Below are 114325 nucleotides of genomic sequence, written 5' to 3'. Positions count from 1 at the left end.
ACGGCAATGGCAAACAGGACGAGCAGCACCTTTTCCCCGAGTGTAATGGAAGCCCTCTTTTTGACAATCACCTTTTTTTCGGGGCTTATCACTGGCCGTTGTTGTTTTTCCTGCTGGTAAGCTAAGTTGCTCATAGGCTGATGACCTCCTTTAATGTTGTCATTTGCTGCCCGTTATTTTCGTTTTTCCGCAATGCGGAGCTTCGCTGAGCGGGCGCGGTTATTTTCTTCAAGCTCCTCTTTTGATGCCGTAATGGGCTTTCTCGTAATCAGTTTTAATTCCGGCTCAAATTCTTCCGGTATTACAGGAAGACCCGGAGGCAGTTCGGGAAGTGATGATTTTTCCTTGAATGTCGTCTTGCACATTCTGTCTTCCAGCGAGTGAAAAGTGATCACAGATACCCTTCCGCCCGGCTTCAGCACCTCTATCGCTTGCAAGAGGGCCTCTTCAAATACTTGAAGCTCGTCGTTTACGGCGATTCGAATAGCCTGGAATACGCGTTTGGCCGGATGGCCTCCGCTTCTTCTGGCCGGAGCCGGTATCGCGTCCTTTATTAGATCGACCAGTTGGCCGGTTGTTTGAATAGGCGATTTCTCTCTTGCCTCTTCAATTTTTCTGGCGATTTGCTTGCTGAATTTCTCTTCTCCGTATTTAAAGAAAATCCGTACAAGGTCCTCATACCGCCATTCATTTACGACTTCTTTCGCCGTAAGGGCGGCCGACTGGTCCATCCTCATGTCCAGCGGTGCGTCATGATGATAGCTGAATCCCCGTTCCGGTGTATCAAGCTGCGGAGAGGATACTCCTAAATCAAATAAAATCCCGTCGACACTCGTAATGCCGTGTTCATGTAAACATTCTTTTAAATAACGAAAATTGCTTTTCACCAGAATGAGCTGTCCTTTGTATTCGGACAATGTCTGCTTTGCGTTCTCAAGCGCTGTGTCATCTTGGTCAAAGGCGATCAGGCGTCCTTTTTCCGATAATTGCTGCAATAAATATGTACTGTGCCCGGCGCCCCCCAGGGTGCAGTCCACATAGGTTCCGTCCGGTTTGATATTTAAACCGTCGACGGTTTCACGAAGAAGTACTGTCTTATGCTGAAACATTTGTGTCGGTCCCACCTTTATCAGGAATGAATTGAATTGTCAGTTGTTGTTGTGATGCACGAAGATCCATTATATATCAAATCCAATCATGTTTTCAGCAATTTCAGCGAATGAATCTTCTTGCTCTTCTGTGTATTGTTCCCAGATTACCTTGCTCCACAATTCAATTCGATTGGAAACCCCGATGACAACACATTCTTTTTCCAGTTTTGCGTAATTCAGAAGAGATGACGCAATATTAACCCTTCCCTGCTTGTCCAGTTCGCATTCGGTCGCACCGGAAAAAAAGAAACGGGTAAACGCGCGGGCGTCTTTTTTGGTGAGCGGCAGAGCCTTCAGCTTTTCTTCAATCAGCTTCCATTCATTCATCGGATATCCGAAAAGACATTGGTCAAGCCCTCTGGTCAGCACAAATTGCTCACCGAGACCTTCTCTGAATTTTGCGGGTACGATCATGCGGCCCTTTGCATCAATAGTATGCTGGTATTCACCCATAAACATGATAAGGACCCCCACTTTCTCCCCTAAACTCACCACTATCCGCCACTTCTCTCCACAACCTCATTTTACACTGTTTAAACATAAAAAAAAACCCTGAACTATTCAGGGTTCTTTAAAACTTTATTTCAAAGTTTGACAATTTGATGTTGGTTTTGAAAAGAAAATGGCAGATGTTTGAAGGTTGTGAAGAATTTTGGACCATAGCGGTTCAGATAATACATCACATTCCAGATCCGCTCCTGCGGTGCGCCGAGCGGTCTGATGCTGTTTTGGATTCTTTCATAGTCACGCAGCACAAAACCTTCTTTTTCTTCAATTCTTTTCGTTACCGTCCGTTCCAAAAACAAGAGCTGATCTTGAATGAAGGCGGCATTTTTCTGTAAGAGCGGCTCTAGGCTTGAATCGACCTTAAGCGCTTCGTTCCTTACACTTTTATGGACAGCTTCAATCTGCGACTTCGCCTGTTCCATCACAGCAGAAAACTCTTCCGGAATCTGCTTTTCAAAATAAGTGTCTTTAAGGTGTCCGGTGCCGTGTTCGATTGCTTCCTGAAGCGGGATATTCCGTTCTGAAAGCTTCTTTTCAATATGGCGCTCAAGGATCGTAATGTTCAGTCTCGGCACTACCGGTGTCATGGCGAAACCCATTAATGAGAAAGCCTGCTTCAGCTCGCCCCAATAATTGACTTCTCCCGGTCCTGCGATAAACGCAAGAGTCGGGATGAGAAACTCCTGCATAAGCGGCCTTGTCACAACGTTATTGCTGAAACATTCCGGTTTTTCTTCCATATGGGTATGAAGTTCGTCGTTCGTCCACTTTAGGTCAAGCTCCTTAATGACAAAAACGCCATTTTCTTTTTCAATTAAGAAGCGCTCTCCCTCATGTTCGTAAAACAGGTTGGCCTGTTCTTTGTCTGATTCAATAATCGGGTGATAACCGGCCTCCCGCATAAGACGCTGCTGATCTGACACGGCTTTGGCAAGTTCATTATTGTGTTTTAAAATCTGCTGAAACATTCCCGTTTCCAGCTTTTTAATCCCGGGATCTCCCGAATTCAACAGAATAAGGCCTTCTTCTTGAAACAAGTCGGCGATCAACAGCTCAAAAAAGTCCGTGAACGTGTCTGATGAGCGTAAACATCGCATCACATTTTGAAGGAGTGCGTTTGTATGATCCGTTTCCTCAAACGCAGCGAACACTTCTTCAATCCACGCCGCACATTTTTCCTGATCAAGCGGGGTTTTAGCCGCCGATGTTTTTTTCCAGTAAGACTGCGGAAGTTTCTGTTTCACCGGCCCTTTTTTCTCTGTTGACGTGTGCACATAATTAATTTCTTCCAGATCGTGATCTTCACCCGCCACCCAGAAAATCGGAACGACAGGTATCTGTAACGCCTCTTCCTGCTGTCTGGCAAGTACGATAATGGAGATAATTTTATGTATGGTGTAAAGAGGCCCCGTTAAAAGACCGGCCTGCTGCCCGCCTACAACCGCTGTGCTTTTTGGATCTCTTAGTTTTTCGATGGAGGCCTGCATGGCTGCGGAGTGAAATTTTTCGTGATAGGAGGATAGGTAATCCGCTAATTCCTCTCTGGCAAACGGCCGTGAAGACAGGTCACGAAGCCTCTCTTGCCATACATCCTCAGAATGAATATCATAATCAAAAAATGAAGACATGTTTTCTCCATCTATATAGTGCTGCACAAACGTATTTTGACTTTTGATGGAAAGTTCAGTTAGCTGCATCTGTCTGGAACTTCCTTTCTCCAATAAATAGTTAGGTTTCCGAAATGAGTATAGCATGTTACCGGAAAACCTCAAAAGACTTTGTTTCAGTTTCTTTCTAACGCTTTTATGCTGCGGTGTAAAAACGGGAGATGAACGGCCGGCAATCCGCGGCTTTCCGCTTCTTTTACAAGGTAGCCGATAATCGCATCCGCCTCTGTCCGTCTTCCTGCCATGATATCAACAAGCATGGAAGAATGATTTTTTTCCGTCAGGCCGCAAACTTCGCAAACCCTGTTCCACGCTTCCTCTTTATCGGCAAGGCCAAGTATTGCCTCCGCTTCTTCAAACACGTTTCTCATATATTTTTTGTAAGCGGCGTTTGTCAGCAGCTCTCCGTTTTGCACGCGCAGCAATGCGGTTAACGGGTTGATGCATACATTTATGATCAGTTTTCCCGTTAGAAGACGATACCAGTCGTTTTCATCATATACGGGAAAATCCCGGTGCATGCCGGAAAAGATGCTTTTGAGCGTTTCCGGACGGGACGCGCGGAATACACTCCATCTTACTGCTCCGGCTCCCGTATGTTCAACGGCATGATCCGATATTCTTTTCGCCCCGTGCTCAACCGTGCCGACATAAAGTGAATGATCTGTACGCCATTCCTTGATGTCGTGTATGTGTCCCATGCCGTTTTGCAAAAACAACACATTCGTTTCTTTTATTGTCTCAAGTTCCGGCAAAACAACGCTGAGCTGATGCTGTTTCACAGCTGCGATTAGGAGGTCGTATCCGGAAGTGATGCCTGTTTGCGCTCTGCATGACGCCGTAAATTCTTTTCCGTCTTTCACAAGCCGTATACCGCACGTGTTAATCGCATCAGCCTGCTCCGTCCGCCGCGTTATGACCGTTACCTGATGGCGGGACGATAAGTAGCAAGCACATAAAAGGCCCACCGCTCCGCCGCCGATAATTCCGATTTTCACACTGTCACACCCTATATCTGCATTTTTCCATATTATCATAGCAGAAGCCGCCCCAAATTACTTCAATTTCGTTTTGAGCAAAAAGACAGACAAACATATTATAGTTGGAATTTTCAATTAAAGCGTTTACAATAATGGTAGAACACAACAAAGGGGGAGTTTGTGTTGAAAATAGAGCGCCTGCTCATCAACTTTAAAACACTCGAAGAATTTAAAAGGTTTAAGGAATACGGGATGCAGGAGCTGTCGATGCTTGAAGATCTTCAGGATAATATCATTGAAAATGACAGCACCTCGCCTTTTTACGGGATTTACTTCGGGGATAAACTAGTGGCGAGAATGAGTTTATATCAGGTAAACGGAAGTGCGAATCCGTATTTTGATCAGCGTCAGGACTTTTTGGAACTTTGGAAGCTTGAAGTTCTTCCGGGCTATCAAAACAACGGGTACGGCAAAGCGCTCGTTGATTTTGCCAAATCCTTCAGAATGCCGATCAGGACAAATTCACGCATGAAATCAGCAGAATTCTGGGATAAGATGAATTTTGAACCCGTTAAATATGATATGGCGCGTGATAAAGGAGAAAATCCTTATATCTGGCATCCTGATATGGACGGTGAAATGACTTCCGGGGAAACAGCATAATAAAAAACCGGCCGGGACACTGCCCTCAGGCCGGTTGATTTTACAGGCCCTGCGCCGATTTTCTTTCGTCATCTTTCGAATTGACCATCCTTCTCGCCCTGTCCATGATGTCAATTAACGCTTTGTAATCTTCTTCTGTCATCTCCAGCTTGTTTCTCAAGCTTTCGTTTTCCTCACGCAGATCCTCGACTTCTTTTTGCAGCGCGGTCAGCTGCTCTGCGAGTTTTTCTTTTTCATGACGCACATCCGCTGCGGCTGGCGACTCTTTAAATTGCTGCAGAAACAAAATCACATCATCAATGGACAGCTCTTTTTCTCCTTCCGTCCTGCGGATCGGAGGCTGCTTGACGGTTCCCGGCAGATTGGCCGAATGCACCCCGATCTGCTTTCTTAATTCCTTCCGCTGTTTTTTCGCGAGTTCTATCCCTGACTGATATTGTTTCCTGACATAAGAATTCCATCTGAATCCGCAGGCGGCAGCCGTTCTCGTCAGCGCTCTGCCCACTTCTTCAAAAGCGGAAAGCTGGGTCCCGCCTTCCCGAATGTGCCTGAGCACGACTTCAGCCAGCAGCAAATCTTCATCTTGCGTCCACGCGTCTTGTCTCGTTATCGTCAATCGTATCTCCCTCCATATTTGCTCATTTACCTCATACATATGCCGCTGATAGATTAGATAGACTATTGGCGCTCACAATTTTTTCGCCGGAAGCAGGCCGGAGGGAGAAAAAAAGAAAAGCGCAGGAACCGAGATTCCCGCGCTTTTCTTCATACATTAATTGCTTTTTACATTTATGTCTTTGCCGTTGTATGATCCGCATGCTTTACATACACGGTGAGACAATTTCATCTCTCCGCATGACGGGCATTCTGTCATACCAGGTACATTTAGTTTGAAATGTGTACGGCGCAATCTTTTTTTCATTTTAGAAGTTCTTCTAAAAGGTACAGCCATTATTCCCACCTCCTTAAAGAGTTAAGATTCATCATCTTGTGTTAAGAGCTTTTTCAGATCCGCAAGTCTTGGGTCGATCTGATTTTTCTTGTCTTCCTCAGAAATCACTTGCCAATCCTTACCCACTTGGGGAGCGGCTCCTTCTTTTTGTTCAGTTTCACAAAAGATTTGCATAGGGATTTCTAAAAGAATCTCTTCTTTTACGATCGGAGTTAAGTCGACGATATCGTCTTCAGCAATATGAACGTCCTCATCTTCTATATCATCCGTCTTATGAAATCTAAACAGTTCTTTTGTCGCGATTGTAAATGGATACGGCACATCAACTAAAGTTCTTGAGCACGGCAAAACCATTTCGCCTGAAATCGTAAAGTCAAACGAAACCTGCTTGGATTCAATCTCCGCGCGGCCCTTCACCCGGACGGGAGAAATGCGGCGGATGTCAGAATTCAATTTTGTCAGCTCATTCAACTCAACTGTTTCATCAAATTCAAAGCTCTTTTTCGCCATTTGATGAAGCTGATAAATCGTCCATTTCATTTGTATCACCTCAGGAAAGCAACAAACATGATTATAGCTTTTCAGAATGTTTTTGTCAATATTTTTTCTTTACAGCATAATGCCGCCGTCATGCAATCGTTGACAGCCGGATAGGCTATGCATACACTAAACAAAACGGACGCAAAATGCACTTCATTTGCAAATGTACCACACGAAGCAAAACATAGCAAGAAAGGCGGGACAAATATGAAAGCAGTCGGCCTGGTTGTTGAATATAATCCCTTTCATAACGGACACCGCTATCATGCGGAACAAGCAAAAATCAATACGGACAGCAGCGTCGCGGCGGCGGTAATGAGCGGTCCTTTTTTGCAGCGCGGAGAACCGGCCGCGGTCTCAAAGTGGGCCCGGACAAAGATGGCGCTTGAAAACGGCGTGGATATCGTCATTGAGCTCCCTTATATGTATGCTGTGCAAAAAGCGGAATTATTTGCGCGCGGCAGCGTATCGCTTCTTCATCAATTAGGATGCAGCAGCTTGTTTTTCGGAAGTGAAAACGGCCGGATCGAACCTTTTATTGAAGCGTCTGAAGCGCTCAGCCGAAAGGAAGCTGACTGCACCCTGATTCTGAAAGAGGAATTAAAAAAAGGGCTCAGCTATCCGGCCGCCGCCTCAAAAGCATTTTCACACGTATTCAAAGGACAGGACATGCTTGACCTGTCTAAGCCGAACAATATTCTCGGTTTTCACTACGTCAAAGCAATACAAGCCTCCGGGTCCGCCATGAAGCCTTATACGACAGCCAGAATCGCTTCCGGGTATCATGACGCCGAGCTTCCCGGGGATAACAGCCGGATAGCCAGCGCCACAAGCATCCGAAAGGCGCTGATAGAAAAAGGAACGGCGGCCGCGAAGAACTTTCTCCCCGAAGCGTCTGTACGCGAGCTGGACGCATACAAAAACTCATACGGATTATGGCACAGCACTGAAGACTATTTTTCATATGTAAAATACAGCCTCAGCACTTTGTCCGCAGAAGAATTAAGCCGAATCTATGAAGTGGAAGAAGGCCTTGAGCACAGAATTCTGCGCACCATCAGACAAGCCCGGTCCTATCGCGAAATGATGGAATTATTGAAAACAAAACGATATACGTGGACGAGATTGCAGAGGATGAACACGCACATTCTGACACGGACAAAAAAAGAAGATATGCACCGGCTCTTAAAGCCTGCAAGCGCTCCTTATATCCGTCTTCTCGGAATGACTAAAAAAGGACAGGCATACCTGTCAGCAAAGAAAAAAGAGCTTACCGCACCGCTCGTCAGCAAGCTCTCCTCTTTCTCTCATCCCGCTCTGGATTTGGACATATCAGCGGGACGGATTTACAGCCTGCCGATAAAAGAACCTGAACGCACACTGTTTGAGAAGCAGGAATTTTCACAAGCACCGATCCGCTATGATGAAGACGAGAAACGTTTTTTAAATGCATAGAAAAAGCACCTGACTGTATCAGGTGCTTTTTACTTTCAGCTTATCCAAATAATCAAGTGCGTCCTGCATCGTATCGACAGGAACGATTTTCATATCAGACTTTATTGCTTTCGCCGTTTTTACTGCATTTTTATAATCAGAGTTTTCAGCTCCGTTTTGGTTCGGCGCAAAGAAAATATCTTTTCCCGCTTTGTCTGCGGCGACGACTTTCTGATCGATTCCGCCGATCGGTCCGACCTTGCCGTCAACGTCGATTGTTCCCGTTCCGGCTATATTGTAGCCTTTTGTTTCGTCAGGTTTTGTCAGCTGATTGTAAATTTCCAAAGACATCATGAGACCGGCAGAAGGCCCGCCGATGTTTTCAATGCTGAAATGAAGATCCGGCTTCACTTTCACGTTCCGGTCCGTATATAACGCTACGCCGATTCCGGCTCTTTTCGGATCGTCCGGGAATGATTTCAGCTTAAGGATAACGGTCTTTTCTTTCGTGTCACGTTCAATGTTAAACGTTACTTTTTCCCCCGCTTTTTTGCTGCTGATATAATCAATCAGCTTTTCAGCGGATTCATATTTTTTCCCGTCCGCGCTGATGATTTTATCACCGACCTTTAATTTTCCTTTTGCCGGCATATTGGAGACGACTGAGCTGGCGTAAATGCCGTTAAATGAGTATTTTACCTGTTTGCCGGCTTTTTGATAAGCGGCAATGACCGCGTTTTCTTGAGAGCTTTTCATCATCTGCAGCTGGCGCTTCATATAGTCTGAATCAGTTTCGCCCTCTTCTTTTATGCTTTCATCAGGGACGATTTCATCGTAAGGATGCACCTTCGCCCAAAGATATGTATACGGATTGGCGGGGCCTACTTTGACAGTCATCAAGGAAAGGCTTCCTTTTTCAGGATAGCCTCCGTCCACCTTAATCAGCGGTCTCAGCTCTGATGCTTCCCCCGGCTGTGTGATGTAATACGGAAGCTTAATAAATGTAATAGCGATTAATAAGATCAGGATGATAAACACCCAGCGAAAATGTTTTGCTTTCATATGAGTTAGCCCTCCCAGTTCTCTATTTCTTGTATAATCCGGCCGATCATCCGATCTGCGGCCTCTTCGCCTGCTGTGATCATATGATCAATGTTGGCAAAAGAGCTTGAGCTGAATGATTCGAGAGAAGGGCGGATCATGACGTCTGCGGCAATGGTCTGGTGACGGACCAATTCATTTTGCAGTATATCCATACTTTGCATGATTACATCAAAAATATGTGCCGCTTTTTCCGTTTTTTTCACCCTGGATACGTCAGAGGCGATGACGATATCAGCGCCCATATCCTTTACGGCGGAAACCGGGATTCTGTCGACTACCGCGCCGTCGACTAAAATACGCCCGTTCATTTTTTGCGGGACGAAAACGCCCGGTATGCTGATGCTCGCGCGGACGGCTTCGGATACGGAGCCTTTCGTAAAAACGAGTTTTTCTCCGGTCTGGAGGTCGCAGGCCACGATGCCGAGCGGGATCCGGAGTTCTTCTATCGGCTTGCCGAACGTATACGCATGAACGAGCTGCCTGATGCGGTCCCCTTTTAAAAATCCGAGCTTCGGCATCGTATAATCCGCGTACAGCCTCCGCTTAAATGCTTTGGCGACTTTTTTCATCGTCGCCACGTCATGTCCGGCCGCATAAAAGCTTCCGACTAACGCCCCCATGCTGCTGCCGGCAATCATATCAATTGGAATCTGATGCTTATGTAAACTGGATAACACTCCGAGATGAGCAATGCCTCTTGCCCCTCCCGAACCTAACGCTAACCCGATTGTAGGTTTGGCCAACGCGATGAACCCCCTATAGACATCCTATACATGAATTCTATGGTCTAAATTGAACCCCTATGCTCGTATATTAGTACAGGATGACGAATAGGTACTTACCCGGCCGTCCTAAGGTCTGTTCTATATTTTATCATGATATAAATGTCAGTGCGCAATTTTAGCATTGGGGAGGTAAGAATGAATTTGTCTAAGTTTCATACATTTTTGATTTCATTGTTTTTTATTTTTTTGACGGCGACGGTTATTTCACACCCGCAGGCCTCATTCGAAGCCTCCAAAACCGGCCTTTCCATGTGGTGGGAGGTAGTTTTTCCTTCTTTGCTTCCGTTTTTTATTCTTTCTGAGCTTTTAATCGGATTCGGCATCGTCAGGTTTGTCGGCCTTTTACTCGAACCCTTTATGCGCCCGATTTTCAGAGTGCCGGGGGTCGGCGGATTTGTACTGGCTATGGGCATGGCTTCAGGCAATCCGGCCGGCGCAAAGCTGACTGCACGGCTGCGCCAGGAAAAACAAATCTCCAGAGTGGAGGCTGAACGCCTCGTCTCTTTTACCAATTCATCCAATCCGTTATTTATATTCGCGGCTGTGGCGGTCGGCTTTTTTCATAACGCGTCACTCGGCATTCTTTTGGCATCGGCTCACTATCTCGGAAACATCGCCGTCGGTTTGACGATGCGTTCATACGGACGGAAAGAAGAAGCGGCGTATACCGGTAAAAAGACAATCGTGCTTCCTTCGCTGAAAGAAGCATTTCTGGCCCTCCACAAAGCGCGGCTTTCGGAAAAGCGGCCGCTCGGTAAAATTTTGGGCGACGCCGTCACCACTTCTGTACAAACCTTGCTGATGGTGGGCGGTTTTATTATATTGTTTTCGGTTTTCAGCCGGTTGTTATCAATCGTACAAGTCATGGATGTGCTTTCTGTATTTACAAACGCGCTGCTTTCGCTCTTCCATCTTCCTGTAAGCCTGGACATTCCTCTTATCAGCGGAATGTTTGAAATTACGCTTGGGAGCAAGCTGGTCAGTGAAGCGGCGGATGCCGCCTTGCTGCCGAAAGCAATGATTGTGAGTTTTATTCTCGGGTTCAGCGGCCTTTCTGTACAGGCCCAGGTAGCCGGCATTTTATCGGAAACAGATATCCGCTTTAAACCGTTTTTTACGGCGCGTATCCTTCAGGGCGTTTATGCCGCTCTATTTGTTCTTTTACTGTGGAAGCCGCTTTACCTTGCATTGGACGAACCTTATCAGTCCGTATTCCTGCCTTTCCGTGATCAAGGCGCGGCCTCGGCTGCAGTTAGCGGATGGAACACACTTATCGAAATCGGTCCCGCCGTAACGCTGGCGGCTCTCGCCGTATACGCACTGATTTATTGTTACAGGCTGTCAGCACGGCTAAAAAAAGGATGAGACGCTAAACAGCGTTCTCATCCTTTAAATTTTTGCTGCAGCGCCTGTTCGACTTCCGGAGGAACAAATTCTGAAACAGGCCCGTTATATTTTGCGACCTCTTTTACGATGCTTGAACTTAAAAAAGAGTACTGATTGTTCGTCATCATAAAAAAGGTTTCTATTGATTCGTCAAGCACGCGGTTGACAGAAGTCCCCTGCATCTCATACTCGAAGTCAGAAACGGCTCTGAGCCCCCTGATAATCGCCTTCGCCTGCTTTTTTTTCGCATAGTCGATTAACAATCCCTGTGACGTCTCGACCGTAATATTCGGTATGTCTTTTGTCACTTCTCTTAACAGCTCACAGCGTTCCTCGACTGTAAACAGCGGCTGCTTAGAAGAATTATTGAGCACGCATACGTACACCTGCTCAAACACGTTTGCTCCCCGTCTGATAATGTCCAGATGTCCGTAGGTGACGGGGTCAAAACTTCCGGGACATACAGCTATACTTGCCACATCATTACCCCCTATTTCGGTATATCGTTACTCCTGTAAGCCCGTAAATTTCCCTTCTTGTTACAGAAAGCGCGCCGACGGCTTCAGGAAGCGCAACGGATTTATCATGCTCCGCTACGACAAAACCGTCTTCATTCAGCATGTTCTGCTCATCAATCATTTCGATAAGCGCTTTCAGCTTTTGTTCCTTATACGGAGGATCTAAGAAAATTCCGTCAAAACCTTTTTCCCGTTTCGCCGCGGCATAGAGAGCCCGCTCTGCATCATTGCGGTATACCTCCGCTGAAGACAGGAGATCAAGCGCTTTTATATTCGCTTTTACCGTCTGGATGGCTTTGAAATCACGATCCACAAAGATACAGCGGTCAAATCCGCGCGACAGCGCTTCGATCCCGAGACCGCCGCTCCCCGCAAACAAATCCAGCCCCGTTCCTCCGTCAAAATACGGGCCGATCATATTAAAAATAGACTCTTTTACTTTATCCGTCGTCGGCCTTGTTGATGTGCCCGGCACAGCCTTTAAGGCTCGTCCTTTTCTCGAACCGGAAATTACTCTCATTTTTCACACCACTTTTTCTGAAAACTTTGATGTTTCGCTTCGGCTGAGCCGTTATGTACAAAAACAATCCTTATCTTAACATAAAGCATTCTTTCAAACAATGAACGTGAAATCATGTATACATACTCACATTCTTGTCAAGACTACGTGTAACAGCATCAATGAATGATGTTGTTGCCAACCGCGGAGAAGACTTACGTTTCCCCATAAGTTCTTCCTCCGGTTTCTCCTCTCCCTTTGCCTTCTCCTTAACTTGTTAAGGAATAGAAGGACCCCGCAGGTATCTGCGGGGATTTTTTTATATGCCGATCTTATAATCGTACTCTTTCGCTTTATCAAGCTTTGATTCAAATTCCAGCTTTAAAAAAGGCTTATAAGAAGGCTCTACTTTCTTCACGTATGAATAAGATGAAATCTTTTCCATCGTTTTTTCGATCAGCTCCATATCGCAATACAGCACAACGTATTTCAGCCGTTTGGAAACATAATGAACGTTGCCGAATTTTCTCAGCATTTTACTGTGTTTTAAAGAATGCAGATATACGATTATGCCTTGGCGCTTGCTTTCCATCATGATCACCCGCCTGACTTTCTGTTCATTTTATGTAAAAGACGAGACGGCCGTCTCGTCAGGAAACTTTGCATCCGCAGCCGCCGCCGGAACCGCAGCCGCCGCCGCAGGATGACAGGCCGTCAAAATAAGGATTCCCCGTCGGAACTTTTACATGCTCCGAGACGGCCGTTCCGAGTTCGATGCTGATCTCGTCAAGCAGTGACTGAAGCTCAGTCTCCGCTTTTTTAAATTCGGCCACCTTATCATTTAAATCCAGCTCCCGCTTCATTTCTCTCATTTTGCGGGAAATCTCTCTATAGTCAGGATGATATTTGCCAAAGCGCTGCACATCCTCATACTGCTCTTTAATGCTCATAAAAGAACGAATAATCCGCCGTGCCTCTTCATCTTCCTGGAGACGCTTGTAACAATCGCGGTAATTTTCAGCCGTCTCAGACTGCAGAATCATGCCGGCAAGCTGCTCCGCTTCACTTTGAAGCCTGACGGACTCAATTGTTGCATACATCAATACGCACCTCCAGTTGTTAGTTTACCATGAAACCAGCCAATTGGAAAATGCGGACGTTAAAACGTCTTTTAATCCTGCGAACGCATGGCGTGAACCATCTGCATCATCATCTGCGCCATCTGAATCCCGTTTGAGAATTGGCTTACCCGATGCGGTATCGTTTTTTCATAAAAATTCATCATGTCCAGCTGAAAGGAATTGAGATCGTCCGGTTTTCTCGCAAGTCTGCGGTACCAGACGGGGCGCTGCCGTATAAACCGTTTTCGTTCCTCATCTGCAGATATGAATTCCTGAACCTCTTTTCTCATACACGATCCCCTTCTTTAATCCTTCCTGAACGAAAAAGGATGTTGTCCGGAGCCTTGCCGGGGCTGCTTTGTACCGCTGCCCGAAAATTGGCTTAAAAGGCTTTGCAATGATGAAATGGACTGGCTCATTTTATTGATCTGCTCATTCATTTGGTTTATATCCATCTTTTTGACGGCAGTGACCATTTTTGAAACGAAATCGTTTTTTTCAGCTGGTTCCTTTTTGGTTTCCGCTTCAGAAGAAGGCTGAACGGTCTCATCTTTAAAAGGCTCCCACATCGAATCGTCCTCACCGAGGAGAACCCAATTTTCATAGACTTCCTGCCAGCTTCTTTGTTCCTTGCGAACATTTTGAATCAGTTTGGGATGCTTTTTTACGAATTGTTTAAAATCATCGATTGATTGCCGTGATTGCTGATTCGCCACAATTCTCACCCCCTCCGAAAAGTTTTGCCTGCTATAATGTATCGGTTCAGGCGCCTTAATGTTCGCCTAAATTACGAAAAAAAGCAGGTATATGTAAAATTTATTGATTCCGGCAGGAGCCCGCTTGCGAAAAACAAAAAAACCGCGGGGGACACGCCCCTCTGCGGTTTTTTTACTCCCAAGGTTTAATAAAGTTTTGCGTATAATATTTCCGGTCCACGCCGACACCGAGGCGCGTGTAATCCGGGCTTAACAGCGCCTTTCTGTGTCCTTCGCTGTTCAGCCAGCCCTCCACGGCTGCAGGACCGTCCACATAGTTGTACGCAATATTTTCACCGGCCTCCTGATATTTCACATCGCCTTTTTTCAAGCGGTCTTTCAGAGTCCCGTATTTCTTTGAGACATGGGAGAAATACTTGTTGTCTTTCATGTCCTTGCTGTGGCCGAATGCCACTTTTGCAGCGCCTTCGTCCCATTTCAGCCTTGCAAGTCCGTGTTTCACGCGGATGACATTTGTAATGTCGAGAATCTGCTGCTCACTCGCTCGTTCAATATCGTCCCATTTTTTATCGGAAACAGGCTCGGGTTCTGTCAGTCTTCCTCTGTACATGACCTCATACGGCCTTTGTTTTACAAGCGTTTCGGCATCAAATGCCCTGATGCTTGACAGATTCCCGTCAAATTTGTCCATATACAGCTGAACATACATACCGCCTATCTTAACAGTGGGACGGGTATTGATATCTTCTTCAGAAAACTCAAACCGATACGTGTTTCCCTTGTCAGTCACATTGACAAACGGAGCAACCTGCGTCGTTTTAAAAACTTCGCCCGTCGATTCGCCGATCTTAAACGGTTTTGCGTTGATACCGCTTCCCGAAGCGTATAATGTCACAGCTTTATCATTCAGAATACCGACTTGTACATATTGGTCTTTCCCCTGGTTGTACACCCACCATTCATAATCATAGGCAGAAGGATCTTTCCGGGACGGTTCCCCAAGTTTCTTTTTCACATCGGCAGCAGATTTCCCCATGAGAGAAAGCAGTCCGGATGACGGGATTTTCAGCCGTTTTCCGCTCGCTTCTTCATTGGAAACATGAGGCTCCCCCTGATTCGTCTTTTTCTGAGGAGCCGATCCATATTGAATAATCAGAACATACGCTCCGTAAATAAGCAAAAGGATAACGAGAGCCCTGACGATATTTTTCAACCTCTCACCCCCATGAAATCAAACCGTTCTGTTATTGTTTATTCTTATACAGTACAGCCTATTTGTAACGTCCGTGGTTTATGTTTAATGAATAAACCCCTCCGGACCTCCGTCTTCAGAAATGTCAGACAGCGCCCGGCCTGCTTGCTCATTTGATTGCTCAGCCAAGGAAAGGTCGCCGAGCGTGACAATGCCGACCAGCTTTTTATCCCTTGTGATGGGGATTCTTCTGAGCTGATGTTCAGCCATCATATGGAGCACTTCTTCCACAGAAGCGTCTTCTTCTGCACTGATAACCCGCTCAGTCATTGCGTCTGTTATTTTTTGAGAGTTCGGCCTTTTTGAAGCAATTCCCCGTAATACGAGATCTCTGTCTGTCACGATCCCGACAAGTGTTGCGCCGTCTTCATCCACAATCGGAATGGCGCCGACATCCGCGTCTTTCATCTTCACCGCAGCTTCATATACATTATCTAATACTGTACAATATTGCAAGTCTGACGTCATGAGCTTATTGATCTTTGTCATTGCGGAATTCCTCCTTTTTTCTGCTACTATTGTCGTCAAATTTTTCTTTTTGCATACTTTCACCGTATGAATCATTGAAAGTGTAACGCTTTCATACTATGATTGTCAGGAAAGGTAAATTTTAAAAGGAGGGGGAAGGTTTGAAGTTTGAAAACAGCGGTCTTGAAGGGGTAACAGCGGAGCTCAGCCGCTTGAATGATCTGATGGAAAGCAAAGGGCTCATTCTGGCGGGACAATGGGATTATGAAAGAGTGACTTACGACAAAAAGTTTTCAGTTCCTGAGGGAACATTTTATCTGCGGATTCAAGGAACGGCACAAGAGGGCGATGTAGGCGGGAGACGTGCCGTGATTCAGCTGAAGGCCCCTCTTTTAGGAAAGCATTATTATCCGCACGGCGTAGAATACGGCAGTGCTGAAGAATTTCCGGAACATGTCGTCGCAGAAAGCAAGGCGTTACTGCTTGAATTGGCAGAGTCTTTAAAAACAGTGCAAATGTAACAAAAAAGTACAGCATTTTCTGCTGTACTTTTTTTACGAGACGGTATGCTCGATATACGGCGGCTCTGACGGCGTATCTTTTTCCCGTTCCGTTCTGACCCACTGAAAAAAGATGACAGCCAAATATGTTCCGTAAACCGCCTCTTGAATGATTTTCATCAGCACTGCCCCAAGCTGCTGATCTTCCAGAGGAGGAAGCGTGTTAAACATCTCCGGTCCGGATAAAGGGATCTGTTCCAGCAGATCTAAAGGAACACAAAGCTTCATTGCTTCGGCCCAAGCCGCCGGATCTGTATACGTGGCATACATGGGAGCCCCGCTGAACATAATGAGCGCGCAGGCCGGCGTTAACAGAATCCCGTCTGCCATAATGTACCCCAGCTTCATTAAACCGCTGAGACGGGGCAGACCTTCCACCTGATGCACAAGCGGCCACCACATAAAAAACGCCGTTACAAAGATGAGTCCGTTCATCAGCGTGTGATACAGCGAATCCGTTTTGACGGCATCAAATATAAACGGGATGTGATACAGTGAAAAAATGCCGTTAAACAGCAGCAAAGCGATAAGCGGCAGTGAAAAGAACGAAAACAGCGGCTTTACGACGGGACGGAAAATCACTTTTTTCCATGCCCAGCCGGGAATTCCGGAAATCAACAGCGGCGGCACGACTAAAAACAAAACCGCCATCTGCGCCATATGGGCGCTGAACATCACATGCCCCATTAAATCAACGGGACTCCCAGCAGCCGCGTAAAAAAATAACGCGGAAAGCACAAACAGCACCTTCTCCTTAAGGGACACACGCCCTTTATGCCTGCTGCACCAGTAAAAGTAAATACCTGTTATTACGGCAGTTATACAAAAAAGATAAGGGCTCCACATTGCGCGAAACCCGAACATTTCTAAATTAATCAACTCTCTCACTCCCCGCCGCCCCGATTACCACCAAATAATCGTGACAAATGCAAGCACGGTGATAAACGCGACAAATATTCCCGAATACAGAAATAGTGACGGCGCTTCATGCCCTTTCTGGCTCATATGCATAAAGTAAAACAGCTGAAAAATGACCTGAATGACCGCAAGCAGGATAAGAAACGGCATCGTAAACCACCCGGCAATGCCGTCAGCAGCCACCGTCAAAAACGCGACGAGCGTAAGGCCGATCATTAAACCGAAGGATATGACCTGATATTTCATCTCCTCAGCATTTTTCTTTTTCCGATATTCGAGATCCGTACTGACAGTCCCTCTGTTTTTGTTATCGTCCATCGTTATCCCACCATCCCCATCAAATATACAACGGTAAAGATAAAGACCCACACGACATCGATAAAATGCCAATATAGACTGGCCACATAATATTTCGGCGCGTTATAAAGGCTGAGCCCTCTTTTAGCATTCCGGATCATCAGAGCGCTGATCCATAACAGCCCGAAGGCCACGTGTGCTCCGTGTGTGCCGACAAGCGTATAAAACGCTGAGCCTAGCGCAGAGCTTGTGATGGTAAATCCGAACTCGTGAGTGTAATGCTTAAATTCATAGATTTCAACCCCTAAAAATCCGGCACCCAATAAAACGGTAATCAAAAGCCACACCTGCATTTTTTTAAAGGAGAAATTTTTCATATGATACATCGCATACACACTCGTTAAGCTGCTCGTTAAAAGAAGCATCGTGGCGATAAACACGATCGGCAGCTCAAACATGTCAGCCGTTGACGGCCCTCCTGCTTTTGATTCCCGCAAAGCAAGGAATGTCGCAAAAAGCGAGGCGAACAGAACCGTTTCCCCGCCAAGAAACAGCCAAAATCCTAAAAACTTATTTTTCCCCTCCAGCGTTGCTTTTTCAGGAGAAGCCGGAAAGGTTTCAGCAGTCATTTTTTCCTGCAGCTGCATTACGCCTTCACCCCTTTATCATCATTCGGCAGATCTTCTTTGTGAATATGATAGCCGTAATCATCGACCACAGAGCGAAGCAGCATGGTAAAGAATGTGATGCCGAGCCCTATAAAGATAACCGGAAGCCCCCATGAATAATCGGAGTGGTATAAAAACCCGAACGCTGCGACAAAGAGCCCGAAGGATATGATAAGCGGCATGATGGAGCCGTTCGGCATATGAATGTCCTCTACTGGCTCTGCAGGCGCCATCCCTTCATTTCCGGCCTGCTTTTCGATCCACAGCGGATCAAGTCCCCGTACAAACGGAAGCTGTTTAAAATTATATTCAGGCGGCGGCGAAGAAACCGCCCATTCGAGCGTACGTCCGTCCAGCCACGGGTCGTTGCCGACGTATTTCCCTTTTATAGAGGTATAAACAATATTGACGACAAGTAAAACAGCCGCGCCCGCCATGAAAAACGCACCGATTGAACTGATCAGGTTGCCGGTATCAAGCCCCTGGCCGGGCAGATATGTGTAAACGCGCCGCGGCATTCCCATCAGGCCCAAGAAATGCTGGATGAAGAAGGTAAGATGAAACCCGATGAAAAATAAGACGAACGAAATTTTCCCCATCGTTTCATGAAGCACCTTTCCAAACATTTTCGGCCACCAGAAATGCACGCCCGCCAGGATGCCGAACACAACGCCGCCGATAATGACGTAATGGAAATGCGCAACGACAAAATACGTATCGTGGAACTGATAATCCGCCGCTGCGGCCGCCAGCATGACACCCGTCACTCCTCCGAGCACGAAAGAAGGAATAAAGGCGACGGCATACAGCATAGGCGTCGTGAATTTGACATTTCCTCCCCAGATGGTCAAGAGCCAGTTGAAAATCTTAATGCCCGTAGGCACCGCAATCGCCATCGTCGCAACCGCAAATATCGCATTGGCAATCGGCCCGAGTCCCGTCGTAAACATGTGGTGAACCCACACCATGAATCCGAGAAAGCCTATCAAAACAATCGCAAAGACCATTGAGGAATAACCGAACAGGCGCTTTCTCGCAAATACAGGAATGACTTCCGAAAAAATCCCAAAGGCAGGAAGAATTAAAATGTATACTTCCGGATGCCCGAAAATCCAAAACAGATGCTCCCAGATAATCGTATTTCCGCCCAATTCAGGATTAAAGAAATTCGTTCCGAACAAACGGTCCAGCATCATCAGCGCCAAACCGACGGTGAGCGGAGGAAATGCGAATAAAATGAGTGCCGACGCCACAAATGTCGTCCATGTAAACAGCGGCAGTCTCATATATGTCAAACCGGGCGCCCTCATGTTAATAATGGTTGCGAGAAAGTTGATCCCCGCAATCAGCGTTCCTAAACCCGATATTTGCAGCCCGAGCACGAAAAAGTCAATGCCGTGCCCTTTTGAATTCAGCGCAAGCGACGCATATGACGTCCAGCCTGCATCGGGTGCGCCTCCTAAAAACCAGCTCAGATTCAAAAAGATTCCCCCGAAGAAAAACAGCCAGAACCCGAGCGCATTCAGAAATGGAAATGATACGTCACGCGCCCCGATCTGAAGCGGCACAACCGCGTTCATGAGCCCGAATAACAGCGGCATTGCCGCCAGGAAGATCATTGTCGTACCATGCATCGTCATAATTTCATTAAACTGCTGCGCACCCATAAAATCGTTCCCTGGCCTCAAGAGCTGAATCCTGATAAGCATGGCCTCAAGTCCGCCGACGACGAAGAAAAATCCCCCGGCGATCATATATAAAATCGCGATTTTCTTATGGTCAACCGTCGTCAAATAATCCCAAAGCAAAGAGCCTTTTCTCTGCTGTCCTGTAAGCGTATTCATCATTTGCGACCTCCCCCCTGATATCTCCCTGTCCTTACTTGTTCTCCGCTTTCAGACCTTTTAAATATTCATACAGCGCATCCGTTTCAGCGTCCGAGAGCTTCGGATAAGTGCCTGTCATTTTATTGCCCGGTTTGATGCTGTCCGGATTTTTCAGCCAGGCTTTTATATTCTCTTTATTCGCATCCTTAATGCCGGCCACTTTGACACGTTCGCCGAAGGTAGCCAGGTTCGGAGCCGTTCTTGCCGCTTCAGCCCGTTTGTCATTAGGCTCAACCGCATGACAGCTCAGGCAGTTTTTTTCCTTAAACAGCTCTTCTCCTTGCGCGGCTAAACCGGAATCTGTTGTATGCTTATAATTCTTCATCGCTTTCGTCCATTGTTTAAATTCTTTTGACGGCAGCGGTTTCACTTTGAAATCCATCAGCGCATGTGAAGGTCCGCACAGCTCCGCGCATTTCCCGAAGAAGTATTCTCCCGCTTCTTTGCTGCGTTTAGAATCAAAGGTCAAAAAGAAAGTATTGTCGTTATCCGTATTCGTATCGATTTTTCCTCCGGCTGACGGAATCCAGAAAGAGTGTTTCACATCTGATGACTTCAGTTTGAAATAAACGCGTTCATCTGTGGGAACGATCAGTTCCTGACTTGTCACAAATCCGTAATCAGGATACTCGAATTCCCACCAGTATAAATTCGCCCTTACATTAATCACGAGCGCATCCTCTGCTTTACGGTTTTTCTTATCCATCGGCGACGTATCCGCCAGCGCCAATGTCTGGATGACAACCGGGATGACAAGAATAATCAGAAGCAGGATCGGAATAACGGTCCAGGTGATTTCTAAAAAACGGTTCCCCTCCACCTGCTTCGGTATCGTGTTTTCTCCTACACGCGACCGTCTGAATCTCACAATGACGTAAAAGAAAATAACTGCTACGACCGCAACGACGACAACCATGATAAGTGTGCTGAGCACCGTCAGATCATACTGTTTATCAGCCACTTCGCCGGCAGGCTTGAGTGTGGACAGAAACGGTTTTCCACAGCCGCTCAATAAAAGCGGCACTAAGGCTAATAATGATAAAAGACGCCAACGCTTTAACATTTCACCCAACCCCTTTTTTGAATCAGTACAAGATGCGCAAGCAGTAAATCTGCTTCCAGCTGAAATACTTCATTTCCTCATTACTTAAAATATGAGATTTTTTACTTAAAATTCCATCTATGTATAAAAGCAAAGCCGCCTGATTAAACAAAAGGTCAAGGCGGCGTTTACTAGTTGTCATTGTTTGTTTTGGCGATCAAACAAGCTCATTATTCAATTAAAACAGCGTGAAGACCACCATCGCTACAAAATAAATGGTCATGTAATTAAGCGAATAGACAAACATAAGAGTTGCCCACTTCATGATGTTTTTCATGCGGAATCCCATCAGTCCGAGAATAAGCCATCCGACATTCAGCAGAGTGCCGAGAATCACGATCGGAAGACCGAGACTGCCGAGGAAAAACGGAAGCGGCAGCAGGCATGCGACCCAGACGATAATCTGTCTTTTCGTCACTTCAAAGCCGTGCACTACCGGAAGCATCGGAATATTCGCTGCTCTGTAATCTTCCGTCTTCTTAATCGCAAGCGCTAAAAAGTGCGGAATCTGCCAGATGAATAAAATCATGAATAATACCCATGCGACAACACCGATGTGCCCTTCAACCGCTGTCCAGCCGATTAACGGCGGCACGGCGCCTGATACGCTTCCGACAACCGTATTAATCGTATAGCGGCGTTTCGTCCACATTGTATAAAGAACTACGTACGTAAACACGCCGATAAAACCGATGACTGCAGCCATCACGGTGGTCATCAAAAGCATGATAAGTCCTAAAGCAATGAGTAAAATTCCTGACCACAGCGCTTGATTCGGCTGAATCTTTCCGGTAACCGTCGGTCTTACTTTCGTGCGTTCCATTAAATGATCAATATCACGGTCGTAATAGTTGTTAATCGCACAAGAACCGGCGATGATCAAAGAAGATCCTATTAATGTAAGAAGCACAGTGTTTAAATTGCCTAAAAAACTCAGACCGGATATATGTAACGCAAGCCACATGCCGGTAAAAGTCGTAATTAAATTCGAATTGACGATTCCTATTTTGATAAGTGAAAGAAAATCTTTCCATGCCGTCGTCTCTTCAATCTGTCCGTCTATAGCTGTATCATTTAAAATTCTGGAATTAGCCATAACGTAAACCTCCCTTACAAACCTAAAGCAGGTTTTTTTAAGACCTGCAACTCTATCATACAAGATAATGACCTGTAAAAAAACATCCTCTTAAATATTAAACGAGAAACAGGAATTTATTTGTGAACTTTTTATGAATTTTACCATCTCCGCCGATTTCATAATAAAGCGGTTACTTTATTTCTATCAGACCCATTTGGAATAATCAACCCCATTATCTAAGAAGTCTTGATTCTATTATATTTTTGTGAACAAACAGAATTGAGAATTGCCACAAAACACATATTCGCTTACACTTGGTACGTATATCATTTTGTCCAGTTTGTTAAGAAGGTGAATGTAAAATGAATAAAGCTTTAAAAGCGCTCGGTGTGCTGACGACATTTGTCATGCTCGTCGTGCTGATCGGCGGGGCTCTTGTCACAAAGACAGGGTCGGGTCTCGGATGCGGAAGACAGTGGCCGCTTTGCCACGGCCGTTTTTTCCCGGAGCTTAACGCCGCTTCTATCATTGAATGGAGCCACAGACTCGCAAGCGGTGTCTCAATCGTTCTCGTGCTGAGTCTCGCTTTTTGGGCATGGAGAAAAGTCACGCCTGTATTCCGTGAAACAACCTTTCTCGCCATTATGTCCATTATCTTTTTATTTTTACAGGCGCTTCTCGGCGCACTAGCGGTTGTCTTCGGATCAAATGCGCTCGTTATGGCGCTCCATTTCGGCATATCGCTGATTTCTTTCGCTTCTGTTCTGATTTTGACGCTGCTCATATTTGAAGCTGATAAATCAGACAAAAAGCTCGTCAAGCCGCTCAGAATCGGCAAAAAAATGCAGTTCCATATGATCGGCCTTTCGATTTACACGTATATCGTCGTTTATACGGGTGCTTATGTGCGTCATACGAAATCAAGCCTTGCCTGCCCTGACGTTCCGCTTTGCAGCAGGCTGCACCACGGGCTTCCGTCCCTTTTTCAGGAGTGGGTGCAGATGGGCCACAGAACGGCAGCGCTGCTTCTGTTTGTCTGGATCCTCATCGCTTTCGCGCATGCGGTGCGCTCCTACAAAGACCAAAAACAGATTCTCGGAGGCTGGATAGCGGCTCTTGCCTTTGTTTTATTACAGGCGCTGTCCGGAATCATGGTTGTTTATTCAGAAATGGCCACCGGCTTTGCACTCGCCCATTCACTCTTTATTGCCGGCCTGTTCGGCGTCTTATGCTATTTCTTATTATTAATCGCCCGCTTCCGTTATGAATCAAAACAGCGGAACATCTGAGGTACATGAGAAGGCCGAAGCGTTAGAGCTTCGGCCTTTTTACATACCAAAAAACCTGACCGCATATGGTGCGGATCAGGTTTTAAGTTCATTCTTTTATGCTTTTTCAATCTCAATCAGTAAATCGCCTGTCTGAATCGGTTCACCGTTTTTCACATGAATCTGCTGAATCGTCCCGGAGAACGGAGCCTGCACCGTCGTCTCCATTTTCATCGCTTCATTAATCATCAGATGATCCCCTTTGTTCACCTTCGCCCCGGTTTGCGTTAACAATTTAATGACGGTTCCCGGCATTGATGCTGCGATGTGGCTTGGGTTTGTCCGATCGGCTTTTAATTTTTCCTGTACGGATGATTTAATGCTTTCATCTTTAATGACCACCTCACGCGGCTGGCCGTTCAATTCGAAATAAACGACACGTGTCGCATCTGGCTGCGGTTCACCGATAGACACAAGCTTTACGATCAGCGTTTTTCCGCGCTCGATTTCCACTTCGATTTCTTCACCGAGTCTCATGCCGTAGAAGAAAGTCGGTGTGTCCAATACGGAAATATCACCGAAGCGTTCAGCCGTTTTAACGTATTCAGTAAACACCTTCGGATAAAGAGCATACGAAATTGCGTCCTGATCACTCAATTCAATCTGATGAGTTTCTTTCCATTCTTCTTTGATGCCTTCAAAAGATACTGGTTCAAGCAGCTCACCCGGTCTTACCGTAATCGGAGTCTGTCCTTTCAAAACGAGCTTTTGCAGTTTTTTCGGAAATCCGCCGTGCGGCTGGCCGATCTGTCCTTTAAAGAGCTCAACAACAGAATCCGGAAAATCAAGCGTTTCGCCTTTATCATAAACATCTTGTTCCGTTAAATTGTTTTGCACCATGTAAAGCGCCATATCTCCGACGACTTTGGAAGAAGGCGTTACTTTAACGACGTCGCCGAACATGCGGTTGACGACGCTGTACATGTCTTTCACTTCATTCCAGCGGTCACCGAGGCCGACTCCTTTTGCCTGCTGTTGCAGATTGCTGTACTGTCCGCCCGGCATTTCGTGATTATAAATCTCAGTATGCGGAGACTTCATCCCGCTTTCAAATTCACTGTAATATTGGCGGACGGATTCCCAATATTGTGACAGTCTTTCAACTTGCCGGACATCCATTTCAGGACGGCGGCTGTTTCCTTCAAGCGCATGATAAAATCCGCTTGCACTCGGCTGTGAAGTCAGACCCGCCATTGAGCTGACGGCGACATCCACGATATCCACACCCGCTTCAACGGCTTTGGCATAGAGAAACACGCCGTTGCCGCTCGTATCATGCGTGTGAAGATGAACGGGAATATCAATCGTTTCCTTCAGCGCTGAGACAAGTTCGTATGCGGCTTGAGGTTTCAAAAGTCCGGCCATGTCTTTAATGCCGAGAATATGCGCTCCCGACGCCTCAAGCTCTTTTGCCATAGAAAGATAGTATTTCAGATCATATTTCGTCCGGCTCTTATCAAGAATATCTCCCGTATAACAAATCGCAGCCTCCGCCACTTTTCCGGTTTCACGGACGGCATCGATGGCCAGCGTCATCCCTTTCACCCAGTTCAGGCTGTCAAAGATCCGGAATACGTCAATACCTGATGCTGCTGACTGCCGGACAAATTTTTGAATGACATTGTCAGGATAGTTTGTGTAGCCGACGGCATTTGATGAACGAAGCAGCATCTGGAACAATGTGTTCGGCACTTCCTTGCGAAGATCTTCAAGGCGTTTCCAAGGATCTTCCTTTAAGAAACGGTACGCTACATCAAATGTCGCGCCACCCCACATTTCAAGGCTGAACAGTTCAGGCCACAGAGCAGCCGTAGGGTTTGCGATTTTTTTCAAGTCATTGGATCTGATCCGGGTTGCAAGCAGGGATTGATGGGCATCCCTGAACGTTGTATCGGTCAGAAGTACGGATTTCTGCTCTTTCACCCAGTCAGCAAGCCCTTCAGCGCCTCTTTCATCAAGAATCTGCTTCGTGCCGCTTGCCGGCTTTTCTCCGATACCTAACGTAACGGTCTGGGGCTTATCAAACGCAGGTTTTTCTTTTTTACCGATTCCCGGAAAACCGTTCACCGTTACATTGCCGATATAGGAAAGCATTTTTGTTCCGCGGTCCTTCTGTTTAGGAAAAACAAACAGCTCAGGCGTTGTGTCGATAAACGATGTATCATATTGTCCCGTCAGGAATTTTTCATGCTTTGCTACGTTTTCAAGGAACGGGATATTGGTCTTAATGCCCCTGATTCTGAATTCCTGCAGGTTGCGGACCATTTTTGCGGATGCCTGTTCAAACGTCAGCGCCCATGTCGACAGCTTGACGAGCAGTGAATCATAATAAGGCGTGATGACGGCGCCCTGGAAGCTGTTCCCCGTATCAAGACGCACGCCGAAGCCGCCGCCTGAGCGGTAAGCCATAATTTTACCCGTGTCAGGCATAAAGTCATTCAGCGGATCTTCAGTGGTCACGCGTGACTGTATCGCATACCCGTTTGTAAAAATGTCTTTCTGCTGAGGGATGTTGACGGCACGGCTGTGCAGACCGTGACCCTGCGCGACGAGGATTTGCGTCTGAACGATATCAATCCCCGTAATCATTTCCGTAATCGTATGCTCTACTTGTACGCGCGGATTCACTTCAATAAAGTAAAATTCACCGTCCGCTACGAGAAATTCCACTGTTCCAGCGTTGATATAGCCGACATTTTTCGCAAGTGCGACAGCCGCTTCACAGATCTCGTCTCTTAATTCAGGCTGTAAGGACACGCTCGGCGCCACCTCAATGACCTTTTGATGTCGTCTTTGAACGGAACAGTCCCGCTCAAACAGATGGACGACATTTCCTTCTTTATCTCCGATCACCTGAACTTCAATATGCTTAGGATTTTCGATCAGTTTTTCAACATACACTTCGTCGTTTCCGAAAGCGGCTTTCGCTTCGGATTTGGCACGCTCAAACGAATCTTTCAATTCGCTTTCGTTTCTGACGATTCTCATTCCGCGGCCGCCGCCTCCGAGCGACGCTTTAATAATAAACGGAAATCCGTGTACTTTTGCGAATTGTTCGACATCTTTTAATGTTTCGGCAGGCCCGTCACTCCCCGGAATAACGGGGATGCCGGCTTTTTCCGCCTGCTCTCTGGCCTTGACCTTATCTCCGAACATATCCAAATGCGCTGACGTCGGTCCGATAAATACGATGCCCTCTTCTTCACAGCGTCTCGCAAATTGGATATTTTCAGAAAGAAATCCATAGCCCGGATGAATGGCATCAACGCCGTTTCTTTTCGCGATCTCAATAATCCCTTCAATATCAAGATACGCGTCAATCGGTTTTTTGCCTTCTCCGACAAGATAGGCTTCATCCGCTTTATAGCGGTGGTAGGAACCTGAATCTTCTTTTGAATAAACGGCTACCGTTCTGATGTTCAATTCTGTGCACGCCCGGAAAATCCGGATCGCAATTTCTCCCCTGTTTGCTACTAACACTTTTTGGATGGATTGTTGTGACAAACTTTTCTCCCCCTTGGCCTAATAAATATGTAGTTTATAATAAAGGAATATCCGCCCTGTGTATACACTTGTTTTTTACAGATACACAGTTTTTTCCGCCTGCCGTCTTTTTACCCCCTTAGACGGAATCGGTTCCCTCTTTTTCTTCTTTTCCGAGTACTTGACATGCATACTCACATTCACCAAAATACCGGCGCTCGTTAATAACAAGAACATTGACGAGCCTCCGTAGCTGATAAACGGCAGCGGAACACCTGTGATCGGAATTAAACCGCTGACACCTCCGAGATTGATGAAAGTCTGAATCGCAATCATGCTGGAAATCCCGATTGCCAAGAGGCTCCCGAACGGATCTTCGCATTTTCTCGCAATATAAAAGCCTTTTAACACGATAAAAGCAAGCAGCACAATGACGAACAGGACGCCGAATATACCGAGCTCCTCTGAAATAACCGCCATAATAAAGTCTGTATGCGACTCCGGCAGATATCCGTATTTTTGAATGCTTTCTCCGAGACCAAGGCCAAAAAAGCCGCCTGAGCCGATCGCATAATACGAATTTATAATCTGCAGGCCTGATGTGCTGGCGTATTTAAACGGATCTTCAAGGCTTTCAAACCGGCTCATGCGCCCGGGTGTCAAAATATCGTCCCATTTCAGATAGATGATCGGGCTGACAAGGAGTAATACGATTCCCGCCAGGAGAACCAGTTTCAGCAGCGTCTTTCCGCTGAATCCCGAACACATAATGACGCAAAACGCGATTAGACCGATAATCATCGCCGTTCCGAAGTCAGGCTGAATGGCGATAAGCGCACAAATGACAACGGTAACGATCACCGGCGGCGCGACTCCTGTCAAAAGCTGATCGATGTAGCTTTGTTTCTTTGCGTACACCGCGGCAAGATACAGAATCAGGGAAAGCTTGACAAATTCCCCCGGCTGAATGGCCATTCCGCCGATTTTAAACCAGCTTTGCGCATTTCCGGCAACATGTCCGAAAACAAACAGCGCGCACAGCGCAGCCACTGACGCAAGCAGTATTATTTTCTGAATCTTTTGATGAGCGAACACTTTGTACGGAAAAACGGCCGCGATGATAAACAGCACGAGCCCTGCAATGACGGCGAACAGCTGCCGTTTAAAAAAATAGTCGCTGCTCACGCCGTACCGCATAACGGCGGTAATCATGCTTGAGCTGTATACCATTACCAATCCGAAACTGCACAGCAGTATGATAGCGCATATCAATGAATAATCGTAAGATTTTAACATTCTTTTAAACATAACATCCTCTTTCCTGCTTAAAGCTTACGTTTAATACTTATTGCGTATTATATTTTACTATAATTCATAAACAATTTACGCAGTTTCTTTATAGTTTTTCGGATGAAATGCAGATTAAGAGACCGTCTTACGAAAAGAAGGTGCAAAAAAACGGTTTACGGTTATAAAAAAACCCAAACCGTTGAATAGTTTGAGTTTGATCATTTATTTTCCTGTAAACGCGTCATGCAAAGCAGACAGTTCTCTTTCAAGTCTGTCCAGCAGTTCTTTTCCGTCGTTTTCATCAACTAATCCCAGGCGGACAGCAAAATCGATTTCCCTCGACAGTCCGAACATCTGAGTATCCAAGACCTCTTCGTACAGAGGACATTGAGGCATCGTTAAGTTATCCATTTGTACTCGGATCAGCTTCAAAATCTTCTCAGCATCCAGCTTCAACAGCTCGAATGCCTTCTGCTGATGGTCAACTATAATCTCTGAAGCCAAAAGTATCCCTCCGTTCCCCAGGCGAGTACCTAATTCTTCTATTTATCATAAAGGGTATCAGGTGAAATTGCAAGAGGATTTAAGCAGATGTTATGATAAAAAATGTTTCAAAAAATACTCAGCCTGTATTTCTCAGACATGATTTCCAAAAGCTTCACACCCGCGATGCTGTTGCCTTTTTCATCAAGCGCCGGGCCAAATATACCGATTCCGAAATTATATGGCGAAATGCCCATAATGCCTCCCGAAACGCCGCTTTTGGCTGGAATGCCGACCTTGATTGCGAATTCACCGCTCGCATTGTACATGCCGCATGTCACCATAAACGTCTTGCAGATTCTCGCCACATCTTTTTTAATGACCTGCTCCCCGGTTTCCGGATGCTTGCCGTCAAGTGCGAATACACAGCCGATTTTGGCTAAATCAAGACTGCTCATCTTAATCGCGCACTGTTTTGTATACAAATCCATAACCTCTTCAACGTCGCCTTTAAAAATGTCATATTGCTTCATGTAATAACACATAGCCCGATTGATCATGGATGAACTGAATTCCGATTCTGCGACATGTCTGCAGTATGTAATTTCCTGATTATTCGCAAGTCTTCTGATGAATCCGAGCAGATAATTCAGCCGCTCTTTCGGCGAATGCCCTTTAATTAAACTCGTAACGACAAGAGCCCCCGCATTAATCATCGGATTTAAAGGCTTGCCCGGATTCACTGTCTCAAGCTTAATCATAGAATTAAACGGGTCGCCGGTCGGCTCCTGCCCCACGCAGCTGAATACCTTTTCCTTTCCGTAATCCATCAGTACGAGCGCCAGAGAAAGCACCTTCGAAATGCTCTGCAGCGTAAATGTCCGGTCGGCGTCGCCTGCCGTCAGACATGTATTTTCCGCATGATAAATCGTGACCGAAAGGCTGTCTTGCCCCGATTCAGCCAGGGCCGGAATATAGTCTGCCACTTTGCCTTCTCCGGTCTTTTTTTTCGCTTCTTGAACGAATGCGTCCAGCTCCTGATAATGCCGGCATACCATTTCGATCCCCTCACTTCGCTGCCGTTGTTTACATCTAATTTGCGACGCAAAGTGACAATTCATGCGAAAACTTTTATACTTTAAGTAAAGGGGGGCTTCACCATGAGCGTTATTCAAGTAAAAGGCAATGTTACATACCCGATTACAATTGATCCGAGTGTCTGGATTTTCGATGACCGCAAGTTTCCGTTTGAAAACAATCAGCCCGTTCATTCAGACGTCTCTGCAGAAACCCAGGAGCATACGCTTGATCCGGAACGAGTGATCAGAGAAGGGCGCATTTCGCCGCCGACTTTAAAAAGCGAAAAACGTTATGAAAAAGAAAGATTAATGAACGGCAGCTTCGCCATGAAGCTCGGCGCTGTTTTAGCAAATGCCGAGCCGAAAGAAAGCGCTGTCCTGTGCGTATTTATTTCAGAATCTGAAAGAACCGAGGTGCCGCTTGAAAAGGCGATGGACGCAACCGCCCATTTCAGCGATGCGGGGAAGCCTCTTCAAGACGGCGGTCCGGTCCATTTTTACGTGGACGGAAACTTTAAAAAGCCGATAACGGGCGTCACAGAAATCGAAGTTCTATAACAAATCGGCCGCAAGCTGTGCAAGGCCGGATCTTTCGCCTTTCACAAGCTTCACGCTGCCGGAGACGGTTTGTCCTTTAAACCGCTCTACGACGTAAGCAAGTCCATTGTTTAAACTGTCTAAATATGGGTGATCTATTTGCTCCGGATCGCCCATCAAGACAATTTTGCTGCCTTCCCCAACCCGTGTCAAAAGCGTTTTGACCTCGTGCCTCGTCAAATTCTGAGCCTCATCAATAATAATAAACTGATCCGGAATACTTCGTCCCCGAATGTATGTCAGAGCCTCAACCTGAATTGATCCGATGCCTGCCAAAATCGCTTCAAGTTCACCCGGCTTTTTCGCATTGAACAAAAATTCAAGATTATCAAAGATCGGCTGCATCCACGGCTTGAGCTTTTCCTCTTTTTCGCCCGGCAAATATCCGATATCCTTCCCCACCGGAACGATGGGACGAGCGACAATCAGTTTTTTATAAATACCGAGGTCCTCCGTCTGTAAAAGCCCCGCAGCGAGAGCAAGCAAGGTTTTTCCCGTTCCCGCTTTTCCGATCAGGGTCACAAGCGGGATATCTTCCCTCAGCAGAAGTTCAAGCGCCATTGTCTGCTGGACGTTCTTCGGCCTGATCCCCCATACGTGCTCATCATCAAAGACGAGTCTTTTTACGTTCTCTCCTTTCTTATCTGTCATACCGACCGCAGACGAAGATCCTCCTAATTCATCTTTCATCAGCATAAACTGATTCGGATAAACCTGGTGCTGCTGAAGCTCCTTGACTGAAATTTGTTTGTTTTTATAAAACGAGTCAAACCGCTCTTTATTCATAAATACATCTTTGTACCCGCTATATATCTCATCATGGTCAACGACTCTGTCGTTTAAAAAGTCCTCTGCCAAAAGTCCGATGGCATCCGCCTTTACCCTGACAAGCACATCCTTGCTGACCAAAATGACGAGGCGGCCGTTTTCTTTCGTTTCCTCCTCAAGGCTTAAATTTTTTGCGACCGCCAAAATGCGGTTATCATTCGTTTTTTCGATAAAAATTTCCTGAAGCTGATGAAATGACCGGTGGTTCAGTTCAATTCTGAGCGTTCCTCCGCTTTCCAGGGGAACCTTTTCGTGCAGCCTTCCTTTCTCCCTGAGCCCGTCTATCAGCTTAGATACGTGCCTCGCATTTCTCCCGACCTCGTCCATATACCGCTTTTTTGAATCGACTTCTTCCAGCACGACGGCAGGGATGACAACTTCGTTTTCTTCAAAGGAAAAAATGGCGTTAGGATCCTGCAAAAGTACATTCGTATCTAACACATAAATTTTACTCAAGTCTCAGCCTCCTGAAATAAGGATCATCGTATGCTTCTTTTCGTAAAAAACGGGGATGCCTGCTAAAATATATGATTTGGTGAATAAAGTTAGAAGGTTAATTCAACAATAAAATAAATGAAAGCATACAAGGAGGGAATGTGACGTGCGAGTTCTTTTCATTATCATACAAGCGTTGTTTATTCTGACCGGCTGTACCGCTGTACAGGACGGCCGTGAACGCAATATCCGGAACGAATCGACCGATCAGCGCGAAGCAAAACCGATTCATGTAAAAAATACAGCTCCTGAGACAGCTGAAAATCCTGGCCGGACGGATATCGCAAAACATCTCGTCGAGGTAACCGAAAAAATCCCCGGCATTACAGATGCCACCGCGGTTGTACTCGGGAGATACTCCGTTGTCGGAATCGATGTGGATGACAATTTAGAAAGGAACAAAGTGGAAAGCATTAAATACACCGTTGCCCAGGCGTTAAAAAATGATCCTTACGGCGCTAATGCCGTTGTCGTGGCTGATCCTGATACAGTTTCCCGCCTGAGGGGCATGGCTGGCGATATTAAGGCCGGCCGGCCCGTTTCAGGCATTTTGGACGAACTTGCTGCAATCGTCGGACGCGTTATGCCGGAAGTCCCGAATGATGTGACCGACAATGAAAAAGAATCACCGACTAAATCGAATAATGACCAGCTGAACGAAAGAGATCAGAAGAAGCTGCAAAACGAACAGAACGATCAATCAGATCATCATATGAAGAACCGCCAGTAAAAAACAGCGCCCTTCCTTTGGAGCGGGCGCTGCTTTCTTTCCCTTTGGCAGACGGGTCATCCATGATATAATGCTTGTCATAGTGAAAGAGGTGAAAATCAATGAGAGTAAAATGTTCCATTTGCGACAAAATTGAACAAATTGATGATGAAACACTGACAGCCAAACGCCTCCGCAATCGTCCGATTCATACATATATGTGCCAGGAATGCCATGACCGAATCAAAGTCAAAACAGAGGCGCGGCTGAATACCGGACACTTCTCCTTTCACCCAGGGCAAAAAACGAAAAAAGATAAAATAAAAAAATGACCCGCCGAAAGGCAAGGTCATTTTTTTATTGCGGTTTAGCTGACTGGTTTTTTTTGGACTGGTGCAGACGGATTTTGTAAATGATCAAAATCAAGGCAGCGACAACCAGACCTTCTCCGACCGGCAGAAACACACCGAAAAAAGTCAGTACGGTGCAGCCGAGCACGAGAAAGAGATAAACTGCCGCAGCCTTTAAAACCGGCAGCCGTTTGGCAAAGCCGAGTTTAAATACAATCACCGAAAGCACGACGATCGTTCCGTATAACAGCCACATTCCCGTCAGCGGATGCTCATCCACTTGGTAAAGAGCAGCAAAGAACGACAGCCGTTCACTTACTTCATTCAAAAAGATCCCCCTCCCCTTTTCCGTTCGGGTTCTATCTTTTCAAATTCTGCAAGTGATTAAGACATTCCTGCTGTTTTTTTCTTTTTCGCCGCTTTTTCACGTTCGTTTTTGTTCAGGATTTTCTTTCTTAAACGGATGGATTCCGGTGTTACTTCACAGTATTCATCTTCGTTTAAGTACTCGAGTGATTCTTCAAGCGACATAATGCGCGCTTTCTTAATCGTAGTCGTTTGATCCTTCGTTGCGGAACGGACGTTTGTCTGCTGTTTCATTTTGCTGACATTGACGACAAGGTCATTGTCACGGTTATGTTCGCCGACAATCATGCCTTCATATACTTCTGTGCCCGGCTCAACGAAGATGACGCCGCGGTCTTCAATACCTTGAATTCCGTAAGATGTTGCTTTTCCGTTTTCCATGGAAACGAGTACACCCTGACGGCGGCCTCCGACTTGGCCTTTTTGCATCGGCTGATAGCTGTCAAACGTGTGGTTCAGGATACCGAAACCGCGTGTCAGTGACAGAAACTCAGTAGAATAACCGATGAGTCCGCGAGAAGGTACGGTAAAGATCAGACGGACCTGGCCGTTTCCGTTATTAATCATATCAAGCATTTCGCCTTTTCTCGCACCCATTGATTCCATAACAGAACCGGTATGCTCTTCAGGCACGTCAATTTGCACGCGCTCAACAGGCTCGCAGCTTACGCCGTCGATTTCCTTAATGATAACTTCAGGTTTAGACACTTGAAGCTCATAGCCTTCGCGGCGCATGTTTTCAATTAGAATGGACAGGTGAAGCTCACCGCGTCCTGAAACAACCCATGCGTCAGGCGATGCAGTCGGTTCGACACGCAGACTGACGTCTGTTTGAAGCTGCGCGTTCAGACGCTCTTCAATTTTACGGGCTGTGACATATTTGCCTTCACGGCCTGCAAACGGGCTGTTGTTTACGACAAATGTCATTTGAAGCGTAGGCTCATCAATGCGCAGAACCGGCAGCGGCTCATGGTGGTCAGCCGGACAAACCGTTTCACCGACGTTGATGTCCTCCATTCCGGAAACGGCAACGAGGTCTCCCGATCTCGCTTCTTCAATTTCCACGCGTTTCAATCCTTGGAAGCCGAAGATTTTCGTTACGCGGAATGATTTCACCGTTCCGTCAAGCTTCATTAATGAAACCTGCTGGCCGACTTTCATCGTACCGCGGAAAACGCGGCCGATACCGATACGGCCGACATAATCATTGTAATCAAGAAGCGCCACCTGGAATTGCAGAGGCTCTTCGGAGTTATCAGCCGGCGCAGGGACATGTTCAAGAATCGTTTCATAAAGTGATTCCATATTTTCGTCCTGCTTTTTCGGGTCCAGACTCGCCGTTCCGTTAATCGCGGAAGCATACACGACAGGGAACTCAAGCTGTTCCTCGTTTGCGTCAAGCTCGATGAACAAATCGAGCACTTCATCGATGACTTCTTCCGGACGGGCGAAATCACGGTCGATTTTGTTTACAACGACAACAGGATTTAAGTTCTGCTCAAGGGCTTTTTTCAGTACGAAACGGGTTTGCGGCATACAGCCTTCATATGCGTCAACGACTAACAGAACGCCGTCAACCATTTTCATAATCCGTTCTACCTCTCCGCCGAAGTCGGCGTGTCCCGGAGTGTCCAAAATATTAATGCGTGTATCTTTATAGTTAATCGCAGTATTCTTCGCGAGAATTGTAATACCGCGTTCACGTTCAAGATCGTTTGAATCCATTGCGCGTTCGGCAATATTTTCGTTGGCACGGAATGTTCCGGCTTGGTGAAGCAATTGGTCTACCAAGGTCGTTTTCCCATGGTCAACGTGGGCAATAATCGCGATATTGCGAAGATCGTTTCGAAGTTTCACATTTTCATCTCCTAAAAAAATTAGATAACTTTCATATTATACCACACATCCTCTTTAAAAGCGTCACGTTTTTCTGTAAACTGAAAGTATGACGTTAAAGGGGATGGAAATATGAAAAAATTGAACTGGCTCTTATTATTATTTGCATTCGCAGCAGTCTTCAGCATGATGCTGATCGGCGTATCAATCGCTGAAAAAAGCGCATGGGGCATCATCGGAAGCATTGTTCTCGTTATCGCCATGATGGGAAGCGGTTTCACCGTAAAGAAAAAAATGCGTGAACAGGGACTGCTTGATTAAAAGCATGACCCTTTGCAAAATTCCGTAAACATGAAAAAGCACAATGCCTTATGAAGCCTGAATCTTGATTCAGGCTTTTTTGCATTCTCAAAACAGGCTGAGAAGTAAGGCTTATCTCCCCCGCCGCCTAGTCAGGAAGCCGGAAATGGTAGCATACCTTCTAGTTACAACAGCAGAGTTCCTCAGAAAGTGCGTTCTGAAATAGTCCGGCATCGTTATGCAGAAAATACCATACCTCCTATTTCAATTCCAACATTGTATTTTTATACTTGTGATTGTAAGCAAATACACATGACAAGGAGAGAACGAAATGAACACATCTTTTTTGAAAAAAACCGCTGTAACTGCCGCTGCAACCGCTTCAGCCGCCTTGCTTGCATTCAGCCCGCTTGACTCTGCCGGCGCAAAAACGATTCAGCCAAATGAACCGCATGTGCTGCAGGCTTCCGCTGAGAAAACACCGGAAGACGCGGCAAAGCTGCTTGACATCATCAACCAATCGATTTACGAAAAAGACGGAGTCTATTATTTTGACGGTGAAAAAGCGGTTGAATTGGGATTAGGTCAAGAAGAAGCACAGATCATTCAAAAGCTGTGGGACAGCTCAACCGAATTTTTAACCGTACTTTCCCAATGTATTGAGAAAACGGACGGCGAATATACATTTAATAAAGAAAAAGCAATAGAGCTTGGTTTTACGGAAAAAGAGGCCATTATCGTTGATCAGCTGTTCAATACTTTCTCCCAGAGTCTTCATATCCTTCAATCTGCGCTGGTTGAAGAAGACGGCGGGTATACTTTTGATCAGGAACTTGCAGAAAAAGCGGGTGCAGGCAAAAAAGAAGCGGAGCTGTTTGCCGGATTCATTAATTCACTGCCCCAAGAATTGCTTGAAGACATTTATACAGCCTTTCATCCGGCTGAGTAAATGGAAAAAACGCCCGGTCATTCAGCCGGGCGTTTTTTAAATCAGCAATTTAAGGGCCAGCATGATGAGAAATACAGCGCCAAACAAGCAGGCGGCTTTTGTCAGCAGCCTCCCGTAATACCGTTCCCGGAAGCGTCTTTCTTCCTCTTCATAACAGGCGGACGCCTTCATCTCCGCACTGCCTAAGTCAAGCGGCTCCTTCATCATATGATATAAACTTCCGCACTCACTGCATGCTTCAAGATGGCGGGAAATGTACCGCTCCGTTTCTGTTTCACAATCGCCTTCAATATATAAAGGGAGTAAATCTCTCACTAAACAGCAAGTCATATTTGTCCGTCCTTCCTTTTTTCCGCCAAGTGCTGTTTCAGCTGCATTCTCGCCCTGTACAGGGTGCTCTTTACCTTCGAAAGACTCCAATCCAAAATATCAGCAATCTCTTCGTAAGACAGCTCTTGAAATTTCTGTCGAAATGCTGAATAAAATGACTGAAAATCTCTGACATCTGTAACAATCCTTTACGTTTATTAAGGCCTCACCCGTTTAGACAACCGGCATCCAAAAAAGTTTTAAAGATCTTAACATTTTTCCCCTATCATTTTTCCCGTCATCATTTGTCATTTTTTTTAGAAAAAATCGCGTCATTCGACTCATGTCTAATCCAACACGTGTCTCTCGGCTTATCCCCTGACACCGCCAGCCGGCAGCCCGCACGGGACGATTCTATCAATTCAGCCGCGGAGTCTAGTTTTATATTGCAGAATGAGAGATTGCTGGTTTATTATAACAATATAAGTTTTCATTATTTTCAAAAAGGGGGATTTATTGTGGGTTTAGGTAAGAAATTGTCTGTTGCTGTCGCCGCTTCCTTTATGAGTTTAACCATCAGTCTGCCAGGTGTTCAGGCCGCTGAGAATCCTCAGCTTAAAGAAAACCTGACGAATTTTGTACCGAAGCATTCTTTGGTGCAATCAGAATTGCCATCTGTCAGTGACAAAGCAATCAAGCAATACTTGAAACAAAACGGCAAAGTCTTTAAAGGCAATCCTTCTGAAAGATTGAAGCTGATTGACCAAACGACCGATGATCTCGGCTACAAGCACTTCCGTTATGTGCCTGTCGTAAACGGTGTGCCTGTGAAAGACTCTCAAGTCATTATTCACGTCGATAAATCCAACAACGTCTATGCGATTAACGGTGAATTAAACAACGATGCTTCCGCCAAAACGGCAAACAGCAAAAAATTATCGGCAAATCAGGCGCTGGATCATGCTTATAAAGCTATCGGCAAATCACCTGAAGCCGTTTCTAACGGAACCGTTGCAAACAAAAACAAAGCCGAGCTGAAAGCAGCAGCCACAAAAGACGGCAAATACCGCCTCGCCTATGATGTAACCATCCGCTACATCGAACCGGAACCTGCAAACTGGGAAGTAACCGTTGATGCGGAAACAGGAAAAATCCTGAAAAAGCAAAACAAAGTGGAGCATGCCGCCACAACTGGAACAGGTACGACTCTTAAAGGAAAAACGGTCTCATTAAATATTTCTTCTGAAAGCGGCAAATATGTGCTGCGCGATCTTTCTAAACCTACCGGAACACAAATTATTACGTACGATCTGCAAAACCGCGAGTATAACCTGCCGGGCACGCTCGTATCCAGCACCACAAACCAGTTTACAACTTCTTCTCAGCGCGCTGCCGTTGATGCGCATTACAATCTCGGCAAAGTGTATGATTATTTCTATCAGAAGTTTAATCGCAACAGCTACGACAATAAAGGCGGGAAGATCGTATCCTCCGTTCATTACGGCAGCAGATACAATAACGCGGCCTGGATCGGCGACCAAATGATTTACGGTGACGGCGACGGTTCATTCTTCTCACCTCTTTCCGGTTCAATGGACGTAACCGCTCATGAAATGACACATGGCGTTACACAGGAAACAGCCAACCTGAACTATGAAAATCAGCCGGGCGCTTTAAACGAATCCTTCTCTGATGTATTCGGGTACTTCAACGATACTGAGGACTGGGATATCGGTGAAGATATTACGGTCAGCCAGCCGGCTCTCCGCAGCATATCCAATCCGACAAAATACGGACAGCCTGACAATTTCAAAAATTACAAAAACCTTCCGAACACTGATGCCGGCGACTACGGCGGCGTGCATACAAACAGCGGAATCCCGAACAAAGCCGCTTACAATACGATTACAAAAATCGGCGTGAACAAAGCGGAGCAGATTTACTATCGTGCTCTGACGGTATACCTCACTCCGTCATCAACCTTTAAAGATGCAAAAGCAGCTTTGATTCAATCTGCGCGGGACCTTTACGGCTCTCAAGATGCTGCAAGCGTAGAAGCTGCCTGGAATGCAGTCGGATTGTAAACAAGAAAAGAGACCGGATTTCCGGTCTCTTTTTTATATCTAAAAACATTTCACAATGGCTTCACCATGATCATATATGTCTTTTCCCGATCGTCTTTTTCAAGCTTCAGCTGTTCAAAGCCGCACTGGCTTAAAAACAACACCCATTCCTGCCTGGCAAGGGGAACGGCTGTAAACATCGCTTTATGTTCCGCTCTCAGCCGGCCGGCAATCTCTTCAATGACCGCGCGCCCGATTCCTTTCTCGTTTGCCTCCGGAGCGACGGCCACAGTTCCGAGCCACGGTTTTCCGTTTGAAGGCGCCCATTCCAAATGAAAGCTGACGGCGGCGGGAGTGCCGTCAAGCTCCCATACAAGCCACGTTCCATTGTACATGGAGTACGCAAGCATAAACTCCGCCGCATTTTCTGTTCCGAATTCTTCGACTTTCCACACCGGGTGTGCTGCCGCCAGCTGCTCCAGAAATCCGATATCCTCTTCTTCAAACTCCCTATCTGTCAGCATGTAAATAGTCGTCAAAAATAATTTTATGTATCGCCGGATTCCCCGCAAGCACGCTGTGGTTTTCTAAAAACGTAAACGGCTCACCGTCTGTGGTCGTGTAAATACCGCCAACTTCGTTCAGCAGCACACAGCCGGCAGCATAATCCCACGGCGCAAGCCTCATCGTGATGTATGCGTCAATGCGTCCGGCCGCAACACTGGCCAGCTCAAGTGCCGCCGAGCCGTAGGAGCGCGTTCCTCTCACCCGTTTCACGAGCGGCGCCAAAATACTTGGATCAATTCTTCGGTTTTCCGTTACCCATGTGGCATTGATTGCAATAATCGCTTCTTCAATGGAAGCCTCTTTTAAAGGAGGAAGCGGCGTGTCATTCAAGTAAGCCCCTTTTCCGCTGAATGCGTGATACAGTTCGTCCTGCATTACATCATAAATTAAGCCGATTTTGCCTTTTCCGTCTTCAAAAATGCCGATGGAGATCGCGAAATGCCTCTTTTGATGGACAAAATTCATCGTTCCGTCAATCGGATCAATGATCCAGACGATTCCGTCCAGAGAGCGGAGTTTATCCCCCTGTCCTTCTTCTCCGAGAATGCGGTGTCCGGGAAAAGTTCCCTGTATACGGTCAATGAAAAAGCGTTCCGTCTCTTTATCAATATTTGTGACTAAATCATTCGGATTTGATTTTGTTTCAATCGTCAAGCTTTCCTGCATGGATTGTCTGATTCTCGCTCCGGCTTCTTTTACCCACTGTTTTGCGATTTCATCAATTTCCGTCCAATTTGTCATACCGTGTACCTCTTTTCTATGTATAGCTTACTCTATAGCATACTGATAAAGACGATTAAAAAGCAAGGAAAATGAAAAAATGCCTTCTCACGTAAAAACGAACCATTTCCTGCGGTTCGTTTTTACTATTCTTTATCCGTTAAGACGAATCCATTCTTTTCTGAGACGTTCCAGTTTTCTTTTGCTGAGATCGATTTGATCTTCATTCTCTTTTTGCATGGCCTCATACAGGGTTGCCAATTCATAATCAACCTCTAGTCTCCAGACAGCTACACGGTTATTTTTTTCCTCCCTGAATCCTTCCTTCACCACTTGCCTCATTGTCTTTCGCCCCTTCCAGAGATCATTTGTTAAAAAAGCATCCCATTTTCCAATTTTCCAATTCATTTATGATACTTCTTATATCGTATGGAAACTTATATTCGGCTGTAACAACATTCTTAAAATTGTGTGTTTACCTATTCGTTTTTTACCACCGATTCTCTCTGCTGAAACGTTCTCAATGTTTTTGCGGCCGGCGGCGGCTGTGGTAAAATATGAATACTTACGATAAGGAGGAAAAAGATGACTCAGATGCGTTTTACAAAAGAAGACTTTGACACATTTACAATAGAAGGTTTAGATCCGCGCATGGAGGTATTAAAAGAACAAGTCCGGCCGAAGCTGACCTTGTTAGGAGAGCATTTCGCACCGACATTGTCGGCATTGACCGGAGATGAAATGTTCCCGCATGTCGCCAAGCACGCAAGAAGATCTGTCAACCCGCCGGCTGACAGCTGGGTTGCCTTTGCCAACAGCAAACGCGGCTATAAGAAACTCCCCCACTTTCAGATCGGATTATGGGACACCCATATGTTTGTATGGTTTGCCATCATTTATGAATCTCCGATAAAAGAGGAGTACGGCAGATTGCTGGAGGCAAAGCAGGAGGAAATCACAAAACAGATTCCCGCTCATTTTGTATGGTCGCCGGATCATACGAAGCCCGGTGCGTACAAGCAGTCCGACATGGATCAGGAACAGCTGAAAACATTGTTTGAACGCCTGCAGACAGTAAAAAAAGCAGAGCTTTTGTGCGGCATCCAGCTTCAAAAAGAAGACGTGATCAACATGAACAACAATGAATTCCTGCAAACCATTGAAGATGCTTTTAGGAAGCTTTCCTTTTTATACACGCTGACTCAGAAAGTCTCATAACATAAAAAGCGGGCCGATTGACGGCTCGCTTTGTTTACATTTTAATAACCGCTTGATCTGATTGTTTCGCCTGTTTCACAGTCCGGTACGGAGAATAGGTGCTGTCAGCTTCAAATCGGCTGCAGATTTTCTTTTCTTCCGCTTTTCCGGGAACGATTTCTTTAAAGCGGCGGTACGCATTCAGAAGTCTGTCTCGGTCAGCTCCTTTTTCGTAGGCGTTTTCCACCTGCTGAAAAAAAGCAATGACATCCACGGCCTCCTCTGTCGTCCAGTCCTCATTCATCGGATATTGATATTCCATACGTCTTCACTCCTTTATATTCCTGCTCAAAATAAGCATCTTCCATAGATCATAAATTGTTCTTTACATTCTTTCAAGTTCATAATATAATTCATTTGTTTTACGTTTAAAAAACGGGTAATAAACTGAATGTAATACAAACTAATCCGTAGGTATTATGATAAAGGTGGGAAAACAATTGCCGCAACATGAAACACCCCTGTACAGCGGACTGAAAAAGCACGCGGACAGACAGCCTGTCCAGTTCCACATTCCGGGCCATAAAAAAGGCGCGGGAATGGATCCGGAATTCAGACAATTTATCGGAGAAAACGCGTTAAGCATAGATTTAATTAATATTGAACCTCTGGATGATTTACATGCGCCAAAGGGCATCATTAAAGAAGCACAGGAACTGGCCGCTGAAGCATTCGGCGCAGACCACACCTTCTTTTCCGTTCAAGGGACGAGCGGCGCCATAATGACGATGGTAATGGCCGTATGCGGACCTGGAGATAAAATCATCATTCCGAGAAACGTCCATAAATCCATTATGACGGCCATTGTATTTTCCGGAGCGGTGCCGATTTTTATACATCCGGAAATTGACGATGAACTCGGAATTTCTCACGGCATCACGCTTGAATCTGCCGAGCGGGCTTTGACTGAGCATCCTGACGCAAAAGGGCTTCTTGTCATAAACCCGACGTATTTCGGTGTGGCAGCTGACCTGAGCAGCATTGTCAAGCTCGCGCATTCTTTCAATGTGCCTGTTCTTGTCGATGAAGCGCACGGCGTGCATATTCATTTTCATGATAAGCTTCCTCTGTCCGCCATGCAGGCGGGCGCAGATATGGCAGCCACTAGCGTTCACAAATTGGGAGGCTCTCTGACCCAGAGCTCCATTTTAAATGTGAGAGAAGGCCTTGTATCCAAAGAAAGAGTGCAGTCGATTCTAAGCATGCTGACGACAACGTCAACATCCTATCTGCTTCTCGCTTCACTTGATGTCGCAAGAAAACGGCTCGCTACAGAAGGCCGCGGCCTTCTTGAAGATACGATCCTGCTGGCGAATCAGACACGGGAACGTCTCAATCAAATTGAAGGCATCCGCTGTGTCGGCGAAGAAATCACAGGGTCTAAAGCTGCCTTCAGTTATGATCCCACTAAATTAATCATTTCGGTCAAAAACCTCGGCCTGACGGGTCATGACGTTGAAAAATGGCTTCGCGAATCATATAATATCGAAGTCGAGCTGTCTGATTTGTATAACATCTTATGTATTTTCACGCCCGGAGACAGAGCCGGAGATGCCGACCGTCTTGTAAGAGCGCTTACAGACATTTCAAAGCAGGCTGCCGCCAATGAGTACGCTCACCGGCAGACGGAAGTTCTGCTTCCTGAAATTCCTCTGTTAGCGATGACGCCAAGAGACGCGTTTTACGCAAATACGGAAGTCATCCCGTTAAAAGAATCTGCGGGACGGATCATTGCCGAGTTTGTTATGGTGTACCCGCCGGGAATTCCGATCTTTATTCCGGGCGAAATCATTACGGAAGAAAACATCAGCTACATTTTCAAAAACCTGGACGCCGGCCTTCCCGTGCAGGGTCCGGAAGACGCAACGCTTAACATGATCAGAGTCATCAAAGAGCAAAAAGCCATCCAATAAACATAAAGAAGCCCGAAACCAAATCGTTTCGGGCCTTTTTACGCCGTTTTACTCTTCTTCAAGATGACACTGGCATTGTCCGCAGCATGTTCCGTATAACGTCGTTACCTTCTCATCCTCGAAGTAATGAATCGCTTCGTTACAGTCTTGGCAAACAATCGTACCCATCTCTCATTCCCCATTTCTCAGAATTTGAAAACGCTTAATTTTCACTTGTTGTTATTATATTATTATGTCACATTTAATATGTCAACCAATAAATTGTATAACACATTTATTTTTTAAGGTCTTTTTATTTCCCGAGGATCAATCACGGTATATCCTTTATTACGCAATCCTTTTACAATGTCAGGTATGGCTTCAGCCGTCCATTTTCGGTCATGCATTAATATGTTGGCTCCGTCCTTCAGATAAGGGCTGCTCAGTGTTATATCGGTAAGCGCTTTTTTGGATTGATATTTCTGCTCCCAATCATATCCGAAGGTCCAGTTCATTTTCACCATACCTTCTTTTTGTATGAGTTTGTCACTGTAGTCCGTATTGCTTCCGAAAGGCGCCCTAAAAAATGCCGGTTTTTCCCCGATTACCTTCTCAACCGCTTTATTAACACCGATGATTTCTTCCCGTTGTTTTTGTTCAGAAAGGTCTTTCAAATCTTGATGAGTCATTGTATGATTTCCGATCATAAATCCTAACTCATGAATATGCTGAAGCGCTTTCTTGTTTTCATCTTTTTTCAAAAATTGACCGTTTACAAAGAAGATCGCTGACGCATGGAGATCATGCAGTTTGTCCGCAATCTCAGCGGCATGCTGATCAGGGGCATCATCTATCGTTAACAATGCGATCGGTTTTTTGTCTTTTTGGTCATCCAGTTTTTCCACGGCAAAGGTTTTCGGGTTGATATAGTAACGGGGCTCTGCCTTCTGTTTTTGCTGCTTCTCCTCTGTTGTATGATCGTTTTCCTGTTTGGCATGATCGACCGCGGCTTGAGAATGGGGCCGATTGTTTGTTTGCGTCTTTTCATTTGATTGGCAGCCGACGAGGAAGCACATACACATGACAGCTGCAGCGGCTTTATACATTGCAATCCCTCCTGATGGTTTTGCCCACAGTATAACGAAAAAACAGCGTTCTCACGAAAAACAATGTGCCTTTGTTACACATCGGCGGCCGAAGTTGTCACACGTATTATTTCTTCATTAAAAACGGTTTCAATTATATAACAATTAAGTAACAAGCCTTAGGTTTTTTACCTCTCATGATACACTTAATATAGTCCTTATTAATGGATGATCCAATATATTATATAAAACAGAGGAGAAAGATAGATGCGCTACCGTACGGTGATTCCCTTTTTTTTGATGCTGTTCGTTCTGTCAAGCTGTTCGGTTTCTACTGTCAGTCCATTCAAAAATAACCGGATCGACAGCATACATCACACTCAAATCTTGTTTTTTTCCGATGAAAATCATATAGATAAAGAAGTGCCTTACTACGATGCGATTCTTGATTTAGAAAAGAAATATCCCCATCATGTCGATCAAATGAAGGTTTATGACAACAGAAAGGGCTGGGAAGAAGAAATCAACACGTTCCCGGCTTTAATGGTGATCAATCACCGGCATGTCGTCATGAAGATTGAAGGCGCCGTAAAGAAAAAAGAGGATATCATCAAGCCCATGCAGCATGTGCTTGCAAAATAAAAACAGCCCCCGCTTTTAAAGCGGAGGCTGTTTCTTTTCTTGCAATGATTATTTTACGATATGGATCGGGCTTCCGATTGCTACTTCGGCAGCTTCCATTGTGATTTCGCCCAATGTCGGGTGAGCGTGAATTGTCATTGCGATATCTTCAGCAGTCATTCCGCCTTCGATCGCCAGGCTCAATTCAGAAATCATGTCAGAAGCGCTTGCGCCGGCAATTTGCGCACCGATCACAAGACCGTCTTCTTTACGAGTGATCAGCTTCATGAAGCCGTCAGTTTCGTTAAGAGACAGCGCGCGTCCGTTTGCTGCAAACGGGAATTTGGCAGCAACGACTTCAATGCCTTCTTCTTTCGCCTGTGCTTCAGTGTAACCGACAGAAGCCAGTTCAGGCTCAGAGAATACAACCGCCGGAATACCGAGGTAATCAATTTCAGCAGGCTCTCCTGCAATAGCTTCCGCAGCGATTTTACCTTCGTAAGACGCTTTGTGAGCCAATGGAGGTCCGTCAATGATGTCACCGATTGCGTAAATGTTCGGTACGTTTGTGCGGCACTGCTTGTCTGTTTTAATGACACCGCGGTCAGTCATTTCGATACCGACTTGCTCAAGGCCGAGCTCATCAGTGTTCGGACGGCGTCCGACAGTGATTAATACGTAATCAGCATCAACCGTTTTTTCTTCGCCTTTTACTTCGAATGTAACTGTTACGCCGTCAGGTCTTTCTTCAACGCCTTTAGCCATAGCGCTTGTATGAATTTCAACGTTGCCTTTTTTCTTCAGTCTGCGGGTAACAAGAGAACTCATTTGTTTTTCGAAGCCAGGAAGAATTTCATCTCCGCCTTCTAAAATAACCAATTCAGTTCCGAAGTTCGCATACGCTGTTCCAAGCTCAGTACCGATATATCCGCCGCCGATAACAACGAGCTTTTTCGGAATTTCTTTAAGCGCCAGTGCGCCTGTAGAGTTCAGAACGCGTTCGCTATATTTGAAGTTTGGCAATTCGATAGGGCGAGAACCGGTAGCGATGATCGCATTTTTAAATGTGTATGTTTGCGCAGAGTTCTCATCCATTACGCGGACAGAGTTGCTGTCTACGAAATAAGCTTCGCCTTTTACAACGTCGACTTTATTTCCTTTTAAAAGACCTGCAACACCGCCGGTAAGCTTATTTACAACAGAAGCTTTCCATTCTTGGACTTTTGTAAAGTCAACTTTTACGTTCTCAGCAGTGATTCCCATGTCATCTGAATGTTTTGCATTCTCGTAACGATGGCCTGCATTGATGAGCGCTTTTGAAGGAATACAGCCGACGTTCAGACAAACGCCGCCAAGAGTTCCTTTTTCAACGACTGTTACTTTTTGTCCAAGCTGAGCAGCGCGGATGGCAGCTACATAGCCGCCAGGTCCCGCACCAATCACAAGAGTATCTGTTTCAATAGGGAAATCTCCTACTACCATAACATTACGCCTCCATTAAAATAAGTTGTGGATCGTTCAGTAAACGCTTGATGTGGTTTAACGCATTTTGTGCAGTTGCTCCGTCAATCATACGGTGGTCAAAGCTGAGAGAAAGAGCTAAGACAGGAGCAGCTACAATTTCACCGTCGCGGACGATCGCTTTTTCAGCGATGCGGCCGATACCGAGAATCGCAACCTCTGGGTGGTTGATAACCGGTGTGAACCATTGGCCTCCGGCAGAACCGATATTTGTGATTGTGCAAGAAGCGCCTTTCATTTCCGCAGGTGCAAGCTTGCCTTCACGCGCTTTTGTAGCAAGGCTGTTGATTTCATCAGAGATTTCGAAAACGGCTTTACGGTCGGCATTTTTCACTACTGGCACAAGCAAGCCTTTTTCAGTATCCGCTGCAATTCCGATGTTGAAGTAATGTTTTTGGATCACTTCATCTGTTTTATCATCAATAGATGTGTTTAAAACAGGGAATTTTTTCAGAGCAGATGTTAATGCTTTTACGACGTAAGGCAGGTAAGTCAGCTTGATGCCTTGATCAGCAGCAACTTGTTTGAACTGTTTGCGGTGAGCAACAAGATTTGTTACGTCAACTTCATCCATAAGAGTTACGTGCGGTGCAGTATGCTTAGAGTTCACCATTGCTTTAGCAATCGCTTTACGGATACCGCTCATTTTTTCGCGTGTTTCAGGGAATTCGCCTTCAGGAGCTTGAGCTGCTGCAGGTTTAGCTGTTTCCTGAGGTGCCGCTGTTTCTTGCGGTGCCGCTTCTTGAGCCGCTCCTCCGTTTACAAAGCTGTCGATATCTTCTTTTACAACACGTCCGTTATTTCCTGAACCTGTTACTTTGCGGATATCAACGCCTTTTTCACGGGCATATTTGCGTACGGAAGGCATAGCGATCACGCGTTTGTTCGGATCAGCTTCCGCTTGGTCCTGCTGTCCTGCGCCGGTTTCTTTTGCAGGCTCTGCTGCGCGTTCTTCTTTCGCTACGTCCTGTCCTGCTTCAGCTGAAGACTGAACTTGCGCTTCAGTTTTCGCGTCGCCGGATTCGTCGCTTCCTTTAAATTGAAGATCTTCGTAACCAGGTGCGTCAAACGTAATAATCGTTTGTCCAACAGTTGCAACCGTTCCCTCTTCAACTTTTAATTCTAATACTTTTCCTTTAACAGGTGAAGGAATTTCTACCACTGCTTTATCATTTTGCACTTCAGCCAGTACATCGTCTTCTTCTACCTCGTCGTTTGGCTTAACAAACCATTTTACGATTTCGCCTTCGTGGATACCTTCCCCGATATCCGGAAGTTTAAATTCAAATGCCACAGTTTTCGACCTCCTAGTTGATTAAGCAAATTTTAGTTATGCATACGCAAGCATTGAACCTCTAAAAACAGGTTTTTTAATAGAGGAAAAGAACGTGTCTTTTCCTCCTGTTATGATGCCTGATTAAAATTCAAGAACTTTTTTCGCAGTTTCAAGAACGTCTTTGTGGTTTGGAAGCCATACGCTCTCAGCTTGCGAGAAAGGAAATACTGTATCAGGCGCTGCGACACGCAGTACCGGAGCTTCCAGGCTCAGGATCGCGCGGTCGTTGATTTCAGCAACAACGTTGGCCCCGACACCTGCTTGTTTTTGAGCCTCTTGCACGACAATTGCGCGGCCTGTTTTTTCAACAGAAGCAATAATTGTGTCGATATCAAGCGGGCTTACAGTGCGAAGGTCGATAACTTCAGCAGAAACGCCTTCTTTTTCAAGCTCTTCGGCAGCTTTAAGCGACTCATGAACCATCGCTCCGTATGTGATGATAGAAAGGTCAGTACCTTCACGTTTCACATCAGCTTTGCCAAGCTCGATTGTGTATTCTTCCTCAGGAACTTCCTGACGGAAAGAACGGTAAAGTTTCATATGCTCTAAGAAAACGACAGGGTCGTTGTCACGAATTGCAGAAATTAAAAGTCCTTTTGCGTCATACGGAGTAGACGGAATAACGACTTTAATACCCGGCTGCTGAGCTACAAGGCCTTCTAAGCTGTCAGCGTGAAGTTCAGGAGTGTGAACACCGCCGCCGAATGGAGAGCGGATTGTTACAGGTGAAGTCCAGCGTCCGCCAGAACGGTAGCGCATACGGGCCATTTGACCGGAAACTGAATCCATTACTTCATAAACAAATCCGAAGAATTGGATTTCCATTACCGGACGGAAACCGTTTAAGCCTAAACCAAGGGCAAGACCGCCGATACCAGATTCAGCAAGCGGTGTGTCAAACACACGGTCTTCACCGAATTCTTTTTGCAATCCTTCTGTCGCACGGAATACGCCGCCGTTCACACCAACGTCTTCTCCGAAAACTAAGACATTTTCGTCATTTTTCAGTTCTGTGCGTAACGCATCCGTGATTGCTTGAATCATTGTCATTTGCGCCATGGCTTACTTCGACTCCTTCTGTGTATAAGTTTCTAATTGCTCTTTTAGGTTGTAAGGCAATTCTTCGTGCATGATTTTGATTAAATCAGTCACTTTTTGTTTCGGTTCTGCATCTGCTTTTTTGATGGCCTGCTTAATTTCTTCTTTTGCAGCCTCAATTACTTTGCTTTCTTCTTCTTCAGACCACAGGCCTTTGTTTTCAAGGAAAGCGCGGAAACGGACGAGCGGATCTTTCTGCTCCCATTCGTTTTCGATTTCTTTCGTGCGGTATTTTGTCGGATCGTCACCGGCCATTGTGTGCGGACCGTAACGGAACGTAAGTGTTTCGATCAGTGTCGGACCTTCGCCGTTGATTGCGCGTTCGCGTGCTTCGGCAGTTGCAGCGTACACCGCAAGAGCATCCATACCGTCAACCTGAACGCCGACAATACCTGCTGCCGCCGCTTTTTGAGCGATCGTTTGAGCCGCTGATTGTTTTTCAACAGGTGTTGAAATCGCATAGCGGTTGTTTTGCACTACGAAGATTGCAGGTGCTTTGTAAGCTCCGGCAAAGTTGATTCCTTCGTAGAAGTCCCCTTGAGAGGCGCCGCCGTCACCTGTGTAAGTGATAGCTACGGCTTTTTTGCCCCGTTTTTTAAGACCAAGCGCCACACCGGCAGTTTGGATGTATTGAGCACCGATAATGATTTGCGGAGAAAGGGCGTTCACATCATCAGGCATTTGGTTTCCGCGGAAGTGTCCGCGAGAGAATAAGAACGCTTGGTAAAGCGGCAGACCGTGCCAGATTAATTGCGGCACATCACGATAGCCCGGAAGAACGAAATCCTCTTTTTCAAGCGCGAAATGCGTTGCGATTTGTGAAGCTTCCTGGCCGGCAGTAGGAGCGTAGAAACCGAGACGTCCCTGACGGTTTAATGAAATAGAGCGCTGATCAAGCACGCGTGTGTATACCATGCGGCGCATAAGCTCTTTTAATTGATCATCTGTTAAATCAGGCATCGCCGCTTCATTCACGACTTCTCCCTTTTCATTTAAAATTTGGAACGTTTCGAACTGCTTCTTAATGGCATCAAATTGCTTCTTACTGTCAACGATTGTTTTTTTCGTTTTTGCAGCCATACTAAAGTCACCTCTTCCTTTCTTTTAAACAGTCATTAGACGTGCATTCCTTTATACATACAAACTTAGGATACCCTAAAGTATTAGCAGCAAGTCGTATATATTTAGCCTATCCCCAGTTTGCCGAAACCTTTATGTAGGATCATCACTATCTGATCTGAACTGTATTATTGCGGAGTTATAAATGACTGATACAACACCGCTTGACATGGATTAGTTTACACCAAATAAAGAAGACCCGTCAATCGTTTTGGATGTTGATTTTAAATAAATGTATTCGCTTTAAATTTTTCAGTCGGGACAAGCTGTCCATCAGACGCAAACTGTACTAGTATACATACACCAACTGTACTACAATAGAATTCCATATCCGTTTTTTGGCATAAAAAAGGTGCCGGGCACCCGGCACCTTCCATCATTTTCAGTTTTCATTGACATGAAAGCCGGCCTCTTTATACAGCTCTTCTCTGGCCTGATTATACTCTTTTGTCTGCTTGTTAAACGCCCCAGCCTGCTTTAACACCTTTTTGTAGGAATCGTTCACTTTGCTGATCTGCTTGTCAAGGTCTTCTGCTGTTAAGTCTTTTTTCTTAATGATGCTGTACAATTCTTTATCATATTGAATGGCTTTCATATAGTCTTTATAGAGTGCGCCGTATAAGTCATAGCGTTTTTCCATATGTGCGGCAGCTGCTTTTGCCTTTTTCTTAATGGATTGATCTTTAATCGAGCCTGCTGTTTGTGTGACGGCTTCAAATTCTTTTTCTGAATTGTCTATACTGTCTTTTTCCGTTTTTAAATGCTGCTTGCGCTGTTCCGTGTTTTTAAGGGCCTCGTCTGAAAGTGAAACGATTTTGGCGTAATCGTTCATATTGAGCTGAATCACTTCGTTATACAGCTCATCCTCTTTTTTCTCCAATTTTTCTAACGTTTTCTGCTCCTTTTGAAACGGTTTTTCCGCTTGTACGGCTTTTTCCATCGAATCGTGAAGCATTTCAACCGGATCTTTTCCTCCGCAGCCTGCAAGCAGCATACTTGCGGCGCCGAGCGCTCCGATTCCCGCTAACACTTTTTTTTGTATCATGTTCACTTAAAATCCCCCAATCTTGACAATTTCCACTATAGAAGCCCGGACGCCGTTTGACAATAGCTGAGCTGTAATTGGTATTCCCGGAATCTTCTGGGTCAAGACGTTTATGGCGCTGTCAGAGAATACCGGCGTAAAAAATTGAGAAAACAGGGCGGATGACCATACATCTTTCCGGCATTTACATAGTTTATAGTAGACGCCGGCCCTGCTGATAAAGGGTCAGCGTAATTAAAAGAGGAGGGTTTATTTATGTACGGATATGGATACGGATTTGGCGGCGGTTGCTGCGGAGGCGGTTTCGGCGGTGGATACGGTTACGGCGGCGGTTACGGATACGGCTGCGGAGGCGGATACGGCCGCACATTCGCATTAATCGTAGTATTGTTTATCTTATTAATCATCGTCGGTGCAGCTTATTTAGGCTGCGGCTGCTGAACCGGCACCCCATAAACATCGGCCAGCCTCCTAAGGCTGGCCAATTGTTTCATTGCGCTGCGATAAAGAAATTCGCTATAATTTACATATTAAGCTTTAGGAGTGAAGTTTCTTGATTACTATGGAAAATATTGTCCGTGACGGACATCCCGCGCTCAGAGAGATCGCAGAAGAGGTTCAGCTTCCCGCTTCTGATGAAGAAAAACAGCATCTTGCTGATATGATTGAGTTTGTGAAAAACAGCCAAAATCCTGAATTAGCCGAGAAATACGAGCTTCGTCCCGGTGTCGGTCTTGCCGCTCCGCAAACAGCCGTAAAAAAACGGATGATCGCCGTTCATGCAGAAGATGCGAAAGGCACTTTATACAGCTATGCTCTTTTTAACCCTAAAATCGTCAGCCACTCAGTAGAAAAAAGCTACTTGACGAGCGGGGAGGGCTGCCTGTCGGTAGACGAGCCTATTCCAGGCTATGTGCCTCGCTACGCCCGCATCCGCGTAAAGGCGACGACGCTTGAAGGAGAACAGATTGACATTCGCCTCAAAGGTTTTCCGGCGATTGTGTTTCAGCACGAAATCGACCATCTGAACGGCATTATGTTTTACGATCATATCGATAAAGAAAATCCGTTTAAAGAACCTGAAAACGCCATTGCCATTGACCGTTAAAAAAAGCCGGCACTTCTCAAAGTGCCGGTTTTCTTTATTTCAAAAGGCCCAGTTCTTTGACAGCCCAGCTGATTCCTTCTTCATCCACCGATTTTGTGACGAAATCAGCGGCAGCCTTTAATTCTGGAACTGCATTTCCCATCGCCACTCCGGTGCCGACAAAACTGATCATCTCAAGATCATTCAGTCCGTCGCCGAAGGCATAAGTGTCGCTTATGTCGTACGGAAGCCGCTCAAGCACTCTTTTGATGCCTTCCGCTTTTGAACCGCCCTTCGGAAGCACGTCCGTTGACAGTTCATGCCAGCGGACGTAATCAAACTCCGGAAAAGCGGCATACGCTTTTTCTTCATGTCCTCGGCAGAATAAAAGGAGCTGATAAATTTCTTTTCCTTTATAAAATGTTTCATCAACTTCGGGATAAGGGGCTTTCAGACTGCCGATTCCTTCGGTGACGTGCGGATGTCCGGGGACAGTCGTCTTCATCGTGTCTTCCGCCATAAATACAACGGGGTGCTCCCCTTCTGACGCCTGCTTTAATAAACGCGCGACCGCATCTTCCGGAAGCGGGTTTTTATAAATGACATCTCCTTCAAACACCACAAACTGGCCGTTGTATGAGATAAATGACTCGATCTCAAGCTCTTCCAGAATCGGTCTTACCATAAACGGAGACCTTCCGCTGGCGATAAAAACATGATGGCCGGCCTCTTTAAGCGCCGCCACGGTGCTTCTTGTACTATCAGGGATATGTTTATCATGGTCATAGATCGTGCCGTCAATATCAAAAAAGATCAGTTTTGGTTTCATATCGATTTCTCCTTTATCCCGTTTATCAGTCGTGTCTTTTTCAATATCATCATACAGAAAGTTTTTCTTCCGGCAAACCGCCTTGATGAAATTCCAATTTTACCCACGAAAACAAATTCTGTTTTTCCGCATACTACTGCTATAAGGGCTTCAAAGGAGGAATACGATGCTGCGCCGTTTACGGAAGAAACTCAGAAGACAGTGGGGCGGAATGCTCCGAAAAAAAGTCATCGCGTAGAAGGGATCTTTCGGTTTTTGAAAGTCCCTTTTTTGCTCGAGACTTTCCTTATAATCCGTTTTCGAATATAATAGAATAAGCGAGTCTAACATACGGCATTTAAGGAGAGATTTGGATGATTTATAAGGTATTTTATCAAGAGAAGGCTGACGAAGTACCTGTTCGGGAAAAAACAGATTCACTTTACATTGAAGGCGTTTCAGAACGGGACGTCAGAACGAAACTGAAAGATAAGAAATTCAACATTGAATTTGTTCAGCCTGTGGACGGTGCTTTTTTAGAATATGAGAAGCAGAGCGAAAATTTTAAAGTATTGGAGTTATGAGCGGAATGAAATTTGTAAAAAATGACCAGACTGCCGTTTTCGCCCTCGGCGGATTGGGCGAGATCGGGAAAAATACGTACGGGGTGCAGTTTCAGGATGAAATTGTACTGATTGATGCGGGAATCAAATTTCCTGAAGATGAACTTCTCGGCATTGATTACGTAATCCCAGATTACACGTATTTAGTAAAAAACGAAGATAAAATTAAAGGTCTGTTTATCACCCACGGTCACGAAGACCATATCGGCGGTATTCCGTACCTGCTCAGACAAGTAAATATTCCCGTTTACGGCGGTAAACTCGCGATCGGCTTACTTCGGAATAAACTTGAAGAGCACGGACTGTTAAGACAGACCAAATTAAACATCATCGGTGAAGATGACATCGTTAAGTTCCGGAAGACGTCTGTATCCTTCTTCAGAACGACACACAGCATTCCGGATTCATACGGAATCGTCGTCAAAACACCGCCGGGCAATATCGTACATACCGGGGACTTTAAGTTCGACTTTACACCGGTAGGCGAACCGGCAAACTTGACAAAGATGGCCGAAATCGGGAAAGAAGGCGTCTTGTGCCTGCTTTCTGACAGTACAAACAGTGAAGTGCCTGATTTCACCATGTCAGAACGCCGCGTAGGCGAAAGCATTCACGATATTTTCCGAAAAGTGGACGGCAGAATTATATTTGCGACATTCGCTTCGAACATACACCGTCTTCAGCAGGTGATTGAAGCAGCCGTTTTAAACGGCAGAAAAGTTGCCGTATTCGGACGCAGCATGGAATCGGCTATTGAAATCGGACAAACTCTCGGGTATATCAGCTGTCCTAAAAATACGTTTATTGAGCATAACGAAATCAATCGTATACCTGCCAATAAAGTAACGATTTTATGTACGGGAAGCCAGGGTGAACCGATGGCGGCGTTATCACGCATCGCTAACGGCACGCACCGTCAGATATCCATTAATCCCGGAGATACGGTCGTCTTTTCTTCCTCTCCGATTCCTGGAAACACAATCAGCGTAAGCCGCACCATCAACCAGTTGTACCGTGCGGGCGCAGAAGTCATTCACGGTTCATTGAATGACATTCATACATCCGGGCACGGCGGACAGGAAGAACAGAAATTAATGCTCCGCCTGATCAAACCGAAGTTCTTCATGCCGATTCACGGGGAGTACAGAATGCAGAAAATGCACGTCAAACTCGCGACTGATTGCGGCATACCTGAAGAAAACTGTTTCATCATGGACAATGGAGAAGTGCTCGCGCTCAAAGGCGAAGAAGCCGCTGTGGCTGGCAAAATTCCGTCCGGCTCCGTTTACATTGACGGAAGCGGAATCGGTGATATCGGCAATATCGTGCTCCGCGACCGCCGCATTCTTTCAGAAGAAGGCCTTGTTATCGTTGTTGTCAGCATCAATATGGATGACTTTAAGGTATCGGCAGGACCTGATTTAATTTCAAGAGGTTTTGTATACATGAGAGAATCCGGTGATTTAATCAACGACGCGCAGCAGCTCATTTCGAACCATCTGGAGAAAGTAATGGATCGGAAAACAACGCAGTGGTCCGAAATTAAAAACGAAATTACCGACACGCTTGCTCCGTTCTTATACGAAAAAACAAAACGCCGCCCGATGATCCTTCCGATCATTATGGAGGTCTAAATAAAAAAAACTGCACTCATCACGAGTGCAGTTTTTTTATTGGAGCGGAATATGCTGAAAGGCCTTAACATCAAACAGACCCGCTGCCGTCATTTTAATGTCCGGAATGACGGGAAGCGCTAAAAACGATAATGTGAGAAACGGGTTGAAATCACCGGTGAATCCGAGCAGAGGAAGCTTTTCATGAAGCACGCCCAAACTGTCATTCACCCATTCCGCGGACTTATCAGACAAAAGCCCTGCGATCGGAAGCGGAACAGAGTGAAGCAATTCTCCGTTTTTCACGGCTGTTAACCCTCCCCCGGTGTCACGGAGCCTGTTGATTGCTTTTGCCAAATCGGCATCGTTTGTACCGACAGCGATGATATTGTGGGAATCGTGAGAAATGGTTGTGGCAATGGCGCCTTGTTTCAACCCGAATCCTTGTACAATTCCGAGCCCTATCATTTTTTCTCCGCTGTGGCGCTCTGCGACGGCGATTTTTAATAAATCTTTTTCTGTATCAGAACAAAATGCGTCAGCAGATGGTGCAGGCACTTCTTTTTTCCTCGTCTCCAAATGATTCGGTATCATTTCGATTACATTCATATGCCTGCCCTTTTGAATCGGCATATGAAAATCAGATTCAGTCAGCGGCGCTTTCAGCCGCACTGTATCCAACAGCGCCTGATCAGGCGAATAAGAGCCGGCAGACTGTTCATAAACCGTGCGTCCGTTCTCGGCAACGGTCCGTCCGGCGACCATGGTCTTCGTGACGGCAGCCTCCCGCAAATCTGAAATAAACAGCAGATCTGCGTCAAAACCCGGCGCAACCGCCCCTTTTGTTCCAAGGCCGTAGCACTCGGCCGCATTTAAGCTGGCGAGCTGATACGCAAGGAATGGATCAAGTCCCGCCTTTATCGCCATTTTGACTTGGTGGTTCACACTTCCTTCTGAAAGCAGATCGTCTACATGTTTATCATCCGTACAAAAGAAAAAGCGCCGCGCATTTTTTTCATTCACCGCCGGCAGCACATTGAGCGTATTTTTAGCCACCGATCCTTCGCGGAGCATGACATACATTCCCCGTCTGATTCTGTCCAGCGCCTCGTCTTTTGTCGTCACTTCATGATCATTTGACACCGATGCGGTCCTGTATATATTGATTATATCTGAAGACAGTCCGGCTAAATGCCCGTCAATCCGCTTTCCGTGATGCTTGGCATCAAGCAGTTTCTGAAGCATATCCTCTTCGCCTTCCGCAACAGACACATAATCCATAACTTCCGCAAGCCCCAGCACCTCTTTTTCCTGATAAAAAGGCTTTAAATCTGCGGCTTTTAATACAGCTCCTGAGCGTTCAAAGCTTGCCGCGGGAACACAGGAAGGAAGCATGAAACGAATGTTCAGTGGCGCTTTTTTCGCCTGCTCTATCATAAATGAAATGCCTTTTGCCCCGGAAACGTTCGCAATTTCGTGAGGATCAGTAATAACAGTAGTCACTCCGTGTGGGAGGACAGCTTTTGCAAATTCAATCGGAGTAACCATAGAGGACTCGATATGAACATGTCCGTCAATAAAGCCCGGAACGATCATTTGGCCTTCTGCATCAATGACTTCTTTCCCTTCATACTCGCCTAATCCGACAATCACTCCGTCCGTAATGGCGATATCTGCAGAAATCCATTCTTGGTTAAATACATCCATGATTTTTCCGTTTTTAATGACGGTATCGGCTTTTTGTCTGCCGGCTGATGCATTCAGCCGTTCAGCCAGTGTTTCTTTGTTCAAAATGAGGCCTCCTCTTTTTCTTTATATGGTACAATATGCTATCGGATCGCCTGATCATAGTCAATAAAAACTGCAGAAAACACCGCTTACACGATAAATGTCTTTCTATTCTGACATATAAAAAAGCCGTCCTTTTACGGACGGCTTTTCACTTTGTATGAAGCACTCTTTTTTCAAATCGGGAAATATCCGTAAGAGAGCCAATAACGATAAGAATATCTTCTTTTTGGATCATTTCAGTCGCCAGTGGAGATACGATCACTTCTTTTTCTCTCTTGATGGCCACGATATTAATGCCGTACTTCGCCCGGATGTCCAGATCAAGCAGTGTGTTACCCGCAAGCCTGCTGTTGGCCACGATCTCCACAATGCTGTGTTCGTCGGACAGCTCTAAATAATCAAGCACATTATTTGATATGATGTTATGGGCGATGCGCTTTGCCATGTCACGCTCAGGGTGGACGATGTGATCAGCCCCGATTTTCGCAAGCACTTTTTCATGATAATCGTTCTGCGCTTTGACCGTGATTGTGTTAACGCCGAGTTCCTTTAAGATCAGCGTCGTTAAAATGCTCGCCTGTATATTTTCGCCGATTGCCACAATGACGTGGTCAAAGTTGCGCAGCCCTAAGTTTTTCAGAACCGATTCATCGGTTGAATCGCCGATGACCGCGTGTGATGCGATTTTGGCATATTCATTTACTTTATCTTCATCAATATCCATCGCCATGACCTCAAGGCCTTCTTCACTTAACGCTTTGCAAATACTTCCGCCAAAGCGCCCGAGGCCGATGACGGCAAACTCTTTTCTCATAACAGTGCTCCTTTAAACAATATCTCTACTAGGAATAGTATCACATTTTCGGCAATGAGTTCATATAGCGTTTGAGCTTTTCTGAAAAGGCGGGCGATAAATACAAGTCGGCTCCGCGTTCGATTTCTTCCTGGTAGTGACCCGGAGGCGCGATTTCTTCCGCCTTATCAAGCACTAGAAACGTCAGGCAGCCTCTGTATACGCGGCCGCCGGCACATACTTCTATGAACGCGGGACGGTATGTATGGTTATCAACACCTTCTCTTTTGTACAGGTAAGTTGCCGCTTCAAACGGGAGCTTGTACAGCACGCCTTCGGTCCGTCCCCCGTCTTCAACAAGATCGGCTCTTGAACCGTCAGGACGCCTTAACGTGAATCTCGTGGAATACCCTTCAACAACCGCACCTCCGACAGGCTCAGCAAAAAAGTGATCGACCCCCGCCTGTTTAAACCGGGCATTATCCATACAGGATCCGTAAGCGAAATAATAAACCGGGCTGTCATCCTCCCGTTTCATAAAACGATATTCTTTCCAGTCTCCGCTTTTGATCCGGCTGAATGAGGCACACTGTTCCGACTTTAGGACATATGCGAAGGCGGTTTTATTCCCGACATCCGTCGTCACGGCGACTTCCTTCCGGTCAAAATCGGCATAATGCGCATCCAGCTTACGGATCATCTGATGATCTGTTTCATACAATTCCCCGTACACAAAAGCTGTTTCTGCTAAAGACGCCGCAGGCTGACCTTTATCTGTTTTATACAGGACGCCGTTTATCGCGGCCTGCTCGCACACACACGGAGCGCCTTTCAGCAGCTCATGTTTCTCTTCACGCTTCCGTAACAAACCGTATACAAAAAGAAGCAAGTTAGTTTTCCTCCTTTTGGACAGCAGCCGCTTCTAACGGCAGAATCACCTGAAACGTACTGCCTTCTCCATTTTTGCTCTTAATGTTAAGTTTACCATTATGCTCCTTCAGAATTCGTAAACAAATCGGAAGACCGAGGCCTGTTCCCTGATCTTTTGTTGAGAAAAATGGTTTCCCGATGTTTTCAAGCTTTTCTTTCGACATGCCGTTTCCTTCATCCTGTATGCTGATCACCGCATATTCTTCATCACGTTTTGTGTAAATATGAATATTCCCGCCGTCAGGCATCGCTTCAATCGCATTTTTAATAATGTTGATAAATACCTGTTTCAGCTGATTTTCGTCACCGTTGACTATACAGGACTCAGTCTGCGTGAAATCCTTCTCAATCACAGTGTTTGACAGCACCGCGTTCGTGTCAAGAAGCGTCGCCACCTGCTTTAAAATATGGTTAAGGTGATGAGCGGTAAAATTCACGGTCTGCGGCTTGGCGAGCAGAAGAAGCTCTCCCAGCACAAGATCAATCCTTTTAATCTCCGAAAAAATTATGTCGAAATAATCCGTTCTTTCCGGATACTGAGCTTTCATCAGCTGGAGAAACCCGCTGACTGAAGTTAAAGGATTCCTTACTTCGTGAGCGATACCTGCCGCAAGCTCCCCGGCAATGGCCAGCTTTTGAGATTGCATGGCAAGCCGTTCGTTCGTTTCCAAGAGCTCGTCGACCGCTTTTTTCCGTTCACTGATATCAGACATCGTCCCCAGGCTTCCGACAAATTGCCGTCTTTGGTCATAATACAGCTTATAATGGACTTCTCCCCAAAAGATAGTGCCGTCGCTTTTAATATATTTGGCCGTAAACATTCCTGACGGAGCCTGCTGCTTGATTTGGGAGATAATATAATCATTGATATGTTTTTCTTTTATAAAATAATCATTATACATCGTGCCCATACACTCGCTGATGGAGTGGCCCGTAATCGCCGTCCAGGCTTGATTCAAATATGTAATATTCCCTTTCGAATCCGTCTGAAAAACAATTTCCTGCAGATTGTTCATGATGCGGTTTTTCTCATCTGAAAGCGCCTTTGCTTTCTGCTCGCTGTCCTTCAGCTCGGCCAGCAGCTGCTTTTTATTATCTACTTTATAAGCCAGCAGCCAGACGCTGATTAACGTGACGGCGGTAAAGATGATGTCAACAGGCCAGTTAATCGGATTCCGTTCAATCATATAAAATAAAAAATCCCAAAACATAATAAAAATCATTGCCAAGATTAAGGAAATGATACGCGCTTGATATTTTCCCATAGTCCCACCTGCCGCTAGCATTTCTACATATATTGTAACATTGTTGACCGCATTATTGACTAAAAAATGATAACTATTCCCAATTATTTGAGCAGGTTCGCTTTATTTTACCGGGAGTTTTTACACAATTTCATAATAAAAGGGCGGAATAATGCTCCGCCCTTTTTGCTGATTATGATTTATCTTTTAACGCTTCCTCGATTTCCTCAAGCAGCATTTTCGCTCCTTCAGGGCTTAAGATGATTTTACCGTTGCCGTACTCCTGATTATCGGGAGTAATTTCTCCGGTCATTAAACAAATGCCGTGCGGCTTGTATTTTTTCAAGACAATTTTGTCTCCGTCAACGAAAAATTCTATACTATCTTTAATAGCGATATCCAATGCTCTTCTCAATTCAATCGGCATGACAATACGCCCGAGCTCGTCTACTTTTCTTACTACACCAATTGATTTCATAGAAATCCCCTACTTCCTTTAATGTCTCTTATATGTGTCCAAGGAAAATCCTTCATAACGTAGACGAAAGTAACGGAGCAAAAGTTTCTCAGTATCCGGAAATGAATGTTTTTTACAGAAAGAAAGCCTTTTGAAATACGGAATACAGACTTTCCCTCCTTTTTTACAAAAACATTTCATTCCCGGCGGAAACCCCCAAAAATCGTGGTTTTTCTCAGAAACTTTAAATGTAGAATCAATTAAATCAGGATAGGGATTGGGTGAAAAAATGTTTCAATCAACTGAGATCGGAATCGACTTAGGAACCGCTAATATACTTGTTTACAGTAAAAATAAAGGAATTATTTTAAACGAGCCTTCTGTTGTCGCTGTAGATACAACAACGAAAGCGGTGCTTGCCATCGGAACGGATGCCAAAAACATGATTGGAAAGACGCCGGGGAAAATCGTCGCCGTACGGCCGATGAAAGACGGTGTCATTGCAGATTATGATATGACAACTGACTTATTAAAACACATTATGAAAAAAGCCGGGAAGAAAATCGGGATGACTTTCCGCAAACCGAATGTCGTCGTCTGTACGCCTTCAGGCTCAACAGCCGTTGAACGCCGCGCCATCAGTGATGCTGTTAAAAACTGCGGAGCGAAAAACGTTCACTTGATTGAAGAACCCGTAGCCGCTGCAATCGGTGCCGATCTTCCGGTTGACGAACCTGTCGCAAACGTCGTCGTGGATATCGGGGGTGGTACGACTGAAGTGGCCATCATCTCATTCGGAGGCGTCGTATCCTGCCATTCCATCAGAATCGGCGGAGACCAGCTTGATGAAGATATCGCCTCGTTCGTCAGAAAAAAATACAACCTGCTGATCGGGGAACGTACGGCGGAACAGGTGAAAATGGAAATCGGCTTTGCATTGATTGAACATGTGCCGGAAACGATGGAAATCCGCGGGCGTGACCTCGTAACCGGTCTGCCGAAGACAATCAGACTGCAGTCCAATGAAATTCAGCACGCGATGCGTGAATCGCTCCTACATATTCTTGAAGCAATCAGAGCGACGCTTGAAGATTGTCCGCCAGAGCTCAGCGGAGATATCGTTGACCGCGGCGTCGTGTTAACCGGCGGGGGCTCGCTTTTAAACGGGATGAAAGAATGGCTGACAGAAGAAATCGTCGTTCCCGTTCATTTGGCGGCAAATCCGCTTGAATCAGTGGCTATCGGCACGGGACGTTCATTAGACGTCATCGACAAGCTGCAAAAAGCGATTAAATAATAAGATTGTGCTTCTTTTTTCTCCGGCCGGCTCATATTGTGAGACTGGAGAAACATTAAGGAGGAAGCATATGCTTAGAGATGTGGGAAGACGCGTAGCGGTAGCCGTCATTTTAAGCGGAATTATTTTAGGGGGTATGAGCATTTCACTGGCCAATATGCCCCATTCTCCGGCCGGCAGCACCGTAAAACTGAATCACCCGTAAAGGCGCAGCAAAGGCTGTGTCTTTTTCGTTTGCGCTCCTTTCTTTCCTTTATGAGGCAATATTTGATATGATGAGAAAAACCGATGAGGAGGAATGAACGATGAGTTCGTTTACTGAAAAGCTAAATACATATGCTCAGCTGGCGGTAGAAGTCGGCGTTAACGTCCAAAAAGGACAGCATGTAGTAATCAATGCCTCAACCGATGTCAGGGAACTTGTCAGACTGCTGGCCAAACATTCGTATGAAAAAGGCGCCAAAAACGTCACCGTGAATTGGCAGGACGATGAACTGTCCAAATTAAAATACGAGATGGCTCCGTTTGAAGCGTTTGAAGAGTATCCTGAATGGGAAGCAAAAGGCAAAGAAGAGCTCGCGAAAAAAGGAGCTGCGTTTATTTCTGTCGTCTCATCCGACCCCGACCTGTTAAAAGGCACTGACGGCAAACGGATTGCAGCGTTCCAGAAAGCCGCCGGAAAAGCATTGCATACATACAGACAATATATTCAATCTGATAAGGTAAGCTGGACAGTGATCGGCGCGGCTTCAACAGGCTGGGCGAAAAAAGTGTTCCCGGATCAGCCGGAAGAAACAGCAGTTCAGCTTTTGTGGGAAGAAATTTTCAAAACGACCCGCGTAAATGAAGAAAACCCTGTGGAAGCCTGGAAAAAACATGATCAAAATCTTCATGAAAAAGTGGAACACCTGAATAAAAAGCATTACAGCGCCCTGCATTATCAGGCTGAAGGAACAGACTTAACCATTGAACTGCCGAAAAAGCATGTATGGGCAGGCGCGGGAAGCGTTAATGAAAGCGGGCATGAATTTATGGCCAACATGCCGACCGAAGAGGTTTTTACTCTTCCGCAGCGGGACGGGGTGAACGGCACGGTTTCCAGCACGAAACCGCTGAGCTACGGCGGCAACATTATTGATAACTTCACTCTTACCTTTGAAAACGGCCGAATTGTTGATGTGAAAGCTGAAAAAGGCGAAGAGATTTTAAAAGGCATCGTCGAAACCGATGAAGGCTCCCACTATCTGGGTGAAGTGGCCTTAGTGCCGTACGATTCCCCGATTTCAAAGTCAAATATTTTATTTTACAACACACTGTACGATGAAAACGCATCGAACCACTTGGCGATCGGCAGTGCGTATGCCTTTAATATTGAGGGCGGCAAACAAATGACACGGGAAGAGCTTGTCAAAGAAGGATTAAACGAAAGCATTACGCATGTAGATTTCATGGTCGGCTCCAAAGATATGAATATCGACGGCATTACCGCTGACGGCAAAAGAGAACCGATCTTCAGAAACGGCAACTGGGCATTTTAATAAAAAAGGAGGCGCTTGGGCCTCCTTTTTTTATTTTGCTTCATACATTTGCAAGTTGGCGAAGACGGTTTCCAAAACAGGTGTATCAACAGACAAGCCTTTCGCTTTTTCAAGCAGAAAACCGTGCAAATGATCACCTTCCGTCACCCGGCCCTTTTCCATATCTCTCAGCATCGACGATTTCATATGGTAAGACATGCTTGTCAATGTACGATAACTCTCTTCTTCCAGGTCAGGGTCTTTCGGAATGCCGGCAGCACTGAAAATGGCTCCGATTTCAGCAAAAAGACGCTTTGCCGTATTACGGCCGCCTTCTGTATCTAAAATCGGTCCGACCGGCTGTTGAAACAGTGTAGTCACTCCCGCCTGCGCGGCAATAAACATATACTTTTTCCAAATGTCCTTTTCAATATCCCGGCTGATGATGACATCCGCTTTCACACCTGCAAACGCGTTTTCGAGCTCATTCATACGGTCGGTGCGTTCTCCGTTCCATTCACCGAAAACAAAACGGTGGGCAGCGCTCGTATGTAGAATTTCCCCTTCTTCGTTAAGAGCGCTCTCAATAAAACAGAGGCCTCCCAGCACCTGGTGTTTTGAAAAAGCTTCAAACAGCTGGTTATAATGCCTGTACCCGTTTAAAAAAGGAATAATGATCGACGAATCTTTAACAAACGGTTTGACATCCCGAATGACATCATTCAACGAATACGCTTTTGAAGCGATGATAACGGCGTCAAACTCACCTTTTTCGCCTGCCATGATGAGTTTCGGCTTAATTGCAACATCACCTTTTGCACTTTTGACGGTCAACCCCGTCTCTTTTAATTGTTCAGCCCGTTTCTGACGGACAAGAAACGTAACATCATTTTCCTTTTCTGCAAGACGCGCGCCGATATATCCGCCCACTCCCCCAGCTCCGACAACTAAAAACTTCATGATGCATTCCTCCGTCTCTTTTCAATTCATATGTTCCTTTATTGTAACGGGAAGTCAGAAGATTGAAAACTTTTTTCATAAATAAAAAGCAGAGTCTCCCCTGCTTTTTTATTACGCGTATAGCTCTTCAAGCTTTTTCTGTACATCCGTGTTTTCAAGAAATTCGTCATAAGTCATTTGTTTGTCAACAATGCCTTTAGGCGTTAATTCAATGATGCGGTTGGCAATTGTTTGTACAAACTGATGGTCATGAGAAGAAAACAGCATAGCGCCTTTGAAGCTGATTAAGCCGTTGTTAAGCGCCGTGATGGATTCCAGGTCTAAGTGGTTTGTCGGTTCATCCAGAATTAAAATGTTCGCGCCGGAAAGCATCGCTTTTGAAAGCATGCAGCGCACTTTTTCTCCTCCGGAAAGAACGTTTGATTTTTTGTTGACCTCTTCCCCTGAGAACAGCATACGTCCTAAGAACCCGCGCAGAAAGCTTTCGCTTTGATCATGCGGCGAGTATTGGCGGAGCCAGTCAACAAGGTTCGCATCGCTGCCGTCGAAGTATTCGCTGTTGTCTTTAGGGAAGTACGCCTGAGAAGTGGTCACGCCCCATTTAAATGTGCCGCTGTCAGCTTCCATTTCCCCGGAAATGATTTTAAACAACGTCGTAACGGCAAGCTCGTTGCGGCCTGTAAACGCGATTTTGTCTTCTCTGTTCATAATAAAGCTGACATTATCAAGCACCTTAACGCCGTCAATCGTTTTCGTTAAGCCTTCAACCCGCAGCACGTCATTTCCGATCTCACGTTCCGGCGTGAAATTGACGTAAGGATAACGGCGTGATGATGGTTTGATATCATCAAGCGTGATTTTATCCAAGAGTTTCTTTCTTGATGTCGCCTGCTTTGATTTAGAGGCGTTGGCGCTGAATCTGGCCACGAACTCCTGAAGCTGTTTAATCTGCTCTTCTTTTTTCTTATTGGCTTCCTGAGAAAGCTTTAAAGCAAGCTGGCTGGATTCATACCAGAAATCATAGTTGCCGACATACACTTGAATTTTATTAAAATCAAGATCGGCGATGTGCGTGCACACTTTATTTAAAAAGTGACGGTCGTGGGATACGACGATGACTGTGTTTTCAAAGTTGATCAGAAACTCTTCCAGCCACTGGATCGCTTTCAGATCCAAGTGGTTCGTCGGTTCATCAAGCAAAAGAACATCCGGTTTGCCGAACAGCGCCTGTGCCAAAAGCACTTTCACCTTGTCTGAGCCGCCTAAGTCTGCCATTTTCTTCGTATGAAGGTCTTCAGAGATACCCAGACCCTTTAACAAAATAGCGGCTTCACTTTCAGCTTCCCATCCGTTTAATTCCGCAAACTCGCCTTCAAGCTCAGCGGCGCGGATGCCGTCTTCATCTGAAAAATCAGGCTTCATATAAATCGCGTCTTTTTCCTGCATGACTTCGTATAAACGTTTATGCCCCATAATGACGACTTTCAGCACTTCAAAGTCTTCATATTCAAAGTGGTTCTGCTTCAGGATGGCAAGGCGTTCGCCAGGGCTCATATGGACATCGCCTGTCTGCGGCTCCAGCTCACCGGATAAAATTTTCAAAAATGTTGATTTTCCGGCACCGTTTGCGCCTATTAATCCGTAGCAATTGCCCGGCGTAAATTTAATATTGACATCTTCAAATAACTTGCGATCCGCAAAACGCAAGCTCACATTATTTACAGCAATCATTTATAATCCTCCATCGTGTCTAACATCATTAAAAGTATACCATGAATAAAGGGGAAGAGAAATGTTTCCCTGCGAATATAGGGTTTTGAAAAGGCAAGCGCCAACCAGGAGTGCTGTGATACAATAGATATATATACATATTCATCACGGAGGAACAAGTTGAAGCTTTTAACACTCACAGAATACTGTCTTATGATTTTCTTTACCGGGGTTTTTCTGGCCGTCACAGGCTTTACGGCACGTGACATCGGCTTGTACGTCGGAATCGCCCTCATTTATACGTTCTCGCATCTTTTTTCAAAACGGATGCTTGAAAAACGCGGCAGAGAGAAGCAGCAGGTGAATCTTTTTATCAGCGTTCTGGCTATTGTCGGATCAGTGCTGGCTACGGTATTGTTCATCGCCATCGCCGCCTCGTTTGCCAAATAAAAAACGCCGGCCGTCCGAATCGGGCAGCGCGGCGTTTTTATTTTGTCTGACGCATATCATGAAACGGGAAGAACACAAACTTCGAGGTGCCGACGATCCGGTTTTCGGCAATTAAACCGAGTCCGTTCCGGCTGTCCATTGAATTCAGCCGATTGTCGCCCATGACGAAGTATTTGCCTTTCGGAACCTTTACGGGGCCGAAATCTCCCGTCAGGTTGACTCCCAGTTTTTTCGCTTCTTTTTTATTGCTCGCGAGGTACGGTTCTGCGATTTTTTTACCGTTTATATAAAGCGTGTCATTTTTCATTTCCACCGTTTCTCCCGGTTTTCCGATGAGCCGCTTTACATAATGGACTTTCGATGTATCGCCGTTAATAATGACGATGTCCCCCCGCTCGATTTCGCCGATATAATTGACGCTTTTGTTGACAAACAGCCGTTCACCGTCATGTAATGTCGGGTACATTGATGATCCTTCCACTAAGTACGGTTCAAACAGGAAATGGCGGATTAACAGCGCAAGTGCGACTGCTATAATGATAGCCTTTCCCCATTCCCAATACGTGTTGGATTTTCTTTTTACCGATTTTTCAGAAGTAGGTTTTTGTTCTTCAGTCAACGTGGTTCCTCCTAGACGATCACTGTTTCAGTTCATGTACCATCTTTACTTTATCACAACTCATCATAAAATACATAACGCTTCTATGCGTATATGATTGAAAAAAGCGCCCGTAATGGGCGCTTTTTGCTTATTTCTCTTCAACCGGCTTTTTGATGATTCCTAAGATAACAGCCGTTACGATCGCTCCGATCACGATGCTCAATAAGTAGAGCAGCGGATGATTCGTAATGAATGCAACGAATACTCCTCCGTGCGGTGCAGGAAGCGTTACCCGGAAAAATTCTGTCAGTCCGCCCGCTACCGCAGAACCGATAACGGCTGCAGGGATGACGCGAAGCGGATCAGCCGCCGCAAACGGGATGGCGCCTTCTGTAACGAAAGCGGCTCCCATGAAGTAGCACGTAATACCGGCTTCACGGTCACGTTTAGAGAATTTGTGTCTAAAGAATGTTGTCGCCAGTGCGATTCCAAGCGGCGGAACCATTCCGCCCGCCATGATGGCAGCGTGCGGCGCATAGTTTCCGGCATCGATCATCGCAATTCCGAAAGTGAACGCCGCTTTATTGAGCGGGCCGCCCATGTCGATAGCCATCATACCGCCTAAAATAATACCCATTAAGACAAGGTTGCCTGTTCCAAGGCTTTCAAGCCAATTTGTTAAGAATTTCATAAACGCTGCTACAGGTGTGTTAATGACAAACTGCATCAGGACACCCGTGATAAAAATACCAAGCAGCGGATAAATCAATACAGGTTTTAATCCGTCAAGAGATTGAGGGATAAAGACGAACAGCTTTTTCAGCAGGATCACGACATAACCGGCTAAGAATCCGGCAATCAGTCCGCCTAAGAATCCGGCATTCGCCTGCGTAGCCATAAATCCGCCGACCATACCCGGCGCAAATCCCGGACGGTCCGCAATACTCATTGCAATGAATCCGGCAAGAACTGCAACAATCAGTTTTAACGCATTGCCGTCGCCGATAAAGTTCAGCGCTGCAGCAAACGTGTTGTATGTCGGATCTTTCGGATCAGCTGAATGAATTCCCCAGAAGAATGAAATCGCAACGAGGATTCCGCCGCCGACTACAAATGGCAGCATGTTGCTGACACCGCTCATTAAGTGTTTATAGAAAGTGCTTCCGATGCTTGTGCCTGATTTCTGTTTCGGACCGTCTTCATTTGAAGCGGCAGATCCCCCGCCGCTGCCCTCGTAAATCGGCGCATCTTGATTAACGGCTTTTTCAATCAGTTCCTGAGGACGTCTGATACCGGCCGTTACAGGCACTTGAAGAACATGTTTGCCTTTAAAGCGCTCCATTTCAACCTGTTTATCAGCCGCTACGATAATCGCAGGCGCGTCTTCAATTTCCTGAGCCGTCAGCTTATGTTTAATACCGCTTGAGCCGTTTGTCTCTACTTTAATTTCGACGCCGAGCTCTTTCGCTTTTTCCTTCAGTGCGTCAGCTGCCATGAATGTATGGGCGATACCCGTCGGACATGCCGTGACGGCAAGGATTTTGCCCTTTCCTGACGGCGCTGCCTGTTCTTCCTGCTCTTCTTCCTCATCATCATCTTTGTCATGCTGATTGATGATGTCAATGATCGCGTCTTCCGATTCAGCTTCAAGAAGCTGTTTGCGGATTTCTTCACGCATGAGAAGCGTAGAAAGTCTTGATAATGCCTCAAGGTGCGTATTATTCGCTCCTTCGGTTGCCGCAATCATAAAGACCAGGTGTGCCGGCTGACCGTCTAATGATTCATAATCCACACCTTCTTTTGAACGGCCGAATGCGATGGCCGGGTTAATGACGCTCGCCGTTTTCGCGTGAGGAATGGCAATGCCTTCGCCGATTCCCGTCGAGCTTTGGCTTTCACGATTTAAAATGGCTGCTTTGTAAGCCTCTCTGTCATTTAATCTGCCGGCTTTGTCAAGCACTGTCACCATTTCATCGATAACGTTTTCTTTCTCTTTGCTTTCTATATTGAGATGAATGGTATCTCTTGTTAACAGCTCAGTTATCTTCACTTTTCTTTCCTCCTCTATAGACGTGTGACTTGAACTTCAGGAAGAAGCTGCTGTACAAACTCTTCAGTTCCGAGCTCTTCAGAAAATGCCGTCGCGCTTCCGGAAGCAACCCCTAACCGGAACGCATCTTCCAAAGGCAGCTGTTTTGAGATCCCCGCAAGGAATCCTGCGACAACGGAATCACCCGCGCCTACGGAATTGACCAGCTTTCCTTTAGGAACATTAGCAAGGAAAACCGCGTCTTTCGTAAATAAAAGCGCACCGTCGCCAGCCATCGAAACAATCGCGTGTTCAGCGCCTTGTTCAATTAATTTTTTCCCGTAAGGAACGGCAGCTTCGGCTGAATCAATGACCGTATTGAACATTTCACCAAGCTCGTGATGGTTCGGCTTCATCAAAAACGGTTTCATTTCTGTCGCTTTCATCAGCGCTTCACCGGAGATGTCCACCACAACGCGGGCATTCTGCTTTCTGCATGCTTCAGCAATTTTTTCATATGTGTTATGCGGCAGGGAAGATGGAATGCTTCCCGCTAAAACGACGATGTCTCCCTCTTTCAGATCGGAGAACTGTTCTAAAAAGGCACTGAACACTTCGTCTGAAATCGTCGGGCCCTGTCCGTTAATTTCCGTTTCATCGCCCGTTTTCAGTTTTACATTTATACGCGTGTCTTCATCCACTTCAGAAAAAGCCGTTTCCAGACCTTCTTGCTGCAAAAAAGACGTTATATAATTTCCGGTAAATCCGCCGACAAACCCCATTGCTTTTGACGGCACATGGTGTCTTTTCAGTAATCTCGAAACGTTGATGCCTTTTCCGCCGGGATACTTCGTGTCATAGCTGGAACGGTTTAAACCGCCTACGGCAAAATCTTCAACGTGAACGATATAGTCAACAGACGGATTGAGGGTTACAGTGTAAATCATGGTTTCACTACCTTTACGACAGTTTTTTCTTGGTAATTATCGAATGCAAGTTCTTCAGCTTCAGTGGTAATGACAGCGGCGTCGCCCAAGGCGGCGAACGCTGCGAAAGAAATCTCGCCGAATTTAGAAGGATCGGCTAATACATAGGCATTTTTCGCCTGGCTCAGAGCCTTTGTCTTCAGAAGAGCCTCATCCGGATCGGGAGTTGTAAATCCGGCTTCAATGTGCACGCCGTTCACACCGAGAAAGCTTTTATCAAAACGGTACTGGCTAATCGCCGTTAATGAGGCGCCGCCGATCATCGCACCTGTTCGATGTTTCACATACCCGCCGAGAAGATAAAAAGGAATCCCTTTCCTTATTAAAGCGTCGATATGCATAACTCCGTTTGTGACAACCACAATGTCCTTTGTTTGATCTATAAAATCAATCATGTGCAATGTAGTTGTTCCCGCATCAAGATAAATACAGTCACCTTCTTCTAATAAAGATGCCGCTTTTTCTGCAATCTTCAGCTTATCTTGAAGGTTTTTGGAGGATTTTTCAATCATATCGGGTTCTTGCCTGCTGTTGGAAAGTTTAGATGCCCCGCCATGAACGCGCTTTAAAAATCCGCGCTCTTCTAGTGTTGATAAATCTCTTCTGATCGTTGATTCAGAAGCGTTTGTCATGCTTACCAGCTCTTGAATCTTTACCACATCACGCTTTTCAATCTGATCAATAATCAGCTGATACCTTTCAGGAGTGAGCATATTCCGCCTCCTTTGAAAACGTATTCATTTTGGCTATAAGATTATTGTAAACGCTTTTTTTACTTCAAGCAACTAAAATCACTCAAATTCATTCAATAACTATCAAAATCTTTCACATTTGTTCATATTAACGTATGTACATAGGGTTTGTAAACTGTAAATTCGACAAAAAGGGGGACAATTGTATGACATTTTCTTTTTATCATAAATGAAAAAAGTCTATTATATTCATTCAATCATTAAAACACAGAAAAAACCCCATGCAGTCTGCATGGGGCGCTTCGCTATTCATACCGTAACGCTTCAATCGGATCTAAGCGTGATGCTTTGTTGGCTGGCAGCATGCCGAAAATGACACCGATCAGCATACTGAACAGCACGCCGATACAAACCACCTGCCAGGAAACGAGTGACGGCCAGCCTGCGATAAGGGAAACGAGTGATGCCCCCCCGTAACCGAGACCGATTCCGATTAACCCGCCGATTAAAGTAAGCACAACGGATTCAATTAAGAATTGCGTCAGAATCTGTCCTCTCGTGGCACCGAGCGATTTGCGGATGCCGATTTCTCTGGTCCGTTCCGTCACTGATACGAGCATAATATTCATGACCCCAATCCCACCGACAACGAGAGAAATACCGGCGATCGAACCGATGATCGTCGTCATGACGGTCGTGACCTGGCCGATGCCCGCCGCGATTTCTTCCATATTCATGACTTGATAAGCCTCTTTTGTTCCGTGATTGTCATTTAAGAGACGGGCCGCTTCTTTTCCTGTTGTTTTGATTTGGTCGGCTGAATCCGCCTGTATGGAAACGTTGCTGTAGTCATTTGTACCGAAAGACGTTTTCAGCATGTTGAACGGGACATACATTTCACTGAGTCCTAACGATAAAAAACCGCTCTCTTCTTTTAATACACCGATTACTTCTATAGGCTGCCCGCCGGCCCAGACGATTTTTCCGAGCGGAGATGTTTTCCCGAACAGCTTTTCAGCCATTTTTTTCGAGATGATTCCCGCTCTTTTCCCGGAAAGAAAATCATTGTCCGTAAAGGTCCGTCCGTCTTGAACGTCCAGCTTTTTTACGTCCATGTAGCCGCTGTTAATGCCATTCAGCGTAATATCCGTTTCTTCTTCGTGATAACGGGCCGTCATTGATTTTACAGCAGAAGCGACAACCCGCTTTACGCCGTCCACTCCTTTTAATCCATTAATATCTTCTTCTGTAAAACTCGCTTGCTGCAAAGCGTTCGGATTGGCTGTTAATTCTTCATCACTCGGCAGATAAAACAATTCAATCGTATTGCCCGGCCCGCTTATGGATTGCTTCAGCATTTGCTCTCCGCCCTGACCGACAGCCACCACGACGATTACTGAACCGACGCCGATAATGATGCCAAGCATCGTCAGAATCGATCTCAGCTTGTGAGCTCTTACGGAACCGAGAGCCATCCGGAGATTTTCTAACAGGCTCATTCCCCCACTCTCCTCTGCTCAGAATCGCGGGAAACGATCATGCCGTCACGGACGAAAATCACTCTGTTTGTACAGTCCGCCACTTCAGGCTCATGAGTGACAAGCACCACAGTTACACCCTCTGCATTAAGCTCCGTGAACTGCTCCATGATGGAAATGCTTGTTTTCGTATCCAGCGCGCCGGTCGGCTCATCAGCCAAAATAAGCTTCGGTTCGTTAACGATGGCTCTTGCAATCGCGACACGCTGTTTTTGGCCGCCGGAGAGCTCATTCGGCATGTGAAGCATCCGATCCGCTAAACCGACTTTTTCCAGCGCGTGCTCCGCCCGTTCCTCACGCTCTTTTTTGCCGATTCCGGCGTAGATCATGGGCAGTTCGACATTTTTTCTTGCATTCAACCGCGGCAGCAGCTGAAATTGCTGAAAGACAAATCCGATTGATTTGTTCCGGACCGCCGCAAGCTCTTTTTCCGTGCATGACGATACATCTTCGCCCGCAAGCCTGTAACTTCCTGATGTCGGTCTGTCCAGACAGCCGATGATATTCATAATTGTTGATTTTCCTGATCCCGACGGTCCCATAATTGACACATATTCTCCCTCTTCAATCGTCAGGTCGATTGAACGGAGAACATCAAACGTCTCCTTGCCGATCTGATAGCTTTTCTTCACTTTTGAAAGCTGAATCATCTATGCTTTCACATCCGTTCCGTCAGTCAAACCGTCAGCCGGATTCAGAATGACTTTATCATCCTTCGAAAGTCCCTCTTTTATCTCCGTCAGCTGCTTCGCGGTGTCGCCGACTTTGACTTTCACGCGTTTGGCCTTCCCGTCTTTTACCGTAAAGACCCAGTGCTCATCTCCGTCTTTTTTGACTGCTGAGGACGGCAGAGTGTCGGCTTTCCGTTTGTCGGTTTCAATGTTCATAATGAGTTTAAACCCCGGTTTGCCCTCCGGAAGGTTTCCGATCAGCTTGACCTGAAACGGATACTGCACGGCTTGTTCCGTATTTCCACCCGAAGCGGCGCCTGACTTTTGTTCTGGAACGAGACCGACAGCCGCCACTCTTCCCTTCCATGTTTTATTAGGAATGGCGTCAGAGGTAATCGTAACGCTTTGTCCCTTTTTCACTTTCAGCGTGTCGTATTCGGACAAATTGCCGGCAACGATCAGGTGTTCCGGGTCGCCTATATGTATTACCGGTTCTTGAATATCCGATTTTTTAGAAGCCGCTTCTTGATTTACCGAGATAACCGTTCCGTCCATTTCACTCTTGACATTGAGGTTCGCCACTTGGTTTTCAAGAGACTGCTTTTGCAGATCAGATTGCTTTAATTCGATTTCCGCCGTTTTTTGCTGAAGCTGCAGATCAGTCCGTTCGGATTCTATTTGTTTTTGGGCTTCCGCTTCTCCCACTTGTTTTGCCAGATCTTTTTCTTTACTGTTTAATGCTCTGAGTTTTTCTTCAATTTGTTCAATTTGCAGCCGTTTTGATTGTTCTGTCAACTCATTTTGTTCTTTATCAAGATTGAGCTGCTCGTTTGTATAAGTGACTAATGACGACCCTTTTTTTACCTTGTCGCCTTCTTTTACTTTCACCTTATCAAGGGTTCCTTTATCCGCTTCATAAAAAACATACTGTTCCTTGGAGAATTTAAGTGTTCCCGGCACCATGACCGCAGATGAGATTTCTCTTTTTTCCACGGTTCCGATTTCGACCTTTTCCCCGGCGCTGCCGCCCGCGGGAGCGGCAGACTTATAAATATTGATACCTATGAATACTGTAACAATTACGGCGATGCCGATTCCGATCCAAAGTTTTTTCATGTTACACACCTGCTGTCATTGAACTTAACAGTCCTCCGACTGCCGAAACCAATAGCATAATAACAAACAGGACAATCGCGGAAGTCCAAGCCGCTTTTTTCGAAATGCCGCCTGTATAGCGAAGCCCCAAAGCGAGCAGAATATAGCTCCAGATGCTGAAAATGTCGAACGCGCTTAAAAAGACCGCAACGCCGTCTCCGGCCGGTATGACACTCGCCAAAGATGTAACGGCGTACAGGGAGCCCGCTCCGGTAAAATAAGTGACAAGACCGTTAATGACTAACCCGATATTGGTAATAAATGCCGTGAAGAGGCCGAGTGAGAGCATTTTTTTGTAGGTTGTCACGCCGCCTGAAATTTTGACGCACAGCCAGTAAATGAGCGGAATGATAAAAAGACCGATAATACCCCCGAAGATTCCTCCGAAAATCGAACCGAATTTAGTGAGGGTTTTGGTCATTTCAATCTGATCATCGGTCAATCCTTCAAGAGTTGAACTGTTCAGCACTTCTTCATAATTCATCCCCAGCCCGCGCAAAATACTCCCGGCTGCGATGAGAATGATGACAATCAGGAGAGGGATGCCGATGACCGGCTTTTCTCTTAGTCTTTTAAACTGCACTACAGGACTTGTGATGACGCCGAAAACTGACGGTTTTTCCGTTATTGCCGTATTGCTTTTTTCCAGATTAGGTTCCATATTGCCGAAGCCTCCTATGTATTATTCTGTTTATACGTACGCAACAGGCTTAGAGAAGTTTCAATTTTTTTGCCGTTTGCGTATTTATGCTAAATTGTAACACAATTTCATACTTTTACGTTCCATAATTATGTAAAAAAGAATTATCATCAGACGGATATGGAGGGAGGCTCAAAACCTTGTGCGGACGCCGTTTTCAGCCTGTATATGTAAAGAAAACGACCTCAATTGTAAAATCCTTCAAATTCCATTTTAACCTTCTTAGAAATTCGGCGCTTCAGCCGGATGTTATCGGCGGCTGTGCAAAAAAAGCCGGATGGCAATAATGCCCACCCGGCTTTTTTTCATCCTCCGCTTACAGGAGGAATAAAGGCAATGGTATCGCCTTCTGTTACGGTACTGTTGTCTTTTACATATGTTTCATTGATCGCTATCATGGCATTGTCAATCGATTGAAGGCCGTACCGTTCCTTTAACAGCGCTTTTACAGCAGACGCTGCCGCCTCCTTTTCGTCAAGTTCAATGACCGGTGTTCCTGCCTGCTCCGCAAGTCCGGCAAACAAAAGTACTTTAATCATCGCGATTCTCCTTTATCCAAATCTGGTTTTCCGTTCGGATAGGGCGTCGTTTCCAGCTGATCGCCTATCCATTCTTCGCCGTCTTCCCAGATTTCTTTTTTCCATATCGGCACAATCTGTTTTATCCGTTCAATTGCATATTCATTCGCCTCATATGCCGCCTTTCTGTGCGGAGAGGACACGGCGATTACGACCGCTGCTTCTCCGATATCAAGGACGCCGACACGGTGAGTGATTGCAGCTTCGGCCCCTTCCCATTTCGCGCTGATTTCATCACCGATTTGGGAAAGCATCTGAACAGCCATCGGTTCATACGCTTCATATTCAAGACGCACCGTCCGCCGTCCGGCAGTCCACTCTCTGACCGTGCCGATAAACGTCGTGATGGCCCCGGCTTCACGCTTTTCAACTTTTTTCACGATATTTTCCGCAATAATCGGTTCCCTTGTAATTTGAAAACGTTCCATTTAAGCAGATTCCCCTTTCAGCTGCGAAAGCACAAACATAATGGCAGCCGGATCGTCCGCATGGAATACGGGCATACCTGCATCTGCCGGCATATCCTCCGTATTTCTGCTGGCAACCGCGATCACGCGCTCCAAATGCTTCAGCTTTTGCCATTCTTCGCTGTTTTTGATCATGATGATTTTCGGGTGCGGCGCATGTTTAAACCCCTCTATAAGAAGGCAGTCAACTCCCAGATATTCATACAGGCCGATCAAACCCGCCAGATCCCATTTTTTTCGCGCCGTAAGCTGCAGCACGCCGTCCCCTTCTACTGCCGTAACCGCGGCTCCGGCCTTTGATAAACGTTCTGAATCTTTTCCGTCTGAAAAAGGTTCCGGCTCCCCGCCATGTCCGTGGTGCTTTAAACATCCGATAGTGCACTCTGTCGGCGCCGCTTTCAGCACACGTTCGATAAACGTTGTTTTGCCGCTGTTTTGAAAACCTACGATCTGGACGATCGGGAAAGAATTGACCACGGCCATTCACTTCCATTCTCATCGCGGATGAGGAGCGCGTGAACCGTCATGCCCGCTTCATATCCCCTCGTTCCTCCCGGCAGAAGGATAAACGCGTTTGCTTCGGCAAGAGATGTGACAGAGCTTGATTTATCGAGACCGACCGGTGACGCCATCATCTTTCCGTCCTTATGGTAAACAAACGCCCTCACAAACCTCGTAAACGGATTCGGCTTCGGAAAGTCGTTTGTCAACACGGCTTCCGCCCAACCGGAGTGAGGTTTTTCATTCAAAAGCCACGTCTGGATCATCGGTTTTACAAACAGGGTGAAACCGACGTAACATGCGGACGGATTGCCGGAAAGGCCGAACAGCAGCATATCATCGGCCCGGGCGACAGTTGTCACGCTCCCCGGACGCATTGCCACTTTGTTAAAAAGAACTTCCGCTCCGAGCTTATCATAAATGTCAGGAAGAAAATCAAAATCGCCGACTGACACGCCGCCTGTTGTGATCAAAAAGTCGGTCTTTTTCATGGCTTCCTTCACCGCAGCATAGCTGTCATCAAAATCATCGGAAATTTTGCCTAAGTTCAGCGGTACCGCACCCGCTTCAATGATCTGGGCATACACCATGGCCGCGTTGCTGTTGCGGATTTTCCCCGGCTCAAGCGGATCGCTTACATGAAGAAGCTCGGTTCCCGTGGCGATAATGCCGACAACCGGTTTTCTGACCACGGGAACGGAAGCATAGCCGAAGGTTGCCAAAAGAGCGGTGACGCCCGGCGTGATTTTCGTTCCTTTTTTTAAAAGAGAGCTGCCCTTTTTCGCATCTTCTCCCTGATATGAAATATTATCGCCCGCATGAAAAGGGCGTTTCACTGACATGTAATCCGTGCCGTTTTCAGAAAACGTTTTTGTCAGCTCAAGCATCACTACGGCATCCGCGCCTTTTGGAATCTGCGCCCCTGTCATGATACGGACAGCTTCATACGGTCCGAGCTCTTTTTCTGACACGGCGCCGGCTCCGATGTGGTCAATTACTTCAAACGTGACGGCATTGTCACGGGAAGCCGTCTTTGAATCGCGCGCCCTGATGGCAAACCCGTCATACGGAGAACGGTCAAAAGCCGGTACATCATGGTCCGCTTTAACATCTTCCGCCAGATAGCGGTGGAGACTGTCCTCCAGCGGCACCCATTCGGTATCCCCTTGTTTTTTATAGCGGCCCACCCGGCGGACTGCTTCGTCCACCTGAATCGGCGTTCTTTTTTCAAGCATAGCAATATCTCCCCTTTTTACAGTCCGATCACTCTGGCCAGAACTGAATTTGCTTCTTTTATGTCGTTTGTCCCGTGGATCAGTGCCCGTCCGTCTTGAAAAATAACGATTCTGAAGTCCTCGTACGCAATGTGCAGCAGAAATTCATTTGCTTCTACTTTACCGATTTTCTTCAGACGCTTGACAAGCTCTTCTTTATCCAGCCTCTTTAACGCTTCCGATCTGATTTGAACAGTGTCTCTTCCGCACAGCACGCTTGCTTTCGGTCTGTTTTCAGGCTGCAGATACGGGTATACGGGCTCCGCGCCGCAGGAAGGGCAATGATCCCGTTTGGTCTGATCCACATTTATGCTCATATTGGTGTTATTCCACACATCAAACGTGAAAAAGCGCCGATTTACGGCGGCATGATTTCCCGTCAGCAATTTCAGCGCCTCAGCCTGCTGATAAGCAGAGACGATATGAACCGCCGGAGGTATGATGCCAGCTGTATCACATGTCGCTCCGCCCACGGGCATTTGCTCAAACAGGCAGGATAAACACGGCGTAACCCCCGGAATAATCGTCATACACATTCCCTGACTGCTGACACAGGCACCGTAAATCCAAGGTGTTTTCGTTTTCAGCGCCAGATCATTGATGACCATTCTCGTTTCAAAATTATCTGTCGCATCCACGATGCAATCCGCTTGTTCGATCAGCGGTTCGAGCGTTTCCGCTGTACCTTCCGCCGCGTAAGCTTCTATATGTATGTCACTGTTTACCGCCAAAAGACGCGCTTTGGCCGCCACGGCTTTCGGCAGGCGCTGTCTCGCGTCTTCTTCTGTATACAGCTGCTGTCTTTGTAAATTGCTCCATTCCACATAATCCCGGTCAATAATCGCCATACGGCCTGCTCCGGCTCTTGCCAGGCCTTCTGCCGCGGCTGTTCCGAGGGCTCCGGCCCCGACAATCAGGACGCTGCTGTCAGCCAGCGCCTTCTGCCCTTTTTCCCCTATCGGCTTAAATCTTGTCTGCCGCGAATAGCGCTCTTCCATCTGTATTGTCCCCTTGCAATTTTTATTTCCATCATACCATGTTTCTTCACAATCAGTCCTGATTTGAAGACTCGATATGTGCCAAAAGTCTGGTGTAATCATCCCGCGTGTTGATATTAGCGAACTCCTCCGGCCCGGCGCCGATTTCTTCAGCCTGCACATAACAGACAGACAGCTGTTTCAGAGTGTCTGTCATTTTCAGCTTGTTTTGTGTAAGCTGATCCAAAAGCACCGCTTGCACCCGTTTATGATAAACCGCCAAGAGAGGCTGCTCTCTGTTTTCACAAATTGGGATAACAGCGTCAAGATTTCCGGTCAGCTTCATTTCAAGCGCAGCCATCGTCTTTCTTGTCACGAGCGGCGTGTCACAGGATATGACCGTATATGTTTCGCCTTCCGTTTGTTTCATTGCCGTATAAATGCCGGCCAGCGGCCCCATTCCCCGAAACTGGGGTACATCGGCAAAAACATACCTCTCTTTGTTTGCTAAAAACGTTTTTATATGTTCAGGGCGGCTGATAATTACCGTTTCTCCGCTGCCGAAGGCTTTTTTCGCCTGTTCATAAAACATGCCGTCCTTCCACTTTGCAAAAGCTTTTTGTTCTCCGAATCTCCGGGAAGCTCCCCCTGCTAATATTACATTCACCCGTTTCATGTCATCTCTCTCCCATTCTGTATAAAAGCATAGCAAACGCCTCAGCCGAAATACAATAATTACGGTGCTTGTCTGTTTAATTAAGAGGAATAGCCGTCTGCCCTTTCCCATATTGTAGTGTTAACATCATGAGGGAGATGGTTCTTATGAAAATATCAGGTCCGTTTTTCCACGACACTTCTCAAGAGAACCTTTATTTGAAATCTGAACTTTCCAGATGCAGAAAATTAATTTCCGAGTTTGAAGCAAGCTACTTTCATCAAAAAAACAATAAGCTGCAGCAGGAAAACGCCATTATTAAAGAACAGCTCCACAAGCTTTCTGACGAATTGGAAGCCATGGCACAAAAACACAACCAAACGAATGACACAGAACGTTCTTTGCATGAAATCAGGGCCGGACTGCTCGATAAAATCGTCATTCTGCAAGAACTGCTGCAGCAGGAAACGTTTCGGCGGAAAAATGAGATGGAAGAAAAACACCGGCTGCATCTCACAAATGTAAAATTTGAAGAAGAAAATAAAAACTTACATACCCGCATCCGCTCACTTGAGACCGCCATACAAACCGAACAGACTTCTCACGAAGATACAAAACGGCGTTTTCATGCCGCAGCAGAAGAAAATACCCGGTTGCACACACAAATTACAGAAAAAGAATATCAGCTCAAACATATTAAAATAGAAATTAATCATATGAGAGATCGAATACTAGAAACAAAAGAACGGCTTGTAGAAATAGAAAAAACGAAAGAAAAGTTATTTCAAGAAACCATTCTCTCATACAAAAGGCAGCTGGACGAAAGTGATGCTTGGATTGCCGGCCATTTTGCTGATATTGACAGCCGCACGGCGGAACCGACAGAACAGGACCTGGAACTTCCTTCCGCTTCCGCCGGGACTGTTCAGGCAGAAGACTTGCTTAAAGCCGTCACCGAACAAGTTATCACCCTGCAAAAAAAGTTTGCACAATCAGAATCCCGTGATCAGTCGTTTGATGAAAAACTGGACGCGTTAAAAGAACGGGCTGATGAAGAAAAACCTTTCCAAAAATATGTCGTCAAGCTTGAAAAAAAGGCGGTAAAAGATACGTCACTTCCGCAGAACAAGCGGGAAAGCGCAAAAAAACTGCTTGAGTAACACAAGCAGTTTTTTACTGTTTTACTCAGCAGCCGTATCATTTCCCGTTTCTGCTGTTTCCTGAGAAATTTCTCCCTCAAGAATATATTGGCCGCGGTATGGTTTTTTTACTTCAGGATACATTTTAATTAAGCTTTGCATAAAGGTTGTCATATTAGGAATTTCAAGGCCGCTTTCCTTTTCAATTTCCTTTTGCAGTTCTGAACTTTTGATCGCTGCATTGTGGCGTTTCAACGTTTTAATGGCTGCTTCGCGCAGTTTTGCCGCTTTTGAACCCGGTCTTGCCGTCCCTCTTCTTCTTCTAGTAGAACCGTCTGGAATGCCGGCTGGAAGAGTCGTTATAGACTGCATTTGCGGCTGGGTGGATTGAGGCTGTGTCTGCGGCTTTTGGTAGCTTCTCATTTCCTGTGCTGCAAGCTCTGCAAGCACTGGGAGAGAGTCACTTTTTTTCTCCGGGCGAAACTCTTTTTTTGTATCGGACAGGCTGCCCGTATTGTCTAATTCTCTCAGTTTTGCATATATTTTATCACGTTCTATTTGATATTCACGAATGACTTTTACCTCTGCTTCGTTCAATTGTTCTAAACGTAAGCGCAGCGCTTCTCTTTCATTAAACATGTGTAAAACCCCCTGTCAAAAATTTAAACGCTTTTATTAAGATATTAGATTACAAAAGTAATTTTATCAACTATTATTTTATCATTTTACTATTTTATTTACTCTATGAAAAATTGCTTATTTTCTGAAAATGGTACTTTATATACAAAAATCCCTTATCACATAGGGGATTCTGGACGATGTTCCAATTTATTCAATCATTTCAAAATATAACTTAAAATTACTTGTTTAATGAAAATTAGCGTAATATCTACAATTTTCGACTATAATATGTAAAAGATAATGAATGGAGAAAACATGCGGTACAGCGTGTTTTCTTCTGTTTCTCTTTCGTTTTTACCGAAGCTCAACAAATCACATATGACATTTTGGAATTTTTTATCCAATAAGCATAAAAAACCCTGCTGCCCATCGGCAAAGGGCTTTCAGAACCAATACAAAAGACCGGCGGAGATTGTCCCGGTCACTCGGAAGCCTGCTCTGTTTCTGAAAGAATGCGGCTGACGCGTTTTTCAAGTATTGCCATCCCGCTTCCTCCCGCTTGAAAATGGCGGAGCTGTCCGGTTTTATCAAAAACGTAATAAGCCGGCACATACTCATTTTCAAACGCTTCAGTCAGCGAATGATCGCTGTCGATGTAAATCGGCTGAGAGATGCCGTGTTCAGCCGCTGTTTTCTTGATTTTTGCAAGGTCAAGATCATCTTCGGAACGGGGTATGTGAACGGCCGCCACATTCAGATGATCTTTATATTTATCACGAAACTCATTCACCTTCGGCATCGCTTCTTTACACATCTGGCAGCTGGCGGACCAGAAATGAATCAATGCCGGCTTCTCACCGACCAGCTGGTCCTTCGTGACTTCTCCGTTAAACCAGGCTTTAGCACCTGTCAATTCAGGCATTTGCTGACGTAATTTCATCTTATATCCCTCCGTTATCGATCAGAATTTAAAAAGGTCTGTGATTTTGTCTGTTTCCGAACGGATGAAAACGTTTTTTGTCCGGACTTCCCGTTCGCCGGAGAAAGTCCGCCGTTTAGAACACTCAATGTTTTATCAACGTCACTGCCCGATGCTGTTATGGAACATTCGCCAGGGAAACACTGCACCTTCTTCTTCAATTAACACGCCGTACTCCTCATATGTGATTCTCCCTCAAAAGTGTATGATTCAGCTGAATCCCCATGTTAAAATAAGATTGAAGATCCCCGTTCAATTACTATCTTCACAAAAATAATGAGATAGAAACCGGTCAATATGTTAAACCCTGCATGTAAATAACTGGTTTCTAGTAAAAGGTTTATCTTATTGTAAAAACGGGTAAACCACTTTTATCTTTTCTGCAATAGACTTGAAAGGAAGACATCACTATGATTGATTTAAAACACTTTGATTGGGCCGGTCTTATCACATCTGCCGGAATTTTCACCGTAAAGCTGGCTCTCATCATTTTAGCGTATTTTATTTTTCGGACGGCAGGCAAAAAGCTGATCAAGCATCTGTTTCAGAAATTCGAAAAACAGAACAACCTCTCTACGGGCCGCGCTTATACTTTGCGAAGCCTCGCGCTTAATGTGTACGGATACATACTGATTTTCGTTTTTATCGTGATGATATTGGATTTATTTCACTACAATCCGAGCGCTCTCATTGCCGGCGCCGGCGTGGTGGGCCTTGCAGTCGGCTTCGGCGCTCAGGGGCTTGTCAGTGATATCGTCACCGGATTTTTTATCCTTTTGGAAAAACAGATCGATGTCGGTGATTATATTACGGTTGCAGGCTACAGCGGCATTGTCGAGCAGGTGGGTCTCCGTACGACGCAAATCCGGAGCTTTGACGGCACGCTTCACTATCTTCCCAACCGGGGCATCACGAATGTTAGTAACCATTCCCGCGGAACGATGCAGGCGCTTGTCGATATTAAGGTGCCTCTTGAAAAAAACCTTGATGAAACCATTCAGGTTCTGCAAACCGCGTGTGACAAAGCAGCCGCTGAGCTCCCGCAGATTAAGGAAGGGCCGGACGTCATCGGGGTTCAGGATTTAAGCACATCAGAAATGGTCATCAGAATCATTGCGAAAACAGAAAATATGGAGCAATGGCGGGTTGAACGTGTGCTGCGGAGAGAAATGAAAATCGCGCTCGACCGTTTTAAAAACGCCGCTTCCGGCGAATAAAAAAACCGAAGCATAAGCTTCGGTTTTTTCTTTTTAATGAAATTTTTTTTCTACTTCGCTGCAGATTTCGTCAGCGGTCATTCCGGAAGCCGTAATGACGGGAGCCTGAGTTGACGTATCGGCGATGCCTTGGACATTGCTGTCAAGTCCGGTTACGACACAGCAGTCACAATCCTTCGCATCCTCAGGAGTCTTCATCATCACTACGTCATATCCTTTTTGTTTTAACGCCTGTTCTACATCCGATAAAGATTGTTCAATTCCAATTTTTTTCGTCATATTGAACACCTCCGTTATGTAGAGTGCTCAATTTTTGTTAGATTATTCTTCTTTTCGGATTTAATTGGCATACTCCGAAAAATATCCGACCATGACATTGACTGCGGTTTCCATTGCGCCTTCATCCGGAGTCAGCTTTGCATGGTGAAGCCCATGGGAAGAATCGGCGCCGAGCCAGAACATAAAGCCGGGATATTTTTTCAGCATATACCCGAAATCTTCTCCGGTCATCGCTTCTTTCGCCATTTTCACTTCTGCAAGATTATGATCTTTGACAAATTGCATAAATTCTTCGGTCAGGCCGCTTGTATTATAGACTTGATGATAAACGGACGGATACGTGACCTTCCCTTTGCAGCGGAAGCCGATTTCAATTCCTTTGACGAGTTCTTCAATCCGCTTTTTCACCATGCGCATTGATTCCTCAGAAAGCGTCCGGATCGTTCCTTCCAGATGAGCATGCTCTGCGATGATATTTTGCGCCGTGCCTCCGGTAATCGTTCCGATAGTAATCACCGCGCTGTCAAGCGGATCCGTATTTCTGGATATGACCGTTTGCAGCTGGGTGACAAGCGTGCTTGCGGCGACGACCATGTCGTCTGCTGTATGCGGATATGCCGCATGTCCGCCTTTCCCTTCAAGGTCGATGACAAGCTCACTTGTATTGGCAAACAGCAATCCGCTTTTGGTGGAGATTGTGCCCACCGGCAGCTCAGGTGCTATATGGAGGGCAGTGATCAAATCCGGCGTCCATTTTTTCAGCACATCGCTTTCAAGCATCGGTTCCGCTCCGCCGGGTCCTTCTTCAGCCGGCTGGAATAAAAAGAGCAGATCATGCTTGACCGGATGATGGACAAAATGATCAATAATGCCGAGTGCGATGGTCATGTGCATGTCGTGGCCGCATGCGTGCATAAAACCGGGGTGTTCCGATGCAAACGGAAGTCCCGTCTGTTCTTCAATCGACAAGGCGTCTATATCCGCTCTGTAGGCGAGCATTTTTTCCGGAGCCGTGCCGTTGACTTTAACAAAGATGCCGGTTCTCCACGTTTCGATTTCAATTCTTTCTTCCGGGTATTGGTTCAATATATTCAGCAGGTACTGCTGTGTTTTATATTCCTGAAAGCCGATCTCCGGGATGCGGTGCAGATCTCTCCGGATAGAAATGAGCCGCTCTTTTTCCATATGTATTCCTCCTTAAGATAAGAATAAGGCGTGGATTTTATCATCCACGCCCATTCTATCAAACCATTCCTTACAGCTGGCGTAATTCCTGTTTGATTTCTGTTTTGCCTTTTGTTTTTTCATCGATATCTTTGATTTTTTTCGCTGGTGTTCCCGCTACAACGGTATATGGCTCAACGTCATTTACAACGATGGCTCCCGCAGCGACAACCGCGCCTTTACCGATTGTTACGCCTTCAAGAACAACCGCATTTGCGCCGATTACAACGTCGTCTTCCACGACAACAGGCTTAGCGCTCGGCGGCTCGATTACGCCCGCTAATACAGAACCCGCTCCGATGTGGCAGTTTTTGCCGACAGTCGCGCGTCCTCCGAGCACAACGTTCATATCAATCATTGTGCCTTCGCCGATGACTGAACCGATATTAATAGACGCACCCATCATGATAACGGCATTGTCGCCTATTTCGACTTGGTCGCGGATAATAGCGCCGGGCTCGATGCGCGCTTTTACATCTTTCATGTCAAGCATCGGAATCGCAGAGTTGCGGCGGTCATTTTCAATGACGTAATCCTCAATTTTGTCTTTGTTTTCTTCAATTGCGGCTTTAATTTCAGCCCACTCGCCAAAAACGACGCCGGATTGGCCGTTTAGGAATGTTTTAGAGGAATCTCCAAACCTGATTCCCTCAAGATCGCCTTTTACATACACTTTTACAGGCGTTGATTTTGTACTATTTTGAATAAATGAAATAATTTCATTTGCATCCATCATTTTCATATGTATTGTCCTCCTCTGATTTTCTACCTCATTACTGTAACAAAGGAAGGATACAAAGACAAGAAAAAAAGGAACAAGCCTTTATTCTGCCGGCTGGCTGCACAGGTCAGCGAACTGTCTTCCGAATTCCCGAAGCTCCTCTTCCTCGCTGCCTTCAGGATTGTTTTCAATTTTGACTGATGGCAGCGCCACCCGTCCTCCGCGGGCCGTGATCACTTTTTCCAATTCGTCTACCGCTCCGCAAAAAAACTCGTAGGACATATCACCGGAACCGAACAATGCAAATGTTTTCCCCGCAAAATCCAGGTTTTCCATATCTTCAGCAATATCCAGCAATTCATCAGGAAGATCCCCGTCTCCCCAAGTATATGTGCCTAATAAGATATGTTCGTAATCATTGAAAAGCTCGGCATCGATATCCATCGCTTCATATCTGTCTACGGTTGCTTCTGCTTCAATCAGCCCTTTTTCAATCAAATCCGCCATCGCCTCGGTGTTTCCTGACATTGTAGCATAAACAAGCAATACATTCCCCATCTTCGTCTCTCCTTTATGTATAAAAACTAATGTGCGAGCCGGGCCGCCTCATACGGTCTGACAAATTTACATTCGTAAAGTCCCGCGCAAAAAAAGCTTTCTTTCCGGTTGGCCACCCGCCATCCGTGACCGCGGATCGTATCAAACCATTTTAATTCACCAGCGGCGAAATCAGCTTGATAAATACGCGAAAATCCGTGTTCGTCCTGTGACGAAGTGACATAAATAATACCGTCATCCTCGGAAACGTCGAGAAATGATTTTTCCCGTATGGCAGGTCCGGCTGAAATGGCAAACTCCTCTTCCGTCCGCACGTTTCGGACAGAAACCTCGCCCCGCTCTCCCTTGGCCGCACCTTTTGCGGCAATGAGCCAATCCTTCTGATATATGAGCATTGAGGCCGTCATGCGCTGCCTTTCACAGCTTATACGCCGGACGCGGTCTTTCGTCAGATCATACGCCCAAATGCCGCCATGATTCATATGAATCCGGGTGCCGATATAAATCGTCTGACCGTGTAAACAAAGCGAACGGATTACTGGCGGCTCCTTTAAATGTGAAAAGGGCTTGGCCACATGCCAAGTGACACCGAAATCATCAGATAAATAGAGGCAGTGCGTGCCGTGAGCACAGACAAACCCGTCATTCCGACCGGCAACAGCCCATACGGAGGCGCTGGTAGGAAAGCGGGATGCCGTCCAGGTCTTTCCCTGATCGGCCGATCTGAGGACGGCGCCTTTTTCTCCAGCCCCGAATATGTAAGGCCCGATGTAAGTCAGCACATGAATCTTGCTTTTCATCCGGTACAGCCTTTTCCAGCCTTCTTCCCCAGAAAAATGAAAAATGCCTTCGCCTTTTACAGCGACAAAATATCCCGAAAACACTGATGCCATGACAGCCGTCGCGCCTTTATGAAACATGGCACCGGTCTCCGTGGTGTGCGGCCCATGCAAGAAAACCGCGGACAAATTCTTTGCAGCATTCCTGATCTTCAGCCGTCTCAGGCGCCAGCTCGATTTTCAGCGATTCCGGATATAAATTGGCGCCGGCCTTTTCAAACGCATCGCAAAACAGCGTGACCGCTTCGCAAAACTTAGGATAGGCGTGGTCGCCTGAACCGAAACAAGCCGTTTTCAGTCCGTTGAGCTGGCGATGCAGAACATCTTCATAAAAGTCTTCCGCTTCGTAAGGAAGATCACCGTCCCCCCATGTGTACGTGCCGACAAAAACATAATCATATGCTTCGAGAGAATCCGCAACTGCCTCATCCATGTCAAGACAGTCAATTGCAATCTGATGCTCGCTCAGTGTTTCTTTTATAATGCCGGCAATATCCTCCGTATTTCCCGACATGCTTGCGTATATAATTAATGCTTTCTGCACATGATCACCCCGTAATTGATAATGATTTTCATTAACTTATACAATACTTTAAATGATAATGATTTTCATTGTCAATGAAAAATAAAAAAAAGACAGCATGATTACTGTCTCTTTCTAAAAAGGGCGTTCCTGTTTCAGCATATCTTTGACGACCGAAACAAAAGCCTGCACCTGTTTTAATTCAAATGCCGGCTCATAACCGAGCAGCCATGTATCACGGCCGATCGGATGATCCTTAGCATCAAGCAGGGGCATTTTATTTACTTTGTCTTCCTCTTCTAAGGTGACTGACGGCAGAATGGCATAACCGATCCCGTGCAGCGCCATCTGCTTGCACGTTTCAATCTGATCGACGAGGATGGTCTGTTTCGGCGAGGTTTTGAATTTTTGATGCCACCAATGCTGAATTTCCTGAAAATATGTACTGTCACTTTTGAACTGGATAAACGGCCGATCGGTATGGGCAATATCATCAATACAGGAAATTTCTGTATCGACCAAATATAAATGATCGGTCATTAAATAATCTTTTCGGCCTTTCCATTCCGGGTTTCCCCGGATAATGCCGATATGTACCTGATCTTCATACAGACTTTTCAGCATTTCACTGCTCCACCCTGTAATGAGAGAAACTTTTGCATTCGGATATCGCTCCACATATGTTTTTAACACTTTCGGAAGCCAGTGCTGCCCGATAATGGAGGCGACGGCAAGCTTCAATGTGCCGTGAATTTCTCCTTCAAGTTCATCAATATTTTCTCTTATTCTCTCTTGCCGATCCGTGACATCATTTGCAAATTGTATGATTTTTTCTCCTGCCGGCGTTACCGTAAGTCCTTTTTGAGATCTTAGAAAGATCTTTGTTCCCCAGGCTTTTTCAATGGTCTGCAATCGCTGGGACAGAGCCGGCTGTGACACGAATAACCGTTCGGCAGCCTTCCTCATGTTTAATTCCTCAGCTAAAACTACGAGCATATGAAGCTCTTGAAGCTGCATGTCGTCCTCCTTTTCAATGCCTTTTCTTATTTCTTATCTACCATTCTAATAAAATAAAGGCTGCCGAGGCAAGCGCCACTCATATGTATGCGTTTTCTTTTTCTGGCATGCGAAGAACAAATAGGCTTATCGTGCGAGCCTACTTATTCAATGATCTGATATGGCTGCTTAACTGCTTTAACACGACTCTTCTCGTGAAAATGCCTTCAAAGACGCCTTCATCATTTTCAACGCAGACAAAGCCGTTATTAATGACCATACTGAACCCTTTGATAATCGGATCATTGATGTGGAGACGGGGAATGTCTTTCAGCATGACTTCCTCAACCGTAATTTGATCCAGCTTCTCAAACTCAATCCGTTCAAGTCCGAAAATGCTGTTCATAATCATATTTGTCCCGATCAAACCGTGCAGACGGTACGAAGCGTCCAGGACGGGAATGGCGGTATAGCCGGTTTTTGTGAGCACTAAAAGAGCATGCTCAAGGTTGTTTCCGACTTGTACGTGCGCCACTTTATCCGCCTCAATCATAAATTGTCCGACTGTTGCATCAAGAAGCTGATCTGATTGTAAGCTAATCATGTCACTTCGACCCCTTTACATTTTTCATCAAAACATGTATTCCCTATATCGCAATAATATAAACATTATCATTTTTTGTCGAAAAGTTTCCGTCAATAAAAAAGATACTCTTTGCAATCGAGTATCAATTTATAGGCCGCTGATTAATTTTCGTTCCGGAAACGGTCATAAAGCGTGACGAGTTTTTTATAAGTGGTTCCATCAACGCTTTTTGACCCTGCTTCTATATCGTTGATTTCGCTGGTCAAAAGCTCAATGGCATATTCATGATTGATCAGGATATTCAGCAGAAGTTTTTGTTCTTCTTCCGTAAATCGTTCACCGATAAGACTCATACGTAATCAGGCCCCCTATTTTTTACTGAATACCTCTGAAAGCAAAGTGTAATTTACTTTCAGCTCTACCGCTAGAATAAGTAAACAGAAAAAAATCGTCAACCGCATAATTCGACATTTTGCGGATTCTGTATGAAATATTATTTTGTGTAACGATTGGCATAACTGAATGCCGTGCAGGAATCGGGCTTGATTTTCGCTTCAATGCCCATCGAAGTAATGCGGCCGGTCATTTCTTGTATCAAATCTTTTGTAAGCCCTTTTCGGCCGATATCCAGATGCACTTCAAATGTAAGATCCGCCCCTTCATCCGCGAAAGGCAGGAGCAAATCTGTAAGTTCCATAAAGCGCCCGTCGAGAATATGCGCAGCCATCTCCTGGCTGAATGCGGTTTCCAGCGAAATTTTTTCGCGAAGGCTATGTATCGGTCTTGCAAGATCGTGATTTTTCAAACAGCCCCAAGCTCCCTTGCCTGTGCGGTGCAAGTGTATAGCCGTAATAAACTTCGTGAACTCGCGGTAAACTTGTGAATCGGTCCCTACAGACAGCACGTATGCTGAACGGGGGTCTTGATTGACAAAGCGTTTCAGCCGCTCCATCACGTCTTGAAAGGTCATCTGTGCTTCAGAAAGATTATAAAACAGAAAAGAATCAGCCATGTACGGACACTCCTCTTTCCAGAATCTACAACCAAATTCGAACAAGCACGTTCCTTTGCATGATTTAATAAAGCTCCGCTTGCGGAAGACGGGAAGCTTGGTCAGCCTTAAAAATTAAATCCAATTACTGAAGGAGCTCAAAAATTTCAATAGAAATCATGTCAATGTTATCAAACGGATATGTGTTAGGTTTTTCACCTTTTTGGAAAACCGTCAGTTCAAACGTTTGATTCTTTTCGAAATATTTAACACTGCAAATTTTTTCGCCGTTAACTTCAAAATAACGCTGCATCGGCTCGCTTGCCGCTTCCGCCGTTTCTTGCAGGCTTTGCAGCCTTGTGATGATACCCATTAATTGTGACATTCTAAAAAAAGACTCCTTTCAAAAAACAACTTCAAATCAACAAGTATTTATTATAATACAAGTTCTACAGAGCATCATACCATAAAGTAGACCGGGATGGCATTTTCCCGCTGGATTTTCAAAAAAGAAATAAACGGGAAAACCGTGTTTTCGAATAGTTTGAAGCTTTTTTCAGAATGTCATACACCTTTTATAAATGATTTTTCGCTTTTTGAGCCGCCATTGTCAGATGTATGTGAGAAGAAGCTTTTTTATGCGCAGACGACATAAAAAAACTTGGCGGGGGTAGCGCCAAGTTTTTTCGGATCTTGATCTGATAGAGGGGTTGGGGAACAGAGAGTAACTTCTCTCTATAACCAAATGATAATGATTATCAGTATCATTGTCAATCATTTTTTAAAACTTTTTTCAGATGACAGCAAAAAAAGCGGCATACAGCAGCCGCTTTAAAGTAATCCGTCCTGTTCATATAAATAAGAGTAAGGCAGATCGATAAATAAATACATATTGTCATCCATCGGATATGAAAAGGTTCTGATCATCTCTCCCGTTTCAATGTCACTGTACAGGTCACTGAAAAAGCCTTTTCTTGAATTCCGCATCTTCATGATGTTTTCTAAAAAGTACGGGCGCCAGCTCCAGTTTTTCTCCATGTATTCAGGCTGATAAAACCATTCACCGGATTGCTTGAACACATTTCCCGTCAGCTGATAGCCTTCTTCATCGCACATATAAATTCTGAAACAGCAGTCTGTCAGATTTTCCGCCAGTTTTTTAATAAACTCATCGTCCGCCTGGTGGGTTTTCTTCAGCTCGGAAACAGCCTGATTGACCCGCTTATAAAAATTCTCAGAGTGTTCATATACCGTCTCCAGCTTCTTCTTCTCTCTCGTAATAAATTGCTGAAACTCCGTTTTCAAGCGTTCTTTTAACAGACTGCGGTCTATAAAATGACCGTTTGGCGCCTGCAGATAATAGCCTTGAAAGAATCGGCCTCCGTTTCTCCAGGCGTACTGCAGCTGAAAATCAGCTTCTATATCTTCATACAGCAACGCGGCTCCGATTTTCCTCGCCAGCAATGAAATGCTGTAAAGCACATGCTCATACGATGGTGACGGCTGAGATACTTTCAGCGCCTGCAAATCTATTTTCAGAAGATCCGGTGAAAGGAGCGCGATTCTGTCCAGGTTGCTGCTCTCCTTACCGATATTGTCCACTGCGATTTTAATGCCGTATGTACGATAGTAGGCAAGCATATGGTACAGCTGTTCAATGTCGCCTTCGAAATTGTGCTCGGTGATCTCAAGCACAATACGGTTCAGTTCAATGCCCTGCTCTTCGTATTCTTTCAAAAGCTCAAGAAAGCTTTCGCCGTGGTCAAGCATCAATACATTCGCATCCTGGTTGATAAAAATCAACAGGTCACGATCCGCTTCTTTAAACCGCTCCAGCGCCTGCCTGATGACTCTGTCATCGACCTCAAGCTTATACTCTTCCGGAATGCCGGAATCTAAGAAAAACGGCCCGAGGCTCTCAATCTCCGCATCTGCCAAAATACGGCCGAGCACCTCATAGCCCACAACTCTTTGTTCCTCCGCGTTAAAAATCGCTTGGTAATACGGAATGACATCATCAATATTCGTCAGTACATCAAGTGGGTCCAACATGTTATCACCTGCTTCTCTATCTTTGTCTGATTATACACAATTATATCTGCACCACAAAGGTTTAGACATTCATAGGGGGAAAAAGGAGGCAATATGGGAGCAGCTAAAAAAAGGGGAAAATTTTCAAGATCACTCTTTAGATAAGGACGTTATCCATTTGTTTCACAATCACAAAGACAAGTATAAATATAAGAGCATTATAACCGGCAGCTGTCCAAAAGTAATGACTCCAATCGGTACTGTTAAACACCCAATCATCATCATGTTTCAACTGAAAGAAAGTTCCTTTTTTATCTAAAGTGCCAAATGTAAGAGTTGTTAACCCGCAAACACTCTTGGAAACGTCAACTCCATACATTGAACAGGCATTATCAGTATGATTTATTGGCATATGCGTATAATCAGATAAAATTATTTCCGCCAGCTTGGTTGGGAGAGACACTTATAATACAGCCGATGTATCGCCTCTGAGCCCGATCAAATACTCCCTGGCTTTAATAAATTTCGTTTCATCAGATGTAAGATTGGTATTTTGATAAAACTCTGGAGTAAAAGCGCAAATAATAAAGTACCAAATATTAAAGATGATAACTAAACTAAAAATAGTACAACGAACCATTTTAATAATTTCTTCAATTAATTGCCCCTTAATCTTTCAAAATTATATCATAATTTTGAATAGAAAATAAAACAAGCGAACGGCGGTTTTGACGTTCGCTTGTTTTGCAAGATAGTCAATATATGCAAAATTAAAACGGATAAGGATTCAGCCACTGCCCGCCGTCCATTGTAATACAATCCCCGTTTATGTAGGACGCTTCATCGGATAGCAAAAACGCTGCCAAAGCGGCGATTTCTTCCGGTGTGCCCAGCCGGCCAAGCGGCACACTGTTCATAGTGCGGGACATCGCTTTTTCCGATTCAAACAGCTTTTCCGCACCGCCTGTTCGTTCAATCGGGCCTGGGGCTATCGCGTTTGTGCGGATGCCGTATTTGCTTCCCCATTCAACGGCCAGCGTTCTTGTCAGTGACAATACCCCCGCTTTGGCTGCAGCGGAATGAACGACCCCCGCTCCCGCTCCCCATGCGTATGTGGCGGCCATATTCAATATGACGCCCTTCTGCTCCTGCTCGATCCAATGCCTTGCCGCGGCTTGGCTGCAAAAAAAAGTGCCGTTTAAAACAATCTCAATAACAGCTTTCCATCCGTTGGGCGTCAGCTTTTCTGCCGGGCAAATAAAATTACCGGCCGCATTGTTAATCAGCGCATCAAGCCGGCCAAAGACTTTTACTGCTTCTGTAATCATGTCTGAAGCACTCGATTCAGAACGGACATCCATTTGAAAACAAGCGACCTGTCCCTCAAAGGTCTCAATTTCTTTTTTTGTTTCCTCAAGTGCTTCCTGGTTCCTACCTGTCACCATGACGTGCCATCCCAGTTCAGCCTGTTTTTTCGCCATTGCTTTTCCCATGCCGCTTGATCCGCCTGTAATGATTACTGCTTTCTTATCCATAACAAACCCACCCCTTTTATTGAATGAATAATCATTCATAATTCTACCATAGATGTCCTTCCTCGTCATTACATGCTGAGAAGGGATTTTTCAGCCAAGCTGATGATATAATAGAAAAACTCTGACAAAGGTTGGTTTTACATATGAAGAAAATGACCAGAAGAACATTTTTAAAAAGAGGAATCGGCATTTTGGGTGCGGCTCTCGCGACGGCTTGCGGAGGCTACAGCTATGCCCGGTATATTGAACCGCGTATGATCGAAATCACCCGGCATACCATCACCAGCCGCCTGATTCCCCGCGGCTTTGACAATTTTAAAATTGTTCAATTCAGCGATACGCATCTCAGTGACGTGTTTACAACAGAAGACTTGAATAAAACAGCGGAAAAGATCAATCAGCTGAAACCCGATCTGCTTATCTTTACGGGAGATTTAATTGATAAGCCGCATTTATATAATGATCATCAGCATGCGCTCGCCGTGCTGCAAAGACTTGAAGCTCCTTTCGGAAAATTTTGTGTATATGGAAACCATGACCACGGCGGCTACGGCACAAACACGTACAAGGCTTTGATGGAAGCTGCTGATTTTCAAGTGCTTCGAAACGGCTATCGTCAGGTGCAGCTGACAGACGGAAGCCGGATCGAACTCGCGTCTTTGGATGATTTAATGCTCGGAAAACCTGATTATGAAGCCACCCTTTCCCGTCTTTCCGCAGATACGTTTTCCATATTACTCGTTCACGAGCCGGATGCCGCTCTTAAGATCGGCCGGTATCCCGTGAACCTCCAGCTGTCGGGACATACTCACGGCGGCCAGGTGCAGCTTCCGTTTTTCGGCCCTCTCATTACGCCTCCTTACGGAAAAACGTATACCGACGGCATGTATACACTGCATGACACAGTCGTTTATGTGAATCGCGGGCTTGGTACGACAAGGCTGCCGTATCGATTTTTAGCGAGACCGGAAATCACGCTGTTTACTTTGAAAACTTCACAAAAATAAGACTTTTATCCCGATGCACAAACACCCCCTCCTTAATATGTATATGGAAAAGAGTAAAAAGGAGGGTGATGAAACTGCTGACCTATCAAGTGAAACAAGGAGAAACCATCTCAAGCATTGCGCAGGACTTCAGAATAAGCACTGCTGCTCTCCTTCAGGCAAATCCCTCAATCCAATCGGTCATTTACGCGGGACAGCATATTATCATACCGAATCTTCCCGACCCATCCACCATTCCCTATTCCATTGTCGTGTATATCGGAGCGAAGAAACTGCAATTATACCGCCTTGGCAGACTCATCCGTACGTATCCGATCGCAGTCGGAAAAATATTGACGACCACACCGACCGGGGAATTTTACATCGTGAATCGCCAGCCTAAGCCCGGCGGCCCGTTCGGCGCTTATTGGCTCAGCCTCTCTAAGCTTCATTACGGCATTCACGGGACAAATAATCCCTCCTCCATCGGCAAAGCGGTATCAAAAGGATGCATCCGGATGTATAATCAGGACGTCACTCAACTTGCCGCTACCGTTCCTAATGGAACAAAGGTGACGATTATAAGATAAAAGGATCTTATTTGTTTATAGAACAGGCTGATGATAATATATTACAGTGGGACCTTTAGGGTAAGGAGCGTGTTTATGGATATATTTAAAAATCGAAATTTTGTCCGTTTATTTTTCGCAGCACTCGCTTCTCAAATGGGAACGACTGTAGGTAATATGGCTTTCGCTTTTTACTTGCTGGACCGCTTTGCCAACCAGCCGGCATACACGACTTTGGCTGAGCTGATGTATTCACTGCCGACGGTTTTCGTATTTCTTATTGTCGGTGTCGCAGCTGACCGGCTTGACAGGAAAAAGGTCGCAGAAAATTGTGACTGGATCAGGGCTGGACTGACGGTCGTATTGTTTGCGGCATTATACAGCGGGAATATTCCTCTCGTCTTCTGTATTTTGTTCATCAGAAGCGCCGTGACCAAGTTCTTTTTCCCGGCGGAAGCCAGCCTTGTACAAGCTATTCTGCCTAAGGAGCATTATGCGAAAGCTGCGGGGCTTAACCAGATCCTGTTCAGCATCTTTATGGTATTCGGCGTCGGTATGGGTGCGTTTATGTATAAAACGATCGGTGTTCACGGAGCCATTATCCTTGATTTTGTCAGCTTTATTGTGTCAGGCTTTCTGATCCGCGCCTGCCGTATTCCGAAAGAAGCCCGTCAGCCGAACGGCCCTTTTAAATGGGGAGATTCGTTTCTGAAAGATTCAGTCGCTGATTTTAAAGAAGGGATCGTATATATTGTTAAAAACAAATTGCTTGCTTCCCTTATTTTCGGCTTTTTTATCTTTGGGTTTGTCAACGGCGGCTTTGCCGTACTGCCGATGTTTACGATGAAATACGGACTTGCGCCTGATCATTATGAATCACACACTTCAATCTTCACCGTAGCGCTTGGCTTCGGCCTGCTTGCCGGAAGTGTGATCGGAACAATGATCGCCAAAAAAGTCAAACCGCATCATTTGATGTCGATTCCTATTTTGGCAGCCGGGCTGCTCATTTTTGTCCTCGGCTATACGGATAAGCTGTGGATTTATTATGCGGCCGCTTTTGTTCTCGGCATGTGCATCGGACCTGTCAATATCGCCATCGGCGGCTGGATGCCGAAAATCGTTCACCCGAAAATAATGGGCCGTGTCAGCGGCTGGCAGGATCCTTTTATGATGTTTGCCCAATCCATTACACTCGGGCTGGTCGCCCTGTTATTTCCGAAATTCGTTTCCAATATTGATTATCTTTATTACGGCATGGGAGTCGTGATTTTGGCGGTATTTGTGTTCTATTTTATCGCCCTTCCGAAATACAGCGCCGAGGCAGCAGAAGTCGATGTGCAGCGATCATTAAAAGCTGATTCTGAAAAACATGCGAATCCTGTCTAATAAAGGAAAAAAATGCGCCCTTTTCATCAGAAAAAGGCGTATTTTTATAATCAATATTTGCATTTCAATGCTAAAAAAGTATAATCTATATATGAACTTGATCAATGCAAAGGAGAGAAATAATGGACGACCACGCTTATTCGAAAGAGCTGCAGCCAACCATCGAGAATCTTTCAAAAGCTGTTTATACTGTGAACCGCCATGCAAAAACCGCCCCCAACCCTAAATACCTTTATCTGCTGAAAAAACGGGCATTACAAAAGCTTGTGAAAGAAGGCAAAGGGAAAAAAATAGGGCTTCACTTTTCAAATAATCCCAGGTTTAGCCAACAGCAGTCAGACGTACTTATCTCTATCGGAGACTACTATTTTCACATGCCTCCAACAAAAGAAGACTTCCAGCATCTTCCGCATTTAGGTACGTTAAATCAATCGTACCGCAATCCAAAAGCACAAATGTCTTTGACAAAAGCGAAAAACTTATTGCAAAAATATGTGGGCTTAAAGGAAAAACCCCTTGCCGCCAACAGACAGCAGCCCGCTTATCATAAACCCGTGTTTAAAAAACTTGGTGAGAGTTATTTTTAATTCGCCGCGAAAAAAGCCGATACATGACGCATCGGCTTTTTTCTATTCAATAACGTACGTATCCACTTTTTTAATTAACTCGCTGATTTCAGGCTTGCTGATCTGTTCATCCGCTCCGACGACTTCGCCCCGGTGGCGCAGGTCGTCCGTGATCAGGGACGAGAAGATCATAATCGGCACGTCAGAGCTTTTCGGGTTATCCTTAAGCAGCTTCGTCAAACGATGCCCGTCCATTTTCGGCATCTCAATGTCACTGATGATCATGTCAATATGGTCAGACAGGTTTGCTCCGTTATCCGTCAGTTTTATGATGTAATCATACGCTTCTTTTCCATTTTCAAACGTAACGATTTCACTGTACCCCGCTTCAGTCAGCTCATCAGTCAAGAGGCGCATCAGAAGCGGTGAATCTTCAACGATAATCAGTTTTTTGCCCGACCGTCTTTCATCAAACCCTTCCTGATGGACATGATAAGTCTCAACTCCGGATGCCGATTCAATATCGTAAATGATCTTTTCGTAATCAGGTAAAAAGATCATCGTGTCTTCCAGTTTAATGATACCCGTTAAGTGCCGCTCCATGCCCTGATTCAGCGAAGTCGGCTTCTCAATCGCTTCCCAGGACACCCTGTGGATTTGTGAAACGGAACCGACATGAAAGACGATTTTCCGTTTGTTGAATTCCGTCACGATATATTTATCGTCTTTTGCTCCTTCGGCTTCAACGCCGAAAAAGGTATACAGGCTGATGACGGGAAGAATTTCGCCTCTCAGCTTAATCATCCCTTCTACGTCTTTGTGAGACTGAGGCACAGATGTGACATCTACCGGCTGAATAATTTCCCGGACTTTCATCACGTTTATGCCAAATGTATTGACGCCTACTTCAAATTTGACGATTTCTAATTCATTTGTGCCTGAATCCAATAAAATATCGTATTGTTGTAAAGACAATTCAATCCCTCGCTATCCGCATTCAGTATTGTATTGTATATATCGGCTGTAAACGGAAAAAGTGAATGTATTCCGGACAACTGAACATTAACTCTTTATAAAAAGATTCTTTTTTCTGATATCCCATTGACTTTTTGACATCGAGTGGTAAAATAGTCAAGGATTTTTCAGGAAGAAGGGTGTAATAAATGGGTACAGTAGTCATATTCGACCAAGATCAAATGACGGTGTTAGAAGATATCAGCAAAACGGCTTACCTGCAAATGAAAAAAGAGGCGAAAGAGCGTCCCGATAAGCCGGGTCCATACATCGTATGGCGGGAAGACATCAGCTTTGAATACGGGTATTAATGACCTTCGCCACATATCACAATAGATAGATCATGATACAATGAAGACAATCATTTCAGCTGGTTGTCTTATTTTTTTCTGAAAGAAGGTATGTTTTCACATATCGGACATATACTCGGGATAGTTCAATTAAATAGATGACAAATGCTCAGCTAGTGGTAAAATAGGATAAACTCAATATATAGTATAAGGTGATGAATTATGGAACATTTGCTTAATCCGAATGTAAAAGAAATTGAAATTTCAGGAATTCGCAAATTCTCAAATCTTGTAGCCCAGCACGACAATGTCATTTCGCTTACGATCGGCCAGCCGGACTTTTTCACGCCGCACCATGTCAAAGCGGCCGCAAAAAAAGCAATCGACGAGAACGCAACGGCATATACTCCGAATGCAGGCGGCATTGAGCTGAGACAGGCCGTGCAGCTTTATATGAAGAAAAAAGCTGATTTAAATTATGAAGCCGAAACTGAAATCATCGTCACAACCGGAGCAAGCCAAGCGATTGACGCGTCTTTGCGGACGATTTTATCTCCGGGCGATGAAGTCATTCTGCCCGGACCGATTTATCCTGGCTATGAACCGATTATCCGCATGTCGGGCGCCGTTCCCGTCCATGTTGATACGACGACACACGGATTTAAACTGACGGCGCGGCTCATAGAAGAATCGCTGACACCGAAAACAAAATGCGTCATTCTTCCTTATCCGTCAAATCCGACCGGAGTGACCTTGTCAGAGGAAGAGCTGAAAAACATCGCAGCCGTACTGAAGGGCAGAAATGTTTTTGTGCTGTCTGATGAGATTTACAGCGAATTAACCTATGACAGACCGCATTATTCGATCGCGTCTTTTTTGAGGGACCAGACGATCGTAATTAACGGCCTGTCAAAATCACACAGCATGACGGGCTGGAGAATCGGTTTCATTTTCGCACCGAAAGAAATTGCCAAGCACATCTTAAAAGTTCACCAATACAGTGTGACATGCGCGTCCTCTATCTCCCAGAAAGCGGCGCTTGAAGCGGTGACAAACGGCGTTGATGATGCGCTTATTATGAGAGAACAGTATAAAAAGCGGCTTGACTATGTATATGACCGTCTTGTTTCAATGGGGCTTGACGTCGTAAAGCCGTCAGGCGCATTTTATATCTTCCCTTCTATTAAGTCATTCGGAATGTCATCGTTTGATTTTAGTATGGCTCTTTTAGAGGATGCAGGTGTGGCTCTTGTGCCCGGCAGCTCGTTTTCAAAATTGGGTGAAGGGTATGTGAGGCTGTCATTCGCATATTCACTGGATACATTGAGAGAAGGCTTGGACCGGCTGGAAGCATTTATTTTAAAAACGAGAGAATCCATGCAGACTATTTAAACAACGGCATAACGCCGTTGTTTTTTATTGTTTCGGGAATGTAATGTGAAAAGCCGTGCCTTTATCCGGTTTGCTGTCTACTTGAATGGCTCCCTGATGGTTTTTAATGAGATTGAATGTGACCATCAGCCCCAGGCCGGTTCCTTTTTCTTTCGTTGTCAGAAACGGTTCGCCTATCCGTTTCAGCACGTTTTCCGGTATCCCGTCACCCTCGTCTTTCACCGTCACATTAACGGAATACTCATCTTCTGTCATGAGAATATGGACCGTTCCCCCATCCGGCATCGACTCAACGGCATTTTTAATCAGATTGATAAACACCTGCTTCAGCTGATTTTGATCACCGTTAATAAACATGCTGTCCCGTTCGTAATCTGTTTTGATAAAAATTCCTTTAAGATTTGCCTGCGTCTCTAACAGAGCGGTTACTTCACTTATAATTTTCTTTAAGTTGACACGCTCTTTCACGGCATTGTGCTGAGGTTTGGCAAGCATTAAAAGCTCACTTAAAATTAATTCAATTCTGCTCAGTTCAGAAAACACAATTTCAAAATAATGTTCGTTTTCCTCCATCGTCGGCTTCATGAGCTGTAAAAATCCTTTGATCGCCGTCAGCGGATTACGGATTTCGTGAGCAATTCCCGCCGCCAGCTGACCTGCGATAGACAGCTTTTCCGACTTCAGCATTAATTCCTCCGTCTGCTTCCGCTCAGAAATGTCGCGCAGAATGACCTGCACGGCCGTTTCTCCGAAAAACGTCGTCAGAATGCAGACCATTTCCGTGTAGATCAGCCGGTTTTTAAAGGTAAACCATGATTGTTTAATGATTTCTGACTCGGTCTTTCGGTCGATAATATTTCGGATCCGCTGTTTCACGCCGTCATGATCGCAGGGATGAAGCTGATCATAGACATTTTTCCCGATTAAATCTTCATAGGTTTCGGCCTCAAAGAGCGAAATGCCCGACTCATTCATGAATACCCATTTGTCATTGTGAATCACGGCGATCGTGTCAATTGAATTCTGAATGAGGAGCTGATACCGCTCTCTGCTTTTTTGCAGAATCGTTTGGAATTTTTTCCGTGAAGAAATATCAATCAGAAGCAGCAATTCCGCCCGCTGGTTTTTATATGTCGTCGGTGCCGCCTTCACTTCTAAATGAACGGGCGTGCCGTCAAGCCTTCTCCACGTCTGTTCAATCATTCCGACTTCCATCCCTTTTTGCATCCGCACAATTCGGTTTTTCACAATGTCGTGATACTCTTCTTCGATAAACTCATAAGATTGCCTGCCGATTACCGCGTCTTTGCTATCGGCTCCCAGCATGGCAAGCATCGCGTTATTGGCGTACGCGATTGTACCGTTGATGCTGACATATAAAGGATTCGGCAGCATTTCGACAAGACGCTCAAATTCGCCGTTTCCAGCCGCCTCTGCTGACTGTTGTTCTGCCTTTTGCTTCTTTTCTTCATGCATATAAGGCCTCGGGGGTGTCTTCTCCTCAAGCACCTTGATTTTAAGGATGATTTCCCGATCTGTCCCCTCCATTTGCGGTGTGACAATTTCCACGCCCGCTTCAAGCCATACGATGGTATGATCTTTTTTAATAAGACGAAAGGTGCAAGGCATTAAATGATGCTCATTGTAGAAGTAACTTTCAACCAAAAATTGATCTTCTTCATGCAGGAACGTTTTGAGAAACGATCCGATCATCTCTTCCTGGGAATAGCTGAAATATGATTTGCAGTTTGCAGAAATATACATAATACGCCCGTTAGACGTCAATACGGCATGAAGATCGGTTTTCGATTGAAGCTGTTTTACATGCTGAGTATCCTGTTCCACAGAATCCCTCCTTTGCAATATACTCGCACTGCAGGCTGGTCACGGACTGATATAAAAAGAATTTCCACTAGATTGATTCGCTAAAAAATGAGCATTCTCCTTCTATTCTTATTGTGAACGTCAATTTTCCTGAATGAAAGAAAGGGCGCACGATATGTTCGGCGGCCCTTTCATTTGTTATTTTTTATTGTATTTCTTTTCAAGTTCTTTGTAAGCGTCAATTGCTCCTTTGGCAATGTTTTTGCTGACGGGATCGTGATCATCTTGAACTGAGGGAACGACGACGCTGAATGCCACTCTCGGATGTTCTGACGGATAATAGCCGACAAAGGTCAGGTTATACGGCTCTTTTCCCCACCAGTTTCTGTTCGTGCCGTAATAGTGCGTCTGCGCGGTTCCCGTTTTTCCGGAAACATCAGCGCCGGAACCTTGAAATGTTGAATAAGCCGTTCCTTGAGGTGAGCTTGTGACCAATTTCATCCCTTTATGAATTTGATCAAAATCGCTTGGACTGTTATTTACTTTGTTCAGGATTTTAATATCGCGCTGTTCAATCGCTTTTCCAAGTTTGTTTTTGCTGTCCGGTTCATGAATGCTTGTGACAATCCGCGGCTGCACGCGATATCCGCCGTTTGCAATGGCCGAAATATATTGAGCCATTTGAAGCGGCGTATATGTATCAAATTGTCCGATCGCAAAATCCAGCAGCAATCCCCCGACCACTTGCGGATTTGACTGCATTCCCGCTGATTCCTGAGGAAGGTCAATCCCGGTTTTGACACCCAGGCCGAATTGGGCGTAGTAGTTGCGCATTTTTTTAATATCGTCTAATCCAGCAGGCAGTGTGCCGTACGGCCTGTAGGTAATGCCGGCTATATGCATGGCCACATTAAACATATATACGTTTGAACTTCTTTGCAGCGCGGTCAGCTCATTAATAGCCCCCATTTGTGTCCACGATTGTTTTTTCGTCCCGCCTTTAAACGTAAGGGGCGCATCGACAAACGTTTTATAATGCGGGAGGCCGCTTTGGTAACCCGCAAGAACAGTCGCTCCTTTAACAGAAGAACCCATCTCATATTGGGTCGTAAATGCTCCGATCGCAAAATCCTGTGTTTTATTCGTTTCGAGATCGATGCGTTTCCCCGCCATTGAGAGAATATCTCCGTTGTTCGGGTCCATCATGACGGCAAATCCTCTGTCAACCATATAGTTGCCTGCAGCGCGGCTTCTCCTCAGCTCTTTTTCAATGACCTTTTCTACTTTCGACTGCAATTCCATATCGAGCGAGAGCTGCAGATCGTAGCCTCTGCTGCCTTCATCGACGGGCTTTTGGCTGACGACTTCACCTTTGCTGTTTTCCACATACTCTACTTTTTCTTTATGTGCGTTTAAATAGTCTTCATATTGATATTCAATGTAGCTTTTACCCACTCGGTCATTCAGTGAGTAGCCTCTTGTGACATAGTAATCTTTCCGTTCGCCCAACAATCCCTGTTCCGGTGTCGTCACACCGCCGAACAGAGAGTACAGCGTTTTGTCGTACGGATATTTCCGCGTCCAGTCATTGATTACGTCAATGCCTGGGAGCTCTTTCAGGTGCTCGGATACGACGGAAACTTCTTCATATGTCAGGTCGCTTTTCGGTTTTTGCTTATTGTTTTCATGCTCATCAAGCAGCGAACCGCTGTTTCCGTTGCCGTTCAGCTTATTAGGGTCCATTGATTTGACGACTTGCGGCTGATAGGCGTTGCCGCTTGAAAAACGCGTATAAATCGCCGCGATTTGCAGCTCTTTTTTATCTTTTTTGATCGCATCAATCTCCTGCTTAGGGACTCGTTCAATCTGGCGTTTGTATACTTCTTGCGATGTCAGGCTGTTTTCTGAATCCTTCATAAGCTTTTCTGCCTTCTTCGGATGTGCCGCAAGCCAGTAATCAATGATATTTCGATCCTTCATAAATTCAGTATCAATATGGATCAGTGCGGCGAGATTTTTTGCCGTTTTCAATTTGTCCTTTGCCGAGGTTTTTGAGGTGGATACGTATACAATTTCAGGCACAGCCTGGTTATCTACCGCCACCCTGTTCTGCCTGTCATACATCTTTCCCCTCGGTGTCGGATAATAGGCGGTTTTTGCGTTTGCCTTCTCCGCATCCTGGCGGTGTTTATCACCTTCGACAATCTGGACGACGCCGAGTTTAAAAATCAGTGCCGTAAAGAGAAGGAAAACAATCAAAAAATAGATATTCATTCTCAGCGCTCTGTAACGTTTCGTTTTTTTCTTTGGGTCGCGCGCGACTTCAGCCACTTTCTGTTACACCTCTCACATCATACAATATATTTACATAAACAATTTTAATTGTAACATTTTTGTAAAAGTTGTTACAGTGAAAACGGGTAAAAAAAACTGTCAAGATCAAATTATCTTAAAATATATCTAACACTTCAAATAACTTGAAGTGATGTAACGGATTTTAAAAAATAAATACAGATCGTTTATCCTGATATAAAGCCATTTTTCTGTGCTCAGTTACAATTATGACAAATGTTTGTTGTCAAAGGAAATGGCTGGATGCATTATGACAAAAAAGCTGTGATAAGATTTTTCATGTAGAAAAAAACTTCTCTGGGAGGCTATGAACTTATGAAGAAAGCATTTATCTTATCTGCCGCAGCGGCAGTCAGTTTGATTACATTCGGAGGCATCCAGCAGGCATCTGCCAAAGAGCTGTCATGCCAGCACGTCGTTACTGTGAAAAAAGGAAACACCGTACAGCATCTGACTCTTCAAGAGGCTGTTGAAAAACTACATATGAAAACGAGCGTAAAAAAGCTGAACGTTAAAAATGAGAAAGAACTGACACAGCTTCTGCAAAAACACGCAAAGCATTCTGATATGACAGTTAAAGACGTTCAAAAAGAAACACCGGCAAAAACCGCTCCGACAGCTGCTGAAAAACCAAAAGCCGGTCAAAACCAGACTGCTGACAATGCAAAGCAGACAGATAACACAAACAACAGCAGCGAGAAAACTCCTTCATCTGTCAGTGCGTACGAAAAGAAAGTCGTTGAATTGACAAATGCAGAGAGACAAAAGCAAGGCTTAAAACCTTTGCAGATTGATGAAAAACTAAGCAAATCAGCTCACGCAAAATCACAAGATATGAAAGACAAAAACTATTTCGATCACCAAAGCCCTACTTACGGCTCACCTTTCGATATGATGAAATCTTTCGGAATCACTTATAAAACTGCCGGTGAAAATATCGCCAAAGGGCAGCCGACTCCCGAAGCCGTTGTCAAATCTTGGATGAACAGTGAAGGCCACAGAAAGAACATCATGAATCCTGAGTTCACTCAAATCGGTGTCGGTTATGTAGAATCAGGAAACATCTGGACACAGCAATTCATCGGAAAATAAACAAAAAAGATTGCCCCTCCGGGCAATCTTTTTTAATTCACCCAAAGCTTATATATGCTTTGAGTCCCGCTGTTTTCTTCCCCTTGCGCGGAAAGCTTGTCGTATAATGATTTGGCAAGCGCCAATCCGGGCATCTCTTCTCCCATGAGCTCCGCTTCTTCAAGAGCGATTCCCATGTCTTTTATAAAGTGTTTCACGTAAAATCCGGGTGCAAAATCGCCTTTCAGCATACGGGGAGCGAGATTTGACAAAGACCAGCTACCGGCCGCTCCGGTTGTAATGCTTTTCAGCACTTGTTCCGGGTTCAGACCGGATTTTTCAGCGTAAGCCATCGCTTCAGCCACTCCGACCATTCCCGCTGCAATCGCGATCTGATTGCACATTTTCGTATGCTGGCCGCTCCCTGCCGGCCCTTGATACTGAATGTTCTCCCCCATAACGGAGAAAAGCGGCAGACATGCTTCAAATGCTTCTTTTTCTCCTCCGGCCATAATGGCAAGCGTTCCGTTCCGGGCGCCGATGTCTCCGCCGGAAACGGGTGCGTCCAAGACGTGAATTGACTTCTCTTTGGCCTTCTCCGCTATCTTTTTCGCCAAAGACGGTTTTGATGTCGTCATGTCAATGACAAACGCCCCTTCTTTCGCATGCCGGAGAATGCCGTTTTCGCCGAGATAGATTTCCTCGACATCACTCGGATAGCCGACCATAGTAATAATGATGTCTGCTTTCTCTGAAAGGTCTTTGACCGTCTCCTGCCAGACCGCTCCCTTATTCAGGATCTCTTCCGCTTTTTGTTTCGTCCGCGTGTAGACTAAAACAGGATAGCCAGCTTCTAAAATGTGCGCTGCCATACTGTTTCCCATGACGCCTAAACCGATAAATCCGACCGTTTTGTTCACTGCGCTTTCCTCCCCTGATGCGATTCATATATCACTCTTTCATGTCTAGATTACCATATTACAGACTAGAGTGAAAAAGAGTCCGCGCTACAAGGTGAATTTAGAAATGGCGCTGATCAGATCTTCACTCGCGCTCTTTAACATGTCAGTCGATTGCTTCACTTTTTCAAGCGTAACGAGCTGTTCATCCGTTGAAGCATTCACTTCTTCCGCCGCTGCTGCAGATTCTTGAGAAATGGCGGAAATGCTTTGAATCGCTTCTTGTATCGCGGCTTGTTCTTCACTCATTTTTTGAATGTCATTGTAAATATGATCTATGCCTTGAACGAGAGACTGCATTTCTGTCGTAATCAGATTGAGCACTTCACCCGTTTCATGAATGGCGCTGTTTTGTTCATCATTCATTCTGCTTGCCTCGATCATTGCGTGTGACGCATCTTTTGTCTCTGATTGAATCAGCCGGACCGTCTCACTGATATGGCCGGAAGAAAGAGCTGATTGTTCAGCAAGCTTGCGGACTTCTTCAGCGACGACGGCAAAGCCCCGGCCGCTTTCTCCCGCTCTTGCGGCCTCAATACTCGCATTCAGCGCCAAGAGATTCGTCTGGTCCGAAATCGCGGATATTGCCTTCACCACTTCTTCTATGTTTTTCGTTTGTTTTTCCAGGTCAGTCAGCATTGCCTCTACTTTTTTCGTTTCTGAATTGGCTTCATTTGACTTCATAAGCAGCTGGCCGAGCGCATCCAGTCCTTTGTAGCTGGCATCCTCTGAAGATTTTGAGAGTTGTTTTATGCTGCCCGCGCGATCTGCAATTCCTTTTATTTTAACTGAGAGATTTTCAGATCTTTCATTGATCGTCTCAACCTCTGACGCTTGTTCTGTCGCTCCGGCGGCAACTTCCTCTATCGCTTTTGCGATTTGTCCGCTCGTTTCATTTGTTTCCTGTGAGATGACGGTTAATTGGTCAGACGTATCGGACACTTTTTCTGAAGAGGTCTTGACCTGTTCAACCATCTCTTTCATATTTTCAACCATTTGGTTAAAGTCTTTTGTTAACACGCCTACTTCATCTTTTGATTTTGTCTGGGCGCGGACGGTTAAATCTCCCGCTGAGACCGAATTTGTTTTGGCGATCAGCTGCTGAATCGGCCCGGTTATCGATTTCGCGAGGAAATAGCTGAGTCCGATCGTAATCACAAGGGCGATCAGTGACATAAAAATGCTCACCGTATTCATTTTGTCAGCTACTCCCATCAGCTGATCTTTTTCAAACTGCGTTCCGACTTTCCACCCTGTTTCTTTTATCGTTTGATAGACAACCATGTTCCCCTCGCGCTCTTTGACGCCTTCTTTATCTGAGCTGATTTCTTTTAACGTTTGATCTTCCGAAATGTTTTTCCCTTGTTTTGACGGATGCGCCAGAAGAGAACCGTTTTCATCCGTTAAAAATGCAAACCCCTTATACGGAACCTTTTGATCATTGACCATGCTCTGAATGGAGGACAGCTTCAGGTCTAAGCTCGCCACTCCGATGACGGTTCCATTGTTTTGTATGGCTTTTGCCGCCGTCACGATCATGTCTCCCGTCACAACATCTTTATAAGGCTCAGTCCAGACAACCTTATCGGGTTTTTCGGCCGCCATCTTATACCACGTTCTATTTGTCGGATCGTAGTCTTTAGCAAAATCAGCCTTTGGATATGTAAACATTTGTTTGTTCGCGGTTCCGACGTATGCAAGCGCGACATATTTGTCATTCTGTCCGATCTGCTTTAACTCATCGTTAAAGAGCCGTGCGGTTTCTTTTTTCCCATCTGTTAAAAACGTCCGGGACAATTCACCGCCTGCTAATCTCAATAATACAGTCTTATCATTTTTCAGCTGTAGCTCAATGTTCTGACCGAGTGAATTGGTGACATTCTCTGTCGTATGTTTTGCTTCCTCCGTCATCATGGGCTTTAATGTCAAATATGAAGAAACCGTTAAAAAAACAACCGTTACGAAAAGCATTGCTGAGACAAACACAGCAATTTTGATATGCATTTTTTTAAACATAACCATCCCCTCCTGAATGTTATATCGGTCTTTCGGCCAAGAAAATGAATAAACCTTGAAATAAATATCAAAAATTTCCGCCATTTGACGCAGCAAAAAAAGAGCCGTCATACCGACAGCTCCCCTTACGTAAAATATTCGATTTTCGCTTTCGGAAAATAAGTTTCGATATAAGTCTCGAGCGTTTCCCTTAAGGCATGTTCTTCGTCCTTTTGGTATATATACTTGCCGATTCCGTAGCGTCCCCATTTGTACCTTCGCTTTTCTTCATCCAGCTCAAGCTTAGTTTTCGGATAGTTCTTCTCGATCACCCGTTTGGCCGGTTTTGTGAATCGGTGCTGAATCAGTTCAAATGTAATGTCATGCCGAACATCTTCAGCAAGTGCCGCGTCAAGCTTCTCAAACAGTTCCTTATAGCCCTCTTCCCAGCCATCATGAATATAAATCGGCGCCACGATGAAACCGAGCGGATAGCCCGCTTTAGCGACTTTGACGGCGGCTTCAATCCGTTTGTCGAGCGGAGATGTTCCCGGTTCAAAATTTTTAATGACATAATCCGCATTGATGCTGAATCTGAACCTTGTCTTTCCGTTATGCTTCGCATCAAGCAAATGATCAACATGGTGAAATTTGGTCACGAATCTGAGCTTTCCCAATTCACTTTGTCCGAAATGTTCAATGGCCCTTTTTAATGTGTGTGTCAGATGATCGATTCCCACGATATCAGACGTACAAGAGGCTTCAAATCTCGTAAATTCCGGTGCCCGTTCTTTCATATACTCATCAGCCTGATCCAGAATCTCTTCCACATTGACATACGTACGGATGTAAGGCTTTGATCCCATCGTTGTCTGCAGGTAGCAATAGTGGCAATGCCCCATACAGCCCGTCGCAAATGGAATGGCGTATTCAGCGGACGGCTTTGAAGAATCGAATTTCAATGTTTTCCGGACGCCGATCACCAATGTTGATTTTGCGTTCCGATATTGCTGCAAATGGTTTTTTCCCGGAATATTCCGGACTTGATTATGCGATGTCGTTTCTCTGATTTCAAGTCCCATATTTTCAAACTTACTTTTAAGCTCTTGCCCTAACGGGTATTCGAGCGCTCGCGGTTCTATATAAACAAGCTGGGGGACAAACGGCTTCAGCATGGACTGACACTCCCTTTACATATTCTCATGTTGTTACTTTCCGTCCAAAAGAGAGTGAATATGCGTTGTAAACATTTCCTTTGATCAGTGATACCGGTCTTCGTCAAAAAGCTCGCTGTAAAGCGCTTCTGCTTCCTCATATGTCGAAAAGACCGCATCATCTTCGGCCAGCGGATGATAGGTTTCGTATAAAAACAGAGAGAGTTCTCCCTCATGATACGGGTGATGAACGATCTCTGCTTCTTTAATATGGGCAACATTGGCGGCGTGCGGATTGCGGTAAATCACGTAGACCGTATCCCCCGCTCCAAACGGTTTTGTCATGATAATCCCTCCTGTTGAAAGTTATTGTTCCCCGCTTTTTTTCCGAATATGAAAAAAACCAGACGGCTGACACCGTCTGGCTGTTGTATTACTTATTGAATGTTTCTTTAACGAATGCGACAACCTCTTCTGTCGTGCTCATAGACAAGATTGTTTCTTTGAATGATTCAGCTTCTTTTTTAGAAAGCTTGCTGATCTGTGTTCTTGCCGGAAGGATGGATGTAGCGCTCATTGAGAACTCATCTAAGCCTAAGCCAAGAAGAATCGGAATCGCAATTTCGTCTCCTGCCATTTCTCCGCACATGCCGACCCATTTGCCCTCTTTGTGAGCGGCTTCAATGACAAGGGTGATAAGACGGAGAATCGCCGGGTTGTATGGCTGATACAGATAAGCCACACGCTCGTTCATACGGTCAGCAGCCATCGTGTATTGGATCAAGTCATTTGTTCCGATACTGAAGAAGTCAACTTCTGCGGCAAACTGATCTGCGATAACGGCTGTAGACGGAATCTCTACCATCATACCGACTTCAATATCGTCAGAAACCGTTACGCCGGCTTTGACGAGTTTTTCTTTTTCTTCAAGAAGAATCGCTTTCGCCTGTTTAAACTCGTTTACTGTCGCAATCATCGGGAACATGATTTTTAAGTTTCCGTATGTACTTGCACGAAGCAGCGCACGCAGCTGAGTTCTGAAGATTTCTTGCTCTTCAAGGCAAAGGCGGATGGCTCTGTAGCCCAAGAACGGGTTCATTTCTTTAGGAAGCTGCAGGTAAGGAAGCTCTTTGTCGCCGCCGATATCCAATGTCCGCACGACAACTGATTTTCCTTCCATACGCTCAAGAACCGTTTTATAAGCGTCAAATTGCTCGTCTTCTGTCGGAAGCTGGTCGCGTCCCATGTATAGGAATTCCGTACGGTAAAGCCCTACAGCTTCTCCTCCGTTTTCAAGAACGCCTTTTACATCATCAGGGGTGCCGATGTTTGCGGCAAGCTCTACATGATGGCCGTCTTTTGAAACAGTCGGTTCATTGACAAGCTTCGCCCACTCAGCTTTTTGCGCCAGATAAGCACTGTGTTTTTCTTCATATTTCTTTAACGTTTCACTGGAAGGATCGATGATAACATCACCATCGATGCCGTCTACGATTACCGTAACACCGTTTTCAATTGTGCCTGTAGCCGCTTTTGTGCCGACAACAGCCGGAATTTCAAGCGAACGGGCCATGATTGCGGAGTGTGAAGTGCGTCCGCCGATATCGGTTGTGAAACCTTTTACAAACTGACGGTTCAATTGCGCCGTATCAGATGGTGTCAAATCTTCAGCCACGATGACAACCTCTTCTGAGATCATGCTCGGGTTCGGAATTTCCACGCCCAGCAGGTGCCCCGTCACACGTTTTGTTACGTCACGGATATCCGCCGCACGCTCTTTCATGTACTCGTTATCCATTGATTCAAACATGGTAACGAACATGGAAGCTGTTTCCTTCAAAGCGAATTCAGCATTGACTGAATCTGTGCTGATTTTCTCCTTAACCGGATTTAGCAGCTCAGGATCACTCAGAACTAAAAGGTGCGCGGAGAAAATGTCAGCTTTGTCTTGTCCCAGTTCTTTTAAAGCATGCTCTTTAATTTTCTCAAGCTCTTCTTTAGAACGTACAATCGCTTCATCAAAACGGCTTACTTCAGCCGCAGCATCAGCAATGTTTTTCTTTTCAACCGTTAAGTCCGGCTCTTCAAGCCGATATGCTTTTGCAATCGCAATTCCGGCTGAAGCGCCTATTCCTTTTAATTCTTGCATTACTCGCCGAGTCCTTCGCTTTTCATTGTTTCTTCTAAAGCGTTAAGAGCATCGTTTTCGTCAGCGCCTGAAGCGGAAATTGTGATTTCAGCGCCTTTAGCGATACCTAGAGACATAACGCCCATGATAGACTTAAGATTTACTGTTTTACCATTATATTCTAAGTTTACGTCAGCATCATACTTGCTTGCAGTCTGTACAAGAACTGTCGCAGGACGAGCGTGGATTCCGGAATCTGCTGTTACTTTAAATGTCTTTTGTGCCATGATTATCATTCTCCTTTAAATTAAAGCTATATTACTACACAATATTATATCATACAGCCGTACTTGTCATCTGACAAGCACGGCGTATTTATATGCTTATTTTCCGATTTTCACAATATCTTTTTGTTCCCGTTTTACAGTACCTTCGGCTGAAAGGGAAATCGTTTCGCCCTCGGCAAGGTTTGTAAAGACAATCGGTGTCATTAATGAAGGAACATGAGGTTTAACCGCTTCAAGATCAACTTCAAGCAGCTTTTGCCCCGGTTCAACCCGGTCACCTTCAGAAACAAATGAAGTGAATCCTTCACCTTTCAGGCTGACTGTGTCGATACCGAAATGAATCAGAATCTCTCTTCCGCCGTCAGACTGAAGGCCGATCGCATGTTTTGTCGGGAAAACATTCAACACTTTTCCGCGGACTGGCGATACGACAATTCCTTCTTCAGGAAGAATAGCAAAACCGTCACCCATCATTTTTCCTGAGAACACTTGGTCAGGCACATCCGTAATCGGATGGATTTCGCCGGTGATCGGAGAAGCGAACACTTCTTCACCCTGCTCATTTCGGAGCGGCTCCGCGATAACCTCTTCAACCTGCTGGCTGACTTCTTCTTGCGCGGATACTTTCGGTTCCGGGCGCGGCGTGCGTCCCGCGATAATATCCTGCATCTGAGTTTTTAAACCGTCAGAGCGCGGGCCGAAAATGGCTTGAATATTGTTTCCGACTTCAAGAACGCCTGATGCGCCAAGCTGTTTCAGACGGGCTTTATCCACTTTCTTCTGGTCGTTGACCGTGACGCGAAGTCTCGTGATACAAGCGTCAAGGTGCTTAATGTTTTCCTGATCACCCATTGCCTGCAGGATTTCATAAGGAAGGTCGCCGGCTTCGCCTGATGCGCCTGTTCCTTCATCCTCAGCCTCTTCTTCACGGCCCGGCGTTTTCAGATTGAACTTCCTGATCGCAAACCGGAAACCGAAGTAGTAAATAAGGGCAAATCCTAAGCCGACTGGAATGACCAGCCACCAAGCCGTACGGTTAGGCAGAATTCCGAACAGGAAGTAGTCAATCAAACCCCCTGAGAAAGTCATACCGATTTTCACATGCAATAGCTGCATAACCATAAAGGAAAGTCCCGCGAATACGCAGTGAATCGCAAACAGGATAGGAGCCACAAACAAGAATGAGAATTCAAGCGGCTCAGTAATCCCCGTTAAGAAACTTGTCAGAGCGGCAGAACCCATGATTCCGGCTACAAGTTTTTTCTTTTCAGGCTTCGCTTCATGATAGATTGCAAGCGCTGCCGCCGGAAGGCCGAACATCATAAACGGATATTTCCCCGTCATAAATGTACCTGCCGTCAGCTGTACGCCGTCTTTGATCTGAGCCATGAAAATCCGCTGATCTCCGCGGATGATGTCTCCAGCCGCATCTTTATAGCTGAAAAATTCATACCAGAACGGCGAGTAGAAAATGTGATGAAGGCCGAACGGAATCAAAGACCGTTCAATCATTCCGAAAATAAAGGCTGCCAAGGTTGGATTCGCTTCCACAAGTCCCGTTGAGAAGGAATTCAGACCGTGCTGGATCGGAGGCCAGATCACTAACATAATAAGACCGAGAATTAATGCGGAAATTGATGTGATAATCGGGACAAACCGCTTACCCGCAAAAAACCCGAGATACTGCGGAAGTTCAATTTTATAAAACTTGTTGAACAATAACGCGGCCAGAACCCCGACGATAATACCGCCGAACACGCCCGTCGCCAAAGTCGGTATCCCCAGCATGTTAATATAGGCCGGGTGATTTTCCGCAAAAAACTTTGCCCGTTCAATTTTGTCAGACGGAATACTGCCGTTTGCCATAAGCACGGCGCTCATGGATACGTTCATGACCAAGTATCCGATAATAGCCGCGATTCCGGCAACGCCGTCTCCGTTCGCAAGACCGATCGCTACCCCTACTGCAAATAGAAGCGGCAGGTTGTCAAATACGATTTGGCCGGCGCTTTCCATGACGTTCGCCACAAGCTGGACGTTATCATTGCTCAAGAAATGCATCACTTGAATCATATCTTTGTTCTGCATGGCATTTCCTAACGCAAGCAAGATCCCCGCTGCCGGTAAAATCGCAACCGGAAGCATAAGAGCACGGCCGATTTTCTGGAGAACGCCGAATAATGCTTTAAACATAAAAGATGTACCTCCTCTGTTAGCTAGTGTGACCTTACAGCGAAAATTCATGACAACGAATTCACAGGCGCAAGTCTTCAGTTTAACCGTTTACATTTGCCCTTTTACACAACAAAAAAGGCATGAGTAAAAAAGGGTGTGCAAAATAACGGGACCGTTCTTCCCGTTTTTTACCCTCAATCACTCATGCCTGATCGAATCAGTGACACGTTTTTAAAGGTTTCAACTGAAATTATGAAATTTTATTGGTTAATCGGTACAGATGAAGCGTGAGATAAACCGCTTCCGCCTCATGAACTGGTTTTTTCAGCATTTGCTGCAAGATTTTTATCAGTTTCCAAGCAGTATTGTAGCATAGCGGGTATTCATTTTTCAATAATAACATTAACTTTTCTGGTTCTTTTGTCTGCTCTTCCCGCTTAATCCTGTCTATGGTAAATCTGATATGCCGGATCAGCCGCAAATAGTGGACGCTTTCTTTATTCACTTCCATTTGGAAAGATTCCTCTATCACCTGAACGAGCCGGGACATCAGCTGTGAATACTGGTTGACCTCGGAAAGGGGCCGATTCGTAAGAGCGGAATGGATATGAAGAGCGATAAAGCCGATCTCTCCTTCCGGAAAGCAGATCCCCGTCTTTTCATTAATCATGCCGACGACTTCACGGGCAATTTGAAATTCTTCCGGATAAAGTGTTTCGGTTTCCATAAGAAACGGGTTTTTAATGTCAAAGCCCTGCTGCAGCCGCTTTACCGCGAAGGCGATATGATCCGTCAGCGCAATATGGATATGTTCATTCAACGGTTGGCTTGTCCGCTTCTTGATATGATAAAT

At 45.5% G+C, this 114325-nt stretch carries 121 protein-coding genes and 3 pseudogenes (2 of these 124 running past the window's edge); 31 read left to right on the top strand and 93 right to left on the bottom strand.

What is annotated here, in order from left to right:
- The 5 genes from ftsL to QRX25_RS07350 form a co-directional block, all read right to left on the bottom strand.
- Window positions 1-134: the beginning of a cell division protein FtsL gene (gene ftsL / locus QRX25_RS07370; protein WP_013352166.1), read on the bottom strand. It extends 220 nt beyond the left edge of the window; 134 of the gene's 354 nt are visible here — the first part of the coding sequence; its start codon is at window positions 132-134; its stop codon lies beyond the left edge, outside the window.
- A gap of 39 nt (window positions 135-173) precedes the next feature.
- On the bottom strand, window positions 174-1109 hold the full coding sequence (gene rsmH / locus QRX25_RS07365) for a 16S rRNA (cytosine(1402)-N(4))-methyltransferase RsmH (protein WP_013352165.1): 936 nt from the start codon (window positions 1107-1109) through the stop codon (window positions 174-176).
- 69 nt (window positions 1110-1178) lie between these two features.
- On the bottom strand, window positions 1179-1610 hold the full coding sequence (mraZ, locus tag QRX25_RS07360; protein WP_013352164.1) for a division/cell wall cluster transcriptional repressor MraZ: 432 nt from the start codon (window positions 1608-1610) through the stop codon (window positions 1179-1181).
- 125 nt (window positions 1611-1735) lie between these two features.
- The gene (bshC, locus tag QRX25_RS07355) at window positions 1736-3355 is read right to left on the bottom strand and encodes a bacillithiol biosynthesis cysteine-adding enzyme BshC (protein WP_115997206.1); all 1620 of its coding nucleotides are present in this window, start codon (window positions 3353-3355) and stop codon (window positions 1736-1738) included.
- A gap of 86 nt (window positions 3356-3441) precedes the next feature.
- Window positions 3442-4323, bottom strand: coding sequence for a 2-dehydropantoate 2-reductase (locus tag QRX25_RS07350; RefSeq protein WP_249199301.1), 882 nt, complete (start codon window positions 4321-4323; stop codon window positions 3442-3444).
- 162 nt (window positions 4324-4485) lie between these two features.
- Here QRX25_RS07350 and QRX25_RS07345 point away from each other — a divergent pair, with 162 nt between their 5' ends.
- Window positions 4486-4968, top strand: a complete 483-nt coding sequence (locus QRX25_RS07345) for an N-acetyltransferase (protein ID WP_013352161.1) — start codon at window positions 4486-4488, stop codon at window positions 4966-4968.
- 40 nt (window positions 4969-5008) lie between these two features.
- On the opposite strand, the gene gerR is transcribed toward QRX25_RS07345, so the two are convergent.
- From gerR to QRX25_RS07330, 3 genes are all read right to left on the bottom strand, one after another.
- Complete coding sequence (gene gerR / locus QRX25_RS07340) at window positions 5009-5584, bottom strand: sporulation-specific transcriptional regulator GerR (protein WP_013352160.1); 576 nt, start codon at window positions 5582-5584, stop codon at window positions 5009-5011.
- A gap of 156 nt (window positions 5585-5740) precedes the next feature.
- Window positions 5741-5920, bottom strand: a complete 180-nt coding sequence (rpmF, locus tag QRX25_RS07335) for a 50S ribosomal protein L32 (protein ID WP_003154457.1) — start codon at window positions 5918-5920, stop codon at window positions 5741-5743.
- Between the two features lie 21 nt (window positions 5921-5941).
- Window positions 5942-6460, bottom strand: coding sequence for a YceD family protein (locus tag QRX25_RS07330; protein WP_065981393.1), 519 nt, complete (start codon window positions 6458-6460; stop codon window positions 5942-5944).
- Between the two features lie 207 nt (window positions 6461-6667).
- Between QRX25_RS07330 and QRX25_RS07325 the strand changes: the two genes are divergently transcribed.
- Window positions 6668-7915, top strand: coding sequence for a nucleotidyltransferase (locus tag QRX25_RS07325; RefSeq protein WP_212101260.1), 1248 nt, complete (start codon window positions 6668-6670; stop codon window positions 7913-7915).
- 18 nt (window positions 7916-7933) lie between these two features.
- On the opposite strand, the gene QRX25_RS07320 is transcribed toward QRX25_RS07325, so the two are convergent.
- The gene (locus QRX25_RS07320; protein ID WP_212101258.1) at window positions 7934-8956 is read right to left on the bottom strand and encodes a SepM family pheromone-processing serine protease; all 1023 of its coding nucleotides are present in this window, start codon (window positions 8954-8956) and stop codon (window positions 7934-7936) included.
- Window positions 8957-8961: 5 nt separating this feature from the next.
- Window positions 8962-9741: a patatin-like phospholipase family protein gene (locus tag QRX25_RS07315; protein ID WP_212101255.1), complete on the bottom strand. Its 780-nt coding sequence runs from the start codon at window positions 9739-9741 to the stop codon at window positions 8962-8964.
- Between the two features lie 177 nt (window positions 9742-9918).
- On the opposite strand from QRX25_RS07315, the gene spoVV reads away from it, so the two are divergent.
- Complete coding sequence (spoVV, locus tag QRX25_RS07310) at window positions 9919-11148, top strand: dipicolinic acid transporter SpoVV (RefSeq protein ID WP_212101252.1); 1230 nt, start codon at window positions 9919-9921, stop codon at window positions 11146-11148.
- Window positions 11149-11165: 17 nt separating this feature from the next.
- Here the strand turns inward: spoVV and coaD are convergent, their stop codons facing one another.
- The 8 genes from coaD to QRX25_RS07270 form a co-directional block, all read right to left on the bottom strand.
- Window positions 11166-11648: a pantetheine-phosphate adenylyltransferase gene (coaD, locus tag QRX25_RS07305; protein ID WP_013352154.1), complete on the bottom strand. Its 483-nt coding sequence runs from the start codon at window positions 11646-11648 to the stop codon at window positions 11166-11168.
- Window positions 11649-11652: 4 nt separating this feature from the next.
- Window positions 11653-12207 carry a 16S rRNA (guanine(966)-N(2))-methyltransferase RsmD gene (gene rsmD, locus QRX25_RS07300; protein WP_065981389.1) on the bottom strand — a complete coding sequence of 185 codons (555 nt, stop codon included), beginning with the start codon at window positions 12205-12207 and terminating at the stop codon, window positions 11653-11655.
- A gap of 298 nt (window positions 12208-12505) precedes the next feature.
- Window positions 12506-12778 (bottom strand): YlbG family protein, encoded by a 273-nt coding sequence (locus QRX25_RS07295; RefSeq protein ID WP_013352153.1) that lies wholly within the window; start codon window positions 12776-12778, stop codon window positions 12506-12508.
- 58 nt (window positions 12779-12836) lie between these two features.
- Entirely contained in the window at window positions 12837-13286 is a 450-nt protein-coding gene (ricF, locus tag QRX25_RS07290) for a regulatory iron-sulfur-containing complex subunit RicF (protein ID WP_065981388.1), read from the bottom strand.
- Window positions 13287-13357: 71 nt separating this feature from the next.
- Complete coding sequence (locus QRX25_RS07285; RefSeq protein WP_003154475.1) at window positions 13358-13597, bottom strand: YlbE-like family protein; 240 nt, start codon at window positions 13595-13597, stop codon at window positions 13358-13360.
- A 15-nt stretch (window positions 13598-13612) separates the two neighbouring features.
- Window positions 13613-14023, bottom strand: coding sequence for a YlbD family protein (locus tag QRX25_RS07280; RefSeq protein WP_065981387.1), 411 nt, complete (start codon window positions 14021-14023; stop codon window positions 13613-13615).
- A 172-nt stretch (window positions 14024-14195) separates the two neighbouring features.
- Window positions 14196-15236, bottom strand: a complete 1041-nt coding sequence (locus QRX25_RS07275; protein WP_212101249.1) for a CAP domain-containing protein — start codon at window positions 15234-15236, stop codon at window positions 14196-14198.
- An 84-nt stretch (window positions 15237-15320) separates the two neighbouring features.
- A complete protein-coding gene (locus QRX25_RS07270) occupies window positions 15321-15764 on the bottom strand; it encodes a CBS domain-containing protein (protein WP_212101246.1) in 444 nt (147 codons plus the stop codon).
- Window positions 15765-15904: 140 nt separating this feature from the next.
- On the opposite strand from QRX25_RS07270, the gene QRX25_RS07265 reads away from it, so the two are divergent.
- Entirely contained in the window at window positions 15905-16264 is a 360-nt protein-coding gene (locus tag QRX25_RS07265) for a YugN family protein (RefSeq protein WP_212101243.1), read from the top strand.
- Between the two features lie 33 nt (window positions 16265-16297).
- On the opposite strand, the gene ctaG is transcribed toward QRX25_RS07265, so the two are convergent.
- The 6 genes from ctaG to cyoE form a co-directional block, all read right to left on the bottom strand.
- Window positions 16298-17182, bottom strand: coding sequence for a cytochrome c oxidase assembly factor CtaG (ctaG, locus tag QRX25_RS07260; RefSeq protein ID WP_212101240.1), 885 nt, complete (start codon window positions 17180-17182; stop codon window positions 16298-16300).
- Between the two features lie 24 nt (window positions 17183-17206).
- Window positions 17207-17539, bottom strand: coding sequence for a cytochrome c oxidase subunit IVB (gene ctaF / locus QRX25_RS07255; RefSeq protein ID WP_007409686.1), 333 nt, complete (start codon window positions 17537-17539; stop codon window positions 17207-17209).
- Window positions 17540-17541: 2 nt separating this feature from the next.
- Complete coding sequence (gene ctaE / locus QRX25_RS07250; protein ID WP_013352146.1) at window positions 17542-18165, bottom strand: cytochrome c oxidase subunit III; 624 nt, start codon at window positions 18163-18165, stop codon at window positions 17542-17544.
- On the bottom strand, window positions 18165-20033 hold the full coding sequence (gene ctaD, locus QRX25_RS07245) for a cytochrome c oxidase subunit I (RefSeq protein ID WP_212101237.1): 1869 nt from the start codon (window positions 20031-20033) through the stop codon (window positions 18165-18167). Before ctaD ends, ctaE begins: the two co-directional genes overlap by 1 nt.
- Before the next feature lie 31 nt (window positions 20034-20064).
- Window positions 20065-21135 (bottom strand): cytochrome c oxidase subunit II, encoded by a 1071-nt coding sequence (gene coxB, locus QRX25_RS07240; protein WP_045506326.1) that lies wholly within the window; start codon window positions 21133-21135, stop codon window positions 20065-20067.
- 217 nt (window positions 21136-21352) lie between these two features.
- The gene (gene cyoE / locus QRX25_RS07235; RefSeq protein WP_065981382.1) at window positions 21353-22270 is read right to left on the bottom strand and encodes a heme o synthase; all 918 of its coding nucleotides are present in this window, start codon (window positions 22268-22270) and stop codon (window positions 21353-21355) included.
- Between the two features lie 344 nt (window positions 22271-22614).
- Between cyoE and ctaA the strand changes: the two genes are divergently transcribed.
- A complete protein-coding gene (gene ctaA, locus QRX25_RS07230; protein WP_065981381.1) occupies window positions 22615-23541 on the top strand; it encodes a heme A synthase CtaA in 927 nt (308 codons plus the stop codon).
- Between the two features lie 96 nt (window positions 23542-23637).
- On the opposite strand, the gene pyc is transcribed toward ctaA, so the two are convergent.
- The 4 genes from pyc to glsA all read right to left on the bottom strand — a co-directional run bounded on the left by pyc (window position 23638) and on the right by glsA (window position 29894).
- Window positions 23638-27084: a pyruvate carboxylase gene (gene pyc, locus QRX25_RS07225; RefSeq protein ID WP_212101234.1), complete on the bottom strand. Its 3447-nt coding sequence runs from the start codon at window positions 27082-27084 to the stop codon at window positions 23638-23640.
- A gap of 75 nt (window positions 27085-27159) precedes the next feature.
- Window positions 27160-28371 carry an FtsW/RodA/SpoVE family cell cycle protein gene (locus QRX25_RS07220; RefSeq protein WP_065981379.1) on the bottom strand — a complete coding sequence of 404 codons (1212 nt, stop codon included), beginning with the start codon at window positions 28369-28371 and terminating at the stop codon, window positions 27160-27162.
- Between the two features lie 204 nt (window positions 28372-28575).
- A complete protein-coding gene (locus tag QRX25_RS07215) occupies window positions 28576-28857 on the bottom strand; it encodes an Fpa/YlaN family protein (protein WP_003154494.1) in 282 nt (93 codons plus the stop codon).
- 107 nt (window positions 28858-28964) lie between these two features.
- Window positions 28965-29894, bottom strand: a complete 930-nt coding sequence (gene glsA / locus QRX25_RS07210) for a glutaminase A (protein WP_065981378.1) — start codon at window positions 29892-29894, stop codon at window positions 28965-28967.
- A gap of 102 nt (window positions 29895-29996) precedes the next feature.
- On the opposite strand from glsA, the gene QRX25_RS07205 reads away from it, so the two are divergent.
- Window positions 29997-30473 (top strand): hypothetical protein, encoded by a 477-nt coding sequence (locus QRX25_RS07205; RefSeq protein ID WP_013352138.1) that lies wholly within the window; start codon window positions 29997-29999, stop codon window positions 30471-30473.
- Here QRX25_RS07205 and QRX25_RS07200 read toward each other — a convergent pair.
- The gene (locus QRX25_RS07200; protein WP_065981377.1) at window positions 30468-31796 is read right to left on the bottom strand and encodes a PhoH family protein; all 1329 of its coding nucleotides are present in this window, start codon (window positions 31794-31796) and stop codon (window positions 30468-30470) included. The two genes, QRX25_RS07205 and QRX25_RS07200, sit on opposite strands and share 6 nt — an antisense overlap.
- A gap of 145 nt (window positions 31797-31941) precedes the next feature.
- Between QRX25_RS07200 and QRX25_RS07195 the strand changes: the two genes are divergently transcribed.
- Both QRX25_RS07195 and QRX25_RS07190 read left to right on the top strand, forming a co-directional pair.
- Window positions 31942-32565, top strand: coding sequence for a YhcN/YlaJ family sporulation lipoprotein (locus QRX25_RS07195; RefSeq protein ID WP_065981376.1), 624 nt, complete (start codon window positions 31942-31944; stop codon window positions 32563-32565).
- A 101-nt stretch (window positions 32566-32666) separates the two neighbouring features.
- Entirely contained in the window at window positions 32667-32876 is a 210-nt protein-coding gene (locus QRX25_RS07190) for a YlaI family protein (RefSeq protein ID WP_013352135.1), read from the top strand.
- 25 nt (window positions 32877-32901) lie between these two features.
- Here QRX25_RS07190 and QRX25_RS07185 read toward each other — a convergent pair whose 3' ends face one another.
- Window positions 32902-33222, bottom strand: coding sequence for a YlaH-like family protein (locus QRX25_RS07185; protein ID WP_065521357.1), 321 nt, complete (start codon window positions 33220-33222; stop codon window positions 32902-32904).
- 56 nt (window positions 33223-33278) lie between these two features.
- Window positions 33279-35117, bottom strand: coding sequence for a translational GTPase TypA (gene typA, locus QRX25_RS07180; protein WP_115997203.1), 1839 nt, complete (start codon window positions 35115-35117; stop codon window positions 33279-33281).
- A gap of 111 nt (window positions 35118-35228) precedes the next feature.
- Between typA and QRX25_RS07175 the strand changes: the two genes are divergently transcribed.
- Both QRX25_RS07175 and QRX25_RS07170 read left to right on the top strand, forming a co-directional pair.
- A complete protein-coding gene (locus tag QRX25_RS07175) occupies window positions 35229-35417 on the top strand; it encodes a YlaF family protein (protein ID WP_003154504.1) in 189 nt (62 codons plus the stop codon).
- A gap of 310 nt (window positions 35418-35727) precedes the next feature.
- A complete protein-coding gene (locus tag QRX25_RS07170) occupies window positions 35728-36345 on the top strand; it encodes a hypothetical protein (RefSeq protein ID WP_065981374.1) in 618 nt (205 codons plus the stop codon).
- A gap of 36 nt (window positions 36346-36381) precedes the next feature.
- Here the strand turns inward: QRX25_RS07170 and QRX25_RS07165 are convergent, their stop codons facing one another.
- A complete protein-coding gene (locus QRX25_RS07165) occupies window positions 36382-36675 on the bottom strand; it encodes an anti-sigma factor family protein (protein WP_065521358.1) in 294 nt (97 codons plus the stop codon).
- Window positions 36672-36812, bottom strand: a pseudogene (locus tag QRX25_RS07160) (RNA polymerase sigma factor); the annotation flags it as partial. The pseudogene QRX25_RS07160 and the gene QRX25_RS07165, both read right to left, overlap by 4 nt.
- 360 nt (window positions 36813-37172) lie before the next feature.
- Here QRX25_RS07160 and QRX25_RS07155 point away from each other — a divergent pair.
- Window positions 37173-38738: a M4 family metallopeptidase gene (locus tag QRX25_RS07155; RefSeq protein WP_065981373.1), complete on the top strand. Its 1566-nt coding sequence runs from the start codon at window positions 37173-37175 to the stop codon at window positions 38736-38738.
- Window positions 38739-38788: 50 nt separating this feature from the next.
- Here the strand turns inward: QRX25_RS07155 and QRX25_RS07150 are convergent, their stop codons facing one another.
- The 3 genes from QRX25_RS07150 to QRX25_RS07140 all read right to left on the bottom strand — a co-directional run bounded on the left by QRX25_RS07150 (window position 38789) and on the right by QRX25_RS07140 (window position 40346).
- Complete coding sequence (locus QRX25_RS07150) at window positions 38789-39241, bottom strand: GNAT family N-acetyltransferase (RefSeq protein ID WP_115997202.1); 453 nt, start codon at window positions 39239-39241, stop codon at window positions 38789-38791.
- Window positions 39228-40025, bottom strand: a complete 798-nt coding sequence (suhB, locus tag QRX25_RS07145) for an inositol-1-monophosphatase (protein ID WP_065981371.1) — start codon at window positions 40023-40025, stop codon at window positions 39228-39230. The genes QRX25_RS07150 and suhB overlap by 14 nt, the downstream gene beginning before the upstream one ends.
- 132 nt (window positions 40026-40157) lie before the next feature.
- Entirely contained in the window at window positions 40158-40346 is a 189-nt protein-coding gene (locus QRX25_RS07140) for a YkzI domain-containing protein (protein ID WP_003154513.1), read from the bottom strand.
- 243 nt (window positions 40347-40589) lie between these two features.
- Between QRX25_RS07140 and QRX25_RS07135 the strand changes: the two genes are divergently transcribed.
- Window positions 40590-41222 carry a DUF1054 domain-containing protein gene (locus tag QRX25_RS07135; protein ID WP_115997201.1) on the top strand — a complete coding sequence of 211 codons (633 nt, stop codon included), beginning with the start codon at window positions 40590-40592 and terminating at the stop codon, window positions 41220-41222.
- Window positions 41223-41256: 34 nt separating this feature from the next.
- Here QRX25_RS07135 and QRX25_RS07130 read toward each other — a convergent pair whose 3' ends face one another.
- On the bottom strand, window positions 41257-41523 hold the full coding sequence (locus QRX25_RS07130) for a UPF0223 family protein (RefSeq protein ID WP_013352126.1): 267 nt from the start codon (window positions 41521-41523) through the stop codon (window positions 41257-41259).
- Between the two features lie 178 nt (window positions 41524-41701).
- Here QRX25_RS07130 and QRX25_RS07125 point away from each other — a divergent pair, with 178 nt between their 5' ends.
- The gene (locus QRX25_RS07125) at window positions 41702-43174 is read left to right on the top strand and encodes an aminotransferase class I/II-fold pyridoxal phosphate-dependent enzyme (RefSeq protein ID WP_212101231.1); all 1473 of its coding nucleotides are present in this window, start codon (window positions 41702-41704) and stop codon (window positions 43172-43174) included.
- A gap of 48 nt (window positions 43175-43222) precedes the next feature.
- On the opposite strand, the gene QRX25_RS07120 is transcribed toward QRX25_RS07125, so the two are convergent.
- Window positions 43223-43342: a GapA-binding peptide SR1P gene (locus QRX25_RS07120; protein WP_003154518.1), complete on the bottom strand. Its 120-nt coding sequence runs from the start codon at window positions 43340-43342 to the stop codon at window positions 43223-43225.
- 113 nt (window positions 43343-43455) lie between these two features.
- A complete protein-coding gene (locus QRX25_RS07115; RefSeq protein WP_115997199.1) occupies window positions 43456-44259 on the bottom strand; it encodes a polysaccharide deacetylase family protein in 804 nt (267 codons plus the stop codon).
- Window positions 44260-44505: 246 nt separating this feature from the next.
- Between QRX25_RS07115 and QRX25_RS07110 the strand changes: the two genes are divergently transcribed.
- The gene (locus QRX25_RS07110) at window positions 44506-44880 is read left to right on the top strand and encodes a hypothetical protein (protein WP_014470449.1); all 375 of its coding nucleotides are present in this window, start codon (window positions 44506-44508) and stop codon (window positions 44878-44880) included.
- Between the two features lie 48 nt (window positions 44881-44928).
- On the opposite strand, the gene lpdA is transcribed toward QRX25_RS07110, so the two are convergent.
- From lpdA to QRX25_RS07085, 5 genes are all read right to left on the bottom strand, one after another.
- Window positions 44929-46341, bottom strand: a complete 1413-nt coding sequence (gene lpdA / locus QRX25_RS07105; RefSeq protein WP_065521367.1) for a dihydrolipoyl dehydrogenase — start codon at window positions 46339-46341, stop codon at window positions 44929-44931.
- A gap of 4 nt (window positions 46342-46345) precedes the next feature.
- Window positions 46346-47674: a pyruvate dehydrogenase complex dihydrolipoyllysine-residue acetyltransferase gene (gene pdhC, locus QRX25_RS07100; protein WP_065981369.1), complete on the bottom strand. Its 1329-nt coding sequence runs from the start codon at window positions 47672-47674 to the stop codon at window positions 46346-46348.
- A 123-nt stretch (window positions 47675-47797) separates the two neighbouring features.
- Window positions 47798-48775, bottom strand: coding sequence for a pyruvate dehydrogenase complex E1 component subunit beta (pdhB, locus tag QRX25_RS07095; protein ID WP_013352120.1), 978 nt, complete (start codon window positions 48773-48775; stop codon window positions 47798-47800).
- A 3-nt stretch (window positions 48776-48778) separates the two neighbouring features.
- Window positions 48779-49894 (bottom strand): pyruvate dehydrogenase (acetyl-transferring) E1 component subunit alpha, encoded by a 1116-nt coding sequence (gene pdhA / locus QRX25_RS07090; RefSeq protein ID WP_013352119.1) that lies wholly within the window; start codon window positions 49892-49894, stop codon window positions 48779-48781.
- Between the two features lie 421 nt (window positions 49895-50315).
- Entirely contained in the window at window positions 50316-50984 is a 669-nt protein-coding gene (locus tag QRX25_RS07085) for a YkyA family protein (protein ID WP_081309497.1), read from the bottom strand.
- Between the two features lie 249 nt (window positions 50985-51233).
- On the opposite strand from QRX25_RS07085, the gene QRX25_RS19830 reads away from it, so the two are divergent.
- On the top strand, window positions 51234-51419 hold the full coding sequence (locus tag QRX25_RS19830) for a YjcZ family sporulation protein (protein ID WP_014470452.1): 186 nt from the start codon (window positions 51234-51236) through the stop codon (window positions 51417-51419).
- A gap of 112 nt (window positions 51420-51531) precedes the next feature.
- Window positions 51532-52086: a peptide deformylase gene (def, locus tag QRX25_RS07075; RefSeq protein ID WP_065981368.1), complete on the top strand. Its 555-nt coding sequence runs from the start codon at window positions 51532-51534 to the stop codon at window positions 52084-52086.
- A 34-nt stretch (window positions 52087-52120) separates the two neighbouring features.
- Here def and QRX25_RS07070 read toward each other — a convergent pair whose 3' ends face one another.
- Window positions 52121-52894: a Cof-type HAD-IIB family hydrolase gene (locus QRX25_RS07070; RefSeq protein ID WP_065981367.1), complete on the bottom strand. Its 774-nt coding sequence runs from the start codon at window positions 52892-52894 to the stop codon at window positions 52121-52123.
- A 353-nt stretch (window positions 52895-53247) separates the two neighbouring features.
- On the opposite strand from QRX25_RS07070, the gene rnpZA reads away from it, so the two are divergent.
- Complete coding sequence (gene rnpZA / locus QRX25_RS07065; RefSeq protein WP_013352114.1) at window positions 53248-53457, top strand: RNA polymerase subunit omega 1; 210 nt, start codon at window positions 53248-53250, stop codon at window positions 53455-53457.
- Window positions 53458-53462: 5 nt separating this feature from the next.
- A complete protein-coding gene (gene rnjA / locus QRX25_RS07060) occupies window positions 53463-55130 on the top strand; it encodes a ribonuclease J1 (protein ID WP_029575210.1) in 1668 nt (555 codons plus the stop codon).
- Between the two features lie 36 nt (window positions 55131-55166).
- On the opposite strand, the gene ade is transcribed toward rnjA, so the two are convergent.
- The 5 genes from ade to abhA form a co-directional block, all read right to left on the bottom strand.
- Entirely contained in the window at window positions 55167-56900 is a 1734-nt protein-coding gene (gene ade / locus QRX25_RS07055; RefSeq protein WP_212101228.1) for an adenine deaminase, read from the bottom strand.
- 148 nt (window positions 56901-57048) lie between these two features.
- Window positions 57049-57714: a Ktr system potassium transporter KtrC gene (gene ktrC / locus QRX25_RS07050; RefSeq protein WP_065981365.1), complete on the bottom strand. Its 666-nt coding sequence runs from the start codon at window positions 57712-57714 to the stop codon at window positions 57049-57051.
- Between the two features lie 40 nt (window positions 57715-57754).
- Window positions 57755-58582, bottom strand: coding sequence for a gamma-glutamylcyclotransferase family protein (locus QRX25_RS07045; protein WP_115997196.1), 828 nt, complete (start codon window positions 58580-58582; stop codon window positions 57755-57757).
- A gap of 1 nt (window position 58583) precedes the next feature.
- Window positions 58584-59888 (bottom strand): ATP-binding protein, encoded by a 1305-nt coding sequence (locus QRX25_RS07040; protein ID WP_212101225.1) that lies wholly within the window; start codon window positions 59886-59888, stop codon window positions 58584-58586.
- 172 nt (window positions 59889-60060) lie between these two features.
- Window positions 60061-60345 carry a transcriptional regulator AbhA gene (gene abhA, locus QRX25_RS07035; RefSeq protein WP_013352109.1) on the bottom strand — a complete coding sequence of 95 codons (285 nt, stop codon included), beginning with the start codon at window positions 60343-60345 and terminating at the stop codon, window positions 60061-60063.
- 268 nt (window positions 60346-60613) lie between these two features.
- On the opposite strand from abhA, the gene mreBH reads away from it, so the two are divergent.
- The 3 genes from mreBH to QRX25_RS07020 all read left to right on the top strand — a co-directional run bounded on the left by mreBH (window position 60614) and on the right by QRX25_RS07020 (window position 63159).
- The gene (mreBH, locus tag QRX25_RS07030; RefSeq protein WP_029575211.1) at window positions 60614-61621 is read left to right on the top strand and encodes a cell shape-determining protein MreBH; all 1008 of its coding nucleotides are present in this window, start codon (window positions 60614-60616) and stop codon (window positions 61619-61621) included.
- 70 nt (window positions 61622-61691) lie between these two features.
- Window positions 61692-61826, top strand: a complete 135-nt coding sequence (locus QRX25_RS07025) for a protein YkpC (RefSeq protein ID WP_016936273.1) — start codon at window positions 61692-61694, stop codon at window positions 61824-61826.
- Between the two features lie 100 nt (window positions 61827-61926).
- Window positions 61927-63159 (top strand): aminopeptidase, encoded by a 1233-nt coding sequence (locus QRX25_RS07020; protein ID WP_212101222.1) that lies wholly within the window; start codon window positions 61927-61929, stop codon window positions 63157-63159.
- A 30-nt stretch (window positions 63160-63189) separates the two neighbouring features.
- On the opposite strand, the gene QRX25_RS07015 is transcribed toward QRX25_RS07020, so the two are convergent.
- Entirely contained in the window at window positions 63190-64098 is a 909-nt protein-coding gene (locus QRX25_RS07015; protein WP_212101219.1) for a ketopantoate reductase family protein, read from the bottom strand.
- 111 nt (window positions 64099-64209) lie between these two features.
- Window positions 64210-65829 (bottom strand): ABC-F family ATP-binding cassette domain-containing protein, encoded by a 1620-nt coding sequence (locus QRX25_RS07010; RefSeq protein WP_045506396.1) that lies wholly within the window; start codon window positions 65827-65829, stop codon window positions 64210-64212.
- Window positions 65830-65988: 159 nt separating this feature from the next.
- On the opposite strand from QRX25_RS07010, the gene QRX25_RS07005 reads away from it, so the two are divergent.
- On the top strand, window positions 65989-66258 hold the full coding sequence (locus QRX25_RS07005; protein WP_065981360.1) for a hypothetical protein: 270 nt from the start codon (window positions 65989-65991) through the stop codon (window positions 66256-66258).
- Between the two features lie 37 nt (window positions 66259-66295).
- On the opposite strand, the gene sipT is transcribed toward QRX25_RS07005, so the two are convergent.
- The 14 genes from sipT to QRX25_RS06935 all read right to left on the bottom strand — a co-directional run bounded on the left by sipT (window position 66296) and on the right by QRX25_RS06935 (window position 79103).
- Window positions 66296-66877, bottom strand: a complete 582-nt coding sequence (gene sipT, locus QRX25_RS07000; protein ID WP_003154568.1) for a signal peptidase I sipT — start codon at window positions 66875-66877, stop codon at window positions 66296-66298.
- A 130-nt stretch (window positions 66878-67007) separates the two neighbouring features.
- Window positions 67008-68909 (bottom strand): PTS fructose transporter subunit IIABC, encoded by a 1902-nt coding sequence (locus QRX25_RS06995; RefSeq protein WP_212101216.1) that lies wholly within the window; start codon window positions 68907-68909, stop codon window positions 67008-67010.
- Between the two features lie 14 nt (window positions 68910-68923).
- The gene (gene pfkB / locus QRX25_RS06990) at window positions 68924-69835 is read right to left on the bottom strand and encodes a 1-phosphofructokinase (protein ID WP_065981358.1); all 912 of its coding nucleotides are present in this window, start codon (window positions 69833-69835) and stop codon (window positions 68924-68926) included.
- Window positions 69832-70587: a DeoR/GlpR family DNA-binding transcription regulator gene (locus tag QRX25_RS06985; RefSeq protein WP_212101213.1), complete on the bottom strand. Its 756-nt coding sequence runs from the start codon at window positions 70585-70587 to the stop codon at window positions 69832-69834. Before QRX25_RS06985 ends, pfkB begins: the two co-directional genes overlap by 4 nt.
- 284 nt (window positions 70588-70871) lie before the next feature.
- Window positions 70872-72065, bottom strand: a complete 1194-nt coding sequence (locus QRX25_RS06980; RefSeq protein ID WP_212101210.1) for an ABC transporter permease — start codon at window positions 72063-72065, stop codon at window positions 70872-70874.
- Window positions 72062-72754, bottom strand: coding sequence for an ABC transporter ATP-binding protein (locus tag QRX25_RS06975; RefSeq protein WP_013352098.1), 693 nt, complete (start codon window positions 72752-72754; stop codon window positions 72062-72064). Before QRX25_RS06975 ends, QRX25_RS06980 begins: the two co-directional genes overlap by 4 nt.
- Window positions 72755-73891: an efflux RND transporter periplasmic adaptor subunit gene (locus tag QRX25_RS06970; RefSeq protein ID WP_212101207.1), complete on the bottom strand. Its 1137-nt coding sequence runs from the start codon at window positions 73889-73891 to the stop codon at window positions 72755-72757. It lies immediately after the preceding gene.
- A 1-nt stretch (window position 73892) separates the two neighbouring features.
- Window positions 73893-74591: a YknW family membrane protein gene (yknW, locus tag QRX25_RS06965; protein WP_065981354.1), complete on the bottom strand. Its 699-nt coding sequence runs from the start codon at window positions 74589-74591 to the stop codon at window positions 73893-73895.
- Window positions 74592-74935: 344 nt separating this feature from the next.
- Window positions 74936-75169 carry a molybdopterin converting factor subunit 1 gene (gene moaD / locus QRX25_RS06960; RefSeq protein WP_013352095.1) on the bottom strand — a complete coding sequence of 78 codons (234 nt, stop codon included), beginning with the start codon at window positions 75167-75169 and terminating at the stop codon, window positions 74936-74938.
- Entirely contained in the window at window positions 75166-75636 is a 471-nt protein-coding gene (locus QRX25_RS06955; RefSeq protein ID WP_007611116.1) for a molybdenum cofactor biosynthesis protein MoaE, read from the bottom strand. Before QRX25_RS06955 ends, moaD begins: the two co-directional genes overlap by 4 nt.
- A complete protein-coding gene (gene mobB, locus QRX25_RS06950; protein WP_065981353.1) occupies window positions 75637-76158 on the bottom strand; it encodes a molybdopterin-guanine dinucleotide biosynthesis protein B in 522 nt (173 codons plus the stop codon).
- Window positions 76119-77411, bottom strand: a complete 1293-nt coding sequence (locus QRX25_RS06945; RefSeq protein WP_013352092.1) for a molybdopterin molybdotransferase MoeA — start codon at window positions 77409-77411, stop codon at window positions 76119-76121. Before QRX25_RS06945 ends, mobB begins: the two co-directional genes overlap by 40 nt.
- 17 nt (window positions 77412-77428) lie before the next feature.
- Window positions 77429-78448 (bottom strand): molybdopterin-synthase adenylyltransferase MoeB, encoded by a 1020-nt coding sequence (locus QRX25_RS06940; protein ID WP_065521389.1) that lies wholly within the window; start codon window positions 78446-78448, stop codon window positions 77429-77431.
- 52 nt (window positions 78449-78500) lie between these two features.
- Window positions 78501-79103 (bottom strand): molybdenum cofactor guanylyltransferase, encoded by a 603-nt coding sequence (locus QRX25_RS06935; RefSeq protein WP_065981352.1) that lies wholly within the window; start codon window positions 79101-79103, stop codon window positions 78501-78503.
- Window positions 79104-79249: 146 nt separating this feature from the next.
- On the opposite strand from QRX25_RS06935, the gene QRX25_RS06930 reads away from it, so the two are divergent.
- Window positions 79250-80242: a coiled-coil domain-containing protein gene (locus QRX25_RS06930; protein ID WP_065981351.1), complete on the top strand. Its 993-nt coding sequence runs from the start codon at window positions 79250-79252 to the stop codon at window positions 80240-80242.
- A 21-nt stretch (window positions 80243-80263) separates the two neighbouring features.
- On the opposite strand, the gene rok is transcribed toward QRX25_RS06930, so the two are convergent.
- Window positions 80264-80860, bottom strand: a complete 597-nt coding sequence (gene rok, locus QRX25_RS06925; RefSeq protein ID WP_013352088.1) for a transcriptional regulator Rok — start codon at window positions 80858-80860, stop codon at window positions 80264-80266.
- Between the two features lie 463 nt (window positions 80861-81323).
- Window positions 81324-81782, bottom strand: coding sequence for a TlpA family protein disulfide reductase (locus QRX25_RS06920; RefSeq protein WP_115997189.1), 459 nt, complete (start codon window positions 81780-81782; stop codon window positions 81324-81326).
- A gap of 449 nt (window positions 81783-82231) precedes the next feature.
- On the opposite strand from QRX25_RS06920, the gene QRX25_RS06915 reads away from it, so the two are divergent.
- Window positions 82232-83038: a mechanosensitive ion channel family protein gene (locus QRX25_RS06915; RefSeq protein WP_013352085.1), complete on the top strand. Its 807-nt coding sequence runs from the start codon at window positions 82232-82234 to the stop codon at window positions 83036-83038.
- 33 nt (window positions 83039-83071) lie between these two features.
- On the opposite strand, the gene QRX25_RS06910 is transcribed toward QRX25_RS06915, so the two are convergent.
- The 14 genes and pseudogenes from QRX25_RS06910 to fadH form a co-directional block, all read right to left on the bottom strand.
- Window positions 83072-83317: a YkuS family protein gene (locus QRX25_RS06910; RefSeq protein ID WP_013352084.1), complete on the bottom strand. Its 246-nt coding sequence runs from the start codon at window positions 83315-83317 to the stop codon at window positions 83072-83074.
- A 60-nt stretch (window positions 83318-83377) separates the two neighbouring features.
- On the bottom strand, window positions 83378-84502 hold the full coding sequence (locus tag QRX25_RS06905; protein WP_065981349.1) for an N-acetyldiaminopimelate deacetylase: 1125 nt from the start codon (window positions 84500-84502) through the stop codon (window positions 83378-83380).
- Between the two features lie 70 nt (window positions 84503-84572).
- Window positions 84573-85283: a 2,3,4,5-tetrahydropyridine-2,6-dicarboxylate N-acetyltransferase gene (gene dapD, locus QRX25_RS06900; protein WP_212101205.1), complete on the bottom strand. Its 711-nt coding sequence runs from the start codon at window positions 85281-85283 to the stop codon at window positions 84573-84575.
- Window positions 85284-85364: 81 nt separating this feature from the next.
- Window positions 85365-85820 (bottom strand): flavodoxin, encoded by a 456-nt coding sequence (locus tag QRX25_RS06895; RefSeq protein ID WP_065981347.1) that lies wholly within the window; start codon window positions 85818-85820, stop codon window positions 85365-85367.
- 26 nt (window positions 85821-85846) lie between these two features.
- The gene (locus QRX25_RS06890) at window positions 85847-86740 is read right to left on the bottom strand and encodes a WD40/YVTN/BNR-like repeat-containing protein (protein WP_065981346.1); all 894 of its coding nucleotides are present in this window, start codon (window positions 86738-86740) and stop codon (window positions 85847-85849) included.
- A complete protein-coding gene (locus QRX25_RS06885; protein ID WP_065981345.1) occupies window positions 86730-87203 on the bottom strand; it encodes a flavodoxin in 474 nt (157 codons plus the stop codon). The genes QRX25_RS06890 and QRX25_RS06885 overlap by 11 nt, the downstream gene beginning before the upstream one ends.
- A gap of 114 nt (window positions 87204-87317) precedes the next feature.
- Window positions 87318-88199 (bottom strand): transcriptional regulator CcpC, encoded by an 882-nt coding sequence (ccpC, locus tag QRX25_RS06880; RefSeq protein WP_013352078.1) that lies wholly within the window; start codon window positions 88197-88199, stop codon window positions 87318-87320.
- Between the two features lie 139 nt (window positions 88200-88338).
- Window positions 88339-88782, bottom strand: a complete 444-nt coding sequence (cbpB, locus tag QRX25_RS06875; RefSeq protein ID WP_003154608.1) for a cyclic-di-AMP-binding protein CbpB — start codon at window positions 88780-88782, stop codon at window positions 88339-88341.
- 143 nt (window positions 88783-88925) lie between these two features.
- The gene (abbA, locus tag QRX25_RS06870) at window positions 88926-89117 is read right to left on the bottom strand and encodes an antirepressor AbbA (RefSeq protein ID WP_013352076.1); all 192 of its coding nucleotides are present in this window, start codon (window positions 89115-89117) and stop codon (window positions 88926-88928) included.
- A gap of 140 nt (window positions 89118-89257) precedes the next feature.
- Window positions 89258-89776, bottom strand: coding sequence for a ribonuclease H-like YkuK family protein (locus QRX25_RS06865; RefSeq protein WP_088612729.1), 519 nt, complete (start codon window positions 89774-89776; stop codon window positions 89258-89260).
- 124 nt (window positions 89777-89900) lie between these two features.
- Entirely contained in the window at window positions 89901-90140 is a 240-nt protein-coding gene (locus tag QRX25_RS06860) for a YkuJ family protein (protein ID WP_013352074.1), read from the bottom strand.
- A gap of 446 nt (window positions 90141-90586) precedes the next feature.
- Window positions 90587-91807: an EAL domain-containing protein gene (locus tag QRX25_RS06855; RefSeq protein ID WP_065981342.1), complete on the bottom strand. Its 1221-nt coding sequence runs from the start codon at window positions 91805-91807 to the stop codon at window positions 90587-90589.
- A gap of 136 nt (window positions 91808-91943) precedes the next feature.
- Window positions 91944-92443, bottom strand: a pseudogene (locus tag QRX25_RS06850) (hypothetical protein).
- Between the two features lie 113 nt (window positions 92444-92556).
- On the bottom strand, window positions 92557-93321 hold the full coding sequence (gene fadH / locus QRX25_RS06845) for a 2,4-dienoyl-CoA reductase (protein WP_065981341.1): 765 nt from the start codon (window positions 93319-93321) through the stop codon (window positions 92557-92559).
- A gap of 143 nt (window positions 93322-93464) precedes the next feature.
- On the opposite strand from fadH, the gene QRX25_RS06840 reads away from it, so the two are divergent.
- The 4 genes from QRX25_RS06840 to QRX25_RS06825 all read left to right on the top strand — a co-directional run bounded on the left by QRX25_RS06840 (window position 93465) and on the right by QRX25_RS06825 (window position 96852).
- Window positions 93465-94328 (top strand): metallophosphoesterase, encoded by an 864-nt coding sequence (locus QRX25_RS06840; RefSeq protein WP_115997187.1) that lies wholly within the window; start codon window positions 93465-93467, stop codon window positions 94326-94328.
- 74 nt (window positions 94329-94402) lie between these two features.
- Window positions 94403-94897 carry a L,D-transpeptidase family protein gene (locus QRX25_RS06835; protein ID WP_115997803.1) on the top strand — a complete coding sequence of 165 codons (495 nt, stop codon included), beginning with the start codon at window positions 94403-94405 and terminating at the stop codon, window positions 94895-94897.
- 75 nt (window positions 94898-94972) lie between these two features.
- On the top strand, window positions 94973-96265 hold the full coding sequence (locus tag QRX25_RS06830; protein WP_115997186.1) for an MFS transporter: 1293 nt from the start codon (window positions 94973-94975) through the stop codon (window positions 96263-96265).
- A 122-nt stretch (window positions 96266-96387) separates the two neighbouring features.
- Window positions 96388-96852, top strand: a complete 465-nt coding sequence (locus QRX25_RS06825) for a YkyB family protein (RefSeq protein ID WP_013352067.1) — start codon at window positions 96388-96390, stop codon at window positions 96850-96852.
- A gap of 42 nt (window positions 96853-96894) precedes the next feature.
- Here the strand turns inward: QRX25_RS06825 and cheV are convergent, their stop codons facing one another.
- Window positions 96895-97806, bottom strand: coding sequence for a chemotaxis protein CheV (gene cheV, locus QRX25_RS06820; protein ID WP_065981337.1), 912 nt, complete (start codon window positions 97804-97806; stop codon window positions 96895-96897).
- 188 nt (window positions 97807-97994) lie between these two features.
- Between cheV and QRX25_RS06815 the strand changes: the two genes are divergently transcribed.
- Both QRX25_RS06815 and QRX25_RS06810 read left to right on the top strand, forming a co-directional pair.
- Entirely contained in the window at window positions 97995-98156 is a 162-nt protein-coding gene (locus QRX25_RS06815) for a protein YkzT (protein ID WP_193551588.1), read from the top strand.
- A gap of 201 nt (window positions 98157-98357) precedes the next feature.
- Window positions 98358-99571 (top strand): annotated as a pseudogene (locus QRX25_RS06810) (aminotransferase A).
- Here QRX25_RS06810 and QRX25_RS06805 read toward each other — a convergent pair.
- Window positions 99552-101372, bottom strand: a complete 1821-nt coding sequence (locus QRX25_RS06805; protein WP_212101199.1) for a PAS domain-containing protein — start codon at window positions 101370-101372, stop codon at window positions 99552-99554. The pseudogene QRX25_RS06810 and the gene QRX25_RS06805 overlap by 20 nt on opposite strands.
- Before the next feature lie 177 nt (window positions 101373-101549).
- Window positions 101550-103682, bottom strand: coding sequence for a peptidoglycan D,D-transpeptidase FtsI family protein (locus tag QRX25_RS06800; RefSeq protein WP_115997183.1), 2133 nt, complete (start codon window positions 103680-103682; stop codon window positions 101550-101552).
- A gap of 336 nt (window positions 103683-104018) precedes the next feature.
- Here QRX25_RS06800 and QRX25_RS06795 point away from each other — a divergent pair, with 336 nt between their 5' ends.
- On the top strand, window positions 104019-104795 hold the full coding sequence (locus QRX25_RS06795; protein ID WP_065981333.1) for a CAP domain-containing protein: 777 nt from the start codon (window positions 104019-104021) through the stop codon (window positions 104793-104795).
- A 32-nt stretch (window positions 104796-104827) separates the two neighbouring features.
- On the opposite strand, the gene QRX25_RS06790 is transcribed toward QRX25_RS06795, so the two are convergent.
- The 8 genes from QRX25_RS06790 to glcT form a co-directional block, all read right to left on the bottom strand.
- Window positions 104828-105694 (bottom strand): NAD(P)-dependent oxidoreductase, encoded by an 867-nt coding sequence (locus tag QRX25_RS06790; RefSeq protein WP_115997182.1) that lies wholly within the window; start codon window positions 105692-105694, stop codon window positions 104828-104830.
- Between the two features lie 87 nt (window positions 105695-105781).
- On the bottom strand, window positions 105782-107749 hold the full coding sequence (locus QRX25_RS06785) for a methyl-accepting chemotaxis protein (protein ID WP_212101196.1): 1968 nt from the start codon (window positions 107747-107749) through the stop codon (window positions 105782-105784).
- A gap of 125 nt (window positions 107750-107874) precedes the next feature.
- Entirely contained in the window at window positions 107875-108903 is a 1029-nt protein-coding gene (splB, locus tag QRX25_RS06780; protein ID WP_013352058.1) for a spore photoproduct lyase, read from the bottom strand.
- A gap of 84 nt (window positions 108904-108987) precedes the next feature.
- On the bottom strand, window positions 108988-109227 hold the full coding sequence (gene splA, locus QRX25_RS06775; RefSeq protein ID WP_013352057.1) for a splAB operon transcriptional regulator SplA: 240 nt from the start codon (window positions 109225-109227) through the stop codon (window positions 108988-108990).
- Between the two features lie 88 nt (window positions 109228-109315).
- The gene (ptsP, locus tag QRX25_RS06770) at window positions 109316-111031 is read right to left on the bottom strand and encodes a phosphoenolpyruvate--protein phosphotransferase (RefSeq protein WP_064778829.1); all 1716 of its coding nucleotides are present in this window, start codon (window positions 111029-111031) and stop codon (window positions 109316-109318) included.
- A complete protein-coding gene (locus QRX25_RS06765; protein ID WP_003154654.1) occupies window positions 111031-111297 on the bottom strand; it encodes a phosphocarrier protein HPr in 267 nt (88 codons plus the stop codon). Before QRX25_RS06765 ends, ptsP begins: the two co-directional genes overlap by 1 nt.
- Before the next feature lie 96 nt (window positions 111298-111393).
- Window positions 111394-113490, bottom strand: coding sequence for a glucose-specific PTS transporter subunit IIBC (gene ptsG, locus QRX25_RS06760; protein WP_115997181.1), 2097 nt, complete (start codon window positions 113488-113490; stop codon window positions 111394-111396).
- Window positions 113491-113722: 232 nt separating this feature from the next.
- On the bottom strand, window positions 113723-114325 hold the 3' portion of the coding sequence (gene glcT, locus QRX25_RS06755) for a glucose PTS transporter transcription antiterminator GlcT (protein WP_502872426.1). The gene runs 243 nt beyond the window's last position; only the last 603 of its 846 coding nucleotides appear in the window; its start codon lies off the right edge, out of view — the gene reads right to left on this strand; it ends in the stop codon at window positions 113723-113725.

Origin of the sequence: Bacillus sp. L381 (assembly GCF_030284525.1) — a bacterium.
In the GTDB taxonomy this organism is placed as follows: Bacteria; Bacillota; Bacilli; order Bacillales; family Bacillaceae; genus Bacillus; species Bacillus amyloliquefaciens.
The sequence above is the reverse complement of the archived record's forward strand: the minus strand, read 5'-3'. Positions and strand labels throughout refer to the sequence as shown.

Excerpts from the sequence above, each read along its gene's own strand:
- pdhB (WP_013352120.1), bottom strand. The coding sequence starts at position 48,775 with ATGGCGCAAATGACAATGATTCAAGCAATCACGGATGCGTTACGCACA.
- rsmH (WP_013352165.1), bottom strand. The coding sequence starts at position 1,109 with ATGTTTCAGCATAAGACAGTACTTCTTCGTGAAACCGTCGACGGTTTA.
- QRX25_RS07135 (WP_115997201.1), top strand. The coding sequence starts at position 40,590 with ATGACTCAGATGCGTTTTACAAAAGAAGACTTTGACACATTTACAATA.
- QRX25_RS06910 (WP_013352084.1), bottom strand. The coding sequence starts at position 83,317 with ATGACGAAAAAAATTGGAATTGAACAATCTTTATCGGATGTAGAACAG.
- pdhA (WP_013352119.1), bottom strand. The coding sequence starts at position 49,894 with ATGGCTGCAAAAACGAAAAAAACAATCGTTGACAGTAAGAAGCAATTT.
- QRX25_RS07220 (WP_065981379.1), bottom strand. The coding sequence starts at position 28,371 with ATGTTTAAAAGAATGTTAAAATCTTACGATTATTCATTGATATGCGCT.
- coxB (WP_045506326.1), bottom strand. The coding sequence starts at position 21,135 with ATGTTAAAGCGTTGGCGTCTTTTATCATTATTAGCCTTAGTGCCGCTT.
- rnjA (WP_029575210.1), top strand. The coding sequence starts at position 53,463 with ATGAAATTTGTAAAAAATGACCAGACTGCCGTTTTCGCCCTCGGCGGA.
- ktrC (WP_065981365.1), bottom strand. The coding sequence starts at position 57,714 with ATGAGAAAAGAGTTTGCCGTCATCGGCCTCGGGCGCTTTGGCGGAAGT.
- cbpB (WP_003154608.1), bottom strand. The coding sequence starts at position 88,782 with ATGATTAGCTTACAATCAGATCAGCTTCTTGATGCAACAGTCGGACAA.
- QRX25_RS07015 (WP_212101219.1), bottom strand. The coding sequence starts at position 64,098 with ATGAAGTTTTTAGTTGTCGGAGCTGGGGGAGTGGGCGGATATATCGGC.
- QRX25_RS07175 (WP_003154504.1), top strand. The coding sequence starts at position 35,229 with ATGAAAAAATTGAACTGGCTCTTATTATTATTTGCATTCGCAGCAGTC.
- QRX25_RS06920 (WP_115997189.1), bottom strand. The coding sequence starts at position 81,782 with ATGAAATTACGTCAGCAAATGCCTGAATTGACAGGTGCTAAAGCCTGG.
- mraZ (WP_013352164.1), bottom strand. The coding sequence starts at position 1,610 with ATGTTTATGGGTGAATACCAGCATACTATTGATGCAAAGGGCCGCATG.
- ctaA (WP_065981381.1), top strand. The coding sequence starts at position 22,615 with ATGAATAAAGCTTTAAAAGCGCTCGGTGTGCTGACGACATTTGTCATG.
- ctaD (WP_212101237.1), bottom strand. The coding sequence starts at position 20,033 with ATGATGAATACGCTTACAGGACAGCAGAGAAAAGGCTCTTTGCTTTGG.
- QRX25_RS07130 (WP_013352126.1), bottom strand. The coding sequence starts at position 41,523 with ATGGAATATCAATATCCGATGAATGAGGACTGGACGACAGAGGAGGCC.
- QRX25_RS07120 (WP_003154518.1), bottom strand. The coding sequence starts at position 43,342 with ATGGGTACGATTGTTTGCCAAGACTGTAACGAAGCGATTCATTACTTC.
- QRX25_RS06815 (WP_193551588.1), top strand. The coding sequence starts at position 97,995 with ATGGGTACAGTAGTCATATTCGACCAAGATCAAATGACGGTGTTAGAA.
- QRX25_RS07140 (WP_003154513.1), bottom strand. The coding sequence starts at position 40,346 with ATGAGGCAAGTGGTGAAGGAAGGATTCAGGGAGGAAAAAAATAACCGT.
- fadH (WP_065981341.1), bottom strand. The coding sequence starts at position 93,321 with ATGGATAAGAAAGCAGTAATCATTACAGGCGGATCAAGCGGCATGGGA.
- splA (WP_013352057.1), bottom strand. The coding sequence starts at position 109,227 with ATGACAAAACCGTTTGGAGCGGGGGATACGGTCTACGTGATTTACCGC.
- ccpC (WP_013352078.1), bottom strand. The coding sequence starts at position 88,199 with ATGCAGCTTCAAGAGCTTCATATGCTCGTAGTTTTAGCTGAGGAATTA.
- QRX25_RS07170 (WP_065981374.1), top strand. The coding sequence starts at position 35,728 with ATGAACACATCTTTTTTGAAAAAAACCGCTGTAACTGCCGCTGCAACC.
- bshC (WP_115997206.1), bottom strand. The coding sequence starts at position 3,355 with ATGCAGCTAACTGAACTTTCCATCAAAAGTCAAAATACGTTTGTGCAG.
- QRX25_RS07325 (WP_212101260.1), top strand. The coding sequence starts at position 6,668 with ATGAAAGCAGTCGGCCTGGTTGTTGAATATAATCCCTTTCATAACGGA.
- QRX25_RS06915 (WP_013352085.1), top strand. The coding sequence starts at position 82,232 with ATGATTGATTTAAAACACTTTGATTGGGCCGGTCTTATCACATCTGCC.
- rsmD (WP_065981389.1), bottom strand. The coding sequence starts at position 12,207 with ATGAGAGTAATTTCCGGTTCGAGAAAAGGACGAGCCTTAAAGGCTGTG.
- mreBH (WP_029575211.1), top strand. The coding sequence starts at position 60,614 with ATGTTTCAATCAACTGAGATCGGAATCGACTTAGGAACCGCTAATATA.
- QRX25_RS19830 (WP_014470452.1), top strand. The coding sequence starts at position 51,234 with ATGTACGGATATGGATACGGATTTGGCGGCGGTTGCTGCGGAGGCGGT.
- QRX25_RS07295 (WP_013352153.1), bottom strand. The coding sequence starts at position 12,778 with ATGGAAAGCAAGCGCCAAGGCATAATCGTATATCTGCATTCTTTAAAA.
- QRX25_RS07270 (WP_212101246.1), bottom strand. The coding sequence starts at position 15,764 with ATGACAAAGATCAATAAGCTCATGACGTCAGACTTGCAATATTGTACA.
- ricF (WP_065981388.1), bottom strand. The coding sequence starts at position 13,286 with ATGTATGCAACAATTGAGTCCGTCAGGCTTCAAAGTGAAGCGGAGCAG.
- ptsG (WP_115997181.1), bottom strand. The coding sequence starts at position 113,490 with ATGTTTAAAGCATTATTCGGCGTTCTCCAGAAAATCGGCCGTGCTCTT.
- QRX25_RS06930 (WP_065981351.1), top strand. The coding sequence starts at position 79,250 with ATGAAAATATCAGGTCCGTTTTTCCACGACACTTCTCAAGAGAACCTT.
- abhA (WP_013352109.1), bottom strand. The coding sequence starts at position 60,345 with ATGAAATCAATTGGTGTAGTAAGAAAAGTAGACGAGCTCGGGCGTATT.
- QRX25_RS06785 (WP_212101196.1), bottom strand. The coding sequence starts at position 107,749 with ATGTTTAAAAAAATGCATATCAAAATTGCTGTGTTTGTCTCAGCAATG.
- QRX25_RS07110 (WP_014470449.1), top strand. The coding sequence starts at position 44,506 with ATGCGCTACCGTACGGTGATTCCCTTTTTTTTGATGCTGTTCGTTCTG.
- QRX25_RS06970 (WP_212101207.1), bottom strand. The coding sequence starts at position 73,891 with ATGAAAAAACTTTGGATCGGAATCGGCATCGCCGTAATTGTTACAGTA.
- QRX25_RS06905 (WP_065981349.1), bottom strand. The coding sequence starts at position 84,502 with ATGGAAAAAGAGCGGCTCATTTCTATCCGGAGAGATCTGCACCGCATC.
- abbA (WP_013352076.1), bottom strand. The coding sequence starts at position 89,117 with ATGAGTCTTATCGGTGAACGATTTACGGAAGAAGAACAAAAACTTCTG.
- QRX25_RS06980 (WP_212101210.1), bottom strand. The coding sequence starts at position 72,065 with ATGAGCCTGTTAGAAAATCTCCGGATGGCTCTCGGTTCCGTAAGAGCT.
- ctaE (WP_013352146.1), bottom strand. The coding sequence starts at position 18,165 with ATGCAGCTGCAGGAAAAAATGACTGCTGAAACCTTTCCGGCTTCTCCT.
- QRX25_RS07320 (WP_212101258.1), bottom strand. The coding sequence starts at position 8,956 with ATGAAAGCAAAACATTTTCGCTGGGTGTTTATCATCCTGATCTTATTA.
- QRX25_RS06840 (WP_115997187.1), top strand. The coding sequence starts at position 93,465 with ATGAAGAAAATGACCAGAAGAACATTTTTAAAAAGAGGAATCGGCATT.
- QRX25_RS07115 (WP_115997199.1), bottom strand. The coding sequence starts at position 44,259 with ATGTATAAAGCCGCTGCAGCTGTCATGTGTATGTGCTTCCTCGTCGGC.
- pfkB (WP_065981358.1), bottom strand. The coding sequence starts at position 69,835 with ATGATTTACACTGTAACCCTCAATCCGTCTGTTGACTATATCGTTCAC.
- QRX25_RS07285 (WP_003154475.1), bottom strand. The coding sequence starts at position 13,597 with ATGAGAAAAGAGGTTCAGGAATTCATATCTGCAGATGAGGAACGAAAA.
- splB (WP_013352058.1), bottom strand. The coding sequence starts at position 108,903 with ATGCTGAAGCCGTTTGTCCCCCAGCTTGTTTATATAGAACCGCGAGCG.
- suhB (WP_065981371.1), bottom strand. The coding sequence starts at position 40,025 with ATGACAAATTGGACGGAAATTGATGAAATCGCAAAACAGTGGGTAAAA.
- QRX25_RS06955 (WP_007611116.1), bottom strand. The coding sequence starts at position 75,636 with ATGGAACGTTTTCAAATTACAAGGGAACCGATTATTGCGGAAAATATC.
- QRX25_RS06825 (WP_013352067.1), top strand. The coding sequence starts at position 96,388 with ATGGACGACCACGCTTATTCGAAAGAGCTGCAGCCAACCATCGAGAAT.
- QRX25_RS07040 (WP_212101225.1), bottom strand. The coding sequence starts at position 59,888 with ATGGGAAAATATCAAGCGCGTATCATTTCCTTAATCTTGGCAATGATT.
- QRX25_RS06865 (WP_088612729.1), bottom strand. The coding sequence starts at position 89,776 with ATGGCTGATTCTTTTCTGTTTTATAATCTTTCTGAAGCACAGATGACC.
- QRX25_RS06830 (WP_115997186.1), top strand. The coding sequence starts at position 94,973 with ATGGATATATTTAAAAATCGAAATTTTGTCCGTTTATTTTTCGCAGCA.
- QRX25_RS06895 (WP_065981347.1), bottom strand. The coding sequence starts at position 85,820 with ATGGGGAATGTATTGCTTGTTTATGCTACAATGTCAGGAAACACCGAG.
- cyoE (WP_065981382.1), bottom strand. The coding sequence starts at position 22,270 with ATGGCTAATTCCAGAATTTTAAATGATACAGCTATAGACGGACAGATT.
- ctaF (WP_007409686.1), bottom strand. The coding sequence starts at position 17,539 with ATGGACGATAACAAAAACAGAGGGACTGTCAGTACGGATCTCGAATAT.
- glsA (WP_065981378.1), bottom strand. The coding sequence starts at position 29,894 with ATGGTATGCCGGCATTATCAGGAGCTGGACGCATTCGTTCAAGAAGCG.
- QRX25_RS07330 (WP_065981393.1), bottom strand. The coding sequence starts at position 6,460 with ATGAAATGGACGATTTATCAGCTTCATCAAATGGCGAAAAAGAGCTTT.
- QRX25_RS06935 (WP_065981352.1), bottom strand. The coding sequence starts at position 79,103 with ATGAAACGGGTGAATGTAATATTAGCAGGGGGAGCTTCCCGGAGATTC.
- QRX25_RS06940 (WP_065521389.1), bottom strand. The coding sequence starts at position 78,448 with ATGGAAGAGCGCTATTCGCGGCAGACAAGATTTAAGCCGATAGGGGAA.
- dapD (WP_212101205.1), bottom strand. The coding sequence starts at position 85,283 with ATGAAAATGATGGATGCAAATGAAATTATTTCATTTATTCAAAATAGT.
- QRX25_RS07205 (WP_013352138.1), top strand. The coding sequence starts at position 29,997 with ATGAGCGTTATTCAAGTAAAAGGCAATGTTACATACCCGATTACAATT.
- ptsP (WP_064778829.1), bottom strand. The coding sequence starts at position 111,031 with ATGCAAGAATTAAAAGGAATAGGCGCTTCAGCCGGAATTGCGATTGCA.
- QRX25_RS07025 (WP_016936273.1), top strand. The coding sequence starts at position 61,692 with ATGCTTAGAGATGTGGGAAGACGCGTAGCGGTAGCCGTCATTTTAAGC.
- yknW (WP_065981354.1), bottom strand. The coding sequence starts at position 74,591 with ATGGAACCTAATCTGGAAAAAAGCAATACGGCAATAACGGAAAAACCG.
- QRX25_RS07020 (WP_212101222.1), top strand. The coding sequence starts at position 61,927 with ATGAGTTCGTTTACTGAAAAGCTAAATACATATGCTCAGCTGGCGGTA.
- QRX25_RS07165 (WP_065521358.1), bottom strand. The coding sequence starts at position 36,675 with ATGACTTGCTGTTTAGTGAGAGATTTACTCCCTTTATATATTGAAGGC.
- QRX25_RS07150 (WP_115997202.1), bottom strand. The coding sequence starts at position 39,241 with ATGCTGACAGATAGGGAGTTTGAAGAAGAGGATATCGGATTTCTGGAG.
- QRX25_RS06945 (WP_013352092.1), bottom strand. The coding sequence starts at position 77,411 with ATGCTTGAAAAAAGAACGCCGATTCAGGTGGACGAAGCAGTCCGCCGG.
- moaD (WP_013352095.1), bottom strand. The coding sequence starts at position 75,169 with ATGATTAAAGTACTTTTGTTTGCCGGACTTGCGGAGCAGGCAGGAACA.
- QRX25_RS07070 (WP_065981367.1), bottom strand. The coding sequence starts at position 52,894 with ATGAAACCAAAACTGATCTTTTTTGATATTGACGGCACGATCTATGAC.
- QRX25_RS06765 (WP_003154654.1), bottom strand. The coding sequence starts at position 111,297 with ATGGCACAAAAGACATTTAAAGTAACAGCAGATTCCGGAATCCACGCT.
- QRX25_RS07190 (WP_013352135.1), top strand. The coding sequence starts at position 32,667 with ATGAGAGTAAAATGTTCCATTTGCGACAAAATTGAACAAATTGATGAT.
- QRX25_RS06985 (WP_212101213.1), bottom strand. The coding sequence starts at position 70,587 with ATGCTCACTCCTGAAAGGTATCAGCTGATTATTGATCAGATTGAAAAG.
- mobB (WP_065981353.1), bottom strand. The coding sequence starts at position 76,158 with ATGGCCGTGGTCAATTCTTTCCCGATCGTCCAGATCGTAGGTTTTCAA.
- QRX25_RS07010 (WP_045506396.1), bottom strand. The coding sequence starts at position 65,829 with ATGATTGCTGTAAATAATGTGAGCTTGCGTTTTGCGGATCGCAAGTTA.
- QRX25_RS06890 (WP_065981346.1), bottom strand. The coding sequence starts at position 86,740 with ATGTTTCATAAAGGCGCGACGGCTGTCATGGCATCAGTGTTTTCGGGA.
- rpmF (WP_003154457.1), bottom strand. The coding sequence starts at position 5,920 with ATGGCTGTACCTTTTAGAAGAACTTCTAAAATGAAAAAAAGATTGCGC.
- lpdA (WP_065521367.1), bottom strand. The coding sequence starts at position 46,341 with ATGGTAGTAGGAGATTTCCCTATTGAAACAGATACTCTTGTGATTGGT.
- spoVV (WP_212101252.1), top strand. The coding sequence starts at position 9,919 with ATGAATTTGTCTAAGTTTCATACATTTTTGATTTCATTGTTTTTTATT.
- rnpZA (WP_013352114.1), top strand. The coding sequence starts at position 53,248 with ATGATTTATAAGGTATTTTATCAAGAGAAGGCTGACGAAGTACCTGTT.
- QRX25_RS06795 (WP_065981333.1), top strand. The coding sequence starts at position 104,019 with ATGAAGAAAGCATTTATCTTATCTGCCGCAGCGGCAGTCAGTTTGATT.
- QRX25_RS06855 (WP_065981342.1), bottom strand. The coding sequence starts at position 91,807 with ATGTTGGACCCACTTGATGTACTGACGAATATTGATGATGTCATTCCG.
- QRX25_RS06975 (WP_013352098.1), bottom strand. The coding sequence starts at position 72,754 with ATGATTCAGCTTTCAAAAGTGAAGAAAAGCTATCAGATCGGCAAGGAG.
- QRX25_RS06860 (WP_013352074.1), bottom strand. The coding sequence starts at position 90,140 with ATGTCACAATTAATGGGTATCATCACAAGGCTGCAAAGCCTGCAAGAA.
- rok (WP_013352088.1), bottom strand. The coding sequence starts at position 80,860 with ATGTTTAATGAAAGAGAAGCGCTGCGCTTACGTTTAGAACAATTGAAC.